113 protein-coding genes and 4 pseudogenes (1 of these 117 cut by a window edge) are annotated in these 114,358 nt (G+C 40.8%); 52 read left to right on the forward strand and 65 right to left on the reverse strand.

The features are described 5' to 3' along the window. Positions 1–679 precede the first annotated feature (679 nt). The gene (locus ACN20O_RS10060) at positions 680–1,225 is read left to right on the forward strand and encodes a GNAT family N-acetyltransferase (protein ID WP_491633820.1); all 546 of its coding nucleotides are present in this window, start codon (positions 680–682) and stop codon (positions 1,223–1,225) included. A 277-nt stretch (positions 1,226–1,502) separates the two neighbouring features. Here the strand turns inward: ACN20O_RS10060 and ACN20O_RS10065 are convergent. From ACN20O_RS10065 to ACN20O_RS10080, 4 genes and pseudogenes are all read right to left on the reverse strand, one after another. Next, positions 1,503–1,664 (reverse strand): annotated as a pseudogene (locus ACN20O_RS10065) (tRNA-binding protein); the annotation flags it as partial. Beyond that, a complete protein-coding gene (blaOXA, locus tag ACN20O_RS10070) occupies positions 1,661–2,461 on the reverse strand; it encodes a class D beta-lactamase (protein WP_491633821.1) in 801 nt (266 codons plus the stop codon). The gene blaOXA and the pseudogene ACN20O_RS10065, both read right to left, overlap by 4 nt. 3 nt (positions 2,462–2,464) lie before the next feature. Then, positions 2,465–3,166 carry an alpha/beta hydrolase family protein gene (locus ACN20O_RS10075; protein ID WP_491633822.1) on the reverse strand — a complete coding sequence of 234 codons (702 nt, stop codon included), beginning with the start codon at positions 3,164–3,166 and terminating at the stop codon, positions 2,465–2,467. Between the two features lie 21 nt (positions 3,167–3,187). Further along, a complete protein-coding gene (locus ACN20O_RS10080) occupies positions 3,188–3,379 on the reverse strand; it encodes a hypothetical protein (RefSeq protein WP_491633823.1) in 192 nt (63 codons plus the stop codon). 131 nt (positions 3,380–3,510) lie between these two features. Here ACN20O_RS10080 and ACN20O_RS10085 point away from each other — a divergent pair. From ACN20O_RS10085 to ACN20O_RS10095, 3 genes and pseudogenes are all read left to right on the forward strand, one after another. After that, positions 3,511–3,660 (forward strand): annotated as a pseudogene (locus ACN20O_RS10085) (thymidylate synthase); the annotation flags it as partial. A gap of 27 nt (positions 3,661–3,687) precedes the next feature. Beyond that, complete coding sequence (gene dfrA20 / locus ACN20O_RS10090) at positions 3,688–4,197, forward strand: trimethoprim-resistant dihydrofolate reductase DfrA20 (protein ID WP_491633824.1); 510 nt, start codon at positions 3,688–3,690, stop codon at positions 4,195–4,197. Positions 4,198–4,200: 3 nt separating this feature from the next. After that, positions 4,201–4,398 (forward strand): annotated as a pseudogene (locus ACN20O_RS10095) (toprim domain-containing protein); the annotation flags it as partial. A gap of 185 nt (positions 4,399–4,583) precedes the next feature. Here the strand turns inward: ACN20O_RS10095 and ACN20O_RS10100 are convergent. Both ACN20O_RS10100 and sul2 read right to left on the reverse strand, forming a co-directional pair. Continuing rightward, a pseudogene (locus ACN20O_RS10100) lies at positions 4,584–4,760 on the reverse strand (phosphoglucosamine mutase); the annotation flags it as partial. Positions 4,761–4,846: 86 nt separating this feature from the next. Continuing rightward, positions 4,847–5,662 (reverse strand): sulfonamide-resistant dihydropteroate synthase Sul2, encoded by an 816-nt coding sequence (gene sul2 / locus ACN20O_RS10105; RefSeq protein WP_001043260.1) that lies wholly within the window; start codon positions 5,660–5,662, stop codon positions 4,847–4,849. Between the two features lie 457 nt (positions 5,663–6,119). Between sul2 and tet(G) the strand changes: the two genes are divergently transcribed. Continuing rightward, on the forward strand, positions 6,120–7,295 hold the full coding sequence (gene tet(G) / locus ACN20O_RS10110) for a tetracycline efflux MFS transporter Tet(G) (RefSeq protein WP_043619026.1): 1,176 nt from the start codon (positions 6,120–6,122) through the stop codon (positions 7,293–7,295). A 223-nt stretch (positions 7,296–7,518) separates the two neighbouring features. Here tet(G) and ACN20O_RS10115 read toward each other — a convergent pair whose 3' ends face one another. Continuing rightward, positions 7,519–7,695, reverse strand: a complete 177-nt coding sequence (locus ACN20O_RS10115) for a hypothetical protein (protein WP_491633825.1) — start codon at positions 7,693–7,695, stop codon at positions 7,519–7,521. A gap of 485 nt (positions 7,696–8,180) precedes the next feature. Between ACN20O_RS10115 and ACN20O_RS10120 the strand changes: the two genes are divergently transcribed. Beyond that, on the forward strand, positions 8,181–8,987 hold the full coding sequence (locus ACN20O_RS10120; RefSeq protein ID WP_464121075.1) for an aminoglycoside adenylyltransferase family protein: 807 nt from the start codon (positions 8,181–8,183) through the stop codon (positions 8,985–8,987). Between the two features lie 340 nt (positions 8,988–9,327). Here ACN20O_RS10120 and ACN20O_RS10125 read toward each other — a convergent pair whose 3' ends face one another. From ACN20O_RS10125 to ACN20O_RS10160, 8 genes are all read right to left on the reverse strand, one after another. Beyond that, entirely contained in the window at positions 9,328–9,864 is a 537-nt protein-coding gene (locus tag ACN20O_RS10125; RefSeq protein WP_491633826.1) for a recombinase family protein, read from the reverse strand. 371 nt (positions 9,865–10,235) lie between these two features. After that, positions 10,236–10,403, reverse strand: a complete 168-nt coding sequence (locus ACN20O_RS10130) for a CGNR zinc finger domain-containing protein (RefSeq protein WP_491633827.1) — start codon at positions 10,401–10,403, stop codon at positions 10,236–10,238. Between the two features lie 247 nt (positions 10,404–10,650). After that, a complete protein-coding gene (locus ACN20O_RS10135) occupies positions 10,651–11,307 on the reverse strand; it encodes a hypothetical protein (protein WP_491633828.1) in 657 nt (218 codons plus the stop codon). A 189-nt stretch (positions 11,308–11,496) separates the two neighbouring features. After that, complete coding sequence (locus tag ACN20O_RS10140) at positions 11,497–11,658, reverse strand: hypothetical protein (protein ID WP_491633829.1); 162 nt, start codon at positions 11,656–11,658, stop codon at positions 11,497–11,499. Positions 11,659–11,675: 17 nt separating this feature from the next. Next, positions 11,676–11,960 (reverse strand): recombinase family protein, encoded by a 285-nt coding sequence (locus tag ACN20O_RS10145; protein WP_491633830.1) that lies wholly within the window; start codon positions 11,958–11,960, stop codon positions 11,676–11,678. 276 nt (positions 11,961–12,236) lie between these two features. Further along, positions 12,237–12,926 carry a glycosyltransferase gene (locus ACN20O_RS10150; RefSeq protein WP_491633831.1) on the reverse strand — a complete coding sequence of 230 codons (690 nt, stop codon included), beginning with the start codon at positions 12,924–12,926 and terminating at the stop codon, positions 12,237–12,239. Then, positions 12,889–13,446 (reverse strand): glycosyltransferase, encoded by a 558-nt coding sequence (locus ACN20O_RS10155; protein WP_491633832.1) that lies wholly within the window; start codon positions 13,444–13,446, stop codon positions 12,889–12,891. Before ACN20O_RS10155 ends, ACN20O_RS10150 begins: the two co-directional genes overlap by 38 nt. Before the next feature lie 76 nt (positions 13,447–13,522). Then, positions 13,523–14,341, reverse strand: a complete 819-nt coding sequence (locus ACN20O_RS10160; RefSeq protein ID WP_491633833.1) for a LysR family transcriptional regulator — start codon at positions 14,339–14,341, stop codon at positions 13,523–13,525. 95 nt (positions 14,342–14,436) lie between these two features. On the opposite strand from ACN20O_RS10160, the gene ACN20O_RS10165 reads away from it, so the two are divergent. The 4 genes from ACN20O_RS10165 to ACN20O_RS10180 are packed head-to-tail and all read left to right on the forward strand — an operon-like array spanning position 14,437 to position 17,947. Then, complete coding sequence (locus tag ACN20O_RS10165; RefSeq protein WP_491633834.1) at positions 14,437–15,378, forward strand: L-tyrosine/L-tryptophan isonitrile synthase family protein; 942 nt, start codon at positions 14,437–14,439, stop codon at positions 15,376–15,378. A 28-nt stretch (positions 15,379–15,406) separates the two neighbouring features. After that, positions 15,407–16,057, forward strand: a complete 651-nt coding sequence (locus tag ACN20O_RS10170; RefSeq protein ID WP_491633835.1) for a TauD/TfdA dioxygenase family protein — start codon at positions 15,407–15,409, stop codon at positions 16,055–16,057. Positions 16,058–16,067: 10 nt separating this feature from the next. After that, positions 16,068–17,300, forward strand: coding sequence for a cytochrome P450 (locus ACN20O_RS10175; RefSeq protein WP_491633836.1), 1,233 nt, complete (start codon positions 16,068–16,070; stop codon positions 17,298–17,300). After that, entirely contained in the window at positions 17,300–17,947 is a 648-nt protein-coding gene (locus ACN20O_RS10180) for an HAD family hydrolase (RefSeq protein WP_491633837.1), read from the forward strand. The genes ACN20O_RS10175 and ACN20O_RS10180 overlap by 1 nt, the downstream gene beginning before the upstream one ends. Here the strand turns inward: ACN20O_RS10180 and ACN20O_RS10185 are convergent. The 3 genes from ACN20O_RS10185 to ACN20O_RS10195 are packed head-to-tail and all read right to left on the reverse strand — an operon-like array spanning position 17,936 to position 22,100. Then, entirely contained in the window at positions 17,936–19,027 is a 1,092-nt protein-coding gene (locus ACN20O_RS10185; protein WP_491633838.1) for a hypothetical protein, read from the reverse strand. The genes ACN20O_RS10180 and ACN20O_RS10185 overlap by 12 nt on opposite strands. Continuing rightward, complete coding sequence (locus tag ACN20O_RS10190; protein ID WP_491633839.1) at positions 19,024–20,265, reverse strand: hypothetical protein; 1,242 nt, start codon at positions 20,263–20,265, stop codon at positions 19,024–19,026. The genes ACN20O_RS10185 and ACN20O_RS10190 overlap by 4 nt, the downstream gene beginning before the upstream one ends. Further along, complete coding sequence (locus ACN20O_RS10195) at positions 20,262–22,100, reverse strand: type 1 periplasmic-binding domain-containing protein (RefSeq protein ID WP_491633840.1); 1,839 nt, start codon at positions 22,098–22,100, stop codon at positions 20,262–20,264. The genes ACN20O_RS10190 and ACN20O_RS10195 overlap by 4 nt, the downstream gene beginning before the upstream one ends. A 50-nt stretch (positions 22,101–22,150) precedes the next feature. Here ACN20O_RS10195 and ACN20O_RS10200 point away from each other — a divergent pair, with 50 nt between their 5' ends. Further along, complete coding sequence (locus ACN20O_RS10200) at positions 22,151–24,556, forward strand: spermidine synthase (RefSeq protein WP_491633841.1); 2,406 nt, start codon at positions 22,151–22,153, stop codon at positions 24,554–24,556. Here the strand turns inward: ACN20O_RS10200 and ACN20O_RS10205 are convergent. From ACN20O_RS10205 to ACN20O_RS10225, 5 genes are read right to left on the reverse strand one after another with little or no spacing between them, the layout of a single operon-like run. Then, complete coding sequence (locus tag ACN20O_RS10205; RefSeq protein WP_491633842.1) at positions 24,544–25,497, reverse strand: hypothetical protein; 954 nt, start codon at positions 25,495–25,497, stop codon at positions 24,544–24,546. The genes ACN20O_RS10200 and ACN20O_RS10205 overlap by 13 nt on opposite strands. A gap of 10 nt (positions 25,498–25,507) precedes the next feature. Further along, the gene (locus ACN20O_RS10210; protein ID WP_491633843.1) at positions 25,508–26,449 is read right to left on the reverse strand and encodes a hypothetical protein; all 942 of its coding nucleotides are present in this window, start codon (positions 26,447–26,449) and stop codon (positions 25,508–25,510) included. Between the two features lie 7 nt (positions 26,450–26,456). Next, positions 26,457–27,458 carry a cytochrome P460 family protein gene (locus ACN20O_RS10215; protein WP_491633844.1) on the reverse strand — a complete coding sequence of 334 codons (1,002 nt, stop codon included), beginning with the start codon at positions 27,456–27,458 and terminating at the stop codon, positions 26,457–26,459. Positions 27,459–27,495: 37 nt separating this feature from the next. Further along, positions 27,496–28,983: a hypothetical protein gene (locus ACN20O_RS10220; protein WP_491633845.1), complete on the reverse strand. Its 1,488-nt coding sequence runs from the start codon at positions 28,981–28,983 to the stop codon at positions 27,496–27,498. After that, a complete protein-coding gene (locus ACN20O_RS10225) occupies positions 28,973–29,389 on the reverse strand; it encodes a hypothetical protein (protein ID WP_491633846.1) in 417 nt (138 codons plus the stop codon). The genes ACN20O_RS10220 and ACN20O_RS10225 overlap by 11 nt, the downstream gene beginning before the upstream one ends. A gap of 334 nt (positions 29,390–29,723) precedes the next feature. On the opposite strand from ACN20O_RS10225, the gene ACN20O_RS10230 reads away from it, so the two are divergent. Beyond that, positions 29,724–29,984, forward strand: a complete 261-nt coding sequence (locus tag ACN20O_RS10230) for a hypothetical protein (protein WP_491633847.1) — start codon at positions 29,724–29,726, stop codon at positions 29,982–29,984. A gap of 24 nt (positions 29,985–30,008) precedes the next feature. Here the strand turns inward: ACN20O_RS10230 and ACN20O_RS10235 are convergent, their stop codons facing one another. From ACN20O_RS10235 to ACN20O_RS10260, 6 genes are all read right to left on the reverse strand, one after another. Next, complete coding sequence (locus ACN20O_RS10235; RefSeq protein WP_491633848.1) at positions 30,009–30,356, reverse strand: hypothetical protein; 348 nt, start codon at positions 30,354–30,356, stop codon at positions 30,009–30,011. A gap of 233 nt (positions 30,357–30,589) precedes the next feature. After that, entirely contained in the window at positions 30,590–31,372 is a 783-nt protein-coding gene (locus tag ACN20O_RS10240; RefSeq protein ID WP_491633849.1) for a hypothetical protein, read from the reverse strand. Continuing rightward, entirely contained in the window at positions 31,372–31,803 is a 432-nt protein-coding gene (locus tag ACN20O_RS10245) for a hypothetical protein (protein WP_491633850.1), read from the reverse strand. Before ACN20O_RS10245 ends, ACN20O_RS10240 begins: the two co-directional genes overlap by 1 nt. A 34-nt stretch (positions 31,804–31,837) precedes the next feature. After that, complete coding sequence (locus tag ACN20O_RS10250) at positions 31,838–32,998, reverse strand: MFS transporter (protein ID WP_491633851.1); 1,161 nt, start codon at positions 32,996–32,998, stop codon at positions 31,838–31,840. Between the two features lies 1 nt (position 32,999). Then, the gene (locus tag ACN20O_RS10255) at positions 33,000–34,361 is read right to left on the reverse strand and encodes a sensor histidine kinase (RefSeq protein ID WP_491633852.1); all 1,362 of its coding nucleotides are present in this window, start codon (positions 34,359–34,361) and stop codon (positions 33,000–33,002) included. A 13-nt stretch (positions 34,362–34,374) separates the two neighbouring features. Further along, a complete protein-coding gene (locus ACN20O_RS10260) occupies positions 34,375–36,186 on the reverse strand; it encodes a phospholipase D-like domain-containing protein (RefSeq protein WP_491633853.1) in 1,812 nt (603 codons plus the stop codon). Between the two features lie 132 nt (positions 36,187–36,318). Between ACN20O_RS10260 and ACN20O_RS10265 the strand changes: the two genes are divergently transcribed. After that, positions 36,319–38,004 carry an FAD-dependent oxidoreductase gene (locus ACN20O_RS10265; protein WP_491633854.1) on the forward strand — a complete coding sequence of 562 codons (1,686 nt, stop codon included), beginning with the start codon at positions 36,319–36,321 and terminating at the stop codon, positions 38,002–38,004. On the opposite strand, the gene ACN20O_RS10270 is transcribed toward ACN20O_RS10265, so the two are convergent. Continuing rightward, the gene (locus ACN20O_RS10270) at positions 37,994–40,138 is read right to left on the reverse strand and encodes a heavy metal translocating P-type ATPase (RefSeq protein ID WP_491633855.1); all 2,145 of its coding nucleotides are present in this window, start codon (positions 40,136–40,138) and stop codon (positions 37,994–37,996) included. The two genes, ACN20O_RS10265 and ACN20O_RS10270, sit on opposite strands and share 11 nt — an antisense overlap. After that, positions 40,125–40,355, reverse strand: a complete 231-nt coding sequence (locus ACN20O_RS10275; RefSeq protein WP_491633856.1) for a heavy-metal-associated domain-containing protein — start codon at positions 40,353–40,355, stop codon at positions 40,125–40,127. Before ACN20O_RS10275 ends, ACN20O_RS10270 begins: the two co-directional genes overlap by 14 nt. Positions 40,356–40,411: 56 nt before the next feature. Here ACN20O_RS10275 and ACN20O_RS10280 point away from each other — a divergent pair, with 56 nt between their 5' ends. After that, complete coding sequence (locus ACN20O_RS10280; RefSeq protein WP_491633857.1) at positions 40,412–40,792, forward strand: hypothetical protein; 381 nt, start codon at positions 40,412–40,414, stop codon at positions 40,790–40,792. Here the strand turns inward: ACN20O_RS10280 and ACN20O_RS10285 are convergent, their stop codons facing one another. From ACN20O_RS10285 to rplU, 5 genes are all read right to left on the reverse strand, one after another. After that, positions 40,793–41,248, reverse strand: a complete 456-nt coding sequence (locus ACN20O_RS10285) for a 23S rRNA (pseudouridine(1915)-N(3))-methyltransferase RlmH (protein WP_491633858.1) — start codon at positions 41,246–41,248, stop codon at positions 40,793–40,795. It lies immediately after the preceding gene. 12 nt (positions 41,249–41,260) lie between these two features. Further along, positions 41,261–41,731, reverse strand: a complete 471-nt coding sequence (gene rsfS, locus ACN20O_RS10290) for a ribosome silencing factor (RefSeq protein ID WP_491633859.1) — start codon at positions 41,729–41,731, stop codon at positions 41,261–41,263. A gap of 2 nt (positions 41,732–41,733) precedes the next feature. Further along, positions 41,734–42,798, reverse strand: a complete 1,065-nt coding sequence (obgE, locus tag ACN20O_RS10295) for a GTPase ObgE (RefSeq protein WP_491633860.1) — start codon at positions 42,796–42,798, stop codon at positions 41,734–41,736. A gap of 83 nt (positions 42,799–42,881) precedes the next feature. Next, on the reverse strand, positions 42,882–43,136 hold the full coding sequence (gene rpmA / locus ACN20O_RS10300; protein WP_491633861.1) for a 50S ribosomal protein L27: 255 nt from the start codon (positions 43,134–43,136) through the stop codon (positions 42,882–42,884). A gap of 28 nt (positions 43,137–43,164) precedes the next feature. After that, a complete protein-coding gene (gene rplU, locus ACN20O_RS10305; RefSeq protein WP_102242212.1) occupies positions 43,165–43,530 on the reverse strand; it encodes a 50S ribosomal protein L21 in 366 nt (121 codons plus the stop codon). A 208-nt stretch (positions 43,531–43,738) separates the two neighbouring features. Between rplU and ACN20O_RS10310 the strand changes: the two genes are divergently transcribed. Beyond that, complete coding sequence (locus ACN20O_RS10310; RefSeq protein ID WP_491633862.1) at positions 43,739–44,551, forward strand: hypothetical protein; 813 nt, start codon at positions 43,739–43,741, stop codon at positions 44,549–44,551. A 50-nt stretch (positions 44,552–44,601) separates the two neighbouring features. Next, on the forward strand, positions 44,602–45,396 hold the full coding sequence (gene lgt, locus ACN20O_RS10315) for a prolipoprotein diacylglyceryl transferase (protein ID WP_102242214.1): 795 nt from the start codon (positions 44,602–44,604) through the stop codon (positions 45,394–45,396). Here the strand turns inward: lgt and ACN20O_RS10320 are convergent. Continuing rightward, the gene (locus tag ACN20O_RS10320) at positions 45,386–45,925 is read right to left on the reverse strand and encodes a hypothetical protein (RefSeq protein ID WP_491633863.1); all 540 of its coding nucleotides are present in this window, start codon (positions 45,923–45,925) and stop codon (positions 45,386–45,388) included. The genes lgt and ACN20O_RS10320 overlap by 11 nt on opposite strands. Before the next feature lie 150 nt (positions 45,926–46,075). On the opposite strand from ACN20O_RS10320, the gene ACN20O_RS10325 reads away from it, so the two are divergent. From ACN20O_RS10325 to ACN20O_RS10345, 5 genes are all read left to right on the forward strand, one after another. Further along, entirely contained in the window at positions 46,076–47,653 is a 1,578-nt protein-coding gene (locus ACN20O_RS10325; protein ID WP_491633864.1) for a lytic transglycosylase domain-containing protein, read from the forward strand. A 139-nt stretch (positions 47,654–47,792) separates the two neighbouring features. Next, positions 47,793–48,932 carry a hypothetical protein gene (locus ACN20O_RS10330; RefSeq protein WP_491633865.1) on the forward strand — a complete coding sequence of 380 codons (1,140 nt, stop codon included), beginning with the start codon at positions 47,793–47,795 and terminating at the stop codon, positions 48,930–48,932. Positions 48,933–49,035: 103 nt separating this feature from the next. Beyond that, entirely contained in the window at positions 49,036–50,109 is a 1,074-nt protein-coding gene (locus ACN20O_RS10335; RefSeq protein ID WP_491633866.1) for a PopA family porin-like outer membrane protein, read from the forward strand. Between the two features lie 92 nt (positions 50,110–50,201). Then, entirely contained in the window at positions 50,202–51,551 is a 1,350-nt protein-coding gene (locus tag ACN20O_RS10340; RefSeq protein ID WP_491633867.1) for a PopA family porin-like outer membrane protein, read from the forward strand. A 155-nt stretch (positions 51,552–51,706) separates the two neighbouring features. Next, the gene (locus ACN20O_RS10345) at positions 51,707–52,576 is read left to right on the forward strand and encodes a trypsin-like serine peptidase (protein WP_491633868.1); all 870 of its coding nucleotides are present in this window, start codon (positions 51,707–51,709) and stop codon (positions 52,574–52,576) included. A 64-nt stretch (positions 52,577–52,640) separates the two neighbouring features. On the opposite strand, the gene ACN20O_RS10350 is transcribed toward ACN20O_RS10345, so the two are convergent. The 3 genes from ACN20O_RS10350 to ACN20O_RS10360 form a co-directional block, all read right to left on the reverse strand. Beyond that, entirely contained in the window at positions 52,641–53,753 is a 1,113-nt protein-coding gene (locus tag ACN20O_RS10350; protein ID WP_491633869.1) for an ATP-binding protein, read from the reverse strand. 92 nt (positions 53,754–53,845) lie between these two features. Next, positions 53,846–54,313 carry a tRNA (cytidine(34)-2'-O)-methyltransferase gene (locus ACN20O_RS10355; protein WP_491633870.1) on the reverse strand — a complete coding sequence of 156 codons (468 nt, stop codon included), beginning with the start codon at positions 54,311–54,313 and terminating at the stop codon, positions 53,846–53,848. Continuing rightward, complete coding sequence (locus ACN20O_RS10360) at positions 54,313–55,869, reverse strand: leucyl aminopeptidase family protein (protein WP_491633871.1); 1,557 nt, start codon at positions 55,867–55,869, stop codon at positions 54,313–54,315. Before ACN20O_RS10360 ends, ACN20O_RS10355 begins: the two co-directional genes overlap by 1 nt. A gap of 61 nt (positions 55,870–55,930) precedes the next feature. On the opposite strand from ACN20O_RS10360, the gene ACN20O_RS10365 reads away from it, so the two are divergent. Continuing rightward, complete coding sequence (locus ACN20O_RS10365; protein ID WP_491633872.1) at positions 55,931–57,106, forward strand: LptF/LptG family permease; 1,176 nt, start codon at positions 55,931–55,933, stop codon at positions 57,104–57,106. 1 nt (position 57,107) lies between these two features. Here ACN20O_RS10365 and ACN20O_RS10370 read toward each other — a convergent pair whose 3' ends face one another. From ACN20O_RS10370 to ACN20O_RS10380, 3 genes are read right to left on the reverse strand one after another with little or no spacing between them, the layout of a single operon-like run. After that, positions 57,108–58,319, reverse strand: coding sequence for a helix-turn-helix domain-containing protein (locus ACN20O_RS10370; RefSeq protein WP_491633873.1), 1,212 nt, complete (start codon positions 58,317–58,319; stop codon positions 57,108–57,110). Positions 58,320–58,325: 6 nt separating this feature from the next. Beyond that, on the reverse strand, positions 58,326–59,171 hold the full coding sequence (locus ACN20O_RS10375) for a tetratricopeptide repeat protein (protein WP_491633874.1): 846 nt from the start codon (positions 59,169–59,171) through the stop codon (positions 58,326–58,328). A 50-nt stretch (positions 59,172–59,221) separates the two neighbouring features. After that, a complete protein-coding gene (locus tag ACN20O_RS10380; RefSeq protein ID WP_491633875.1) occupies positions 59,222–60,340 on the reverse strand; it encodes a class I SAM-dependent RNA methyltransferase in 1,119 nt (372 codons plus the stop codon). 85 nt (positions 60,341–60,425) lie between these two features. Between ACN20O_RS10380 and lepA the strand changes: the two genes are divergently transcribed. The 4 genes from lepA to ACN20O_RS10400 all read left to right on the forward strand — a co-directional run bounded on the left by lepA (position 60,426) and on the right by ACN20O_RS10400 (position 64,917). Then, complete coding sequence (lepA, locus tag ACN20O_RS10385; protein ID WP_491633876.1) at positions 60,426–62,225, forward strand: translation elongation factor 4; 1,800 nt, start codon at positions 60,426–60,428, stop codon at positions 62,223–62,225. A gap of 24 nt (positions 62,226–62,249) precedes the next feature. Further along, positions 62,250–62,876 (forward strand): hypothetical protein, encoded by a 627-nt coding sequence (locus tag ACN20O_RS10390; RefSeq protein WP_102242228.1) that lies wholly within the window; start codon positions 62,250–62,252, stop codon positions 62,874–62,876. A gap of 31 nt (positions 62,877–62,907) precedes the next feature. Next, complete coding sequence (locus tag ACN20O_RS10395; RefSeq protein WP_491633877.1) at positions 62,908–63,912, forward strand: glycosyltransferase family protein; 1,005 nt, start codon at positions 62,908–62,910, stop codon at positions 63,910–63,912. A gap of 105 nt (positions 63,913–64,017) precedes the next feature. Continuing rightward, positions 64,018–64,917: an SPFH domain-containing protein gene (locus tag ACN20O_RS10400; protein ID WP_491633878.1), complete on the forward strand. Its 900-nt coding sequence runs from the start codon at positions 64,018–64,020 to the stop codon at positions 64,915–64,917. An 11-nt stretch (positions 64,918–64,928) separates the two neighbouring features. Here the strand turns inward: ACN20O_RS10400 and ACN20O_RS10405 are convergent, their stop codons facing one another. Genes ACN20O_RS10405 through ACN20O_RS10415 form a run of 3 tightly spaced genes read right to left on the reverse strand, consistent with a single transcriptional unit; the run spans position 64,929 to position 67,129 of the window. After that, on the reverse strand, positions 64,929–65,696 hold the full coding sequence (locus ACN20O_RS10405; RefSeq protein WP_491633879.1) for a hypothetical protein: 768 nt from the start codon (positions 65,694–65,696) through the stop codon (positions 64,929–64,931). Continuing rightward, the gene (locus ACN20O_RS10410) at positions 65,696–66,130 is read right to left on the reverse strand and encodes a hypothetical protein (RefSeq protein WP_491633880.1); all 435 of its coding nucleotides are present in this window, start codon (positions 66,128–66,130) and stop codon (positions 65,696–65,698) included. Before ACN20O_RS10410 ends, ACN20O_RS10405 begins: the two co-directional genes overlap by 1 nt. Positions 66,131–66,166: 36 nt before the next feature. Further along, on the reverse strand, positions 66,167–67,129 hold the full coding sequence (locus tag ACN20O_RS10415; protein ID WP_491633881.1) for a lysylphosphatidylglycerol synthase transmembrane domain-containing protein: 963 nt from the start codon (positions 67,127–67,129) through the stop codon (positions 66,167–66,169). A gap of 74 nt (positions 67,130–67,203) precedes the next feature. Here ACN20O_RS10415 and ACN20O_RS10420 point away from each other — a divergent pair, with 74 nt between their 5' ends. Beyond that, positions 67,204–68,526 (forward strand): UDP-glucose dehydrogenase family protein, encoded by a 1,323-nt coding sequence (locus ACN20O_RS10420; protein ID WP_491633882.1) that lies wholly within the window; start codon positions 67,204–67,206, stop codon positions 68,524–68,526. After that, on the forward strand, positions 68,523–69,305 hold the full coding sequence (locus ACN20O_RS10425; RefSeq protein WP_491633883.1) for a carbon-nitrogen hydrolase family protein: 783 nt from the start codon (positions 68,523–68,525) through the stop codon (positions 69,303–69,305). Before ACN20O_RS10420 ends, ACN20O_RS10425 begins: the two co-directional genes overlap by 4 nt. Here ACN20O_RS10425 and ACN20O_RS10430 read toward each other — a convergent pair. The 5 genes from ACN20O_RS10430 to ACN20O_RS10450 are packed head-to-tail and all read right to left on the reverse strand — an operon-like array spanning position 69,302 to position 74,357. Then, positions 69,302–69,586: a hypothetical protein gene (locus tag ACN20O_RS10430; RefSeq protein WP_491633884.1), complete on the reverse strand. Its 285-nt coding sequence runs from the start codon at positions 69,584–69,586 to the stop codon at positions 69,302–69,304. The genes ACN20O_RS10425 and ACN20O_RS10430 overlap by 4 nt on opposite strands. Next, on the reverse strand, positions 69,583–71,505 hold the full coding sequence (locus ACN20O_RS10435; protein ID WP_491633885.1) for a protein-glutamine glutaminase family protein: 1,923 nt from the start codon (positions 71,503–71,505) through the stop codon (positions 69,583–69,585). The genes ACN20O_RS10430 and ACN20O_RS10435 overlap by 4 nt, the downstream gene beginning before the upstream one ends. A 52-nt stretch (positions 71,506–71,557) precedes the next feature. Continuing rightward, a complete protein-coding gene (locus ACN20O_RS10440) occupies positions 71,558–72,601 on the reverse strand; it encodes an FUSC family protein (protein WP_491633886.1) in 1,044 nt (347 codons plus the stop codon). Between the two features lie 12 nt (positions 72,602–72,613). Beyond that, positions 72,614–73,588: a glycosyltransferase gene (locus ACN20O_RS10445; protein ID WP_491633887.1), complete on the reverse strand. Its 975-nt coding sequence runs from the start codon at positions 73,586–73,588 to the stop codon at positions 72,614–72,616. A 7-nt stretch (positions 73,589–73,595) separates the two neighbouring features. Next, complete coding sequence (locus ACN20O_RS10450; RefSeq protein WP_491633888.1) at positions 73,596–74,357, reverse strand: glycosyltransferase family 2 protein; 762 nt, start codon at positions 74,355–74,357, stop codon at positions 73,596–73,598. A 37-nt stretch (positions 74,358–74,394) separates the two neighbouring features. On the opposite strand from ACN20O_RS10450, the gene ACN20O_RS10455 reads away from it, so the two are divergent. Then, a complete protein-coding gene (locus ACN20O_RS10455) occupies positions 74,395–75,435 on the forward strand; it encodes a glycosyltransferase family 9 protein (RefSeq protein WP_491633889.1) in 1,041 nt (346 codons plus the stop codon). Here ACN20O_RS10455 and ACN20O_RS10460 read toward each other — a convergent pair. From ACN20O_RS10460 to ACN20O_RS10475, 4 genes are read right to left on the reverse strand one after another with little or no spacing between them, the layout of a single operon-like run. Then, positions 75,398–75,652: a NifU family protein gene (locus tag ACN20O_RS10460; protein ID WP_491633890.1), complete on the reverse strand. Its 255-nt coding sequence runs from the start codon at positions 75,650–75,652 to the stop codon at positions 75,398–75,400. The two genes, ACN20O_RS10455 and ACN20O_RS10460, sit on opposite strands and share 38 nt — an antisense overlap. Position 75,653: 1 nt before the next feature. Next, entirely contained in the window at positions 75,654–76,361 is a 708-nt protein-coding gene (locus tag ACN20O_RS10465) for an RsmE family RNA methyltransferase (protein ID WP_491633891.1), read from the reverse strand. A 6-nt stretch (positions 76,362–76,367) separates the two neighbouring features. Beyond that, positions 76,368–76,685: a hypothetical protein gene (locus tag ACN20O_RS10470; RefSeq protein WP_491633892.1), complete on the reverse strand. Its 318-nt coding sequence runs from the start codon at positions 76,683–76,685 to the stop codon at positions 76,368–76,370. Then, a complete protein-coding gene (locus ACN20O_RS10475) occupies positions 76,682–77,254 on the reverse strand; it encodes an RNA polymerase sigma factor (protein ID WP_491633893.1) in 573 nt (190 codons plus the stop codon). Before ACN20O_RS10475 ends, ACN20O_RS10470 begins: the two co-directional genes overlap by 4 nt. A gap of 96 nt (positions 77,255–77,350) precedes the next feature. Between ACN20O_RS10475 and ACN20O_RS10480 the strand changes: the two genes are divergently transcribed. The 4 genes from ACN20O_RS10480 to ACN20O_RS10495 all read left to right on the forward strand — a co-directional run bounded on the left by ACN20O_RS10480 (position 77,351) and on the right by ACN20O_RS10495 (position 81,457). Then, on the forward strand, positions 77,351–77,785 hold the full coding sequence (locus ACN20O_RS10480) for a hypothetical protein (protein WP_491633894.1): 435 nt from the start codon (positions 77,351–77,353) through the stop codon (positions 77,783–77,785). Between the two features lie 79 nt (positions 77,786–77,864). Further along, the gene (locus tag ACN20O_RS10485) at positions 77,865–78,890 is read left to right on the forward strand and encodes a DEAD/DEAH box helicase family protein (protein ID WP_491633895.1); all 1,026 of its coding nucleotides are present in this window, start codon (positions 77,865–77,867) and stop codon (positions 78,888–78,890) included. 36 nt (positions 78,891–78,926) lie between these two features. After that, complete coding sequence (gene recO, locus ACN20O_RS10490) at positions 78,927–79,718, forward strand: DNA repair protein RecO (protein ID WP_102242246.1); 792 nt, start codon at positions 78,927–78,929, stop codon at positions 79,716–79,718. A gap of 23 nt (positions 79,719–79,741) precedes the next feature. Beyond that, positions 79,742–81,457: an ABC transporter ATP-binding protein gene (locus ACN20O_RS10495; protein ID WP_491633896.1), complete on the forward strand. Its 1,716-nt coding sequence runs from the start codon at positions 79,742–79,744 to the stop codon at positions 81,455–81,457. Here ACN20O_RS10495 and ACN20O_RS10500 read toward each other — a convergent pair. Beyond that, positions 81,454–82,917, reverse strand: a complete 1,464-nt coding sequence (locus tag ACN20O_RS10500) for a B12-binding domain-containing radical SAM protein (RefSeq protein WP_491633897.1) — start codon at positions 82,915–82,917, stop codon at positions 81,454–81,456. The genes ACN20O_RS10495 and ACN20O_RS10500 overlap by 4 nt on opposite strands. A 50-nt stretch (positions 82,918–82,967) precedes the next feature. Between ACN20O_RS10500 and ACN20O_RS10505 the strand changes: the two genes are divergently transcribed. The 8 genes from ACN20O_RS10505 to ACN20O_RS10540 all read left to right on the forward strand — a co-directional run bounded on the left by ACN20O_RS10505 (position 82,968) and on the right by ACN20O_RS10540 (position 92,924). After that, positions 82,968–84,641 (forward strand): carbamoyltransferase family protein, encoded by a 1,674-nt coding sequence (locus ACN20O_RS10505; RefSeq protein ID WP_491633898.1) that lies wholly within the window; start codon positions 82,968–82,970, stop codon positions 84,639–84,641. Further along, complete coding sequence (locus ACN20O_RS10510) at positions 84,632–86,104, forward strand: hypothetical protein (RefSeq protein ID WP_491633899.1); 1,473 nt, start codon at positions 84,632–84,634, stop codon at positions 86,102–86,104. The genes ACN20O_RS10505 and ACN20O_RS10510 overlap by 10 nt, the downstream gene beginning before the upstream one ends. 133 nt (positions 86,105–86,237) lie before the next feature. Continuing rightward, a complete protein-coding gene (locus ACN20O_RS10515) occupies positions 86,238–87,536 on the forward strand; it encodes a glycine--tRNA ligase (RefSeq protein WP_491639283.1) in 1,299 nt (432 codons plus the stop codon). Positions 87,537–87,588: 52 nt separating this feature from the next. Then, positions 87,589–90,255 (forward strand): pyruvate, phosphate dikinase, encoded by a 2,667-nt coding sequence (gene ppdK, locus ACN20O_RS10520; protein WP_491633900.1) that lies wholly within the window; start codon positions 87,589–87,591, stop codon positions 90,253–90,255. Between the two features lie 55 nt (positions 90,256–90,310). After that, complete coding sequence (locus ACN20O_RS10525; protein ID WP_491633901.1) at positions 90,311–90,856, forward strand: hypothetical protein; 546 nt, start codon at positions 90,311–90,313, stop codon at positions 90,854–90,856. Between the two features lies 1 nt (position 90,857). Continuing rightward, positions 90,858–91,220 carry a VOC family protein gene (locus tag ACN20O_RS10530; RefSeq protein WP_491633902.1) on the forward strand — a complete coding sequence of 121 codons (363 nt, stop codon included), beginning with the start codon at positions 90,858–90,860 and terminating at the stop codon, positions 91,218–91,220. A 103-nt stretch (positions 91,221–91,323) separates the two neighbouring features. After that, positions 91,324–92,235, forward strand: coding sequence for a serine hydrolase (locus ACN20O_RS10535; RefSeq protein WP_491633903.1), 912 nt, complete (start codon positions 91,324–91,326; stop codon positions 92,233–92,235). Further along, the gene (locus tag ACN20O_RS10540) at positions 92,235–92,924 is read left to right on the forward strand and encodes an SIMPL domain-containing protein (protein ID WP_491633904.1); all 690 of its coding nucleotides are present in this window, start codon (positions 92,235–92,237) and stop codon (positions 92,922–92,924) included. Before ACN20O_RS10535 ends, ACN20O_RS10540 begins: the two co-directional genes overlap by 1 nt. Positions 92,925–92,960: 36 nt before the next feature. On the opposite strand, the gene ACN20O_RS10545 is transcribed toward ACN20O_RS10540, so the two are convergent. The 4 genes from ACN20O_RS10545 to ACN20O_RS10560 all read right to left on the reverse strand — a co-directional run bounded on the left by ACN20O_RS10545 (position 92,961) and on the right by ACN20O_RS10560 (position 98,375). Next, complete coding sequence (locus tag ACN20O_RS10545; RefSeq protein WP_491633905.1) at positions 92,961–93,497, reverse strand: hypothetical protein; 537 nt, start codon at positions 93,495–93,497, stop codon at positions 92,961–92,963. 110 nt (positions 93,498–93,607) lie between these two features. After that, positions 93,608–94,258 (reverse strand): hypothetical protein, encoded by a 651-nt coding sequence (locus tag ACN20O_RS10550; RefSeq protein WP_491633906.1) that lies wholly within the window; start codon positions 94,256–94,258, stop codon positions 93,608–93,610. A gap of 15 nt (positions 94,259–94,273) precedes the next feature. Beyond that, the gene (locus tag ACN20O_RS10555) at positions 94,274–96,754 is read right to left on the reverse strand and encodes a hypothetical protein (RefSeq protein WP_491633907.1); all 2,481 of its coding nucleotides are present in this window, start codon (positions 96,752–96,754) and stop codon (positions 94,274–94,276) included. Position 96,755: 1 nt separating this feature from the next. Next, on the reverse strand, positions 96,756–98,375 hold the full coding sequence (locus tag ACN20O_RS10560) for a hypothetical protein (protein ID WP_491633908.1): 1,620 nt from the start codon (positions 98,373–98,375) through the stop codon (positions 96,756–96,758). Positions 98,376–98,482: 107 nt separating this feature from the next. Between ACN20O_RS10560 and ACN20O_RS10565 the strand changes: the two genes are divergently transcribed. The 6 genes from ACN20O_RS10565 (at position 98,483) to ACN20O_RS10590 (ending at position 105,907) form a co-directional block, all read left to right on the forward strand. After that, positions 98,483–99,931, forward strand: a complete 1,449-nt coding sequence (locus ACN20O_RS10565) for a UDP-N-acetylmuramate--L-alanine ligase (RefSeq protein ID WP_491633909.1) — start codon at positions 98,483–98,485, stop codon at positions 99,929–99,931. Between the two features lie 2 nt (positions 99,932–99,933). Then, positions 99,934–101,625 carry a hypothetical protein gene (locus ACN20O_RS10570; RefSeq protein WP_491633910.1) on the forward strand — a complete coding sequence of 564 codons (1,692 nt, stop codon included), beginning with the start codon at positions 99,934–99,936 and terminating at the stop codon, positions 101,623–101,625. 100 nt (positions 101,626–101,725) lie between these two features. Beyond that, on the forward strand, positions 101,726–102,880 hold the full coding sequence (gene metK, locus ACN20O_RS10575) for a methionine adenosyltransferase (protein WP_491633911.1): 1,155 nt from the start codon (positions 101,726–101,728) through the stop codon (positions 102,878–102,880). Positions 102,881–102,998: 118 nt separating this feature from the next. Then, complete coding sequence (locus ACN20O_RS10580) at positions 102,999–103,403, forward strand: hypothetical protein (protein WP_102242263.1); 405 nt, start codon at positions 102,999–103,001, stop codon at positions 103,401–103,403. Between the two features lie 407 nt (positions 103,404–103,810). Continuing rightward, the gene (locus tag ACN20O_RS10585) at positions 103,811–105,397 is read left to right on the forward strand and encodes a sigma-54-dependent transcriptional regulator (RefSeq protein WP_491633912.1); all 1,587 of its coding nucleotides are present in this window, start codon (positions 103,811–103,813) and stop codon (positions 105,395–105,397) included. An 81-nt stretch (positions 105,398–105,478) separates the two neighbouring features. Further along, positions 105,479–105,907, forward strand: coding sequence for a hypothetical protein (locus ACN20O_RS10590; protein ID WP_491633913.1), 429 nt, complete (start codon positions 105,479–105,481; stop codon positions 105,905–105,907). Between the two features lie 55 nt (positions 105,908–105,962). Here the strand turns inward: ACN20O_RS10590 and ACN20O_RS10595 are convergent, their stop codons facing one another. Next, positions 105,963–106,607: a c-type cytochrome gene (locus tag ACN20O_RS10595; protein ID WP_491633914.1), complete on the reverse strand. Its 645-nt coding sequence runs from the start codon at positions 106,605–106,607 to the stop codon at positions 105,963–105,965. Positions 106,608–106,886: 279 nt separating this feature from the next. Between ACN20O_RS10595 and ACN20O_RS10600 the strand changes: the two genes are divergently transcribed. Together ACN20O_RS10600 and ACN20O_RS10605 are read left to right on the forward strand one after the other, a co-directional pair. Further along, positions 106,887–107,114 carry a hypothetical protein gene (locus tag ACN20O_RS10600; protein ID WP_491633915.1) on the forward strand — a complete coding sequence of 76 codons (228 nt, stop codon included), beginning with the start codon at positions 106,887–106,889 and terminating at the stop codon, positions 107,112–107,114. Continuing rightward, positions 107,111–107,287 (forward strand): hypothetical protein, encoded by a 177-nt coding sequence (locus ACN20O_RS10605; RefSeq protein WP_491633916.1) that lies wholly within the window; start codon positions 107,111–107,113, stop codon positions 107,285–107,287. Before ACN20O_RS10600 ends, ACN20O_RS10605 begins: the two co-directional genes overlap by 4 nt. Positions 107,288–107,345: 58 nt before the next feature. Here the strand turns inward: ACN20O_RS10605 and ACN20O_RS10610 are convergent, their stop codons facing one another. Genes ACN20O_RS10610 through ACN20O_RS10625 form a run of 4 tightly spaced genes read right to left on the reverse strand, consistent with a single transcriptional unit; the run spans position 107,346 to position 110,178 of the window. Beyond that, positions 107,346–108,149, reverse strand: a complete 804-nt coding sequence (locus tag ACN20O_RS10610) for an MlaD family protein (RefSeq protein WP_491633917.1) — start codon at positions 108,147–108,149, stop codon at positions 107,346–107,348. Between the two features lie 3 nt (positions 108,150–108,152). After that, positions 108,153–108,887: an ABC transporter ATP-binding protein gene (locus ACN20O_RS10615; protein WP_491633918.1), complete on the reverse strand. Its 735-nt coding sequence runs from the start codon at positions 108,885–108,887 to the stop codon at positions 108,153–108,155. Position 108,888: 1 nt separating this feature from the next. Beyond that, positions 108,889–109,683, reverse strand: a complete 795-nt coding sequence (locus ACN20O_RS10620; protein WP_491633919.1) for an MlaE family ABC transporter permease — start codon at positions 109,681–109,683, stop codon at positions 108,889–108,891. After that, positions 109,684–110,178 carry a hypothetical protein gene (locus tag ACN20O_RS10625; protein WP_491633920.1) on the reverse strand — a complete coding sequence of 165 codons (495 nt, stop codon included), beginning with the start codon at positions 110,176–110,178 and terminating at the stop codon, positions 109,684–109,686. A gap of 245 nt (positions 110,179–110,423) precedes the next feature. Here ACN20O_RS10625 and ACN20O_RS10630 point away from each other — a divergent pair, with 245 nt between their 5' ends. The 3 genes in view from ACN20O_RS10630 to flgB are tightly spaced (at most 43 nt apart) and all read left to right on the forward strand, a layout consistent with a single transcriptional unit that may run on beyond the window. Beyond that, positions 110,424–113,285 (forward strand): tetratricopeptide repeat protein, encoded by a 2,862-nt coding sequence (locus ACN20O_RS10630; RefSeq protein ID WP_491633921.1) that lies wholly within the window; start codon positions 110,424–110,426, stop codon positions 113,283–113,285. 43 nt (positions 113,286–113,328) lie between these two features. After that, entirely contained in the window at positions 113,329–114,258 is a 930-nt protein-coding gene (locus ACN20O_RS10635; RefSeq protein ID WP_491633922.1) for a sigma-54-dependent transcriptional regulator, read from the forward strand. Positions 114,259–114,280: 22 nt separating this feature from the next. Next, a protein-coding gene (gene flgB, locus ACN20O_RS10640; RefSeq protein WP_491633923.1) for a flagellar basal body rod protein FlgB crosses the window boundary here: on the forward strand, positions 114,281–114,358 show its 5' end (the start). It continues 330 nt past the right edge of the window; 78 of the gene's 408 nt are visible here — the first part of the coding sequence; the start codon lies at positions 114,281–114,283; its stop codon lies off the right edge, out of view.

Consider the following 114,358-nt stretch of genomic DNA (forward strand, 5'->3'; position numbering starts at 1 on the left):
TGAGTAAAGTAGCTAATCTTTCTGGATTTCTCATGCCATAGATACACGCAATTTTTCCTTCAAAGAATTCAAAAGAAAGAATCGTGTGAAAAATCCAAGTCCCATTTTTAGATTTTTCTGAAATTATAATCCCAGGTCTTGCGTTAACCTTATGAAATTCAATTTTAAAAAAAGGTGAATGAAAAATCCCTGAAGCACCAATTTGAAGCATAAATTTTAAATAAGACCGTCCCGTAAATTTCAGCCGAATCCGACAAAAAGGCGTGAAGATTTCCTTTAAATAGAGAGACCGAAGGTCATCCTTTTCCTAAAAAAGGGGGGGGCCATGGTTCCAAGATGTAAAATCGAGGGCTAATTCAGGCTATACTTCTACGTCGCCAGCGACGAGAACTCGGGGCAGTTACTCCTTCGCGCCGAACTTAGGCGACTGCTCGAACTCGATCAGCATCAACGTCAATCCGGACGCGGGTTCAGCGGCCAGCTAAAGCCACACGAGCGGGTCGTTGCGCACCTGGTCTCGCGTTAGGGCCGTTCCATCGCGATCGTCTGCAACGGGTCGCGAGCGGGCATCGCGGTGCCGCCCGGAAACGGACCTTGCCATCTTGCCGACAACTGGACCACCCCGAAGTCCCAGAGGGGTGGCTTGCAGACATCCCCGCGCTCAAGTCAGAATGATCTGATGATTTCCATTCGACCCGCGAGCTTGCCCGCCGACGCCTCAGCGATCGAAGCCATAGACACCTCATTTACTACGAGCGAGGTCTTTGATGTGGAGGCAGGATCCGCACAGATAAGCCTGCGTTTGAGGGCATTGGGCGCACCCCTCCAAAAGCGCTTTCCGCTTGATGACCTCCGAAGCGACAGTCGCCCCTACACGATGTCATGGGTGGCGCTACGTGGCGCCTCTATCGTCGGATTTGCAGCAGTTTCGTTCGAGACTTGGAACGGCCGGCTAGTGCTCTGGCATTTTTACGTCGATCCGACCTCTCGAAGGGAAGGCGTCGGGCGTCGCCTGATCGAAGTCGTGAAGGCGCACGCCGTCGACTGCGGGGCACGTCATATTTGGTTGGAGACTAGCTCACTGAATGTGCCGGGGGTGAACGCCTATGGCGCTTTGGGCTTCAGCCTAACCGGGGCTGACCTGACCTTGTATGATGGCACGCCCTCTGAAGGTGAGATCGCGCTGTTCTATTCGCGTGGCGTGAGAGCACAGCCACCTCTTTAGAAATCAGATGCGAACTTTCGCTCGGGGCCGTAGGCGGAAGCACGCCTTCTGCCGAAGAGCGGACTACGAGGCTCTTCGATCAGCGCCTGACCGATCACTAGAGGAACGCGTCATTCCAGTTCTTAATATAGATAAACAGTTCAAAAAAGCCAAATTTCCTTAAAAAATCCTAAAAAAAGAATTTTATAAGCGGCCATTAGGCCCTCATTTTTCTCTACAAGGGGGGATTCGATCGATTCCCTTATGGAATTATTGCTCTAATCCTTCCTATCGACTGCACAGTCACCTGAGCTGACGTTTGCAATACGCCAACCTCAGGTCCAAAATCTGCCCACACCTTAAATGCCGGTTTTTTTGCTCTTGGAAATTCTTCTACTTTCACAATCGTGCCAGAGCGCAAATTCACACGCTCAAATTCTTCATATGTTATTGTTGTCATTTGTTACCTTCAATCTGATCTATAATTTTTTCCATTTTTTCTTTTGCATCTGCTTTGGCACGCTGACTGGCGCCAATCTCTTCTTTTTTATCGTCTTCTATGTGGTTTGAAAAAATAATTCTTCTATCGCCTTTTTCAATCCAACCAATGAACCAGCCATGATATAAATCAGGATTTTTTGTGCCATCAGCATTTAATAAGCTGCCCATTCCTGTTTTGCCATAAAACTTCCAGCCGTTTTTTAACTCTTCTACAAATAGGATATTTTTTGTCATAGCTACTGCATGCGGCTTAATAGGCAATGTGCCCGCTAGCATCTTCTGTAAAAAGGCGACTTGCTCTGCGCTTGAAATCTGCAGAGAACTCGATAACCAAGCATTTGTAAGGCCGTTGTTTGATCCTTTGTCTCCTGTTAGGTCCTTATTGCCGTAATCAAATTTTGTGACATACTCTTGAAATTTTTTCATACCAAGTTCTTTTGTTAAAACTTGGCTATACCAAACACAGGATTCTTTCATCCAGCTTTTGGGGGTTTGATCTTGCTTCCAAACCTCTCGCCAATCAACATAGCCTTCTTTAAAAGGCCATACAGGGTGCATTTCATCGACAAGAATGCCCGAATCAAACCCTATTAAACTAAGTGGTATTTTAAAAGTAGACATAGGAGCATAGCGCTTTTCCGGGTCACCTTCGCTTTTTAAAACTTTTCCATTTTCTTTTGCAATAAAACAGCTGTCGGCAAACGCAGCACCCGCTGATAACATAATAGAACATAACAATAAAATAACTTTTTTCATGATTTACCTATCTAAAAATTGAATAATGGATTTTTGAATTTCATCCTTAATTTCAGGACTCCCTCGATCACATAAATCTATGTGCCGAGCTCCTTTCACATAAATAACCCCCACGCCGGACTCAGGAACAACGCCTTCATCTGGTTCATCATCTATTGCTCCAAAACGCAAAATCTCCAATTTCGGATTTCTTGGGAAAGGATACCTTCTGCTATCAAGTGAAATAATCTTTGAAACCATTTCGGGATGAGTCTGAGCCAGCATCATAGACATATCGCCGCCGTTAGAATGGCCTATTAAAATCACCTTGTTCAGATCCAACTGTGGCTCTATCTTTTTTAGTTCATTCATCACAAATAAAATGTTTTGAACGCCACGTTCCCACAGGGGTTTTCTTCTATCAAATAGATTTCCTGTTGTAGGAAGAGGTTTATCTGTCTCCAGATCATGCTGTATACTCACCACAAAATATCCATGTGTTGCAAGGGCATTTGCGATAAATGAATATTCCGTGTTTTTAACACCATAACCATGGCTGATGATCACCACAGACTTATTTATCGTATCCCCTTGATAAATAACCACGGGGACATTTCTGCCTCGACCCTTGTCAAACATATCGAGCGTTTTGCTTTCCAAAGCATAAGCATTACTTGCAATGATGAATGCGAATAATACAAGGTATAGATTTTTAAAGTATTTCATTAAACTACCGCCATGTAAATCTTATTTAAAATCCGTTGCTGAGAAACATATGTTTTTCTTAGAAAATTCATCAAGAATAAATTTAGTCGTTTCAGCAATCGCTTTATCAGCCTGCTGCGCATTATCTTTTTTATTTGAAAATGTATAAATTGCTAGTACTATTGGCTTACATGCAGGCGACCATACAATTCCTAATATAGATAAACAGTTCAAAAAAGCCAAATTTCCTTAAAAAATCCTAAAAAAAGAATTTTATAAGCGGCCATTAGGCCCTCATTTTTCTCTACAAGGGGGGATTCGATCGATTCCCTTATGGAATTATTGCTCTAATCCTTCCTATCGACGCTAAGCTTCAATTATCTAGAGAATTACGTCCACTTCCAACAATGAAAATAAATCCAGATGTTAAAGATATTTTCTCTTTTAAATTTGAAGATTTTGAATTAGTTGGATACGATCCGCATCCACACATTAAAGCAGCTGTTGCAATTTAATTAGCTTTAAAATATAAGGAAACAGAAATGGGTATTAAATATAGCTTAATTGTTGCAATTGGGAAACACCGAGAAATGGGTGCTAACAATGATTTGCTTTGGCACTTACCAAGAGATATGCAATTTTTTAAGGAAACGACAACGGGTCACGCTGTTGTAATGGGAAGAAAAAGTTGGGAATCTATTCCTCAGAAGTACAGACCGCTTCCAAATCGTTTAAACTTCGTTTTAACACGAGATAAAAACTATAGTGCAGAAGGTGCAACAGTGATTTATGATTTAAAAGAAGTCGCACAACATCTTGAAGGAAAAGACTTAACATGCTTCATTATTGGTGGTGCTCAAATCTACCAACTGGCCTTAGAAACAGGACTTTTAAATGAAATGTATGTCACACAAGTACATAACACATTTGAAGAAGCTGACACCTTTTTCCCTTTTGTAAATTGGGGAGAATGGGAAGAAGAAGATATTTTAGAACAAGATAAAGATGAAAAACATCTTTATTCATTTAATATAAAGAAATTTACGCGTTAATTCATGAAAGTTTGCATTGCTGAGAAACCAAGTGTTGCCAAGGATATCGCTGCCATTATCGGTGCTAATACTCGTAAAGATGGGTATTACGAAGGTAATGGATATCAAGTAACCTGGACTTTCGGGCATTTGTGCACGCTTAAAGAACCAAACGATTATTTACCAGAATGGAAATATTGGGATTTAAGAAAATTGCCCATGGGAGTATAGGAAGAATAAACGCCGTTTTTCTCTTAATATAGATAAACAGTTCAAAAAAGCCAAATTTCCTTAAAAAATCCTAAAAAAAGAATTTTATAAGCGGCCATTAGGCCCTCATTTTTCTCTACAAGGGGGGATTCGATCGATTCCCTTATGGAATTATTGCTCTAATCCTTCCTATCGACTTCAAGCATATAGCCCGACAGGCGCGTATCCTTGCCGATCACGACACGATGGCGGTGGTCACCGCGACGAAAGACACGGCCAGCCGCCATGCCGACGCGCAAGGCGGTTTCCGCCGTCATCGCGCCTTCGTTGGCTTTGCCACGAATACCGTCTGTGCCGAAATATTTGCGCACCATAAGGTCGATTATCCTGTCGTCGGGTCGCCCTCAAAGGGGACATGCCTGCTGAACCGCGAATATAGAGAAATATCCCGAATGTGCAGTTAACGAATTCTTGCGGTTTCTTTCAGCGCCGCCAATACCGCCAGCCCGTCGCGCAAGGGGCGCGGCTCGTGTGTGCGGATGAAGTCAGCTCCACCTGCGGCGGCGGCAAGCTCTGCAGCGAGTGTCGCGGCCCCGACATCCCCCGGACCACGGCCTGTGAGCGCGCGCAGAAAGGATTTGCGCGAAACAGACAGAAGCACCGGCAAATCGAAGCGCAGCCGCAATTCATCGAACCGCGCCAGCACCGAGAGCGAGGTTTCGGGAGCAGCCCCCAGAAAAAACCCCATGCCGGGATCAAGGACAAGGCGGTTGCGTTTGATACCGGCACCCGTCAGCGCCGCGATGCGCGCGTCAAAGAACGCCGCAATGTGATCCATGATGTCGCCAGCGGGTGCCTCGCGCCGATCTGCCTGCCCGTCTTGCACCGAATGCATAACGACGAGTTTGGCAGATGATTTCGCCAATTGCGGATAGAACGCAGCGTCTGGAAAACCGCGAATATCATTGAGATAGGCCACACCACGCGACAAGGCATAGGCTTGCGTCGCGGGTTGATAACTGTCGAGCGAGACGGGAATGCCATCTGCCTTGAGCGCGTCCAGCACCGGCGCGATACGCGCGATTTCTGTGTCGGACGAAACAGGCGCGGCGTCGGGATTGCTGGATGCCGGACCGAGGTCGATCACATCTGCCCCCTCGGCCATCAGCTTACGCGCCTGCGCAATGGCTGCGTCTGGCGCCAGATACCGGCCTCCATCGGAGAAACTGTCCGAGGTTATGTTGACGATGCCGAAAATGATGAGCGATTTATTCATGGGGGCTTCTATAATAATAATAATCGAGCATGAGTCTCATACGGATGCTCGGGTCGAAAGGGAATCCCCAGGCGAGTAACCTGTTTGCGGTGATCCATTAGCTGCAGGAGCAGAAGAGCATACATCTGGAAGCAAAGCCAGGAAAGCGGCCTATGGAGCTGTGCGGCAGCGCTCAGTAGGCAATTTTTCAAAATATTGTTAAGCTTAATATAGATAAACAGTTCAAAAAAGCCAAATTTCCTTAAAAAATCCTAAAAAAAGAATTTTATAAGCGGCCATTAGGCCCTCATTTTTCTCTACAAGGGGGGATTCGATCGATTCCCTTATGGAATTATTGCTCTAATCCTTCCTATCGACCTCCTTCGTCAACGCTTGACAATTTATCACCGATAAGTACTATGTCCATATACTTATCGATGATAAAGTCGCTCGCGCTTGAGCGGCACTGGAGTTTCAGGTGCACAGCTCTGCCATCATTGCCCTGCTGATCGTGGGTCTCGACGCCATGGGTCTCGGCCTCATCATGCCGGTCCTTCCAGCGCTTCTGCGCGAGCTTGTGCCGACGGAGCAGGTCGCTGGTCACTATGGTGCCTTGCTGTCGCTCTATGCGTTGGTGCAGGTCGTCTTCGCGCCCCTGCTTGGACAACTTTCGGATGCTTACGGTCGGCGTCCGGTGCTTCTGGCTTCTCTCGCGGGAGCCGCAGTCGATTACACGATCATGGCATCTGCGCCGGTCCTGTGGGTGCTTTATATCGGCCGACTCGTCTCCGGCGTCACGGGAGCAACCGGAGCCGTAGCTGCTTCAACCATTGCCGATTCGACGGGGGAAGGTTCGCGCGCACGGTGGTTCGGCTACATGGGGGCCTGCTATGGTACGGGCATGATTGCCGGGCCAGCTCTTGGTGGTATGCTCGGCGGTATTTCTGCTCATGCTCCGTTTGTCGCCGCTGCCCTTCTCAACGGGATCGCGTTCCTGCTTGCCTGCATTTTCCTCAGGGAGACTCGTCGCGGTCATGGCAAGACCGGAAAGTCGGTTCACATCGAACCATTGGTTCTGTTCCGGCTGGACGATGCGTTGCGTGGGCTAACTGCGCTTTTCGCAGTTTTCTTCATTATTCAACTGATTGGCCAAGTGCCGGCGGCCCTATGGGTCATATATGGTGAGGATCGTTTTCAGTGGAACACCACGACCGTCGGCTTGTCGCTCGCGGCGTTTGGAGCAACACATGCGATTTTTCAAGCGTTTGTTACCGGCCCTCTTTCAAGCCGACTTGGAGAACGGCGCACGCTGCTGTTTGGCATGGCCGCGGATGCGACTGGCTTCATTCTTCTGGCTTTTGTCACGCAGGGATGGATGGTGTTTCCGGTTCTGTTGCTGCTTGCCGCCGGGGGTGTCGGCATGCCGGCCTTGCAGGCAATGCTTTCGAATAATGTCAGCAACAACAAGCAGGGAGCCTTGCAGGGAACGCTTACGAGCCTCACCAATTTAAGCGCCATCGCGGGACCGCTTGGCTTTACGGCACTCTATTCTGCCACCGCCGGAGCATGGAACGGTTGGGTTTGGATTGTCGGTGCGTTTCTTTATGTAATGTGCTTGCCAATGCTCCGCAGGCCTTTCGCCACTTCGTCGTGATTGAGATCGTAGCGGATAGGCATGGGCAGGCTGAAGAAAAAGAGCAGGTTAAATCCGCCAAGCCATCAACTTAGTTTGGGGCGCATTCTTAATATAGATAAACAGTTCAAAAAAGCCAAATTTCCTTAAAAAATCCTAAAAAAAGAATTTTATAAGCGGCCATTAGGCCCTCATTTTTCTCTACAAGGGGGGATTCGATCGATTCCCTTATGGAATTATTGCTCTAATCCTTCCTATCGACTTTGCCTTCCTCTTTAAACTCTTCCCATAGGATTTGAAGAGGAACATCGTTGACCTGATAATCTCGATTGACGTCCTCCCAAGAGAAGAGGATTTGGGACTCTGGAAGTGTTGAAGATGAAGTCTCGGTAAGATACTTATGAACGGTTTTTCGTGACATTTTCAAAGTCCTAGCAATGGCCCGTTCTTTGAACCCTAGACCTTTGAGGCGGTGGATTTCTGATTGTTTGTTCATGCTGACTGGCCTCCGTGCCATGAGTTCTCCTTGATGAGTTTTGGAGAATTATCTCATGGCGAAAAGACCAACAGATTTGTTCGGGAATTAACTCAGAAAGTGGTCCCCATAATAGGAAATTGGGTGGTCCCCTTTGAGGAAATCAAGTGGTACCCATTCAGGAAATTGGCCGGTCCCCTTTCAGGAAATTCGGCACTTAAATATCTGAAATACCTTCATTTACACTTTGTCACTGTCAAATCTTTTGACATGTAATCTTTACTCAAATGGGCTGAAATTTTCCAAACTGATCAGAAAAGCAAATAGAATGTGTTCATAAGACGAATTTTAATCATTTCCTTATTGACCGCCGATCTAGAGCTGGGATATGTAGTTAGGAATTTTATTTGCATCCCCTTCTGCGAGACACTATGACTTCCGAGATCCCCGCATCCATCCAAAAACAAGTCGATGAAGCTGCTTCAATTATTCGGAAGCATCTCGGACGACACCTGATAGCTACTTATCTATATGGATCTGCTCTTGATGGAGGCCTGAAACCTGAGAGCGATATCGACCTATTCGTTGTCGTCAATAACTCGCTGTCAGAATCTAATCGCAAGCAGCTCATGACTGAAATGCTGTCAGTTTCTTCATATCCTGCTGCACATGGCATTCGACCTATTGAAGTCACGGTCGTCGATGCTCGAACTCTTAAACCTTGGGTTTACCCACCAAAACGGGAGCTTCAACTCGGAGAATGGCTCCGTAAGGACATCGAATCTGGCTCATTCGAATCTCCAAAAGCTGATCCGGACCTGGCGATCCTGATCACCAAGATTAGAAAGTCCAGCATCGCTCTTCACGGCCCATCTGCGATGGAAATCTTCGACGAGGTTCCGGAGGCGGACCTCAAAAAGGCTTTGCTAAGTACCCTCCAGCAATGGCAGTCAGTAAACGAGCTCCGGGGGGATGAGCGAACCATCGCCTTGGCGATCGCTCGCATTTGGTTTACGGCCTTGACCGGGACCATTACTTCGAAGGACAAGGCCGCAGAATGGCTCATTCCGCAGGTGCCGATACATCATGCCAAGCTCCTCACTGAAGCCCGCAATGGATATCTAGGAATAGCGCCTGATCGTCTCGCCGAGAAGCACCAGGAATTACTCAACTTTGTCACGTATGCTCAAAGCAAACTCGAAAAAACTCTAAGCGGCGATACGGCGAAGCGGCTCTAATTTATATTCCCGATCAGTACGAGAGCATGAGCCTTAAAACTTCAAACGTCGATATTCTCAAACTTTTCCCATCAAAATCATCCGAATAATGACACTAGATTTTAGTCTACATCGTGCTCATTTAAACAAATAATTGATTAATAAAATTCAGCCGTTGATTTTCTTCGGCTGATTTTCGCTACCTACTTGGCAATGTCATCGCCTTTGGCCACTTCGAGGCTTTCGATTCCATTATCAATTGCATCTGAGCCTTGCGAACTTGGATCAAGATTTTTGGTAGATTGCCACTAGTAACAGCGGCAAAGGCTAATACAACTGCAATTTTAATTAAGCTGTTCACTTAGTTCTCCTGTTTGTCGTTGTGTCTTTTGATGATATAGCCGACCGTTGGTTGGCTCCATTTTAAGGCGTGTCTTGGTTTTAATTTTTGTTCATTCAGTTTACGAGCAATTTCACAATGGCTTTTGCCTTGTTCAGCCCACTTCAAAATAAGTTTCAGTGTTGATTGTTCTTTTGGGTCTTTGTGAAGAAGTCCATCGACCAAACAGAAGCCATAAGGAGCGGTTTTAATACTTCTTGTTTTGTGCTTTTTATTATTACGGAGTTGGTTGTTGGAGTGGCTTCTCAATTCCACATTAGACGCAGTGAGATGGCTGTTTACGGTCGTTTTCCCGATACCTAGCTGTCTGGCAATCGCGCTTGTCGAGTAGCCTTTTTCATATAATTCGGCTGTTTTTTGTGAAACTACTTGTTTTACAAGGAGAGAAATGTCAATAATATCGTGAGGTTGGGCTTGGTGGTTTATTGGTCCATGAGCGCAACCAAAAATTTCCCCTTTAAAATCCGATACATACAAAATAAAATGACCATGACGCAATCATGTTTTTTCACTATTTTTTTCAAAAAAGTGCCACAAAAGTGCCACGGCCAACAGAATTTAACCGAAATCCACCGAACACTTTTAGCCTGAAATAGAAAAAAGCTCGGCCACTTTTTTAATATTGTCTGCAATTAAATGGGTGTAGTCATGGTGGTGGTGATTTCCTCATGTCTGAAAATCTAATGTCCATCTTTCCTCCTAGAAAGTGTTGTTGAAGTAAAAAAAAATTTTAATTGAGAAATAAAAAATTGTAGGCGAATGAAGATAGTTATTCGTGGTGAACTTGATTTATGTTCACCATGATCATGTCTGAATTAATTTGAATGTTTATCGTAAGCAGTGTTCACGGTTACCGTTAACACAAATTTTTAAATTGATTTTTTCCTTCTCATTTTTTTAACTCTAAAATGTGAACCACAACTCGATGAGCACCATTTTTGATTTAGTTTTCCGATAAAATATTTTTGGCACTCCTTTAATTCGCAAAGCTTTAATCCCTTAAAAGCTCCACTAGCAAGTAAGTGGGAGGAGGTCACGGCAACTAAGAAATAAATTAGTAGCTAAGTCTTTTCCAATTATCTGAACTGACGACTTCCAGATTTGAGCCATCTGGATAGTTAAAGGTTTCCTCATACATCAAACAGTTTTTTTCTGACGGACTGTTTTTGCAATTTTTCACTTTGTCGCGCTTTACATTCCTGTTGACTTGTAAAAGACAAGAAGACAAAAGAGATGTCGCCAGAATCATTAAGAATATTTTGAACAAGGGATTTATTTGTTTCATCAAAATGGCCTCACATAGTAAATACGAAAATTGTCTATCTGAATCTGTTCATTTCCTTTGGAAGATATTGGGTTTGCACTTGTTGTAGAAAAAGCGAAGCCAACCTCTCCTTTAGTTAGAATAGGATAATCCTGATTGGGTGTTGATCTTTCATTTTCAGTTCCAGAACCTAGGGTGTAGGTGACCATTAGTTTTCGATTGATATATCCACTTAGAACACCATCTTTGATTTCACATCCTATTTTAACATTGCCGGCCTGAAAGTCAGCAGGAGTCAAAACGTCATACTTTATAAGCTTACTTCTATCAGTAGGAATTGATGTATCTCCGTTGCGTTGAGTTGCTACGAAAAAATCATATATCCCGTTGCCATCGTAATCACCAAATCGGCAATAGTAACTATCGTTAATTGTTTGATGTCTCATAAGAATGAATAGCTCTTCGCCGCTATCAAACTTACCAGTGACATCTAATTCGACATATCCTTCTGTAAAATCCCCAAATCTCTTAAAAGCAACTCCAGGAAATGGAGTATTGTTATCGTCATTGTAAAAGGCAGCCTTACCATTTTTAATTCCGACTTCCTGACAGGAGTATAGAACAAACATCAAACACGCTAAAAGACAATTTAGTGAATACTTAGATCGTTTTAACATAAATAGAATTCCCTCGAAGAGGACCGTACTTTGTTTATGTTCGGTATAAACAGAATTAAACTATAAACTAAAATTTAACGTATAATGGTGTCATACGTTTTTTTAGGAAGATAACTTTGCCCTGTCGGAAAATTTAGATATGAAAACCGGCACAGAAAGTTGGCATCTAAGAGTCGAACCTGGCTGTTGTTATCTACTTGGCAGAGTCATTCCTTTTGGCCACTTCGATGCTTTCGATTCCATGATGAGCTGAAGCTGCGCTTTGCGGACTTGGCTAAGAATCTTGGGGAGATTGCCACTTGAGACTGCGGCAAAGGCCAATACGACTGCGATTTTGATTAGACTGTTCATGTGATCCTCCGATCAGGTTATTGTTCTTGATGACGTTTAATGATGTAGCCAACCGTTGGCTGGCTCCACTTGGTTGCATGACGAGGTTTAAGCTTTTGCTCATTGAGTTTTCTGGCAATGGCACAGTGGCTTTGTCCTTGCTTGGCCCACTTTAAAATGAGTTTTAAAATAGATTGTTCTTTTGGATCTTTGTGAAGAAGACCATCGACCAAGCAGAAGCCATACGGAGCGGTTTTAATGCTTCTTGTCTTAGACTTCTTCTTGTTATGAAGTTGGTCGTTGGAATGGCTTCTCAATTCCACGTTGGAGGCCGCCAGATGGTTGTTTACGGTCGTTTTCCCAATGCCTAGCTGTCTGGCAATCGCTCTCGTTGAGTAGCCTTTTTCATATAATTCGGCTGTTTTTTGAGAAACTACTTGTTTTACAAGAAGAGAAATGTCAATAATATCATGAGGTTGGGGATGGTGGTTTATTGGTCCATGACCGCAACCAAAAATTTCAAATACTTACCCCATCCATTTTTACCTAGTCAGATTTAGCAGAGAATAAATCAAGCGCGATTCATTTTGCGTTGGATTTTAGATTTTTGCGGCCTTTAAAGGGCGACAGAGAGTTCTTTGATCAGAAAAGTTAAGTTTCTTCTCGATAAATTGAATGATTTTGTGGACCCCGTTAGTCAAGGTTGGCCCTTGGGTAAGAAGAGCTTCGCGAATCATAGGATTCATGTAAGTGCTTTCGACTATTGTTTTTAATGAATAGGATCTTTGCGATAAAACCTGGACTCCAAGTGATAGCTTTTCAACTTGAACGGCATTGATAAAGTGATCATTGGCTATAGGGATGATAATTTGAGGAACCTTGAAGTAGAGGGCCTCGTTAATACTGTTCATTCCACCGTGATTGATAAAGATGCCTGCAATCTTTAAAAGTGCCTGCTGAGGAATAAATTCTTCTACGATGATATGCCCGGAAAGCGATGAAAAGTGATCTTTTATGAGCTCTACATTTTGAGAGCTGCCAACTGCTAAGACCAATTTAGTGTCAGTGCTGTCTTTATATTCTTTAATAAGTTCAATGAAGTGATGAAGGAGCTCTGGTCTCTCTTTTAAAACAATTGTTCCAAACGACATGACGATCATTTTTTGGTTTTTAGCTGGCAGGTATTTTGAATCGAGTTTTTCCTGTGGGAGTATTTGGGCCCCGGTGAAAAAGAAGTCTTTGCCTGAATAGTTAAAGTGGAGTGTTGAAGCCTTTTGTAGTGAAGACAATATTATGATCACCATAGGCCCCCAGGGCCAGTTCAAGCGAAATATTCAATTGGAAGTTGGATTTAAAAAATGCAATGGCGTCTTTATTGGCCTGATCAATCTCTATATGATTTTGAGAAAAGGCCTTCTGAATTTCTTCAGGTGTAAAAGCAAGAGTGGTCACTGTGCAGAAGGCGGGAATGTTATAGATTTGTCCTAAAATATACCCCCAAGGTGCCATAGAATCATAAAGAAGGAAGTCGGGACGAACCTTCTCGATCTCATCTTGAAGGAAGGGGAGAAGTCCTCTGGCCGCAGGAATGTTCTGAAGCACAAAGTTCTTATTGGGATTGTAATCACTGGCGGAGTAATCATCTCTGCCGTAGTTTTTAAATTTTGCACCAGTGCTCTCAATGTGGCCCTGACGTGAAGGAGAGGAGTGATAAATAATCTCGACACCCCGGCGGCAAAGCTCAGAGACAAGTGGGAGAGTCGGTCTAATATGCCCAACCCCAAAAATGTTATAGTAGATGGCCTTCATGCCCCTTTATTTATGATAGAAGGGGGATTTAAACAATTGATGTCGAGTTATAATGATTATAGGCAAAAACCTATATTTATAGAGGGATGAAAGACTTCTTTAGCTCCTCAAAGATCATTTTCCCTTCATTCGACTTAAGGATTTCCGGGTAACAAACCAGGGCCAGTTTATCTTTGTAAGTGGGAGTATGAGGTACTTTCTTTAAATCACATTTTTGGGCTAGGACGACTTGTGAAGGGATAATTCCAATACCTGCGCCTGAGTCAACGAGTTGGGCCAGAAGCTCAAGGTTTGAGACTTCAATTCTCTCTGTGGGAGCATTCTTCCATTTAGAGATAATGGCCTGAGATTGAATTAATTCCGGATTATAAATGAGTCTTTTGCGGTAGAGCTTTTTAGACTCGAAGACGGCAACTTCATCTTCACCGATAAGTTTAGTAATGAGTCCTGGGATTGGCAGCGGGTTCATGACCAGACCAAAATCAACTTCGCCAGAAGCAACCTTTTTGTTAATTTCCATTGAGGATTCATTGATAATTTGCAGGTCAATATTAGAAGCAAATTGATTCATTGATTTAAGAAATCTTCCTAAGAGAAACATTCCAACGGAAGGGTGACAGCCGATCTTAAAAGAAAGATTGGTGGGATTTCCTTTAATCTTAAATAGCGTTTTTAGGGCGTGATGGGCCTCAGGTAAAATCATTCTTCCTTGAGGTGTGAGTTTAATCCCATGTCTTCCGCGGATAAAAAGCGGAGTTCCAAGTTCACTTTCTAATTTCTTAATGGCCAGAGACAATGAAGGTTGGGCCATTTCCAGCTTTTCAGAAGCTTCTGAAAGAGTTTTTGAATTGGCCACGACAACGAAATTCTCTAAATCTTTGAATGTTACGCCCATATTTGTAAATACCTATATTAAACATTGGTTATATCTAATTTTTAAATGATTGGGATTTGTTTATCAATAGTAAAAATAAATTCCGGGGGGAAAATATGGAAGCAGTAAGAAATGAAACAATCCTAAATGAGAAAGAAGCGCTTTCAACAATTTACAAGGCCGTCCTTGCATTATCTAGCTACGATAACCTGGAAAGCGTGACCTATTCAGATATCCCAATCCTTAAAAATGTAACAAAGCAGATTTTAAATAATGTTCAATTGACCTTCTTGTTGCCGGCTTTTCCGGCAAAAAGCCCGAGTCCGGAAAAGACATCGGGGATTCACCCGGATTTGGGAGAAGTCCTGGCGTTAAAAGGCCTGGATGAAATGTGTAAGAAGATCTCTGCTGTTTATACTCCAGGAGCAAAGGTAGTGATCTGTTCAGATGGGAGAGTCTTTAGTGATGTCGTCTCGGTTCCGGATACTCATATTGATGAGTATGGAGAGTGGATTGAAAATATTATTAAAGAGTTCAATTTCTCTAACCTTTCAACTTTTTCAATGGATGACTTATACCCAGATACAAAGGGAGATCAGCTCCGTGAAAGGCTTATCTGGCGTTACGCTAAATCGACTGATGAAATTAGGTTCTTAGTTATCAACGATGACAATTACCGTTCACTGTTTAATGGAGTTCATAAGTTCATGATGGAAGATCATGGTGCTTTAAGTGAAAACAAAGCGCTTTCTAAAAACCAACTTAGTAAGAAAACTAAACTCTTAACTTATGAATTGATCAGAAGATCAGATGCCTGGTCTGAGCTTTTGACAGATAAATTTGGTGATGTGGCGAGGTTATCGATTCATGCTTATCCCATTACTCATCAAAAGTTTGGAGTAAAACTTCTCTCTTCATCAGATAAATGGGCAACTCCCTGGCATAACGTGACTGTAAAAATCGATAACACATTTCAATTAATGCATAAATCGAAGGCCATTGAATTGGGAGCGGTAGAGAAAAAGCACGGAGGTAAGTATGTTTACTTCGAAATCTAGTTCTTTAAAGATCCTTAATTTGGGAGAAATGAGTGATGAAGAACTACTGCAGTATGCTTCCTCTTTAAGTACTAAAGAAGGAAGTCTCAAGGATCAAGTTCTTCATTGGGATTTTGGACCTATCATGCATATGAGATTTGATGAAAGGGCAGCGAATTATTTATTTTCTTCTGAAGAAGTGCCTCTCCATTGGGATGGAGCCTTCTATAAAGAACCATCTCATTTGCTCTTTTATTGTGTCGAAAGCTCAGGGAGCGGAGGAGAGACTGTCTTCGTGAACACTGAAACTTTATGGGAAGACTTGTCTACAGAAGAAAAAAAAGAGTGCGAGAGCATCACTTTAAAATACCGGACGGAAAAAAAGGCACACTATGGAGGAGAAATCCATGTACCTCTTGTTCAGAGGCATCCAGTAAGTGGAAAAAGAATCTTACGTTTGGCCGAAAAAGTAGAAACTTCACTAAACCCTGTTGAACTCATTATAGAAAGTAGCTTGGGAATTGATACAGGCAACTTTTATAAGAAAATGTGCGCAAAGATGTACGACCCCAAATACCTGTATGAGCATTCATGGAAAAAAGGAGATTTGATTGTCTGTGACAACTTTACCTTTTTACACGGTAGAAGAGCGCTAGAGAATAATTTAAAGCGCAGTTTTAAAAGAATTCAAATTTTATAGGAAGATATTTATGCAAAAGGCTACGGGACAATCATTTTTAGACTTTAAGAAAGAATCAAAGACAGAGACATTTCCGCAGGATTTTTCAAATTATATTAAATCATTTGGCGAAACATATTTTTGGGAAAAAGGTAATTTTCATGTTGTGACGAAAGCTGCAGATGCCAGAATGATTTTAACTTCTCCCGAGTTTAGTGCAGATCGTGGAGGTTTTTTTATTTCTCGTATGCCTGAGATGGATCTCTCCTTGATTCAAGATTTTTTTGGAGTTATCCAGAAGATGATGGTTATGAGTGATGATGGAGATCATTCTTCGAGAAGGAAAATTGCGGCAAGAGGATTTGAGGATCATATTTTAGATCGTTTTGCCAAAACAGTTGAAGCGACTGTGAAGAGAATTGTTGCCAACGTAAAAGACAAAAGTTCATTTGAGTTTGTTGAAAGTCTAAGCAAGGAGCTTCCTTCGACTGTTCTTGCCGACCTATTCGGTCTTCCCGAAGAAGACAGGTCAGAGTTTTTTAAATCGGCCAATATTATGACTGGATTTTTTGGAGGAGCAACTAGTTACTTTAATGAAGATGGGATTAGAGTGAATGAAGCGGCTAAATCGCTAAAGAGCTATTTTCAAAATCTCATTAGTGAAAGAAGAGGTGGAAGTGGGCAAGATTATGTCTCGATTCTTCTAAAGGCACAGCTTCACACTGGAATGGATGATGATGAGTTGATCTCACAGCTGATTATGATGTTCGTTGCCGGACAAGTGACGACAACAGATCAGATTAACAATATCATGTTTTTGTTGGCAGCTAATCCTGAAATTCAGAGAGAACTCAAAAATGAGCCCGCCCTTATTGGCAATGCGCTGGAGGAACTAAAAAGAATTGATCCAGCAGTAACTTTTATTTTTAGAGTGGCCAGAGCGCATACAAAGATTGGAGATCAGGAGATAAATCCTGGTGATGTGATCTTTATTTCCAATCATGCTGTTAATAGGGATCTTCCTGCGGAAAGCAGACCAGATGAAATTAATATTAGAAGGGAAGCGAGTCATTTTGCTTATGGGCATGGACCACATTACTGCTTAGGTGCGAAGCTAGGCAGGTTAGAAATCAGGTTGCTTTTTGAAGAGCTTCTTAAAGAGCTTCCTTTGCTGATTCTGGATAAATCAAAAATAAGCAGTAGAGATCATTACTCCTTGTCTTTTTCTGGGTTCACGACTCTTTTTTTGAAACCGGAACTTTAATGAAGAAAAGTATTAAACTTCTTATTTTTGACCTGGATGGCACACTAATAGACTCTCATGAGGATATTGTGAGCACTGTTAATACAACGCTGACCTTTTTTGGAGTTGATGGATTAACTCCTTTGGAAATTAGAAACTCAATAGGAATTGGGATCTTTAATTTAGTCTTAAAAAAACTAGTGGCCAAAGGGATTTATCAAACTGATCTGGCGGCAAAGATTTATAGTGATAATTATCGCAAGTGTATGTTGGAGAAAACATCTGTTTATCATGGGGTGATTGAAGTTTTAGAAGAATTAAAGGCCTATCCAAAAATTGTCTTAACCAATAAATCTAATGAATTCGTAAGACCGATCTTAAGACAGCTTAACCTTGAGAACTACTTCGTGAATATTTATGGGAAAGAATCCTTTTTTAAGAATAAACCAGACCCATATCCTGTGCTGAAAATTGCAGAAGAGTTTGGTGTTCATTCTGAAGAGATATTAATTATCGGCGATTCTGATATTGATATTCAGGCCGGAAAACAGGCAAATAGCTGGGCGATTGGGGTCAGTTACGGTTATGGGGATCTGGAAAGAATGAGACATGAAAAAGCAGACTTTATTGTTCATCACCCTAGGGAGATTTTAAATTTACTTCGTTGATTTAACTAAGTGCTGTAGTGTGGCCTGTCTTGCTTTGGGAAATTTATAACGGAATAGAAATGAATCAATAAGAATGTGCAGAATATTGATCGTTCCGTAAAATGCGTAGGCCAGGTTTCTCACTTTGAACTGTCCGATATATTGATCAGTCACGCCTTTTTCTAAAATGTTAAAGTTTCCAAGGTAAACAGCAAGTCCATTGGAGCGGAATGCAAGAACAATGGCATAAACTGATACTAAAAGAACGACAGAGGCAATTCCAATGATTGTAATAATATCTTTTCTGGATTTTTCAATCTTGGCATAAACGAAGTAATACTCAAGACCATGGACAAGCCTTTGAGTGGCCTGGGCCACAACTGAAACAGGATAAAAAATCCATACAATCATTCTAAGAGAAAAAAGCCCTTTTGAAGATTTCAGCAGCATTCCACTTTTAACAGCAGAGTAAATATAGATAAGGGCCGAAAGGCAGGCCAGAGAAAGCCCAAAAATCTCAAATTGTTTGTTGTAAGCAAAATGAGAAATATCGATAGGGTTTTTGCGGAAGGCCCCAAAAAAACCAGCAATCACTACACCTGTTACCAGACCAGTCGCGCATCGGCGTTCCCAATTCTCCCACTTTCTTAAACCTTCAGAGCTTTCCCCAAAATTATTGTAGAGCAGGGATAGGCCTTTACTTTGATGGATCATGTGAAAGACGGAGATAAAGTAGAGGTCGAGTAGAATAAATGCAAGGAAGACCCATTTCATAATCGGGAACTGGGCTTCGAGGCGATTCATGCTGATGACAAATGAGAAAAAAAGAATAAGGCCTAGAAGAATAAAAGCGGCAAAGAATTTTGGAATGCTTCCAAAATGTTCCTTGGCCCACTCGGCACACTCCGGGCTCTGGCCAACAATATAGATTGTAATGAGATGGTGAAGAGCGCCAAAGTGACTAATGGCCACGAAAAAGGCAATCGAGAAGGCCCACCCCAATTGAAATTCGGCGAAGATGAAGGGAAGAGAGATTAAAGGAAAAATAAGGTTAATCCATTCTCTTTTCGGCGATAAATAGGAATTAGACACTATTTTCATTGAGCAATAATCCATGAGTTGTGTTGGTACATACTATAACTCAAATTCTGACTACAAAAGTCTTTCGTATCAACTAGCTTTTTCAGCTCTGGGTCTGAGCTTCTCTTAGAGTAGAAGATGAAATCCAGGTTTTGAACTTCACTTCTTCGGCAAAACCCCTGAGCGCGGCTAAAGTGCACTAATGGGTCACAATGGATACGGGTTCTAAGCCTAATAGTTCCATCTTTTTTATTTTTTCTGAAACCTTCATCCCAATCAAATTTGATATTCAATTTTTTAACTGATGAATCTTTCATATAAATGGTGAATTCACCATCGCAGACACTTTGAGCATCAAACATATTGAGAGAAAAATATCTTCCTTCTCCTGTCAGGGTGATATCCCCAGGGAAAAAGTACGGAGTGAGCTGAAGAAGAGAAAACAGGCCCAGATAGGTGGCGCCTTGCCAGCTTCCTCCAATAAAAAGAGGAGATTTTTCAGGAGAAGGGAAAATTCGATCAAGCACAAAAATGGCCAGAAGAGAATACATGACCATCGGATAAAAGAACCCAACGATCGGCCAAGAGAAAAGATGAAAGATAAAAACCTGAATGAAGGCAAAATAAAAAAGAGCTTTTTTCTTACTTAGTAAAAAGAAAACAATAAGGAGTTCAAGAATAACAACATATAAAAAGGAAAGACGGTGAAGGCTTTCTGGAAGCCATAGCTTTTCAATTCTATAAATGCCAGCTCCGCTTAACCATTCTTCGTTAAGTTTTATCGTCCCGGCCCAAACATAGAATAGAACAATAACCTGCGGGATAACTTTGCGCTTACTTTTTATAAGCAAGTAGGCAAGTGTCACGGCTAGGGCCATATAGTGTTGATTCATTCTCAGCTGGTAGTCTTGTGCGAATAAAAAAAACTTAAAAAGAGAGAGAATCACAAGTCCTGCATAGGCCCATTTTGTGTATCGGGCAGGAAGTAAAAACAAGACAGTGACGATCATTCCAACTAATAAATACAGGTAGAGAATAAGTTCTATTTGGTTGTAGTTAAAGACTCTGTAGTTAAAGCAGCTTTCAAAAAAAGGCCAGCAGATGGGGGCGATGTTGTTTGAAAGTATTTGAGGAACTCTTAAGTCCATTATCCAATAAAGGAAAGTCCAGATATGGGTTAGTGAAATAAAAGCACCAAACCAACTTAAAGCTTTATCATTTTCAATTTCATGAATGTTGTTTTTTATAAAATTTATCATTGATATTGATTTAAAAGGTTCTGGGTTAAAACGTTAGCTTGATTAGGGCTATAAATATAGATGTTACGGGTAATGATTTTATGATTTTCATCATGGATTACTAATTCATACTTTAAAGAATGAGGAACGTTGTTATAGCTGAAATCAATCTCTAATATTTTAATTGTAGAGGTGAATTCTCTGGGCTTCGTATCTCCCTGGTACCAGCGAGGATGCTTAAAGGTTTTTTCTTCGCCTTTTTTCCACCATCCCAAAGGAAACTTGATTTCATTATAGGCGTAATAGTTCCCTTCTCTTGTATCAAATAATCGTCCGATTCCTTGTAAATCATCGGTCAGTGTAAAGAGCTGAGTTTTAGCTTCAACCTTAGGTGTTTTTGGAGAAATTCTCTTATAGACCAAAAAAGATCGGTTCATTCTTGGGTGAAACCATTGCAGGGCCTTTGATACTTCCTTGGTATAGGTATGTCCTCTTGTATTGGTGTGATTGAAAATTTTATCCCTGCCTTCTTCCATTGAAAGAACCTGATTTCCATCCCATTCGCTTCCGTTCCAAAGTTGAACTGGAATAAAGCGTGAGTCACCCTTGATGGATTTCTTCCAGACATTGTCATTTAGCTTAGCAGGTGAAGTATCCCAGTTTTTAATCAATGTATCTTTTAGGTAGCGTGGAGAATCACAAACTTTCTTTATGGATGGTGTTAGATAAATTTCACTTATTGTTTCTTCCTGGTGAAAAAGAATTGGGCGAAGAGAAAGCCTGAGTCCTTTTTCATCCCATTGAACTTCTCCGGTCAAACTTAAAATAGGAGGAAGTCCAACTAAGCCTTCTTCTTTTAAGAAAGGATTGGCGAATTTTAAAGCTGCTGCCACTTCAAACATGGAATAAGTAAACGCTGAATGGAAGTCGGGTTTATGGTGAAAATTCTGTTCAAACTTTGATTCAAAATCACAGTTGGAAAGAGACCCGCTTCCCTTGTATTCAAGGTCTGGGTGCCAAAACAATGCTTGCCAGCTATTTTTATAGAGCCACGGATGATTCTTCACATAAGAATGAGCTTTCCCATAAGTGATAATCTTAGTGACTTCTGAAAAAAGTTTATCATCTTGAAGCGTGCGAAATGTATCTGGGATATTGTGAGTGATCAAAAATACCCAGTCTTCTTTCTTGATGTCTGTTTTTTTCCATTTTTCTAAGAGAGCAGGAGAGCCTTTCTCTGGAATCCCAATGTCTAATCCAATTGAGATAGAATTTTTACGTAAGTCTTTTCTGGCGAACTCGGCAACATCGTCAAGATAGGGAATGTCTTCGAGATGGATAATGTGTGCGCGTCTCGGTTTTTTTTCTTTTGTTAAAATGAAATCAATTACACCAGATAAATAATCTTCAGTTTTAAAAAAGACATTTATTTGCGATAAAGAAAAGTTCATTTTAGGAGAAGCTGTTACTTGATTAAGGAAGAATAGCTTTTTCTGTTCTCCTGGGGGTAGCTGCTTAACTGCTTCTAAAAATGCATCTGCACCAGATGAACCAGGAGGTCCAAAAATAATTTTTGGATCTTTTTCTTTTAAGAAGCTCATTATTTGTTTTGTGCTCAATTGATCATCTGACTTTGAATCAACAGGATGCAATTCTAAATTGGATTCAGGATGATCGTTGGTATAAAGTTGCGCAGCGTTTAGGATTTTGTATCCTTTCTCTTTCCCTGTTAGAGGAGTTGAGAAATAAACAGGGATAGGTTTTTTTGAAGAAGGAGAGCATGAGGCCAGAGAGCACAGAGTGATCAGACAAATAAATAATAAAAAGGGATTTTGTAATTTATATGTCTTCATCATCCGAACATAATGTTGTTGTCAATTCTCTATGGGATACTTAAAATTAGTTTATGTCTCTTCTAAAGCAAAGTCTACACTTGGTGGCAGCGGTCGTTGTCGTTACTATTCAAATTATAGCACAGCCTATTTTTTTTGGTGTTTTTGGAAGCACAACTTCTGTTGAAAGCATGATTTTAATTGCTGTCATGGGTGGTATTTGTCTTGGGCAATCAGGTTTTTTTAGTACTGCCTGGACTCGCATCGTATTAACGGCGTCAGGTATTACACTTACGACTCTAGGGGCATTTTACTCAAAGCTGATTTTTCAAGGCTCTCAGTCAGCTCTTGGAGAGGTGCTGGCAGGGATCTTAATTGTTTTGATTGTTCTTTCTTCTGGAATTCTTTCTTCAAGGGCAATCTATCTCGATTCTGACATTGAGAAAAATTACTTCTGGCACAACGTGATTTCTGCATTTGGCATCATCTTTCTTTTTTTTATTCAGGTAAAATTAGGAAATGCAGCTGTTTGCGGAATTGCTGGTCTGGCGCTTTTACTCATTTCTTTTAGTCATCGCATGTGGGATGTATCTAAACCTCCACTTAAGATCCATTGGAATTCTCTTACTCTCGCTTCATTAGGGTTGGGACTTTTTTCAGGGATATATCTTTCGTCAGTGTTTGAAGTCATGGAATTGTCTATTTTTCCTTCGGGATTTGAATTTCATGTTTATCTACTTCTGGTTTTTTTACATCTGGCCATTGCCCGCTATTTACCAGTTCGTAAAATTAAAACTTATTTGATTCCTGTTTTGGCCTGCCTGGTATTTGCGTTGATTTTAGTTTTCTGTTTTGGAGGGATTAAAGACTTTTTCTTTTTTGACCCTTCTTCTTTTATTCTGGCCATCTATCCTTTTCCTTTTAGAATTGCGTTTTTTAGTTTCTTGCAAATTTTTCTTCTGCTTATTCCTTATTCAGCTTTTGCGTATGTTGTTCCTAATAGACAGCTGGAAGTGCCGAATGAGAATCACTTATTCTTTGTTTCTTTAGGAAACTTCCTGGGATTTGCTGTGCCGGGGCTTATTTTAGGCCATCCCCCAATAGAGCTTTTACTTCCTTTGTTCTTTATTCTGTCGTTAATTTGGTGGCTATTCTACGGTCCTAAAAATAAGAGACTTGTTGTCGTAATCTTTTTATTTGTGATGGCTGGGACGTGGATCGTATTGCAACAGCCAAGCCGAAGGATTCTTGCCCAATCATTGAAGTCTCGTCTTTTTTTAACAGAGTCTGTTTCAAGAGATAATCAATTTGGACTGGATAGTGTTCAAACGATTTATCGTAAGGAAGGCAAAGTCGGTTTTGTTTACAAATACAACGAAATTCCGGGAATTGGTTTAGGCGGATATGCAGCACCGATGTATTCATCTTCAGATCTCGCAAAATCTCTGGTTACAAAAGATTTAGGCAAAATCAAAAAAATGAAACGCGTTTTAATTCTTGGTTTGGGCAATCAGCTTTTACTAAAATACATTTCCATTTTGACGGAAGAGACAGGCGAAAAAATTGAAAAAGTTGATGTGATAGATAACTTTCCAGCCTATGGAATTGAAGGATTTCGTGAAGGAATTGGGCGAGTGACAGAATTTAATTATAAAACGTTGACCAATCTTGAAATTCACACAGATGATGTTTTCAAATTTTTAGCAAAGAAAAAATATTCTGAGCCCTATGACCTGATTATTAATAATTTAACCTGGCCTCTTTATATGAGCTCGAGGCTTACTTATACCCAAGAGTTTTATAAACTCATCAATGAGGCACTTACAAATGAAGGAGTGTTTGTCACCCGATCATTTCCTGATGGTCAAATTAACTGCTTAACGGTGCATGCTTTTCCTTTTTCTGAAAGTATTCGCAAGCTAGGAGTTTCTTCTGTTATTCTTGGGTCAAAGAGCTCTCTTTCTCTAGGTGGGCCAGTAGCTGATCAAGAAAGTTGTGCAAAACTGGAAAATCCAAATTTATCCAAACTATTTTGGGGACAAGGTCTCTATGATTATAGCGGGCGCAAGCGTTCTTCTTCAAAGGATTTAGTTGATCCTCGATTCTTGATTTATCCAATGACTGGTGAATTTAAAAAAGAAGGGGAAGCAGTCGGCAGGGCCATTCAGCTTTTTAACGAAAAATACCAGAAGCCAATTCTTTCTTTTGATTCAAATAGCAGCGATGCATTTGCTCAATATTTATCGGGCTCTCTTGCTGCTAATTCGGCAAACTTGCGCCACAAGAAAGGCTTTTCTATCACACCATATGTGAGCAGTGAGATCAGGCAGGGCAAAGCTTCTTCATTTTTAAAACCATCTTGTCCTTTTTATAAGAACTACTTTAAGACTTTCTCTTCTCCACCAGAAGCGCTGGCCGTAAGTGCTTACTCAAAATTACTAAAGTCGTATGAAATTGAGGAAGAATGTTACTTGCCGTGATAGTTTTGTGGGAGACACGGAAGCCATTTTGAATTGCTCATTGTTGTCAGTGCTACTTTTAAATTAGAAACTGGTAGACTAACCGAAACTCTGGCATTTGCCCTTGTACCATAAAGATAAATTAATTCACCTTTCTGATTTTTTGTAGTCGCAATAACGCTAATAAAACCACTGATGTTTGATGCTAGTTCTGCATGCCATTCTATAGGTTTATTAAGATCAGTTATTTTAAAAGGGACAGATTTAACCATTTGAAGTTTTTTGTCACAAACATAAATATTTCCTTCAATCTGCTGAGTGTCTTCGAGTTTACTTTTAAGTAAGTAAGATGGGTAAAGCCAGCCAGACATAAGTAGAGAAGATTTTTTTACTGCTGTTGAAAACTTTGAACCAAACATTTCTGGTGTCCACCAGGAATTCAATTGGAAGTTGCGGACTTGCCCAAAAGATAATGGATAAGGTCTTCCCGGGTCACCCCAGGCTTCTCCTCCAGCAACTTGATTGGCCGAAAAGTCATCATAGCGTGGAGTTTTATTGGGCAAGTAGCGATAGTAGAAGACTTCCATGTAATAGGGTTCAAATAGACCAAATAACCCGATATTTCCGACAAAATCAGAAGTCTTGATTTCATATTTAAATGGAAATTTAACGTTATAAAAACGTTTAAAGATAAATGGGCGATAGATAGAAGAGATATTGACTAGTCTTAGGTGCAGTTCTCCACCTGTTGGAACTTTAATGTTGGGGTGAGAATTAATGGTGCCAGTAATAATGGTATCGACTTTCTTATTTGCAATCCATTTTTCAATCAGATCCTTCTGCTTTGGAGATAGGGTGTCAGCGACAAAGTCTTGAGTAATAACTTCATTTGCGGCAAAAGTAGGTGTGCATCCTAGAAACAATGAAGATGCTAAAAAAATGGATTTAATTAATTTAAACATACTTCTCTTATTACTTGCGTGGAGTACAGGCCGGTGTTGCTTTATTGCTCACAGTTGTTAGTACAATTTTAAGATTGGCAGCAGGAAGATCGATAACGACTTTAGGGCTTGCTCTTCCTCCGCGAAGATGAACCGTTTTACCGTTGGATTTCTTAGCAGTTCCAGTCACGCTGATGAAACCAGTGATCGTCGTTGGCAGATTAGTGTGCCATTCGATCGGTTTACTTAAATCAGTCATTTTAAATGGGATAGATTTTACGAGTTGAAGATTTTTATCGCAAATAATGACATTGCCTTCAATAACTTTTACGTCTTCAAGGTTCTTCTTTAAGAGGTTAGAGAGGTAAAGCCATCCTGACATTAGTGATGGGGAAGGTTTAACAGAAGGTGAGAACCTGGAACCAAACATTTCAGGAGTCCACCAGAAATTTAACTGAAAGTTGCGAACCTGCCCGAAAGAAAGTGGATAAGGTCTTCCAGGATTTCCCCAGGCTTCTCCACCGACAACTTGATTTGAAGAGAAATCGTCGTAGCGAGGAACTTTTCCCGGAAGATAGCGATAGTAAAATGCTTCCAGGTAAAAAGGTTCAAATAAGGCCAGAGGTCCGATCCCTCCAACAAAGTCAGATGTTTTGATTTCATATTTAAATGGAAAACGAACATTGTATAAGCGTTTAAAGATAAAAGGGCGATAAATAGAAGAGATATTCACGAGCCTTAAATGCAGTTCACCGCCTGAAGGCACTTGAATATTAGGGTGCAAGTTAATTGTTCCGAAAACAATCGTATCAATTTTTTTGCGTGAGACCCATTTCTCGATAAGGTCTTTCTGCTTTAGAGTCAACGTTTCGGAGACGAAATCTTGTGTAACTAAATCATTAGCAGCCAGAACCGACGAGAACCCGATTAATAATGAAAGCAGTAAAAAAAAGTTCTTATGAATACTAAACATTCAGATATTAGTTCTTGTACTCGGCACCATCACAGATTGTAACGATGTGAGTGACTTCAATCATATTCTTTCTCGGGATTTTTTTATTTAAACAACCAGTGAAGTACTTTTGAGATTTCTCGCAGCCTTTAACGGTGTTATCCGGAGTACTTAAAGCGTATAACTGTGAGGCCGGGTCATAGACCAGGTAGCTATCTCCACTTTTTCCAGTAAAGCTTGTTAAAGAAGCTCTTAGTTCAGGTAGGGCACCTTCAAAAAGTGGCATTTCAAGATACCAGATATTTTTTGCGTGCTTTTGATCAACATTCATATCCTTGAAAACATCTAGAGCTGTTTTTTGAGAGAAAGGAGCATTACCTTTTTGAAACTTAGAAAGAAGAGTAATCATCCCTTTGCTAGGAGCAGAGAGACCCAGAACTTTGCTGAACATTGGTTTTGAGAAAACAAAGTCGGTATCGGCCGCAAGCTGGTGACAGGCGTGGCATGAAGTCTGGAAGTCAGTGATCGATTCGTATTTTTCCGGCACTTCACCTTTTTCTAATCGCTCCAGGCGTCTGCGGTTCATTAGAGCGTATCCCCATCCATCTGTTTCAGGATATAGTTTGTGATCGCGCTTCATCACCATCAATCTTAACTGGTTTGAAGGTTTTTTACTTGAAGGGAATCTTTCATCTTCCTCAACATTGAAACCAGTTTTGGCAAACATCGCTCCATCGGGAAATGTTCCACCTTCGTTTAGTGCTTTCCATGCAATATCGTTTGCATAAATAACTCGAAGCTGATCGCGATCGGTTCTGAATGTTGAAGTGACCATTCGCCAGTCACTGTAGAAATTTTCGAATTCACTCCACTTCATTCCGTTAAGAACGTCTTCAGAAACTGGATTGGTTGTTTCTTTTAATTTCTTTTTAAGAGTTTCATTCGTGGTGTCTTGAGAAGTGAAGTTACAGGCCATTATTGAAAAAGTAAGGAACATAAAGAAACCGTGCTTCAATTTAAAAGAATTCACTTAAAATACTCCGACAATCCAATAGATGTAAGAAATTTTATCTCTCAGTAGAGGTGATTGTCCACTTGTTTGGAATATTTGAATTTTTCACATTGCACAACATGCTTAGTGAAATTATCCAGAATAAGTAATAAGAACTGGTGATGTTAGAAAAAGAAGCCAAGTAGAGGTGGGTGACTAATAAGAGAGGAAGGGCCCATGATTTTAAAGACAGTCGTCTATAAAAGATTTCTAGAATGGCGATGACCAAAAAGACCAGTGAGTTCCATTGGCTAGACAGAGGCAATTCCATCATTAAATAAAGAGCGTCAGGTATTTTCCTTGAGAAATGAAAAGCGCTTAGCCTTTCAATCGTCAATGCCACGACCAAGATAGCTCTGAGCCCACCAATAAAGACCAGGCCTTTAAAAAGATATTCAGACATTATTTCTAAAGGTCGGTAGAGATCTTTTAACAAGGCAAAAGCAAGAAAGATAACAACGAGGTAATCAGGGAAGGAAAAAGGAATGTTATAAATTAAGAAAAGAGTGGCATTGGTTATAAGAAAACCAAGAACCATGATACGTATGAAGTGCTTTTTATGCAGAAAGATACCTGCAAAAATCACTAGAAGATAGAGAATTGAGTAAGCGCGCAAGAGCGATAGCTCGCTTTCAGGTAAAGAAAGTGTGGTGAGCTTGTATAAAATCTGGCCGGTAAAAATGAGTAAAGAATAAAAAGTTAGAGCAATAATGCTTTTTTCAGTTCTGTCGGTATTTTCTTTTGAATTAAAAAAAGAAAAAGGCAGGATAATAAATGAAAAGAAGAAATTTATATTGAATAAAATCGTATTAAAAAGATGAAAGAGCAAAATAGAAGGCATCCAGATTTTTCTAAAACCAGGAGAGCTAATGGCAAATACTCCAGAAATTTGAAGTGCTATAACCAGAGGAAAGAGCGGGTATGTTGGTACATCATGGCCTTTTAGGAAAGGGATTAAAAAAGAAGTCTGATTGCTGAAGTACTCAACCTCAATAATCTTATTGAGCAGCATTTTATCTGTTAGGAATTGCTGGTAATGATAAATTTTTATTAATCCTGAAAGCACATACGGTGAGACGGCTATTGCGATGAGTGTTTTATACTTATCAGTAAAGAATTTTCCTTTTAAATCAAAAAAGAGAAGGGCAATTGAGAAATAGAGAAAGCAATAAGATTCATAAACATTGATTCCTAAAGCTGGAAAGCTATTCATGGCAATGTAAAAGAGGTTGGTCATTACAACCAGAACCTGAATGTATTTCTTCTTACTAAAAAAAATAGAAAAAAAATAAACCAGAAGGCAAAAGGCAACAATGATCCACTTGCCAACAATTTGATTGCCTACCATTTCCAGAATCAAGCGAATCGGCCACTGGTAATAAGACTCAGGAGTTGTGCTGGTTAAAAACTTTGAAAGGCGCGGAAGATAGAAAGCATGCGCCAGGTAAAAGAGATGGGGAATAAGAGTTGGATATTCAATCCAGTTTTCAACTTTAGATTTCATAGGTCGCCAATAGGGTTGTTGGTCCACAGGTATTGCGGACAAACCATTCATGAACGTCACAACTTATTTCAAACAAGGAAACACTGGCGCTTTCGCTCCCAAGGATCTCTTTTAATCTGTTTGTTGTTAACTGCGATCTTCTATGCATCGAAATGATTTCTTTTACGTTTTGAAAAACAATTTGATTTTTATTGTTTTTATTATCAAGAACTATTGTAGGCCCATTCTTTTTTTGAATTTGAATTTCATAATATTTTACATGTTGAATGTCTGATGAACAAAACAAGCACCAGTTAAAAAAAGGAAGAGATGATTTGTTCTCTTTGCTTGGCCCCAGTACTCCTACATTAATTAAGCAAAAGGCCAGAACGATAAGATAGGGAACATATTTGCCCCACTTTTTCATCAGAGGAAATCCTTAGTTATGACAAAGTTATTTTTACTTAATAGCCTACACTAAAATATTCCATCGCCCAAAATAATTTAGAAAATTGCTAGGAAAAACCCCATTTATCGTTGGGTACGAGAAATGCAAGGTAATGGGTGGGCAATGTTTGAAAGGAGGTGTGCGTGGCAAGAGGAATTTGGAGCGGGGCAATTAGTTTTGGGTTGTTAAATATCCCTGTTGCAGTCATGAGTGCCAAATAAGAAGAGAGGCTAAGTTTTTAGATGACTTCGATCTTAAAAAAGTCAAAATTTCTTCCCGTGAATTAAAAGCTGCTAAGGTTTTAGTTGATGAGATGACGGCCAAGTGGAAACCTGATCAGTATAAAGATACCTATCAAGATGAACTCTTAAAATATATTAAAAAGAAAATAAAAGCAGGAGATGTTGAGGAGAATGAAGAAATCGAAGAAGAGGTATGGGAAACAGACACAAATGTTATTGATCTACTTCCTTTCTTGCAAAAAAGCTTAGGTGAAGCATATGGGCATCACAAGGCAAAAAAAACTGTTAAGAAAAAGCGAGCCTCTGTTGTACTGGGAGATGCTTCTTTGTAAGTGCTATTTAAGGCCAGGACTTCGTCAGCTCTCCAACTTGTTTTGAGAAGGTAGAAGATGCATTTCACTTAATGTCTTAGGGACAATAATTGTAGGCTGAACACTTTTGTATTTAAAGATCGCTTTTAAATTGTCTTCCAGGATACTCCAATACGGAACTCCTTTGGCCGTATTGCCGGCAAAAGGTTCAGCACCTGCTTCATAGTACACTTCGACGACTACTTTTTGTGTAGAGGTAAAGTAAACAGAAGCTTTGGAATTAAGATAGGCCGCAGAGACACTGGTTCCTGAGGATCCATCCATTGTGGATTTTCCGCACCCGGAAAGGATGTATAGAAGTGCAGTTAAGAGCAGTAGAGTTGGCCTTTTCATACTGCTCTTGTCGCCAGACAGATAAAAACATTCCGACTGGAAATAAAAACCAAAGGCACATAACTGAAACGGTAACGATCTGCTCGGCACTTAAAACTTCCATTGTATCCTCCAGGAAAGTTCGAAAGGTTCTTGAATCGAGCTTAGCATAGAGAAAAATGGAATCTCACTGGCCTGGAATAAACTAAAAGTTAAATTAAAAAAGTAAAAGAGACAGTTTTGAAACAATGCTTTTAGCTTTCTTTAGTTTCATGTTCTTGCTGATCAAAGTCTAAAAGAAGAATGGCAGCAAGAATGATGCTTTGAAAGAACCAGACTTTAAGCGAGATGAGAGTCATTGTGTGAAAGAGAGCAATGCAAATAAAAGAGTATGCATATTTTCTTTTAAAAACGAAAACGAAAGGGAGAAGTTGGAGCGCAATAATAAACAGGGCCCCCAACGTAAGAAGAGCACTGCTGGATGGAGAATTGAAGAATTTAATAAAATGTGATGGGCCATTATCTAAAGTCGAATTGTTCACTTGAATACGCAGATAGTCTGCCAGAGGGTATTCTTTATAAGAAATCGCAAAATCAACAAAACCTCTGATTTTCCAAATGCCCGAGCAAAAATAAGTTAAGGTAAAAATTCCCGCAAGATTTTGTCTCCACCAGTCAATTGATTCTTTATTAAAAGTGCGGGGAATGGCCAAAACAAAGAGTATATAAAGCCATTGGTGATAACCGTGATTGATCTTTCCGTAAGAAAAGTACATTGCCAGAAGAAAAAACAAAGAAATAAAAGCAGTGACTCTTAGGATCTGTTTTTTAGTTTTAACAACTAATAAAAATGTGCTTGCAAGACAAAGTGCGAGCATAGTGTTCCCGGTAAAAAACCAGGCAGATTGTGGGATCCACTTTACCGGCCATAGGATGTCGGTAGGTCGTAATTTCATAAAGAAAATGAACTGAGTAGCATGAGTGATGATCAAGGTAAAAAGAGCCAAGTATAGAAGTGTTACTCTGTTTTTTGTCATCAGTTCTTCCATTGTCCTAAAACCTGAAGAGGCGTAATCGTCTTAGGAGATAGGGCCTTTGTATGATCAACTTCAATTCTCAGGATTTCAATTTGAGTAATGCGATCATCAAGGCCGGTGAAAAAATCAGGCTTACCTAAAGGACGTTGCGGATTTTTTCCCCAGTCAAGCACGCGCCAGATAAGTTCTTTGCGGTTGCCTGCAAAAAGCTCTCTAGGGCAAAGAGTAAGGTAGCATACTTGCTCTTCATTGTTGTTTTTAAAAGATACTCGTATAGTTGTGGTCTGTGTTTTGGGAATGCTGAAAGAAAAGATACTCCAGCTAAAAATTGGAAAAATGTCATTGCTTCCTTTGACCGGAAAAATAATTTGAGTGACGAGGAGTGCAATCGCGGCCATCACTAAAAGCGAATTTTTTTTCAAAAATATCATGAATTAAAGATAAGGCAGAATTAAAAATTAGTCTTTAATTATTTTGCTCATTCCTTTTAAAAAAGAAATGATAGCTGTTGACCAGAATGAATGAGACCGAAAGGAAAAAGGCCTCAGAGTACATTGCTTGATGGATTCCGTATTCATCGCTTAATTTTCCGACCAAGATGTGCATAATTGCCAGCATCATAGAGTCCGTGGCCATCATATATGAGACAGCTGTATCAAGGTCGTCCGGAAATTCAGATGAAATAAGAGATATGGCCAGTGGATAAAAAGGAGCAACGCTCATTCCGGCCACAATTAAAAAAAGAGGATGAGCAAATAAGCCTAAACTAATGCACAAACCGGTAATGAGAAGACAAGAAGAAAGCTGGAAAATAATAGAGCGGTTGAATTTTACGCCGGTAAAGATGAGTCGTCCGAAAAGCAGAGCAATAAAAAAATAGGTTACATATAAACTCGACATTTCCAGGTCGTAGTTCCAAACGCGTCTCATATAAAGGGCCAGTCGTGAAGAAAGCATAACTTCAGCAGCGACTGCAAAACTCACCATAAAGGCCAGGAATAGCTGAGGTTTGAAATTCTTTTTTCTATTGGCCTTGTGTTCTTCAGCAGTACGCTTGGGTTTTTCGTGATGAGGACTATGACTTTTATGAAGTGAGTAAATATAAAGTGCGGCCGGCGCAAGTGCTGTGAGGCCAAAAGTCACTCGCCAGTTTTTAGTAAAAAATCCGATGGCCGCAACTAACATTGGCGCTAGAAGACTGGCAATTCCATACATGGCATGAAGCCCTGAAAGAAGTTGCTGCTTTTTTTCACAAGAAGCTCCTAGTGGCACTAGGATATTAGGAATAAGACCCAAAATTCCAGAACACATTCCAAAAAGAACACTTAGGGCTAGAAAGATAACAAAATTGGGAGCGAAGGCCATACCCAATAAAGCAAAAGTTAAACCGAGACAGCTGGCCTGCAAAATTGATTTTCGATCAAACCTTCTTAGTAAATGCCTGGTAAAGTGACTGGCAAAAAAACCTGAAATTGAGCTTAAAGCGAACATCAATGACCCCATTGAGTCACTGACATTAAAGTCTTTTAAAATTTCAGGAAACAATGGCCCACGAATATTGTCACTAATTCCAAATACAAATAGGCTTGCATAGGAAATCAAGATGAGAGGCCATATGATTTTCATGTTAGATGTCAGTTACCGTTGGAAGTCTAAGTTTGAAACACACTTTACCCTGATAAACTTCATAACTCAATATTCCACCATTATTTCCGGCCAGTGTTTGAGAAATACTGAGTCCAAGTCCTGTACCTTTTCCAAGTGATTTGGTTGAAAAGAAGGGTTCAAAGATTTTAGACTCAACTTCCGGATCAATCAGCGGCCCACTATTGATAACCCTGATATCTACGGCCATGTTGACTTTATCTTCAGTGACGAGAACACAAAGATAATTATCTCCATGAACTTTAAGTAAAGCATCCAGGGCATTACTTAAAAGATTAATAATAATCTGAGAGATCTGCTGAGGGTTACATCTGACTATGGGGTTACACTGATGCTCGTAAGAAAAACGGATGTTTTCATTTTTTAGTCTTTCTTCAAAAAGCCCTAAAGAAAGCTCCAGAGCTTTTTCGATCGTAATCGCCTCGTGCTCAATGTGATCGTGTTTACTTGAGATACTTTTCATTCCTTTGACAATTTTGGCAATTCTTTGGCTGGCAGAATTAATTTTGGCGAGCTTAACTTTAGTCTTTTCATCAATTTTCATGTGGTCGTGAACCAGAATTGATTTAGTCACACCTTGAATGATGGTGAGAGGATTATTAATCTCGTGGGCCACACCGCCGGCCATTTCTCCGAGCGATGATAGTCTTGAAGCGTGAAATGTTTTAATGCTTTCTTCTTCCAAAGTCTTTTTACTAAAAGAAATAGCTTCAAGAGATTTTTTTAAATCGTATTCAGCAGAGAAGCGCTTTTTGAGTTCGTCTTGGATCACATTGGCCTGGCGGAAAATATAAAAAAAGTTAATGCACATAAATCCTAGCAACCAAAGGCTGCCGGGATCACCCGCTCTTTTATAGTCGACAACTCCATAAAGGATCTGAGGGACGAGTACACAGATGTTAAAAATCATAAGTACTGGCCAGCGGTGAGAGAGAGTCGTGAGAGAGTTGGCGCTGAAACTGATCAGAATAATAAATGTAATCAGAATTTGGGCATTAAATTTCTCGACGGTTAAGACCGCAAGTACTCCCATAAAGCCCCAAAGTATCCCGTTGAAAATGGCACTGAAGCTTGCCACTTTTACTGCATCATTCAAGCTAACTTTTTCTTTTAAGTAGCGGATGGCATTGTAAAGGCGAAGTAGGGAAAGGCAGATGATTCCAGTGAGTAGAATATAATTATATTTTTGAAGCTGTGGATGCTCTTTGAAGAGAAAAAGAAATAAAATGGCCGCTAATAAAAAAGCAATAGCAGAGTTTTTCGCCTTTACAACATAGTCGTTGCAAATTTGATCATAGACGAATTCTTTTTGTTCTCTGTGCATATTTCTAAATGGCCTAAATTATGGGTACCAAGTTTAATGCATAAATGATCTTAGCAACAAAAGCTTGTAAAATCGTGAGAATTTTATTGTTAGGATGCCTGCGTATTTCTTGCCACTCAGCACTTCCCCACAAAGTTGAATTCTTCTGAAGATCATCAATATATTTCACAAACTTTTTTAGATTTTTTGAATCGTGGGGAAGATTTTCAATAGTTGTTCCCACTTCAGAGTTAAGATGTCTTGAGATCGGGTCAAGATTCGATGTAGACACCGTGATTGTTTTGTTATCGGTAATAACCAGTTTTGCGTGCAGGAAGCCATACTTCTTGTTTCCACCTAAGACTTCATCATCAAGCTTTCCATAAGAATAGATTTCAAATTGCTTTTCATAGGGAGTCCCTTTCACTTTTTTGATAATGTTCTCTTCAAAGGTCGTGTCCACCATGGCCTGTGCCACAATATTGTTGGTTGTAGTGATTGAATTTGAAAAAATTCTAACTTTTCTATGGGGATGTTTTTTTGCCCACTTTATTAAAAACTCAACTTCTTCATCTGGGATCCAGAAATAAGGAGAGACAATATCGACGGTGTCTTCTGCTTTTGCGACCTCTGCATGAAGCTTGGCCACTAGAGAGTTTCCATTTTTCTTATTCTGTGGTCCTTGAGGGGCCATGAAAATTTTAGTTCGGCTTAAATTCTGAATCTCATTGATGACGGAAATAAGTCCGTCTTCGAAGTCGGTTTCCAGAAAATTATCTTCTTCCATCAACTTTAGCTGTTCTTCCAGAGGGCCATCTTTTCCATAGAGATTTCTAGCCCCAGTGAGCATTTCTCTAAATTCGTTTTTTACTTTATTGCGATTAGTTTTAAAGAGAAAATCGGAAAAATTTTTATTGGCCAGGTAGTAGTAGATTTTATTGTAATGATTTTCCAGCGCGTTTTGAATATTGCCGTCAGCATCTTTTTGTGTAAAACCCTTGATCATGATTTCAGCATCGAGAATCGGATTCTCTTCACCGGCATTAACTGCGTAATAATTGTCAGCAATATTGCGTCCACCAATAATGGCCATAGAGTCAGTTTCCGATTGGGCATCAATGAGGAGAATTTTATCATGGCTTCTGCGGTTAATGGTGAATGTTGCCAGAGGCAGTTTTTCATTTTCGCTTACAAATAAATTGTGAACCGCTTTCATCCAGTTGGCGACATGAGCGCGGATATTAAAGAGCGGATTAAACAGCATTGCTTCCGCATGGGCATATTCACCTGTCGGATTTCCGGCTTCATCAAGGAGAGGTTTTCCACTTAAAGCGACTAAGGCCTTGATGTCATCATAGAAAGGAGCTTTTGAAATTGATCCGGCAGAGTCTACCAGGATGCGAACTTTTACTCCGCGTCTAATGGCCAGTCGCAATTCATGCAAAATGGCCTTGCCGGTATCATCGTCTTTAAAAATAAAATAACTCAGGTCAATGGTCTTTTTTGCATTTCTAATCATCATGATTTTTGCCAGATACCCTTCGCGAGGATCTAGTAAAAGTTTGGTTTTCCCATTGGTAGGAATATCTTTTCCAATATGAAAATCGCGGATGGACTCGGTCACTTTGACGTATTTTTCGCGCAGACCTTTTCTGCTATTGATAATTTTACTTAATGAAAGTTCAGGAAGAGATTGTGAAGGAATGGATTCTTCATTAACGACTTCGACTTGTTTGGCAGTGATGATCGAAGAGACGAGGTTAGCACAGCTGTTGTATTGGGCCGGCTCGCGCAAAGACACAGCGATATCGGGCGAACTGCACGAGGCAATAAGTAGCCAGGACACCAGAAAGACTATGTGCTTGATTACTAAACTTTTCACACCTATTTATCGCCATTTTTGTAGGATTTCTTGACAGAAATGGTAGGGAAGTGTTTTATACCTCAAACTTTTATCACCATTAAGGAATTAATCTGTATGTCGTTGAATTTAAACGAGTCCTTCACCAACCCTCGTCGCGATTTCTTAAAACTTTCAGCCTTTACGGCCATGGCCCTGGCGATGCCGAAAAAGTCGCAGGCCGTTTTAAATAAACTGGCACCTAAAAGTCTTATGCAGGCATCACCCATTCAGGTGTTGAGCGCGGATCAGTTTGCGAGTCTGGATTTCAACGGTGACAACATCAATAGACCTCACGACATTTTATGGAACCTTGATGGCTACCTCGCTAAGAAAGGGGGAATTCCTATCCCAACAGAAAAGAGAAAAGTTATTGTTGTTGGTGGTGGGATGTCTGGATTAATTGCAGGCTGGGAGCTTCGCGATTTAAATCCAATCATTCTTGAGCAAGATCCAGTCTTTGGTGGAAACTCTAAAGGTGAGACATACGGTAATGCAACTTATTCAATTGGGGCTGCTTACATCACGATTCCAGATGAAGGCTCTGATATTGAAAAATTCTTAAAAGAGTTAAAGTTACTTGATGAACTTAAGCACGAGACTTCTGACGAAACGAAATTCACTTACAAAAAGTCGATCATGAAGGATTTCTGGAAAGGTGTAACCGATCCAAAGAATGCAGATCAATTCGTTAAGGTTGATAAAGAACTTAGAAGAATTTACGACGAATCTTACCCGGATATTCCTTGGACAACTGACAGTGCGATGTCAAAAGAAGAGTATTTATACTTAGACACAATTACATTTGATAAATGGTTACAAGATAAGTTTGGAAAAGTTCACCCGCACGTACTTGAATATTTCCAACTTTACTGCTGGTCATCTTTTAACGGCTCAATTGAAGAGCTTTCTGCACTTCAGGTTTTAAACTTTGTCGCTGCTGAAGTTGATGGTGTTCTTGCACTTCCTGGTGGAAATGCGGCCATTGCACAAAGAATGTTTGATAAATTAAATGAAGTGACGACACCAAACTCTCTTCGTGCAGGTGCTTTCGTTCTTCGCGTAGACAAAAAGAGCAATGGAGCAGTCTGGGTTACTTATGAAGACTCACTTGGAGTCATTAAGACGATAGAAGCGGAAGCTTGTATTGTTGCTTCTCCAAAATTCGTTGCTAAGTTAATCGTTAAAGATCTTCCGCAAGCTCAGGTAAAACTAATGGATGACCTTCCTTATCGCGGCTACATCGTAGGAAACGCCATTTTCAATAAGGCTATTGAGTCTTCTGGTTTTGATGTTTTCTGTTTTGAAGGGGAAAAACCAGAGCAACCAATGGCCATGAAACAATCTAAGCGCGCTTTTAGTGACGTTTGTTTTGGAACGTGGGCACAAGATGATAAAACTCAAAACGGCGTTCTGACTGTTTATAAAGCACTTCCGTTCGATGGTGCACGCCAGTTCCTGTTTAGCCCAATGGCACACGATAAACACAAAAACCAAATTACAGCTGAGCTTAAAAACTTTGCCCAAACGGTTGGTGTTGATTGGAATGACTTAAAAGGGATGCGCATGACTCGTTGGGGGCATTCACTTCCAGTGGCAGATAAAGAATTAATTCAAAGTGGATACTTAGAAGATATGTGTAAACCACACGGTGGAAAAGTCTTCTTTGCAAACCAAGATAACTGGGCAAACCCGGCGTTTGAATGTTCGTTTGCAGCCGCGGTTGAAGCAGCTGCTAGCGTAAGAAAGATTGTTAAGAAGTAATTTTCTTCACTCGAAACGAATTAATAATCACAGAAAAACTTGAAAGCCCCATGGCCAGGCTCGCCCACATTGGAGTGAGAGACATCTTTGTCCACGGATAAAAGACTCCCGCGGCCAGTGGGATGCAGAGGATATTGTAGAGAGAAGATAAAATGAGATTCTCTTTAATGATTCTCATTGTGCGTTTTGAGCGCGCAAAAAACTCGTGAGTTAAAAGGATCTTCCCGTCTAATAATGACACTTCAGAAGCTTCCAGGGCCACGTCAGAGCCATTGCTCATGGCGATTGAAAGATCAGCTTTAGCAAGCGCTGGAGCATCGTTAATACCATCACCGATCATCGCAACCTTAAAACCTTTTGCTTGAAGTTCGCTGACGAAGTCAGCTTTTCCTACAGGTTTAACTCCGGCGCGGATAAAGTCAGGTGAAATTCCCAACTCACTTCCAATCTTATGGGCAATTCCCGGATGATCTCCAGTGAGCATCCATACATTGATTTCCAATTCATGAAGATTTTTAATTAATGTGCGGGCCTCAGTTTTAATCGGGTCAGTGATGACAAAGGCCGCTGTCAGCTTTTGGTCAATCGACATAAAAACATAACTTCCAATATGCTCTTTGAAAAAAGTCTCAGGAATGTTTTCTGTGACACCTTCTTGTTTTAGAAGATCAGCATTTCCAAGAGCGATTTTTTTATCGTTTAATTCAGCGATAATCCCAAGACCAGTTAAGCTTTTAAACTTATCAGGGTCTAGAAGTTTAATATCTTTTTTGACTGCCGCATGAGCAACTGATTGAGAAAGAGGGTGAGTCGAATACTGTAGTGACGAAGCCGCGAGTTTTAATAAGTCATCTTCACTAGCTTCTTGATTAAAAAGAACAATCTCAGTTAATTCGGGACGTCCTTCTGTTAATGTCCCGGTTTTATCAAAGACGATAGTATCAATATGAGATCCTTTCTCAACAATGTCTCCACCGCTGATTAAGAGACCGCTTTTGGCCGCTTCACTGGTTGAGAGCATAATGGCCATTGGAACGGCTAACCCCAGAGCACAAGGGCAGGCGATAACTAAAACGGCAATCATGTGAGTCAAAGAGAATCCTAAATCCTTGGTCATCAAATACCACACGATAAAAGTCAGAGCGGCAATCAGAAGAATAATAGGAACAAAAATCTTAACGATCTTGTCAGCGTATTGTTGAATAGGAGCTTTTTTAAGCTGAGCTTTTTCTACGAAATGAACGATCTCAGAAATAAAAGTGCTATGAAGTGTCGCTGTAATTTTAATTGTCACAGACCCTTCAAGGTTCATACTCCCGGCAAAAACTTTTGAACCAACTGACTTGGCAATCGCCTGTGATTCGCCAGTAAGCATCGATTCATCAGCGTGAGTTTCGCCAACGATGATCTCGCCATCAAGAGGAAATTTTTCTCCCGGGCGAAGACGAATCATATCGCCAACTTTTAAATCGACGACTGGTGTATTGATTTCTTTTCCATCAACAACCAGTGAAGCAAACTTAATTTGCATTTTATAAAGCGAGCTTAAATTGTTTCTCGCTTTTGTTTTTGCCAGCCCGTCTAAGTAGTGACCGACAAGTGAGAAGGCGATGATAAAAGCTCCACCTTCAAAATAAGGGTGAGCGTGAGGTGACGCGAAAATAAGATACATACTGTAGAGGTATGAGCTTAAAACCCCCAAGCCAATCAGTGTGTTCATATTGGAATGAAAACCAATGACCGCTTTAATATAAGGCCAGCCAAATCCAAAAAGAAGAATCGTTGTTAAAACTGCTTGAATGGAGTTGTTGGGAACAACCATAGCAAAAAACATCGTGACAGAAGCAAGCACGATTGCAATAGCCGCTTTGATAAAGTCGCGGTTAAAGAGAGTATCGTTGCTTTGTTCACTTTTAGCGTTGGGATCAATAGCGCGGTAGCCGAGCTTCTTTAAAAGAGCATGAAAAGTTTCAAGATCAAAACCTTCACCAGTTTTAAATTCAGCAGACTCTGTTGCGAAGTTTACTTCGGCAGATTCAACACCTTTTAAAAGTCTTGTCTCTTTTTCGATGATGCCTGAGCAAGCAGCACAGGTCATACCTTCGATTTTAAATTTTAAATTATTCGAGCTCAACTGATTCCACCTGGAAGCCAGCTTTAGCAATGCTCTCTTTTAGTGTGGCAATCGAAGTTTCTTCAGAGTTGTACTTAATGTTGACCTTTCCAGTTGGCACATCAACGTTAAGATCGTGTTCGATATTGAGACCAGCTACGCTGTTTTTGATTTTATTTGCGCATCCACCACAGTGCATACCATTAACTTTAAAATTTACTGATTTATTGACTGTCACATATTCTCCTTAGTGTCGTATACTGAGTACAGCTAGTTTAACAAAAGGAATACGCTATGAAACTTGTATTTGTGACATTATTAATGACTCTCTCAACAGGGGTCTTTGCTCACGGCATGAATAAACCAGGACCTAACGGTGGTTATGTAAGAATGCCTGGGGCTTATCACCTAGAGTTAGTATCGAACGAAGCTGAAACCAAGGTTTATCTATTGGATATTAATTTTAAGAAAGTAGACATGGCAAAGTCGCAAGTTTCTATGTCGTTAAAGGGAGCTAAAGACTTTCCGGTAAAGTGTACTAAAGAAGCTGAGTTCTTTAGATGTGATATTAAAGGTAATGAACTTAAAATGTATAAAGAGCTGACGATTACATCAAGTAAAGCAGGCGAAGCCGGCGTTGCTTCAACTTATAAACTTCCACTAAGTTTTGATTAATCATTTATTGTACGGATGGCCCGCTACAATCGTTTGAGCGCGGTAAATCTGTTCGACGAAAAGCAGCCTTGCCAGTTTATGCGGGTAAGTGAGTTCAGAAAGAGACAGCTTGAAATGGGCCTTTTTAATGACCGCTTCCCCGTGGCCAGAAGCTCCCCCGATCACAAAGACCATGCTCTGCCTTTCATAAACTCCCGATAGCCATTTAGAAAAATCCACACTCGTAAATTGCTTTCCTTTTTCCATCAACAGCACGATGTAGGGATTTTCGTTTTTAGCAATGTCATCAATTTTAGATATAACTTCGCGGGCCTCTTTAACGAGGTCTTCTGAATGGGCCTTAACTTCATGGATGAAGAGTTTAGGAGCTGTGATTCTCTTGAAGTAATCGCGTTCAAGCTCTTCAATATTTTTATCGTTTAATTTTCCGACAACAATAAGGTGAAGATCTTTCATGAACTAAAAAAACTAGAAGTAGTTGCGTCCGTCGTCGCTTCCACCTTTTCTCTCGTTTTCAGGAGTAGAGAAGTAGTACGACTCAGGGATATCAACAGCTATTGCGTTTTTGTATAGGTGCTCAAGATCATAAACAGTTCTTGATGGCTCATGGAAAACGTGAACGATAAAATCGCCGTAATCTAGAAGGATCCAGTCTGTATTTGTTTTTAGTCCTTCGCGAGAAAGGGCCTCGAAACCATTATGTCTCATTTGATGAGAAATTTCTTCGGCCATCGCCCCTGCCTGAGTAGGATTAGATGCTGAACCGATGACAAAAAAGTCCGCGATCCCAGAAACTTTACGAAGATCTAAAACCTTAAGGTTTAAACCTTTGAAGTTTCCCATAATCCAAGCTGATGCCATCGCTGCATTTAATGGTGCTTCGAAGTGTTTGTCTTCGATAATAGCGGCAACTTCTTTTGAAATGTAATCACGATTCATTTTTATTCCTCATCAATAGCATGGATGCCATCAAGGTTTTTTCCACGCTTTTCTTTCTCTGTTGCTTTGGCCATGTCGATACATTTGATCATCAGCGCTTTTAGCTGGTCAATATTGCGTCCAGAAACACCAGAGATTGGTAATACTTTTTTATCCAGTTGTTCTTCAAAGAAGTCCTGGAATTTTTTAATTTCTTCTTCAGTCATCGCATCGATCTTAGTCAGACACACGATTTCACGTTTTAGAGCTAAGTCTTCACTGTATTTTTCAAGCTCTGTGCGTACAGTTACATATTGCTCAAAGGCTTCGTATTCATCAAGACACCATGAAACATCCACCAGGTGAACTAGTGCTGATGTTCTTTCGATGTGCTTTAAGAATTTTGTCCCTAGCCCTTTTCCGATGCTGGCATCTTCAATAAGTCCCGGGATATCTGCGACAACAAATGATCTCTCACCTAGAGTGACAACTCCAAGGTTTGGTTCAAGAGTTGTAAAAGGATAATCTGCAATTTTTGGTCTTGCTGCAGAGATCGACGAAATAAGCGTCGACTTACCAGCATTTGGAAGCCCGACAAGAGCAAGGTCAGCAAGAAGCTTAAGCTCAAGATCAAGGACTAACTCTACTCCAGGAAGACCTGGTTGAGCGATACGTGGAGCTTGGTTAACAGACGATTTAAAGTTGATGTTTCCGCGTCCGCCATTACCACCTTCAGCGATAACGACTTCTTCCCCATGTTTCTTTAAATCGGCGATAACTGCGCCTGTTTCAGCATTTCTTACGATTGTTCCAACTGGAACGCGAAGGACTTGGTCAACTCCATCAGCACCGTTTAACTGTCTTCCGGCACCTGGTTCACCATCTTCAGCTTTAAAGACTTTCTTTCCGCGGAAATCAATCAGTGTATTGATACCTTCATCTGCAATAAAGATAACAGAGCCTCCGCGGCCTCCATCACCACCATCTGGTCCTCCAAAAGGAATCGACTTTTCTCTTCGAAAAGTAACGGCACCTGGACCACCGTGGCCTGAAATTGCAGTAATTCGTACTTCGTCTATAAAACGCATTTTGTCCTATTGGGAAACCACAAAAAAAAAGGGAATCCAGTGGATTCCCTTTATAACACTTTTTGCTATGAATCTATAAAAAACTAAGCTGGAACTACAGAAACTAACTTTTTATTTTTAGTGTAGTGAGAGAACTTAACTTTTCCTGGGATTAGAGCGTAGATTGTGAAATCACGACCCATACCTACTCCAGTACCTGGAAATAGTTTTGTCCCTTTTTGTCTTACGATGATGTTACCTGGAATAACGTTTTCTCCACCGTATTTTTTTGTTCCACGCATTTTTGGGTTTGAATCCCTACCGTTAGCTGTGGACCCGGCGGCTTTTTTGTGTGCCATTGTATAACTCCTAAAAAATCTTAATTAATTATTTTAAATATTTTGTAGCATTCTTAGATGCTTTATCGATCTTAGCAACATTTCCGTTCCCGTCGTTGATCTCAGTGATCAGAAGGGCTGTGAAGTGTTGTCTGTGACCGTTCTTTCTCTTGTATCCACCTGGTTTTCTCTTGAAAACGATTAGTTTTCTTGAGCGATCGTGCATAATTACTTTTGCTGTAATTTTAGCACCACCGATTGTTGGAGCACCAACAAGAGGCTTATCTCCACCAATGAAAAGAACTTGATCTAGTTCAATTAGTGAACCAGCGTCTTTTGCTAGTTTCTCAACGTCAATTAGATCACCTGCTTGAACTTTGTACTGGTGACCACCAATTTCTGCTACTGCGTACATGAAAACTCCTAAAACTATAAATAGCAAAATCCAGGGGTTTATAGCTGACTTTTTTAATCAGACATAAAGCTTGTTGGCCCTAATTTTAACCACTATTTATGAACCTTGGATTTTTATGCAAATACCGTCTTAATGTCAAGGGAATACTCGTCCGATAAAGGGATAAGTTTCCGAGGGAAAACCCCCCGGAGTCGACGAGGATGTTGCCATGAGTAAAAAAACCATCTACCAATACCAAAAAGATTTAGGGTTACCCGTTTATATCGCCGTAGATACGCAAGGCTTTGAATCCGGGTTAAATGACTTCCTGCTTTTGATGAAATTTACCAAACTTCAGGACAAAGAAGAAGCAGCGGCCCTGGAAATCATGAAGAAAAATAACGCATCGAGATGTCTAAATATCACCGAGGCCACTCCGGCTGTTGCGCGTCAAATTCACTCAACCATGGAAAGTGACCGCTACGGGTTAGAAAGTGTGATCCCGAAACCAGGCTACCAGGTTTACCGCTACAAAGATGAAGGACTGATGGTTTATTCATTTGGGGTGAAATCGTGGGAGTTTGGAGCTTTTCACGATTTTGGTTCAAGTAAGGAGCCAGCTAAGCGCCTGGCCCATAAAACAATCATTCACCGCTTTTTAAGCTGGGCATTGGTTCATCACGGGATTCTTGGTCTGTGGGGAGTGACGGTAGATGATGGAATGGTTTTACAGAGATCTGTTGAATCAAAAGGGGAGGCCGTGTTTGTCGACGTCGTCGGAAACCGCATTCTTTCTCTGGATGGAATTAAAAAACTAGGGCCGAAATTTAAAGTGCTAAGACTCGATCCAACTCTTCACGGAAGAAACATCCGCATGACCAATGAAGAGCTCTTGAGTTTTATCTCAGCACATTGCTCATACCTGGATTATACCGGACTCTCTGTTCCGGTGAGACAGATGATTCAAACGCTGGCGAAAATGACGGTGGGATTGATTCATCCGGAAGAGAGCTTCAGGCCGAGAACTGATTTGTCATTATAGTCAGTCTTCGTTATCCTTCTTAAAAATCAATTTTTAAAAAGAGATAATATATGGGCTCTCATTACGTTCACAATCTTGATCCAGTTATTTTAGATCTAGGAAGTTTGCAGATCCGTTGGTATGGATTGATGTATGTTGTCGGTTTTATCATCGCCGGCGTTCTGTTAAAAAAATTAGTCAAAGACAATTTCTTTAAAGTTGAAGAAGCAAAAATTGATTCACTGATTACCACGATGATCGTGTGTATGTTTATCGGTGCTCGTTTTGCTTACGTCTTCATTTACAACTGGGATTATTACGCCGATCACATGATGGAGCTTTTAGCGGTCTGGAAGGGAGGACTAAGCTTCCACGGAGCCCTCGCTGGTCTATGTGTTGGTGGCTATATCTTCGGAAGACAAAATAAGCTGACATGGTTTGAGGTTATGGACAGTATCGCACTGGCCGGAGCTCAAGGGTTATTCTTTGGAAGAATGGGGAACTTTATCAACGGAGAGTTGTATGGGCGTCCGACAACTTCATGGGTTGGGATTATCTTTCCAAACGGTGGAGGATTGGCCCCAAGACACCCATCACAACTTTATGAAGCAGTCCTGGAAGGAATCGTGCTTTCAATTATTCTGTGGATGATGAAATCAAAAGTAAAAGTATACGGGATGATCTCTGCGGCCTTTATCGCTGTTTATGGAATCTTCCGCTTTATTGTTGAATTCTACCGCGAACCAGATACACAGCTTGGGTATTACTTTGGTTTTTTAACAATGGGTCAGATTCTTTGTTTCTTAATGATTATCGTAGGTGTGGGCGTAGGCATTTACGCGAAGAAAAGAAACGTTACCATTTAGGCAAAGCTTCATTTAATTTCTGATAGAGTGGTGTGACGGTTTTATCTGTGCTCACCACTTCCACAAACATTGGAAAGCAAGTTATAGAACACGAACCGTGATAGATGACATTATTGCCATCGCGGTTCATCCATACGTAAAGGGAATTCATGTCCTTGTTGACGTATTTATCCTGTTTTTTATAGCGCTTTTGTAAATCTGCTAAAACCTGGTCGTGGGAAAAGTGTTGGGGAAGACGCACATACATATCGGTGATCTTGTCGTCCTTAACCTGAGCATAGATGTCGAGTATGTAGGATTTTTTGTTAACCTTGAATCTCCAGATTTTAATGTTGCCGTTGTCTTCAAAAATATCAGACTTGATTGCTTTGTCTTTTTTAGCTTCTTCGATCCCTTTGCCGGGGAAAAATGATTCAATAACCGCCAGATTAAAATCGTAGTTTGGAGATTTTATTTCGGCCTTCGCTACGATCGAAATCCCTGCTAAAAACAGCATAAGCGAAAGATATTTTGTAAACTGGTTGTACATTCGACCATTTTAAGCGGAGCTTTATTTTCGCACTAGCCGGGAAAAAACTTTTTTTTTGAGGGAATTAAGGTTACACTTTTATTTGTATCTGTGCTCGATTCAACAGGAGCGTTGGATCACCTATTGTGACTTCATCAGGATGATAAATTTATGAAAAAAGACCGACTGATTCAATCTGCCTCTTCTAAATTATCTCTTCTTGCGGCCGCTCTTATCCTTTCTTCATGTGCCTCTACAACTCAAACACCGAAAGCTACGACAACTCACGTTGCCGCTAAAGATGGTTTTGCATCTGAAAGTGTCCGTGAAGCTTATCTGCGTTTGAAGAAAACGGATTACACTGAGCAAGATAAGAAAATCGACGAAGAAGAAAGTGCGAAGATTGCCAAAGCTCAATCAAAGTCAATGATCACTGGAGCTTCAACTCTGGATGGTCTTGGAAACTATAAGGGAAAAACTTATTATCTTGAAGGTGCAGAAGAGCTGAACCTTGAAAATAATTACTTTGATATCCCGGTTGTTTACAACGATCAGGTTAAAAAGTGGATGGATTACTTCCTAAACAGAGGGCGTCCTTTCTTTGAACGTTACACTGAAAGAGCGGGAAGATATGCGCCGATCCTAGGAGCGATCCTTGAAGAGCACGGGCTTCCACGCGATCTTATTTTCTTAGCTATGGCCGAAAGTGGATTCAACAACGTGGCAAAATCTTGGGCGGCCGCTGTTGGACCGTGGCAGTTCATGCCTTACACTGGAAGACTTTATGGTCTTGAACAAGATTGGTACCGCGACGAACGCCGCGACCCAATTAAGGCAACTGTTGCAGCGGCAAGATACTTAACAAAACTTTACGATGATTTCGGACAGTGGGAAGTTGCAGCTGCTGCTTACAACGCTGGTGAAGGGAAGCTTGGACGTGCGATTAAAAAGTACAAGTCTGAGGACTTCTGGCACTTAACGAAAGGAAAGTATCTAAAAGCTGAAACGAAAAACTACGTTCCAAAAATTATGGCCCTGGCAATCATCGGAAAAAACCTGAAGTCATTTGGATTTGATGACGTTGAATTCCACGAGCCTCTAGATTTTGATGAAGTAACAGTTCCAGCAGCAACAGACTTAGTGAAACTATCTGAGCTAATGGGAGTTGATTTCGAAGAAATGCAACGTCTAAACCCTGAAGTTCTTCGTTGGTTCACTCCACCGAACATTGCAGAGTACCGTTTAAGACTTCCACCAAACACAGCTGAGAAATTCGCAGAATGTTGTGCAAAGACAAACCTGATTGCGACGAACTTCCAGCAATATGTTGTAGGTGGGAAGAAGAGCATGACACTTGCTCAGATTTCAAAGAAATTTAAGATCAGAAAAGACTATGTTATTGCCAGTCTGAACAATGTTTCAGAAGGCGCTCGTTTCCAGCCAGGAGATGTGGTTAAACTTCCATTCAGAGATGGAGAGCTAGTAAGCCCGTCGAATAACCTTTACGCTGACTTATTTGAAAAACCTCGTCGTGAAGTTTTGAAAAAGAACAGCCGCGCTTACAGAGCAAAGAGGTATGCAGCTAGAAAAAAGCCTATGCGCTATTACACCGTAAAAAAGGGAGAAACACTGTTCACCGTAGCACAAAAACACGGAATATCAGTGAAGCGGTTAATAGCGTCGAACGGAGACGTCCTTAGCAAAAAATCGAAAAAAGTTAATGCGGGCGTAAAATTAGTTATCAAGTAATCTAAATAAAATTTTTCTCTTATAAAAATGGCCCCTCTGGGGCCATTTTTCGTTTTAAAACCTCTTCCCAGTCTTATTTTCTTTGAAGTACACTTTGTTTTTAAAATAATTCCCGAGTGCCCTTCTCAAGGAAATATCTATGGCCTTTAAAGATCTTCATAAACTTAAGAAAATTGCGGTTGTTGAAAAAGAAAGCATCACAACTCCATACCTGGTGGTTGGAAAAGATATCTTCGCTCTTTCCTTATACAACGATCTGAAAAAAGCCCATGGAGATGACAAGGTACGCCTGCTTTCTCAGGATGCTATTTTGCGCTCAGATCTTCTGCCAAAAGGACCAAGTACGATCCGAGGAGAAGTGAATAAGAAATTCTTCAACGAAACATTCCCGGATATCGCCCGTACTGAAACGACGGAGAATGCTCTCTTTTATAAAGATATGACGTGGAAGAGTTTTGGTGGAAGAAGTAAGTCTGAAGTCCTGAAGTACGATGAAGAGTTTTATACGGGCGGACAAATCACTCCGGACTATGAACAAATCTTTAAAAACATCCCTCATTCTGATGAATACCTGGAAGGGATTAATAAGGAAGCTTACCAGGTAAAAATCAAGTCTATTAAAAGGGAAAACGAAGGATTCATCGTTGAATGTATCAACGGAACTGAATTTCACTGCGAGTTCCTTTATTTTGGGCTTTCTCCTTATCATTATATGGAGTTTTATTCTGAAAAGAGTGAGTTTTCTGACAGATTTATGGAGTTCTGTGAAACCACTAAGACTTCTTCGGCCCTCTTTGTGAAGTTTGTCTTCGATAAAACTCCACTTTCAGATATGAAAGAGACGCTTTTCATCCCTTTAAGTTATACCCATGATTGGGGGCATTTTGTGGGAGAGTTTAGGGCCTCTAAAGACGGGCAGGAAATCGAATTCATGCACTTTATGGAAGATCATTTGATGTCGGAAGAAGACGTTTCAAGAATAATTCGTCTTTTAAAGAAGAGTATGGAGAAGATTTTTGATAATTTTTTAAAAATTAAAAGCCATGAACACATCGCATTGGAGCAAGAAATTGGGTGTCTTAAAATTGACGATGAGCTTTTTGCCAAAAGTTTAGAGAGCGGCAAAAACGAAATGAAAAATCTATTTTTCATTGGAGTCAATGCGCCGGTAACGAGCGAGCAGTGTGCTAATTATACATTCGAATATTCCAAGAAAGACCTAAATGGGGTGATGCGTGCCCTCGTCATTCAGTCTAACCATACGAAAAAATTTGACTAGGGTATGTTGACAAAAGAATCGACTGCTCACAACATTTAATGAAAGACGTGATTTATTAGGACAAGTATTAACATACTTAGTTTAACTTCAAGGAGAAGATTGAATGAAAAAGAGCGCATTAGTAATTGCAGGACTTGCACTACTATCAACAAACGCATTCGCATCAAAAGCTAGATTAGAAGCTTTAAGCGGATACAACGGAGCTGCTGGCCTTTACGTTTCAGACAAGGCTAACGTTTTCAGAAACGCAGCTACAATCAACACACACAAAAACTTCGTAGTAACTGAGTGGGGAGCGAACGTAGACGCTGATACTCAAGCTGCTCCAAGAGCTGAAGGTGGATTCTTTAAAGACGCTGGATCTCTAGCTTACGGTCTATACCTTGGAAACGATGGTGTTAACGATCGTCCAGCTGCTTACCTAGATCAAGACAACGCTCTTGACCTTTTCCTAGGTGGTGACGCTGGTATGCAATGGGGAGCTCGTCTTCACTATGCATCTGGAAAAGATGACACTGCAGCTGTTAAGAAGAAAAACTCTGCTTACGGTGTAGGTCTTGGTATGGTAATGGGAGCTGCTGAAGGGTACGCTAACGTTGACATCGCTGACAAATCAGAAGGTGGAGCTGCTGCTGGTGACGAGTACAAAGTAAAGCCATCTTTCACAGTTGGTGGATCATATGACTGGTCTGGATACACTTTCTTCGGTGAATTCTCTAACGGAAAAGTTGAAGAAAAAGTAGGAGCAACTACTTCTTCTACAAAAACAACTGAAGTAAGAGTTGGTGCTGGACGTATTTGGGAAATCAACCCAACTGCAAGAGTACTTGCTGACGCTTCTTTTGTTTACACTGTTGAAAAAACAGCTACAAAAGATAAATTCATGGGACTACCTGTTACTTTCGGATTCGAAGCTGACGCAACTTCATGGTTAACTCTTCGTGGATCAGTAGGACAAAACGTAATCCTAAACAACAGAAAAGCTGGAGCTAACAAGTCTTCAGATGCAAACACAACAACTGTAAACGGTGGAGCTACTCTTAACTTCGGTAAGCTTGCTGTTGACGGTCTAATTGGTACAACTAAAGGTGATGGAACTCACAATGCAACATCAAAAACTGGTGTTCTTTCAACATCTAACCTACTTACAAGAGTTGGCGTAACTTACAACTTCTAATTCTTAACTGAATTGAATGGGGCCCACTACGGTGGGCCTTTTTTTTAACTTTTTTTTAAACTAGACAAATTTGCTTAAAGGGGAACCCTGCAATGAAAAAATCTTTATTAATCGTAAGTGCTCTATCACTTATCTCTACATCGGCAATGGCCACTCAAGCTAGACTTCTAGCTTTAGGTATGAACGAAACTGATAACGAAGGTATGTACCACGTTTCAGACGCTCGCAATATGTTCTTAAACCCAGCTTACATTAACCTATACAACGACCAAGCGATTTTCGAGTGGGGATCTGTAGGTCAATACGCTTCAGCTGGTGGAGCAACAACTGCAACTCTTAACAACAATGCTTTAAGCCCAAAGGCTCAAGGTGGGGTTTTTAAGAAGCATGGAGACTATGTTTACGGTCTATACTTCGGAAACGAGTCAAACACTTCTTCACTTCTAAGAGTAGCTGGTACATCTGCAATCGCAGTAATGAACGGTACAACGGCTCTTCCAAACACTGGTACAGCTTCAAAAATGCTGGCTACATCTGACAACCAACTAGATTTATTCTTTGGTGGTGGAAATGAATTAAAGTGGGCTGTAAACCCAGTTCTAACTTTCGGAAAAGATGATGCAAGAAAGTCGAAAGACTCTGGTATTTCACTTCGCGGTGGTGTTATCGGATCTGGATGGGATGCTCACTTAAACGTATCTCTTAACAGTAAGTCAGAAGCATCTGAGACAATTACTACTGGTGCAGCTCTTGGATCAGTAAACACAACTGTAAGCCAAGAATTCAAAGGAAAACTTGGTATTCACGCTGGTGGATCATACGTGATCTCAGGAAACAACAGAGCTTTCGGTTATGTTAAGCACTACGGATGGGAGCAAAGTGATAGCTTCGCTTACTCTGGAGCTCAACAAGCTGGTATCGGTGGACAGCAAGGTACAGTAAAAGGTGATTTCACTTCTTACTATCTTGGATGGGGATCTCACACAGACGTAAACACAACTGATAAACTTTTCTACTCTTTTGCAGCTAAGAAAACTGATATCAACTTAAAGTTTACTAACAAAGGTGAAATCCGTCACATCATTCTTCCGCTTATAATCGGGTACGAAGCTCAGGCAACTGAGTGGTTAACTCTTCGTGGATCAGTAGTTCAAAACATTTGGGGTCAACAAGACAACAAAAACGTAACCAACTACGGAGCTACAGGGACTCGCTTAAACAAAGCAGCAAGTACTCTTATCTCTCAAATCTACGGTGGATCTGGAAAGAAGACTCTTGCAAACTCTACAGCTGTAAATGCTGGTGCAACTCTTACTTTCGGTCAACTTTCAGTTGATGGTCTTATCGGGACAACTAACACTATTGGTACAGCAAACACAAAAGTGGGAACACTTTCGTTTGCTAACCTAGAAACTAGTGTTGGTGTTACTTACAAGTTCTAATCGAAAATCTTAGGAATAGATTTTTAATAAAAAAGCCGGGTTAACGCCCGGCTTTTTTTATTTTAAGCGCCAAAAGAGATATTTTGTTGGATTACAAAGTCAGAGCATCAATCCTATGATTAACTTCACAAGAAATATAATCCAAGGATGGTTTTATGAAATTTCTATTAACGCTGGCAACGTTCGCTCTTGCTCAATCTGCATTCGCTTTTCCTACAGCTCCATTTGATGCTCTAAAGACAACTATCGTTCATTCTGAAAAATCAACTGATGCTTTAGCTTATGATTTCGAAGGTATCATCAAGCTCAATAACTGCTCAGGGTCTTTAATCAGATTCCAGGGACAACCGACATCTTCTAAGGCAATCGTTTTAACTAACGGTCACTGTTACTCTTCAGGAGTTTTCGGTGGAATGATGAAACCAGGTGAAGTTATTTATAACAAGTCTGTTTCTCGCGACATGAAGATCTTCAACAAAGAAATGAAAACGTTCCCGGTTAAAGCTACTCGCGTGCTTTATGGAACAATGACTGATACAGATATCGCACTTTATGAGCTTTCTGAATCATACGATTCAATCATGTCAAAATACAAAATCGAATCTTTCACTCTTGATGCTGTTAGACCGTTCGAAGGTGTAAATATTGATATCGTTTCTGGATACTGGGAGCGCGGATATAGCTGTGCTATTGATGCATTCATCTTCATGTTAAAAGAAGAAGGGTACACAATGAAGGATTCAATCCGCTATACAGACGGATGTGCAACAGTTGGTGGGACATCTGGTTCACCAATTATCGCTCGCGGAACTCGTTCAGTTATCGCCATCAACAACACGGCCAACGAAAACGGAAAGAAGTGTACAATGAACAACCCATGCGAAGTTAACGAGCAGGGGACAATCACGGTTCTTCGCGATAAAAAATACGGGCAGCAAACTTTCAATATCTACAGCTGTCTTCGTCCAGATTTCAACATTGACTTGAGTATTCCAGGTTGTGTGTTGCCAAAACCAAGAAGCTAATTAAAAAAATGAACTTTTAGGCCGGGCTTTGTCCCGGCTTGATTTAATGATAAACAAAGTAAAACTATTGTTTCAAGAGCCAGTCTTCTGCCCTAACTAATGGAATACCATTTTTCAATTGCTCTCGTTTTAGATTGTAAACGATCTGGGCCGGCATGGCCGGCTTCAGTTTTTCATTGTAATAACTAAGACTGGTCGATAAGTTTTCATCAGAGAGTTTAACTTCAACCAGGTCTATTAATTTATTATCAATCACAGTTAGAAAATCAACTTCACGTTTTTCCTTATCTCTAATGTAGTACAATTGAGATTTTTCACCTTTTAAGTCTTGTCCCAAATGTAATTTTCGAAGCAGGGCATTTGCTACGATATTTTCAAAGCGTGCACCTTCATCATTTTTGACTCTTCCGTTGTCATAAAAATAAATTTTAGGTTCACGTAAGATTGCACGTGCCAGGTTTTTTGAATAAGGAGGAACGACAAAAATGACATAGAGTGATTCTAGAATGCCGATCCATTTTTTTACAGTATGAGGTGAAATTTCCAAGTCTCTTGCGAGTGAGCTGTAGCTCACTGAAGAGCCAACTCTGTCTGAAAGTAAGTCGATAAGAACTTCGATAAGTTTGAGATTTCTTACTTGCTCTAGCTCTAAAAGATCTTCTTTGATGATTCTGTCGATATGGGTTGATCGCCATCTCTTGGCAAAATCTTCTTCTCCGTTGAGAAAAGGCTCTGGAAAACCACCGACTTTCATTAATCTTACGAGGGATTCTGCGGCAGGCATTTGGTCTTTTAATTCAGCGACACTAAATGGATGTAAACGGTAGTTAAAGTGCCTTCCGGCAAGTGAATCACTGCCTTTTTTAAAAACGTCCATGCGTGCTGAGCCCGTTACTAAAATTCTTGGTTTTACTCCTTCAGTATCATAAATGCCTTTGATCCATGATTTCCACTTCGGTTTTTTGTGAAGTTCATCAAAGATAACTAAATCGACATCTCGTCTCCATGCTCGATTCATTATGATTTTTCTCAATTCAGAATCATCAAAGTTAAGATATTCAAATTCTAGAGCGAGATTCTTAGACAATGTCGTTTTTCCGACTTGTCTTGGGCCACTTAAGAGAACGATTTTAGAATTGAGGTCAAGCTTTAGGGAGTTTGTAATTGATCTATCCATGCCTCCATTATTGCACAGTACTGCAAAATAGTCATGACTATTTTGCAGTAGCATGCACACGCTCGTAACCTCTTGTTATTACTTATATTTTTCTAGTTAAAATCGATCTGTCTTAAAGCTTCATAGGCCGCGGCCGTAGCGGCATTAGAGAGATTGAGCGATCTGATATGCTCAGAGTTCATGGGAAGTGTTATAAGCTGGGAAGAGAACTGGTCCTTAATCGCCTGGGGAAGCCCCTTTGTTTCCGAACCAAAAATCAGATAACTATCTTTAGTAATCTTCGTCTCAAAAATTGTCTTCGTTGCAAAACGTGAAAACAAAAACATTTTATCGGCAGCTGGTTTTTCGGCCGCAATAAATTCATCCCAGTTCTCGTAGGTTTTTAACTGAACGTATTTCCAGTAGTCGAGTCCGGCGCGCCTGACGGCCTTTTCGTCGATATCAAAAGCAAGTGGTTTAATAAGAATGAGTTCGAGGTCGAGAGCGACCGCAGTGCGCCCGATACTCCCGGTGTTTCCGGGAATTTCAGGCGCAACTAATACGATCTTAAATTTGCTCATTATTTAGATTGTGATCTTAAGTAATCAACTAGAGTTCTGATGATGAGGCCAGAAGCTCCTTTAGCAGAACAGTATGGAAGGTGTCCTTGAGAGTCACCGATACCAGCGATATCTAAGTGGGCCCATGAGATACCTGGTTCAATGAAAGCTTCAATGAACGCAGCACCTTTAGCAGATCCACCGAAGCTTGCGCCACCGATGTTTTTCAGGTCAGCTACCACTGACTTCATATCATTTTTGTGTTCGTCGATGATTGGAAGTTGCCACATATACTCATCAGAGTTCTTCGCTGATTTTAAAAGAGCGTCAGCAAGCTTTTGGTCGTTTGAGAATAGACCACAAACTTCATTTCCTAGTGCAACTAGGATTGCTCCTGTTAGAGTAGCAGCGTCGATAAGTGCATCTGGTTTATCATCACAAGCGTAGTTAACAACGTCACCAAGAACTAAACGTCCTTCAGCATCTGTATTTAGGATTTCAACAGTTTTTCCATTGCGGGCTTTAACGATTGAATCTGGCATAGTTGCTTTTTCGTTAACAGCGTTGTCTGTCATACCAAGGTAACAAGAAATTTTAACTGGAAGCTCTAGAAGAACTGCGGCTCTAAAAGCAGCATATACAGTTGCAGATCCTGCCATATCGAATTTCATGTTCATCATTGAAGCCCCTGGCTTTAATGAGTATCCACCTGTATCGAAAGTTAATCCTTTTCCTACAAGAGCGATGTGGCGAGTTTTTGATGTCGCTTTTTTCGGAGTGTAAGTTAAGTGAACAAGACGAGCTCCGTAAGCTGAACCAGCGTTTACAGAAAGGAACATGTTCATGTTTTCTTTCTTAAGTTCTGGTACACCAAGAACTTTTACTTTTACGTTCTTAAGTGACTTAGCGTCTTTCTCGATTTCTTTTGCGTATGTTTCAGAGTTAAGGATGTTTGGTGCTTCGTTAACAAAGTTTTTAGCTACAGTGATAGACTCACCAATTTTAGAAGCTTCAGCGATAGTAGCTTCGAATTTCTTCTGAGCTGTTTTCTTTTCGCTTGTAACCAGGTTGATCGTTTGAAGCTTAGCTGTTTTCTTAGCTGAAAGGTGACGGTCGAAAACGTAAGAAGTCATGTGAAGAGATTCAACGATCGCTGCTAGTGATTCTTCTTGTTCACCTTTTAGCAGGAACCCATCAAGGTGAAGGTTCATGTCTTCATATCTTCCAGACACTGCTTTATAGATGTGCGCGATTTGGCGTCTTAGAGTTTCTTTAGTGACTTTGTTTTTGTCGCCAAGGCCAAGGATGATTGCGCTTTGTCCGTTAACCAGTGTTAGGGCGAAAGTTTCTCCAACTTCACCTTTGTAGTGTTTGCTAGCTACTGCGTGCTCGAAAGCTTCAGTAACTTCTTCCGGCCAGTGAGAGTGGACCAGGACTTTTTCAGCTTTTGCTTTAGATGCTGGAGCTTTTTTAGAGGTCTTTGTTGTTTTTGCCGCTTTTTCTTCCTGTGTCTTGTTAAAACAAGAATAAACATTGAGTTCAGCGGATGTTGGTGCGAAGCTTAAATTAATTTTCATCGATACATTCCTATGTTTTTGATGTTTAAAAAAAAGTATTCAGGCTAAAATAGCACAGTCTATGTTAAAAGTAACCACTAGGTATTTAGCAGCAAATTTTATCCCTCCGTTCGCCATAGGCTTTGTGTTCTTCGTGGCGTTCCTCATTACCTTCTATATGTTTAGGATCATCTCGCTTATTGTGAATAAGGGAGTTGAAATCGGAACAGTTTTAGGGATGGTCTCTAATTTAAGTGTTTCGTTTTTTCCTCTTGCGACACCATTGGCCGTGTTTTTCGCGACTATCTATACTTTGAACAAGCTAAGCGAAGACTCTGAGATCATTGCTATGCGCTCGTTTGGGATCACGAAGCTTAAGATTTATCTTCCTTTTCTTCTGGTAAGTTTACTTATTGGAGGAATGATTTTCTCACTTAATAGTGTTTATATTCCTAAGGCCAACGCTAACTTTAAGAATACCATCCTGCGCCTGACATCAACGGGGATGCTGACCAGTATTAAATCAGGACAATTCTTTACCGACATTCCAAATGCAACGCTGTTTGCTGAGGACGTGTCAGAGAATGGAGACAATTTTGATGAGGTCTTCCTTCACTTAAAAGATAAGTCAGGAACAGAGCAGAGAATCATCTTTGCTAAGAAAGGTTCGCTGGTAAAACTTTATGCCGACGAACAACAGGCCCCTAGCTTAAGGCTTCACTTGAGAGACGGGAATATCACCAAGATCAATGGCGATGGGGATCAGGTAGAGAAGGTGCTATTTGAGCAGTATGATTTTCCCATCTTTAACGCCGACTTTGTCTCGAGCAGTTTAGATAAAGATAGTATGAAGACTAATAAAGAGTTGTATAAGACTATCGAGGATAGGCTGAGAGACTACAACTACATGATGCAAACTCCGGCCAAAAATGAAGATGAGACAAAAATCAGAAAAGAGGCTAAAAAGTCGATTACGAAGTCTCAAATCGAATACTACGGACGCTTCATTACTCTTCCGCAAATTATCTTATTTGTGCTTTTGGGTTTTGCTTTAGGAATCAAAAAAGGAAGAGGCGGAGGAAGTGGAAACACGATCCGTGCTATTTTAATTCTGCTTGGGTATTATGGTCTTTATTTCTTTCTGATCAGCTTGGCACAAAGAGGAGCAATAGGTGCTGCTCTTGCGAGCTTTTCACCTAGTGTCCTCTTGTTATGTATTTCTCTTTATTATTATCGAAAATTAGATTGGGTCGGATAAGTTAGATATTATTAACTTTGCGTCCATCAGTTCTTGGAGCTTCGGCCGCCGGTGCCGGTGGGGGAGTTGGCGTTTTCTTCTGGTTAACTTTTAAGTATTCATCACTCGTTAAAACAGAGCCGTCATCCTGGAAAACAAAGAGTGGTGCCATGTACTTCGTTTTCATTTCTTCCGGAAGAACGATGTTTTTCACTCCACCTTTTGCTCCAGCTGTTAGGTTCACCGGTTTGTTGTTGTAGAAAACCTTTAGTGAACGAGTGTTCCCAACGAACAGGCGAATTAAAGAACCTCTTAGGAAAAGAGTTCTTCCCTGGCGTAAAACAAACTTTTTAATTTCTTTGTCATCAACTTTGTATGTCAGCCACGAGTCTCCTTCGCTGGCGTTGATAAAGACAGTTTCCTGGCCTTTCGTTGGTTGAATGCGATACTTTGCCGGAAGAAGTTCATCGTATTGCTCTTTTTCCATTTTTTCTTCAGCGAATTGCTTTTCAGCAATAGAGATCGTTGAAAGATTAATATCATTAACAGTGACGTCTGCAGGTTTTGGATTTTTATCCTGAATTAAGTTAACTTGAATCGGCTCTTCTTTTTTGGGTTCAACTGGTTCAACTTTAGCAACCGGCTTAGGGGCAGGTGCTTTTTTCTTGTGAAGAGTAGAGAGAACTTCTGGGAGTTTTACTTCTGATTCTTCAGAAGACTTTTCCAGGAAGTTTTTAACATTGAATCCAACAATCCCTACAATCAGGATAACGACTGCTGACTTCGCCAGAAAAACTGTTGAAGAAGCTGTTACTGATTTTACCGTTTCCAGTGGAGTTGTCGTAATTGCCGAAAGAGTGTTTCTTGCAGCTTCCGTTTTCATTTCCTGATTGGGAACAGGATGGTGCATTTGAGGTGCACTTTTAGCGTAAGCAGTATCAAGAAGCTCAAGGGCCATCTCTTGGTTGATGCCCAGGATTTTTGATGTCGATTTTACGAAACCACGGACATAAGCTTTGCTTGGAAGTTTTTCAAATTCGTCAGCTTCCAGACTTTCAAGTAGTCCAATGTGGATTTTCGTTTGCTGAGAAATAACTTTTAAACTAAGTCCCTTATCTTCTCTGCTTTTTTTGATCAGTTGTCCGATCGTCAGTTTTGGTTCAACGTGTACAGGTGTTTCTTGTACTGGCGTTGTGTTGATTTCATTTTCAGGTGTATTGTTTTCTTCCGTCATAGTTTCTTAAAAGTTCGGAGTCTCGACTGCACGTGATTCTTTAATCACTTCAGTCTGAGAGGCTCTGGTTGATGATTGGCCTTCCGGCATACTTTCCAGCTTGCGAAGTTGAGCAACGGCCATCGAGCTAAAACGAGTTGATGGAAACTTGTCTGTAATTTCGAGTAACTTTCTTTTTGCTTCTGCTGGTTTATTTAAATTGATAAGTGTTAGCGCTTGTTGGTAGTACGGAGCAGGCTCTTTTACACAAGTTCCTTTTCCGGCATTTCTAAATGATTCAAGCGCCTGAGAGAAGCGGTATTCTTCCGCATACATTTCTCCCAGCTTGTAGTGAGCAGCACAGTAGTCTTCTCTTTCTTTCACTGATTTTGCCAGGTATTCAAAAGCTGAACGTCTGTCGCCTTCTTTAAGTGAAAGCATGGCCAGGTTGTAGTAGTTTCTGAATTGATTGTTGAATGTCAGGTCTTTTTCTACGCGTTCAAATTGCTCGCGTGCTTCTTTGAATCTGTTTTTTTCCATGTACAGTGAACCAAGGTTAATTCTGGCGTCGCTGTTTTTTGGATCGATGTTAATAGCTTCTTTTAGTTCAGCTTCAGCAAGAACCGGCTGCTCTCTGAAATAGTAGGCCATTCCAAGATTGTTTCTGATTTGTGAATCTTTTGGATTTAAATCTCTGGCCTGAGTTAGGTAGGTTAAGGCCGGACCATAATTTTTAGAAATGAGTTCTTCTGTTCCGCGACCGTAATAAACTTCGGCCTTTTTTTCTTCAACAGTTTGATCTTTTAGTTGATTGCTTGAACAAGAAGTTACAGCAAGTGTTGTAAGAGTTAAATATAACGCTTTTTTTAGCATGGGGATCCTCACATCTCAATCCATTAAGATATGAGTCTATTTTAATCGCTCTAAGCTCTTCTTGTAAATATCCCGATTGTTTCAAAATGCTGTGTTGAAGGGAAAAGGTCGAATATTTCCACACTCTGAAGATCGTAATTGTTCAAGGCACCCAGTGTGTCTCGAGTGAAACTAGTCGCTTCACAGGCAATGAAGATAAATCCAGCAGGTTTAAATTCATTTAAAAAATCTTGTAAATTTTTTAATCCAGAGCGAGGAGGGTCAATAATTAACCAATCAGGACGAGGGTAACCGTCTTTTTTAAGAGCGATGAGGCTTCTTACAGCGTTTTGGTCGTATAAATCGAGAGAAAAGAACTTCTGGTGGGCCGAAGCCTGAGGAGTTGTGCGGTACTTATCCACCACGAGTGTCGGGTTTTTAAACTTCACGCTCAGGTTTCCATTTCCACCGAAAAGATCGTACACGACGGCCTTTGGAGGAATGATTTCAAGGGCCTTTTTTTCGATCCAAACGCGAAGGCGCTCATTCATTTCTGCGTTTACTTGAGTGAAGCCGCCATTGGCGTATGGGTAATTCACTGACACTTTTACGTTGTGTCCGCCAGTGTGATTGTCTTTTGAATAAAGCTCAATGTGGCCGGAAACCGGCTCTTTTGTCACTAGCTTTAACCAGTTCTCAGCAGCGTAAAGAGCGCGCAGTTCATAAGCGACACTTGGCTCGATAATCTTACATTCAGGAACTGGAATGATTTCGTTTTTATAGTTTAAAAGACCGAGCTGTCTCTTCTTTTTGTCATAGTGAAGCTGGATGCGATTTCTGTATGAAAGTCTTCTTTTTGCCCCGTGAACAGTCACTGGCACTTCCGGGAATTTGAACATATGGCGTGCCAGAGCTGCTTTTTTGTATTCAAGTTCCTTTTCGTAACTAGTGTGTTGGAAATCACAGCCATTACACTCGTTGTAGTGCGGGCATAGTGGTGCAATTCTCTCTGGTGATGGAGTTAATACGTCGCAAAGCTTAGCAAATTGAACCCCTTTCTTCGAAGAGAACACTTCCGCAGTGACTTTTTCCCCTGGCAGGGTTTTTTTTATGAAGGTTACACTGCCTTCTTGTTTAGAAACGCCTTGCCCAATAGGATCAATATGCTGGATTTCGAACTCGTTTTTCATGAAAGGTGCCCTAAGTTTCGTATAATAAATTCAATTTTTAAGTATCTAATGATATGGTGATTGCTATCTTTAATTTTAGGGATTTATGGATCAAAAATTTATTCGCAATTTTTCTATCATTGCTCACATCGACCACGGGAAATCGACTCTCGCTGATCGTATTATGGAAGCAACAAACGCCGTCTCAAATCGTGAGAAAAAAGACCGCTTACTCGATAACATGGATCTAGAGCGCGAACGCGGAATTACCATTAAAGCCCAAGCTGTTCGTATCCCTTATAAGGCGCAGGATGGCAATACTTATTATTTCAATTTGATCGATACTCCGGGCCACGTAGACTTCTCATACGAAGTTTCGCGCTCTTTAGCTTCTTGTGATGGAGCTCTTCTGGTAGTAGACGCCTCTCAAGGGGTGGAAGCTCAGACTCTGGCCAATGTTTATATGGCCATCGACAACAACCTGGAGATCCTTCCAGTTATTAACAAAATTGATTTACCTCACGCCGATGCTCCAAGAGTGAAGAAGGAAGTTGAGGATATTATCGGAATCGACACAAGTGATGCTTGTGAAGTTTCGGCAAAATCGGGAATCGGGATTGAAGGTTTGTTAGAACAAATCGTTCAGAAGATTCCATCGCCAACTGGAAAATCAACCAACCCTCTTCAGGCCCTGATCTTCGATTCATGGTTTGATGTGTACCAGGGTGTAGTTATTCTGGTGAGAGTGGTTGAAGGAACATTAAAAAAACGCGAGAAGATTTTCCTTAAGGCCGGAGGCCAGGAATACGAAGTTTTAAAATTAGCGGTGAACTCACCGTTTTTCACTGAGCTTGATGAATTAACGGCCGGTGAAGTAGGGATGGTAATTTGTGGTATTAAAACTATTCGTGACGTTCATATTGGCGACACTGTTGTTCATGCCAACAAAAAAGAGACTCCAAATCTCGCTGGATACGTTGAAGTCAAACCCATGGTTTTTTGTGGTATCTTTCCTGTTGAGTCTCCTGATTATGAAAATCTAAAAGAAGCTCTTGAGAAACTTGCTCTTAACGATGCTTCATTTACATATGAGCCGGAGAGTTCGGCCGCTCTTGGATTTGGTTTCCGTTGTGGGTTCTTAGGACTTCTGCACATGAACATTATCCAGGAAAGACTAGAGCGCGAGTTTGGTCTGGCCTTGATCTCGACAGCTCCGTCGGTGAGTTACAAAGTTGTGAAGACTGATGGAACAGACCTGATGATTTCTAACCCGTCAGAGATGCCGGAAGTTGGAGAGATTGAATCTATTTCTGAGCCAATGGTTCGTCTGTCGATCCACGTTCCTAACGAATATGTAGGACGCATGATCACTCTATGTGAAGAGCGCCGTGGGATTCAGGATCAAATTAAATACATTACTGAAGACCGCGTTCAAGTTATTTACGATCTTCCATTATCAGAAATGGTTTTTGACTTTTACGATAAGTTGAAAGGTTTAACGAAAGGGTACGCCTCGATGGACTACGAGTTCAGAGATTACAAAGAGGCTGACCTGGTTAAGGTAGATATTTTATTGAACGGGGACAAGGTAGATGCCCTGTCGATTATTTGTCACCGCGACAATTCTTTCTATAAAGGTCGTGACCTTGTGCAGAAACTTCAAAAATTAATTGATCGCCAACAATTTGATATTGCAGTACAAGCCGCAATTGGTGCTAAAATAGTTGCAAGAGAAACAGTCAAGGCCCTGCGTAAGAACGTACTTGCCAAGTGTTATGGTGGTGACGTCTCACGAAAGCGCAAACTTCTAGAAAAACAAAAAGAAGGAAAGAAGCGCATGAAAATGGTAGGATCTGTAGAGGTTCCGCAAGAAGCGTTCCTCGCTGTTCTTTCAACTGATGAATAGTTTTTAGGTTATATAAAGGATTATATGCACCCACTGTTAAAAGAACATTTTTTAAAAGCATTGGACATCTATACACAAGGTGTACATTACGACACGCTTTTAGAGGCTAAGAAAGAATATTTCACAATCACTGGTCAAGCTAACGACGACGATGATGATTTTGAAGCGCGCATGAACTCTTTTAACGAGTGGTATGTTCTTCAGTTTATTTCAATGCGCGGAACGAGAACTGTTATCAGCGATTACCTGATCAATAATCCGGTAGATGATTTCCTGGCGAAATCTCTTTCTGGTGTTAACTATTCTCTATTTGAGTATGTCGGTAAAAACTTCAGAGGATATGATACTCTGTACGATATGCTTCACGATAAAAAAATCACTCTTCCAAAAGGAGAGTCGCTTCCATCAATCATTAAAGATGATATTTTCGTTGGACGCGTTCTGACTTATGAAAACCAAAACTATCTGATGAGTGGCCTTTGCGTTATTCCCAAAGATGTTCGCGGTATCCTGAAGAAGGAATGTAAAAAAGTTAGAAAGCTTAAAAATCCTGGTGAGGAGCTAAAATTCCTTCTGAAAATTGAATCTTTTAAGACGAAGTGGATCCGTTACGGACACGTCGATGCCACAAAAATCTTCAAATTTAGTTAAGCTATACGGTTTTACCTTATTAAGAAATGGCGTGAAATATGATTACTCTTTTAGAGAATCGTTCACGTCATTATCTCATATCTCCGAGGAAGTTTATGTTGCTTTGGACAAAGGTGATGACAATTCTCTGGAAGAATCACAAAAAATTCCCGGCGTAAAAATTATACCGAGCACTTGGGATATGGCCCTGAAAAAGGGACTCGTGCTTTCTGTTGAAACCAACAAAGCTCTTGAAGCTTTGAGAAAGGATCATGGCCAGGAAGACAATGCCTGGGGAATTTACCTTCAGGCCGATGAAGTTTTACATGAAGACGATTACGAAAGATTAATTAAAGATATCGAAGAGGCTCAAAGAACAGGTTGTGATGCGATTTCATTTCGCTATTTCCATTTCTGGCAGACTCATCATCATGTGGCCGTTTCTAAAAAATGGTATCCGCATGAAATCCGGGCCATCAAATTAAAAACTAATATTGAATCATGGGGTGATGCTCAAGGATTCAGAAATCAAACCAAGGTTTTCTTCACAGAGGCGCGTATTTTTCATTACGGTCATGTGAGAGAGCAGGACTCATATAAAGAGAAAATCCGTGATATGGGGAAGCTTTATCATGAAGCCCAGGTGCTGGAAGAAAAACTTTTTAAAGGCCAGAAAAATGCCAGCAAGAACAAGTGTGTTGAGTATTTCGGCACTCATCCGTTGGTGATGAAAGAGCGCATCCTGCGCATGAATGATATTTGGGAGCTTCCGGTTGTCGAAGAAGTGGCGATTGTGGGTGACCCGAAAAAATATTCACCAGCTCTGCTTAAAACAATCGGGGCCAAAAAGGTTTCGTGGTTTGCGACAAGCAGTGAAGTACCATCAGCTTTAAAGAAGTCAATGGTGCTGACTGAGCCAGGATTGTTTGATTACCTTTTTAAGAGAGCAGAGCCAGGACTTGAAATGAAGTCAAAACTTCACCGCAAGTGGAGTGATGATTTTAAATTGATTTTCCAGTTATCCAGCAGACATATTGGTCTTCGTCACCCGTCTTAAATTTCTTTTAGCGTCGAATCTTACAGAGAATTAATTTTTTGCATTAAGGCTTTTGTGAAGGCCTCTCAAGGTTTATGATCTAGGAAACTAATTTGAGAGGTCTATGTGGAACCACTATTCATTGTGTTTCTGATTTTTATCGCTATTTGCTTATTTGATTCATTGTTTATTGTTAACTCGCAGACGGCCGCTATTATCGAGCGTCTGGGGAAGTATCATGCCACGGCCCACGAAGGTCTGAATTTCAAGCTACCATTTATCGACAGGATTGTTATCAGAAGAAATCTAAAAATCGTTCAGCAGGATATTGAAGTAGAAACTAAAACCAGAGATAACGTTTTCGTGAGAACAAAAGTTTCTGTTCAGTACCAGATCATCAGAGATAAGGTTCACGATTCATACTACCGTCTGTCGGATCCTATCGCGCAGATTGAAAGTTATATTTTCGACGTTGTTCGTTCGGAAATCCCTAAGCTTTCTCTGGATGATGTATTCGTCAGCAAAGACACCGTAGCTCTTGCCGTAAAAGAATCTCTTGAAGAATCTATGGATGATTTCGGTTTTATGATCATCAAGACACTGATCACAGATATTGATCCTGATGAAAAAGTTAAGCAGTCGATGAACGAAATCAACGCGGCAGAAAGACTAAGAGATGCAGCGATGGCAAAGGCCGAAGCTGAAAAGATCAGCATTGTTATGCAGGCCGAAGCTCATGCTGAAAGTAAACGTCTTCAAGGTCTGGGGATGGCCAACCAGAGAAAAGAAATTGCTTCAGGTTTAAAAGCTTCTATTGAGGATTTAAAACAATCTGGAATCAACAATGAAGAAGTCTTAACAATTCTTCTTATTACTCAACACTATGATGCACTTGAGGCCATGAGTAAAAATGCTCACTCAAATACCATTATGGTTCCTTACAGCTCAAGCAATGTAACGGGAATGAGAGACCAGATTCAGGAAGCTATTTTAACGTCAGTAAATTCAGTGAGGGCACAGTCGTAAAGACTGTGCCCTTATAATTTTATAATCGTAACATCCATTGAAGTCACAGAAACATTTGTCGCAATTGTGGCATTGCTTGCGACGTAACTAGCATTGAAAGTAAAGTAGAGAACTTGCCCCGCCTTTAGGTAGAACTTTTTGATTTCAGGCGGTGAAGGTGGATAAAGATTATTGGTATTGGTGTCAAATGCGGCGTCTGAATTTAAATCGTTTTTGTTATCATAGACACCGCTCCAGCCCAGCGATAGACCCTGGGAAGTACTTTGAGCGCTTGTTAAATTATTTGCGTAACTGACAGCTATATTTAAATTTATATTGGCCTGACATCCGGGACTATCGCACGTTGTCCCACTTAATGTAACTGTAGGATTGGCAATAAACCTGAATTCATACCAGCCATCAGAAGGGATAGAGATATAGTTAAAACTAGAACCAACGGAAGCTGACTCACTGTCAGTGTCGGTAGCACTTAGTAGATTTGCCGCTCCAATAGAAACCGAGGACAGTGTTAATTTTTTTGAATAATTGTGACAAGTCGGACACGAGGCCGGAACGATAAAGTTAGATTCATTGGCCGTAATACTTCCAGTAAAAATACCCTTAACTAAAATGGTCCCGGTCAATTTCTCAAAGTTTGAATTGATCTCACTCGAAGAGATCGGTGTTCCCGAATTAAAGATAAAAAATCCAGGGAAGTTGGTGGCAGCTATCGAGACCAGGGAAGTAAAGCCAATGGCCATAGCGGCTCCTTGAAAAAAACCAGGTTTAAAAAATTTCATTAAGGCCCCCAGTAACTGCAATCCCACTGGTCAGTGTCCCAGCTGGCAGTTGTATTGGATTTAAGTTTTAACAAAAAATCATTGTACCGAGCATTTTGGCAATTGCTGGTATTTAAATTAATCACCACGGTCGCTTCAGCTGCACTCAAGTCTACGGCTTCAGTGTATCCACATTTCGGAGTGCCCGATTTGAACTCTGGCCCCGAAAAAACAATGGCTAGAATGGTGTATTTTCCCTGGACGATAGTCGCTGAATTGTTTGAGTCCAGAGTATAAATGGTGCTGGAGTTTTTTGATGAATCGATGGCGTTGACAAAAGATCCACCCGAAGCGCTTAGGTTCTGGCCCAAAACAAGCTGAAAGCCACTTTTGGTAGTGGGTTTTTGTGAGCAGCCTACAGTCATGAGAATCAATAAACTCAAAACATATTTCATACGTGTATTGATCGTATAAATAAGAATAAACTTAATTCAAGAAGTGCTCTTAATCTCAGATTTGACGAATAAATAGGGGATGATTCCAGTCAGGTTTGTGAGAGTGTTCGCGATGAAAAATAGATTAAATAATGAAGCGCCATGATCAATTTGCAGCATTTTAAATAAGTTCTCAAATAACAAGTGGCCGACGCCTAATCCTGCCGGAGTAATGGGCAAGGCGGCCCCGATCATTCCGATCGGGAGAATACTGATGATATTTAGTACCGAAGCTTCGGCCGGAACAAATGGCCTAATGAGAAGCCAGATGCAGAGAAAAAGCAGTATCTGATTTAAGACGCTCAGAAAGAAGGTGTTTAAAAAGGATCTTAAAGACAGGTGGATCGAAAGCATATCAATCAATGAACCAAGGATTTTGGGCCATTTTGAGAGGTATTGAGTGAGTTTGGCAATCAGCTTATCTTTGTTGATCAGGCCGCTGAAAATGACTGCTATAAAAAGCGCGAGCCCTACAAACAAGACAATATTCGCAATGATAAAAGTTAACAAGGCCGGGTTTAATTCCATGAGACTTTTATACTGTAGGCAACTGATAGCAATTCCAATTCCTAGGAGTCCAAGCAATCCGATAAAGCGGTCCAGGGCAATAATCGAGGCCAGTGTCGTGGCCGAGAGGCTTTTATCCAGGTTTCTAAAATAGAAAAACTTTATAAAATCTCCGGCACTTGAGCCCGGTAGAATAACAGAAAAGAAATTACCAATTGCATTAAAGGCAAAGAGCTTAGAGAAAGAAAGTTTGATTTCAGACTTTGTTTCCAGCAGGATCTGGCAACGGAGATTGGCAATGAGTAAACGAGCAAAGAGCAAAATTAAGGCCAGCACCCATAAGTAACCACTATTCAAGGTCTTTGTAACAAGTGAAAAGTCCAGCTGACCATTTTTAAAAAGCCAATAGCATAAAGCGAAGGCCAGGAGGAATTTGAGGGTAGTTTTGATCATATAAAAATTTAGCATATTCCCCCGCATAATGCTATTGTAGGGGGGAAATTGCTAATTTTGAGAGAGAGGAAAATATGAAAGTTTCAGTTATTGGTACAGGGTATGTAGGACTAGTCAGCGGGACATGTTTTGCTGAAATCGGACACGATGTTACATGTATTGATATCGATCCAAAAAAGATCGAGATGCTTAAAGCACACAAATCACCAATCTATGAACCAGGGTTAACAGAGCTTCTGGAAAGAAATATTAAAGCGGGCAGACTACATTTCTCGACAGGGTATGAATCTGTGGCCTCTGCTCAATCAATCTTCCTGGCGGTTGGAACTCCATCTGCAGATGACGGAAGAGCTGATCTTAAATATCTTCGTGCCGCAGCTGAAGCTGTCGCCAAGAATTTAACTGACGGAGCGATCGTTGTTATCAAATCAACTGTTCCAGTTGGGACATCAGTTGAAATTAGAAAGCTAATCGCAGAAAAAACGACAAAAAAATTCCACCTAGTCAATAACCCTGAATTCTTAAAAGAAGGATCAGCTGTAGAAGATTTTATGCGCCCAGACCGCGTTATCATCGGTCACCAGGATGCTGGGGCGATGAAAGTTATGGAAGAGCTTTATGCTCCTCTTGTCCGCCAAGGTAACCCGATCTACGGAATGAGCAACCTTTCAGCTGAAATGAGCAAGTATGCAGCGAACTGTTTTCTTGCAACTAAGATTTCTTTCATCAACGAAATTGCCCGCCTTTGTGATTTAACAAATGCAGATATCGAAGAAGTAAGAAAAGGGATCTCATCTGATAAGAGAATTGGTGGACACTTTCTATACCCTGGTCCAGGTTACGGTGGATCGTGTTTCCCTAAAGATGTAAAAGCTCTAGTGGCGACAGCAGAAGACTATGGAATGGATTTAAAAATCATCAATGCAACTGAAGAAGTTAACGATGAACAAAAATCATATGTCTTCTCAAAAGTTAAAAAACACTACGGTGATAATTTAACAGGTAAAGTCTTCACGTTCTGGGGAGTGGCCTTCAAAGCAAACACTGACGACGTTCGTGAAACAGCAGCTATCGCTATGGCGAGAAAACTAATCGGTGCAGGAGCGACGATCAATATCTTCGATCCGGTTGCAACTGAAAACTACCTGCATGAAATGAGTCAATACAAAGAGTGCGAAGGCAAGATTAAAGCTTTTGACAACAAATACGATGCACTTAAAGGATCAGACGCTCTAATCACTGTAACTGAGTGGAGAGAGTTTACGACTCCTGATTTCTCTGAAATCAAAGCGAAGCTTAACAAGCCAGTGATCTTTGATGGAAGAAACCTGTACGACACGAAAAAAGTTCAGGCGGAAGGATTTACTTACTACGCAATTGGGAAATTCATTAAATGAAAATCGCAGTACTACAGCTAACATCTGTTCTTGATTATAAAACGAATCTTGAGACAATCAGAGGCCTTTTAAAAGAGGCTAAAGCTCAAGGGGCCGAAGCATTCTTTATGCCAGAAGTTTTTTATTCAATGAGCGATGGAATCACTCCTACACCTTACTTAGTTGAAGAGGGCAATGAGCACTACAAAGAAATCCAGAAGCTCTCTACGGATTACGGTATGGCCCAGATCGGTGGTTCAGCTGCGACTCTATTAAACGGCAAAGTTGTTAACCGCGCCTATAATTTTGATAAGAACGGTAAAGACCTTGGTCACTACGATAAGATCAATCTTTTTGCCTGTGATCTTCCGGATAAGAAAATTTCAGAAGCAAAGAACTATACTCCTGGGAAAGATTATAAAGTCGTTGATTTGAATGCTGTTAAAGTGGGTCTGGGGATCTGTTTTGATATGCGCTTTTCAGAGATGGCCCTTCACTATAGAAAAGAAGGGGCAAGCATTATTACTTATCCTGCGGCCTTTACAGTGCCTACGGGAAGAGCTCACTGGCATACGCTTCTTCGCGCCCGCGCGATTGAAAACCAGTGTTTTGTGGTAGCGGCAGCTCAATGGGGATACCACAACGATAGGATGCAAACTTATGGTCACTCGTTAGTTATTGATCCGTGGGGAGACATTCTTATGGATCTTCAAGAAGGTGTGAAAGTAGGAGTGGTAGAACTTGATTTCCCGAAGATTGAACTCATCAGGAAATCAGTTCTAATGAATCGTCCTTATTAATCAACTTTGCAATCTAAAACACTAAGCGAATACGCGGCCACTTTCATAGTGGCCTTTTTATTTTCCTTCATCGCCTTTTGCAGACAAGGTGCGAACTTTTCTTCAGCGAAGTAGGCAGCTGCCAGCTCTACTAATTCCAGACGGTAGACTTTTTTAGGAGTCATGAGCATCTTGGCAATATGAGCTTTGATCTCTACTGTTTTTTCCTCACGTTTTCCAGTTTCCTGGGCAAGTGTGAAAGAGGACATCAGAAGTGTTAAGAGAAGGATTGATGTTTTCATTGTCTTGGCTCCAGTGGTTTGTACATTCTCATTGTTTCATTCGCCATATCCATTTTCTCTTCTTCAGAAAGATAAATGCTATCGCTAGGAAGGTAAGGATCAGAGCTTGAGAAAGATAAAGCTGATCTCTCCATTTGAGCGGCGTTTTCTGGGAAAGGGAAAGCTGTCACAACTGAACCACGAGCTGTGTTCTTTGACATCTTGTTGTCCCATTCCTCAACAGTTACTGGCTTATCAAACAGAGAAGGATCGATAACCATTTTCTGTGTTTCACCTTTGGCATTTTTTACGTAAACGATAGGAGCGACGTGGAAGTTCCATTGAATTAATGGCTCAGTCCCTGGGACATAAAGATCACCTTTGATCCAGACTTTATCAACGCGTACACCTTCTGCTTCAAAACGTCTTGCCATCAAGTGAGCGCGGGCATAACAACCGTCTGGTTTATACTTCCAGGCGATATCATCCATTTTCTGTGCCTTTTTAAATAGCTCAGAAGCTCTTTCCATCGTGATCGTTTGATCAACGTGTTTATCCGGGTGAATATTTTTCTTAATGCGATCAAGGTTTTTTGCTGCTTCTGCGTTTAGGAAAACACCTTGGTAGATACATCCTAATTCAGGAGCTTTTTTCGGATCGATAAATGTTCCAACCAGGTTTCCGTTTCCGACAACCTGAATGAATTCAGCCAACTCAAGATCACCAAGTTTTTTAAGAACTTTCTTTTTTCCTTCAACGAGTCCGTTTAAAGCGTCGTTGTCTTTACAGACATTTTTGTAATAGACAATCGCCTGCTCAAAGTTTGGATCTTTGTAAGCTACAACCTTTTGGCGGTCTTGTCCCAGAGATTGAGGAACAGCGGCTTTCATGTAGTCAGCGGACATTGGAAGTTTTTTGTAATCGTACGGAACATCAAGCAGCGGAGTTTGAGATTGTTTTGAACTGATCTTCTTAATAGATACCGATGGGCCAATCCCATCTTTTTCATCTAGAAGATGGATGCTTCCCGGGATCATTGAGTTTGGAGAAGAATCATAAAGCATAGTTGCTTGGTATGTTTTCCCATCAACTGTCACCGGATCACACTTAAAGCTTCCGCATTTGATTTGAAAAATCATCTGCTGCTGATAATCTCTTTCTTGATTAGTCAGCTCTCTCGTTTGACCGCGCTCGCATGAAACTTCCTGGCCATCAAAGAGTTGAACTTTATATGACTTCTCATTATAGGCCCTATCAAGTTCTGCTTTCGCTTCATCTCTATCGTGCATAAAGGCTTCAACAATAGCTTTGTATTGAGGAGAGCCCTTCATTTTTAGTGTTTCATCAGTGCGGTTTTCAGGATTGGCGAAAAAAGAGTCAACCAGCATGACGCTTTCGTTGTACTTAGCATTCAGATCCTTTGATTTAGCGGCGCCAAACCCGCCCATCATTCCACCACCCATTCCCATTCCTGGAAATGTTGGGGCCGCATAAAGTGTTTTTCCTTCGGCCTCTATATTTTCAATTGCTGCGTATGAAGGTGCGTTTTCTTTGTCTCTACCAAGAGCTGTAAAACCTAAGACGCTATTTTTTATCAAAACAGGTTTACTGCCGTTGGGGCAGATGTAAACTTTGACATCTTTATCGAGACTACATTTTACAGAAGATTGATTGCCTGAAAGTTTGACTGTGATTTGAGGATAATCTTCAGGATTGATTTTTGTAGAGGGTGAACCCCCGGGAAATCCTCCTGTCATTCCACCGAATATCCCACCACCATAAGGGTTGGTGCTATTAGGGTAATTGAATGAATCTTTTTGAGAGCTTTGCTGTTGCTGTTGACCCGGATACTGATTGTATTGATCCAAGTCTTGCACTTGTTGAGCAAATACCGTCGATTGTATTAAAACAAACGAAAGAAGAAGTAGATTAATTCTCACATAGACCCCCAATTAGGAATCTTATCGGCCAAACAAAAGCAAATGTGACAATCTAATGTCTGAGGGATTTGATCGACTTTTTAATGATGTCCGGCTTTAACCAAATTGCAGCTAACACTCCGATAGAACATCCAAGGATGATATCGATAGCGCGCCAGTAGGCTAAGTGATGAGTGGCCGTTGATTGAGGAGCGGCGATTTCCAGGAAAAAAAGAATCAGGGCCACGATGTAGATGTTTCCGACCCAATAGTTTTGGGAAAGACCCAGAGGCATTAAAAAAGAGCAGATAAAAACAAAAGCAATGAGAAGCAATTGGTTGTGGGCATAAGTTAAGATAACTGAAGCGATGACAACTCCCAGAATAGTTCCCAGGACTCGTTGAGCACTCTTGTAAATGCTCTGGTAGCTATCGGGAAGAATCACAATGAGTGCCGTACCGACAATCCAGTTGGCGTGGGAGAACTCAAAAACTTGCGCGAGGATATAACCGATCGTTGAAAAGATAGCACATACCAAAGGGAATTTGATCCCGCGGTTGTGGGCCATGATTTTTTTAACTGTTGCTCTTTTACTTTCAGTCAGCTTCGTTTCATGTTTGGTGATTTTAAAAATAATATACGCCCAAAAAAGGTAGTTTAAAAAAGCGATGCTTGAATAAAGAAGAAGCGATGTGAGTTTAAGCTTTATCACGACTTCTGCTGATGCTGTTAAGAACTGTAGCGTGATAAAAAGCATCATACGCTCAAGTTCAATTCCATAATCCTTCGATTTTCCCAGAAGGAAACTTAAGATGAAAAGAATGATGGCAATGGTGTAGAGACTGCCGACCGAAGCAGCTCCGACAGCAAGACTAATCATTAAAAGAATGAAAGTGACGACAAGATGGCGTGTGCGAACAAGAAAATTATCGAAGTGATCATTAAGATAGAAAACTAAACTCATTAATGAACCAAACATTGAGACAAAAAGCTCATTGTTAAAATGCCCGATAATTAGTGGAGTGGTAATGGCCAAGGCAGAAAGAAGCATTTTAAAGAGCGGTGTCGGCTCTGGATTGATACGAAGTGTGTTTTCGACATGTTCTTTAAATGGCATAGCTACTCTATTTTAAAAAGGTAGTAGATTCTCGGCCCTTTCAGTAAATTGAAAAGTGGGGTTCATCTGATTCAGACTCTCTCCGTTGATCACTCTCTTGTAAAGTTCCAGATAACTTAAAGCATGTTTGTTCACGTTAAAGTTGTCTTCAACATACTTTCTGATTTTATCTGGATCAAACGTTTTAGAATGATCTTCACGCACAAATTTTTCTAATTCTTGATAATTGTGAGCGATAAAACCCACATCCTTAGTAATCAACTCTGGAAGACTCCCGTAAGGAGAACCAATCACAGGTAGACCCTGTGACATCGCTTCAATGACAGCGATCCCAAAGGGCTCAGGCCAGCGAACTGGAAAAACCATGAAGTCGCAATTTCTAATAATTTCCATTTTTTTATCACCGCCAACAACACCGTGGTTGTGGACGTAACGAGACAGTCCCCACCAACGTCCGCCAGCAACATGCAGATGCCTGCCAGTGCTTCTTGCCGCCTTAACTGAGTCCTTTAAGTTTTTCACTCGCCATGAAGCTTTGGCCAGGAAGAGAAAATCATTCCATGCGCGTTTAGCTTTTGGTTTGTAAGGGTATTCGGCCAGGTCGATGGCATTGTGAACGAATTGATTTGAACCATGAACTTCAGCATGTCTTTTAGAAACAAAAACAGAGTTCTTGTCGAAAATCTCTCCTGGTTGCCCATTACCGTGAACGGTAATGATCGTCGGAATTTTTCCAGGCACGCGGTAGTTGTAACTTAAGTGAATAATGTCGGCGTCCTGTGGGATTTGTGTTGTCCACTCTTTTCCTTCCATTTTCATGGGAATGAGTTCGATGCCGTATTCTTTAACCTTTGAATCGGGGTGTCCGATTAAAACCACTTGATGGCCCAAGCGAGCAAGCTCTACCATGTGCCAGAAAAGAATGCGTTCGATTCCACCATAACCAATGACCGGAAGAACACCAGAGTGAGAGAAAACTATTTTCATAAAGGTCCTAGATTTTTTTACCAAGTTGCAGCTCGTGAAGTTTAGAGTACTTCAAAAGAGCGTAGAGAGAGTTGATACAGCAAATGATAAAGCCATATCTCCCGTCGAGAAATCCGCCTTTGATGAGATAATCGCGGAAGAATTTAAAGACAGGCCTTGTGACAATTTTAAACACGCTTGAGCGCTTGCCTTGTTTAAAAGCGGCATGGGCCGCGATTGTCGTGAACTTATTTGTTTGGTTAACGTGAGCAGTGATTGAGTCGTAGCTGTAATGAAGAAGGTCGCCGTTTAAAAAACCAGTTCCTTCATTGACAGTCATTTGCAGAATATCGTGTGGGTTTTCTCCACCCCAACGAGCTTTACCTTTTTTGATCAGACGAAGTTTTGTATCCGGATACCAACCGCAGTGGCGGACCCAGTGGCCGTTGTAATTTGTTAAGCGGTTAAAGCGATAGCCATTCATGTTGAAATTCTTTTTGACCATTTTTATTTGGGCAAGAAGTTCTGGAGAGAGAGCTTCATCGGCATCAAGAGACAAAATGTAATCGTGAGTTGAAAGATCTAAAGCAAAGTTCTTTTGTTCAATGTGACCGGCAAATGGATTCTTAACAAAGCGGGCACCAAGGCGGGTAGCGATCTCTTCAGTTTTATCTGTAGAGAATGAATCCACTACCAGGACTTCGTCGGCGATTTCTTTAACTGAAGTGATGCAACGTTCAATGTTGTTCTCTTCGTTGTAAGTTATGATGGCCACTGTTAATTTATTCATCGTTGGTATCTCTTTGGTATCTCTTTTTGGGCACCTAATGCGAAAACTTTCAAACATTCTGTTAGTTAAAAACCGTGCTTTAGGCGACTCCGTTATGGGGCTTAGCTCGGTTACCTACACTCGTGCATTGTATCCCAAGGCTAACATCATTTATGCTGTTCCTCAATGGGTAGCGCCGCTTTATAAGAATGTTGAAACAGCGGCAGATTCTATTTATCCACTCTCACTAAAGTCTCTCAAGGATCTTTTTAAAACTTACCAGGATTTGAGAAAACTAAAAGTCGATCACATCCATGAAATGCACCAATCCGGTAGAGGGGCCAAGGCCTTTAAGCTAATTGCTTTTCTCATGGGAATTAAATACACCGCCCATAACCACCATTTAAAAGAAGGTGGAGAAGTTCTCGATCAAGGCGTGATTAAACCGCTCATTCAAAGAGACCTGGATGGTGTGTATTCTTTTTTAGGCGAAAAAGAGATTCCAACATTTTTGGATTACCCGCCGAAGATGAATGTCATTAATTCCAACGCCAAAAAGGCGAGAATTATTTTTGGAGTGGTGGCGACGAGATTAACGAAAATGTGGCCTTTGGAAAATTATATCGTTCTGGCGAAACTTATGGCCTTAGCTTTTCCTAAGTTTGAAGTGGTTATCCCACTTTCAAAAAGTGCCGATGATGAAAGAATTAAAAATGAACTGGAAGCTTTGGGGCTTCCATCTAATACCTCTATCGTCCATATTCCTCTGGCAGAGCTTCCGAAATTTTTCGAGGAGTCGGCTTTTTATATTGGAAACGATACAGGATTAAAACATATTGCGGTTGCAGTTGATTTAAAGAGCTTCACGCTTTTTGGACCAGAACCCGCCAATGAATGGCATCCATACGACTCAAAAAAGCATCCATACTTTTACGTGGAAGAATTGGCGTGTAGAACAAGAGTGCACCACTACTGTGGTCTTTCGGTCTGTGATTTAAAAGATGAATACATGCAATGTTTGAAACTTTTTACGCCACAGAAAGTGATGGAGGCCATCACAACTACATGTAAGGATTTTCTCCACTCTCGTGATCTGTAATATCAATCACGTCAGTGATTTCCGGAAAATTTTGTTTTACCAGAGTCTGGATACCTTGTTTTAAGGTTGCGCTCGAGCTTGAGCATCCCTGACATCCACCTTGAAGGCGAAGGAAAAGAACATTGTTGTCGAGGTCAACGATCTCTACGTTGCCACCGTGAGCAGCTAGTGCCGGGCGAACTTGTTCATCAAATAAATTTTCTAGTTTTCTTATCATATTAATATCTTCCTCTAATCAATTCTAACTGAGAAACGGCTGAATATATAGCATGTTCCACTCTAAGAATGCTAGACGATATCTTGACACTCTTAAAGCCAGCCTGATGAAAACGCTCTATATCTTCAGGGATAAAACCTCTTTCCGGACCGATAGCTAACGTAATGGCAGTATCAAAGTTAATACTATCTTTTAAATCAAGGAAATTCTCTTTACCTGAAAGATCCAGAATGAACTTCTGAGGCTCGTTTTTATAGTGATCTGCTGGGTTATATTTATCGACCTTAACACCAGGAAGTTCACCATAGATTGCCGACTGGGAAAGTCCTGCAAGCAGGTATTCTTCGCATTCACGGGACTCAAAAACTTTTGAGTCCAGGTAGCTTTTCTCAGAAAGTGCGGCCTTAAAAAAATGGATATTTTTGGCGCCAAAAGTAGTGGCGTGCTCGAGAACTTTTTTACTGGTTTGCGGTCTTGAAATCCCCACAACCAAGTTAAACCATTGTGGGTGAGCTTTCGTTAAAGAAGAAAGCTCAAGAATGCATTTGTCTTTTGCCAGGTTAATGATTTTTCCCTGGCAAAGGCCTTGTCCTAAAACAGTGCACTTGAAAGTGTCGCCTTCCTTCGCTTTAAGTGTCTCGTACATATGTGCGAGAACTTTTGGATCGGCGATGACCCCGTCAGTGTTTTTTAGTATTAATGAATTCATGCATGACTAAATCTCATCTGAGATTGAGACCGTCAAGTCAGATTCGATAGGGGAAATCCCTTCGTTTAGGGCCCCCTGGATTTCAAGGGCATTTTCTACAAATTCCCTTTGGGTTACACGTTGTTGTCCGGGAACATTGTAATTGGTGATAGCAATAAAAAGGACTGAAGCTGTCGCGCAACCGCTCACGGCCCAGGTAACCCAATTGCTAAACAGGCGAGGCTTTTTACTCTTTTCAAGCTTCTCAAAAAAAGCTGAATCAAAGTCAGACGATGGCGTGACATCCATTTTCTTCTTAAGTGCATCTTTTAATTGATTGCTCATTTTGAGCCTCCTAATTTAGTTTTCATTCCTGACTTCGCACGGTGGACCAGGTTCTTTACGGCCTGGGGAGATTTATTTAAAACGCTTCCCATTTCTTCAAAACTTAAGTCATCATTCATCCACAACAAAAGAGCTTCTCTTTGTGTGAGTGGAAGAGTGCCAATCACATTGTTAATTTCTTCTTTGGTAGATTCATTTACCATCTTTTCTAAAACTGATTCATCCTGGTCGGTGAATTCAGACTCAATATCCTCAAAACTTTGATCCCTTTTTAGTGGATTTTTATCAAGAGCATCGAGATTGGTATTTTTACAAATGGTCCACAACCATGTTCGGAATGTTTTTTGTGGATCATAATTTTTTTTATAGCGATAGACCTTTAAAAAAGTATCATGAACAATTTCTTCTGCGCGGGCCTGGTTAAAAGTATACCCATAACTGAATCTGATGAGGGATTCTTTGTACTTATGGTAGAGGCGCTCGAACGCCACCTGATCATCGTGATCAGCAAACATCTGCATTAACTGGTTGTCGGACATAATGCCTTTTGTGGCCTTGGCAGTTTCCATTCACCTATAATACGCAAACTTTACTCAAAAGTTTCGTGAAACTTTTATTAAATGCTGGCGTAAAATGGTTGAGAGAACAAAAACGGAGGTTCTAACATGACGATTTCATTAGGGGTGCTAAAAAACGCAATTCTTACCTTGGTCCTTTTAATGGGAGGCACTATGACCTTTGCGGCCGATGAGCAGGTCAAAGAAGACGTAGCTAAGTTTTCTCAGCAGTGTTCAAAACTCCGCGAAGACCACATTCAGGAAATGCGTGAATTGCATGTTAAACATATTAACGAAATGTATGACCGCAAATTGGCCAATGTAAGAGAGCTTGAAGAGCTTTATAAGCATCTAAAGCCGGGTGACAAAACTCACAACAAGGCTTTGCGTGAACAGATTAAAGAGAAACAAGACTCTTTAAAAAAAGAAGAAGAGAAAAATAGAAAAGAGTTTAAAGAAAATGTCCTGAAGAAAAAGAATAAAGAATTTCAGGAAGCTATGAAAACTCGCATGAAAGAAATGAAATCAAAATACAAAGATTAGAAGTTCGTTTGGAGTCACGTCCATAATCTTCCTAGGTTGGGGATAAGGGGCATGAGGTAGCATTGAATGATGCCATTTCATGAAACTTATCCCCGCTTTATTTTCTCCCTCATGTTTTACACTTCTGACAGCTCCAGTTGCTTCCGGGAAAACCAGAATGGTCGTGGAGTTTTACCGCGAAGAAGATTTTAAAATCGTCTATCTCTCTCCCTTGCGGGCCCTCGCCAACGAAGTCCATTCCAATTTAGAAAAGGCCGGGGAAAAACATATTTTTCTCGCTGGTGGTGAAATGCCACTGGAGGATTGTTTAAAAGGCTTTATCAAAGCGAAGAAGAGTTTTCTGGTCTCAACGATGGAGCTTTTGAGTGAAGAGTTCCTTGAGGAATTATTTGAGCTTGAAGAAAAGGTCATTTTTGTCATTGATGAGTTTCATTTGTTTTATTATTGGGGGCAAGGTTTTCGTCCAGTTCTACACGATCGATTCCTCGCCATTTTGAATTGTTGCTTTCCCGTGCTGGCCGTAACGGCGACAATGGATCAGGAAGTGATGGCTGGATTAAAAAAAGACCTGGAATACTACCAGGATTTCTGGATTCATCTAGATTACGGCAATCATGCTCTTCACAGAAAACCTGAAAAGCAGCTTAGCTTTTATGGGATGAAGCCGGCCTATATACAAAAAGCTTTTTGGAGAGAGTTAAGACAGAAGGAGAGTGAGCACATTTTTCTTTATTTCTGTGCTTACCGATCGCAGGTGGATGAACTCACCGATCGGGCAAACCGTTTGGGGTTTAAGGCCTTGGGCTGTGTCGGTGGAGAAGTGGAGTCCTTTTTAGAAAACGTAGAAGAGAATAAAGGCGAGATCGACTGCATCTTTTCGACGACCACTTTAAGTCACGGAGTGAATCTCCCGGAGATTAAAAAAGTTTTTATTGATTATGAAGTGAAGAATTACGACTTCTGGCTGCAGATGATTGGCCGGGGTGGAAGAAGGGGGAGTGGTTACGAAGTCTACACAACTGATCGTTTTCATACGACTAAAAAAGAAAGACTAAAACATAAAGCAAAAATCGTTTTGGGAGACCTCCTGGGAATTGAAATCTAGGAGACAAACATTTTCTCCTTCAGGTAAGATGGGGGGATGCAAACCAAAGTTGAAGGGCTCGTCCTTTCGAAAATTCCCTATGATGAACGCCATATTATCGCTCATCTACTGCTTAGGACAGGAAGAAAAATTTCTGTGGTCTTTTACGGTGGACGCGGCGGCGGGAAAAAACAAAAGTCTTCGATTATTGAACTTGGTTTCATGCTTTCGGTAGAGCTTTCTCAGGCAAAAAATCATTCTGATATTTATCATGCTAAAGAATGGAACTTGATCTGGCATCACGATCTGATCCGTTCTAATCACAGTGCCTTTTACTTGATGTGCTTTTTCTTAGAAGTTATCAACCGCATTTCTCCGACAGAGAACCTGCATGATGTGCATGAAGAAAACACGGAGATGGTGGGACTTTTTACATCGCTTAGTAATGCTTTGGTGCACCTGGAAAAATCCCTTAAAGAGAATTCATTTTATATTCACTCGCATGCTGTCATCTTTTTAACGAAGACCTTGCTTCATCTGGGAGTCTTTCCAGAGCGTGAGCATTGCACGTTGTGTGGCATTGAGTTGGGTGGATTCAATGATATGTACTTGCTTTCAGAAGAAGGAGGCTTCTCTTGTCCTCCTTGCATGAATCAGAGGAAATCTTACTCCGTGCAATCTGGTCGTGAGCTTTGGGAAATTGTCGGCCACATTGCCCATACGAAGTACTCAGAACTCCATGGGCTTAAGCTGGAATACAAGTCACTTCCTAAAATGCTCTTCCACTATTTTTGTTTCCAATTTCATTTTGAAGAGAAAGATTTTAAGACCGCTCCTATGGTATTTTAGCCTCTTATGGGCTAATCTGGGGCATGATTAAAAAACTTATCCAGCAGCTATGGCCTTACATTAAGCCATATAAATCTATGGCCCTTGCGGCCTTTTTATTATCATTCGTTTTAGCGGCCCTAACGGGAGCGCAAGTAAAGCTGATCAAGCCTATTTTTGACAGCGGTCTATCGGGATCAGCGACACTTCAGGAAGTTCTTACTCTTTCAGGTCTATTACTGCTTTTAGGTGTGATCAACTTTCCGGCAAGATACTTTCACTTCTACTGGATGAGATACGTTGGCGAAAAAATGAACTCAGACATGAGGTCAACTCTTTTTGCGAAACTTCAAAGACTGCCGACAAGTTTTTACAATCAAAACAAACAAGGCCGCATGCTTTCGACTGTTCTAAACGATGCTGAAATTTTCGCGCAATCGTTTAGAGCTTTGATTGATATTATCAGAGAGCCGGTAAAGGCACTGGTTTACCTGGGTCTTGCGATTTACAGTGACTGGCAGTTAACTCTGGTTATTTTAGTTGTTGGTCCGCTTTTTGTTATGATTTTCCAGATCAGTGGAAAAAAGATTAAAGCAAACCAAGCCCAGGTTCAGGAAGGACGAGCTGAATTAACTCATAATTTAGCTGAAGGTCTTTCAAGTCATAAAGTGACAAAAGCTTTTAACCTGCAAAATTTCGTGATGGAACGTTATGAGAGATCGCAGGATTATTATTTTAAATTTCAAATGAAAACGACGAAAGTTGAAGAGATTGCTCACCCGTTTGTTGAGCTTATCGGTGCGATTGCGTTTTCTTTGGTTATCGTTTTTGCTTACTACAGAATTAAATCAGGTGCGATGACTGTAGGGGATTTTATTCAGTTCGTAGCAGCTCTTGCGCTTTTAATGGATCCAATCAGAAAGTACTCTCAGGCCAACGTAAAACTAGGACAAGGATTAGCAGCTGCAGATCGTATTAACCAGATTCTTGATCTTGAAGAAGAAGTTGATAGAGGGACTTACGAGATTAAATCATTTAACGATGAAATAGCAGTTAACAACGTGACGTTTGGTTACGGTGAAGCTGATGTCTTGAAAGATTTTTCTCTCAAGGTTAAAAAAGGTCAAAAAATCGCTCTGGTTGGTTTATCAGGTTCTGGAAAGTCGACATTGATCAACCTGCTTCTTGGTCTTTATCCGCTTTCAAAGGGCTCGATCACGATTGATGGAAGATCTCTTTCTGATATTAAGCTTAAAGAATTAAGAAAACGTTTTGGATTAGTGTCTCAGGATATTTTCCTGTTCCACGATACAATCAGAGAAAACTTAACTATCGGTGGAACATTCAGCGATGAAGAAATTCAGCGCGCCCTTGAAGTGTCTTACGCTTCAGAGTTCGTAAGCAAGCTTCCACAAGGTTTAAATACAGTTGTAGGGGATAGAGGAGCGAAGCTTTCAGGAGGACAACAGCAGCGTTTAACGATTGCCCGTGCCTTCTTGCAAAACACTGACATTCTTCTTTTTGATGAAGCGACTAGTGCCCTTGATAACGAATCAGAAAAAGTTGTTCAAAGAGCTCTTGAGTCTATCGCTGGGAACAAAACAGTTATTGCTGTTGCTCACAGGCTTTCGACGATTCAGGACTATGACCGCATTTTCGTTTTAAAAGACGGGCGCCTGGTTGAAGAGGGCACTCACAACGAACTGATGTCAAACAACAGTGAGTATAAAAAACTTTACGAGCTTTCGCTAAAAGCCTAGGTACGAAGGATTTTTAAGGCCCCTCTGAATTTACTCATAAATTCAAAAGGTGATTTGGTTTTGACTGCGCTTCTGAAAATGTAGCGCGGTCTGAAATAAAACTTGCGGTAGGCATACTTATGCAACTCTACCAGCCTCTTCATCGGCACATACTCTTCCCAATGATCCACTTTAAAATCTTTTGTCGGATTCATGGCAAACTTCTGCCATCTTCCACCTTCGATTAATCCTTTGGCCACTGCCTGATCATAAGCTTCGGTGTGGGGATAAAGAGTCATAATATTAAACTGGGCATAGTCCGGGTCTAAGTCGACCAGGAACTGAATGTTTTTGATGATGTCTGCCTCTGATCTTTCATGGGGAAGACCAATCATATAATCGGCCACAGAAATGATTCCAAGCTCTCGGCACCAGCGGAAAGCATTCTGGATTTTTTCAACGTTGCAGCCTTTCTTTAAAACTTTTAGTCCTTCATCGCTTCCGGTTTCCACGCCAAAAGAAATTAAGCGGCATCCATTTTTTTTAGCAACGGCCAGGGCCTCTTTGGTAAGCGAATTCACGCGTCCTCTAAAATCCCAGGTGATCTTGAGCTCTCTGCGCTCAAACTCTTCACAGATTTCAATAAGGCGTTTGGGAGTGATGTTAAAGAGGTCGTCGTAGAAATGAAATTCATCGTAACCGAGTTTTAAACATTCTTCGATTTCATCGGCGATGAGTTTCGGGCTTCTCGCGCGGTATTTTTTATAAGGAACGTTACAAAATGTACAAAGGTAGGGGCATCCACGGCTGCTGATAATCGTCGCCAGGTTACTGCTCACTCCTAAAATGCTGCTGTATTTGATATGTTTTATAAATTTTCTATTGGGAATAGGAATCGTGTCGACATCATCGACGTAGGCAGGATTGACGATCACGGAATTTAAGAAGCGATTGTCTTTTTTTGGTTCTTCTGCGCGTTTTATAGATTCTTTTGTATAGACGCCGAGAATGTGTTCAATGGGTTCTTTCTTTTCCAGGCAATTGACTAATTCAGTGAAGGCCTTTTCTCCTTCACCTACGACAATCGAGTCAATGTTAGGCATGGCGGCAGCTTCGTTTGGATACGAAATCGCATGGTGCCCGCCAAGGCAAATATGGCAATTGGGAAAATTGGCCTTCACATTTTCAGCGACCATTTTGATGTCGACTAAAGAAATCGTGAAGCTAGTCATCCCTAAAATATCGGGTTGAATGATTTTTAATCTTTCAATGAGAGCATCGTGATCCACTTGTTCGGCCACACAGTCGATGAAATGAAGATTGTGGCCTGTGGTGTTTTTTTCTAAGTAAGATAGAACATAGAGAGCACCAAGCGGAGGGAAATAACCATAGTCGTCAGCCTCTAAAAAACTTTCGCCTTTTTCGTCGGGAAATTCGACGATGGTGTTTTTATCCGGCGGGTTGATAATAACTATATTCATAAAAAGTATTATAACATAAACTTAATTTACGTATTTAAAAAATAGGAAAAATGAGGCTCATGATTTCGCTGGGGATAATCTGTTATCAGGGACATTCATCATCTGCCGCATTGGTAAAAGATGGCAAGATCTTAGGAGCGGTCTCTGAAGAGCGTTTTAGCCGTAAGAAATTCGACGACGCTTTTCCCGAAAAATCCATTGAGTACCTGACCACAGAACTTGGCATTTCTTTCGAAGAGATTGATCACATTGCCATTGGCTGGTCACCGCGCTTAACCATACTCGGTCAGTTAAAAAGTTTTCACAAAAAATCACTGCGTTACTTTTTGGAAAAAAGAGAAGGCTCACAAGTGCGTTCGCGTTTTGATAAATTTATCCTGATTGCTAATTTGAAAAAAGAGATCAGGAGGCGCTATGGCTACAAAGGAAAAATATCATTTGTCGATCACCATTTAAGCCATGCTGTTTCAGCTTACATTCAGGCCGAAAGAGCTGACGCCATTACTATGGTAGCCGATGGAATGGGGGAGTATGTTTCGACAACGATCTTTGAGTTTACAGGAAACCAAAAGAAAGTTTTATATGAAGACCATTTTCCGCATTCGCTGGGAGTGCTTTACTCAAGTGCCACTCAATTTTTAGGTTTTATTCCTGATAGTGATGAATTTAAAGTTATGGGGCTGGCCGCTTACGCGAAGGAGCAGAGGTTTCATGAGCTTTTTAAAAAACTTTATCAGATTAAAGATCATCACCTGGAACTCAATTTAGAATTTTTTGATATTCATAGGAAAGGAAATCAATTTTTCTCACCAGCTTTTTCTGAGTTATTTAAAGATGTCAGAAGTGAGCAGGATAAAATGGATTTTGCCCAGGCCCTGCAAGATCACTTGAGTTTTATTGTGATTGATATTTTAAAGCATCATCAAAAGCAGTTTCATTCAAAACATTTTACAGCTTCAGGAGGGGTGTTTCTTAATTGCCTCTTGAACCAAAAGATTGCCGACAGCGGGCTTTTTGAAAGTTATACCTTTTTCCCAGTGGCAGATGACAACGGGACAGCTGCAGGGGCCGCTCAATGGGTTCAAATGAAGGCCGGGATAAAAATGCAACAGCTCACGCATTTGTATCTGGGGCCCCTTCATGGCGAGATTTCTCCTTCGCATTTAAAAAAATTGCAACACAAAAAAATTGAAAATATCAATGAAGTGGCAAGATTACTGGCCGATGGAAAAGTCGTGGCCTGGATGCAAGGACAGATGGAGTTTGGGCATCGCTCTCTTGGGAATCGCAGTATTTTAGGCGACCCGAGAAAAAAAGAAATGAAAGACATCATCAACGAAAAAGTAAAATTCAGAGAGCCTTATCGTCCATTTGCACCAAGTTTTCCGGCCGAGAAGCTCCATGATTACTTTCACGCCAGACAAAATCATTTTCCTTTTATGATTGAAACTCTAAAGGCCCGCGAAGTGACTAAACATCTCGCTCCGGCCATTGTCCATGAAGACGGAACTTCAAGAGTTCAAACAGTTTCCGAGAGCGAAAACCCTAAGTTTTATGAGCTTCTGATGGAGTTTTATAAACTCACTGACTGTCCAATTCTCTTAAATACATCATTTAACATTAACGGAATGCCGATCGTTTTAAATGCCGATGATGCCGTTGATTGTTTCCTGAAGACCGAAATGGATTACCTGGTGATTGGAGAGCATTTGCTGTGGAAGTGAGTAAAAAACAGTTAAAGATTTTTTACATCGCGCTGACAGCTGTTTTCATTTCAGTATGGTTTTACATTCAGGTCTGGATGTTGAAATTTACTGATTACCCTTACCAAGATGAGTACCATTCGATTCTTAGGGCACTGGGAAAAAATACATACCCAAGCAACTTGCATGTGAAATTTCTTTCTTTGTTTGCCGAGATTTCAAAGAATTTTTATGACGTCTTTACCTTGAATTTTATTTTGTCAGGTTTCTTTTTGACCGCGATCTTTTTTTTCTACCACCAAAAAAAAGGAATAAGTCTTCCAACAAATATTTTTTTCACTTCCATGCTGGCATTGTGTTCTTTGCATATTGCCCTTTCCCGAAAGATGCATTTTTGGGCGGCCGGTTTTTATTTTCTCATTCTTTTGAGTGCTGATTTTTTTTCCGGGAAAAAACGCGAGTTTTACCTCCTGATCTGCTTTAGTATTCTGGCCTTTTTTAGAATGGAGTTTGCTTTTGCTGCTGCTTGGGCACTGGCTTCTTTAGTTGGAATACCTAAAACAAAAAAACAGGTGCTGTTTTTTGCTATGGCCCTCTTGATTGGATCGGCCCTCGCCATTGGAATCATTTACGAGTACGTCGGTGGAATGAAAGATCTGGTTGCCATCACTTTTGGCACTAACAACCACTCTCAGAATTTTAATCTTTTTGACCGCGCGATGAATGCTTTATCGATTTTTTTCGCCAATATTTACGACTATGGACGGTTTAGCATTTTTACTTTTTTAGTCACTTTCAAGCATTTCTTTTTTACTTTGCTCAATGCTTTCGTCCTGCTTTTTTTCTTCCAAAGGCCTTTGAGGGATAATTTAAGAGGCCTGTGGCAAGAGATTAAAAAGAATCAAATATATTATTTAGCGGCCATGATTCCGCTCCTTGCCCTTCGCAATATAGATTCTTACATCATCATGTTCTATGTTCTGATGTTGAGTCTGATGAGTTTTTTACTCAATACCCGTCCGTCGAGAGTTGGAGTACTGGCCATTTTCCTAGTTCTTCCGGCCTTTTTTGTGGGCCTTCCGGATTACTCGCGCAATTTTGAAGTCAATTTTCCTTCGATCAGGGGTTACAACGGCCTGGTCAATCGGCCTTTTCATGAGTTCGTTCAAAGTTTGCCTAAGAAAACCTACGAAGAGCGATATTATATTCTGTCTTACGAGCGCATGACTGAGGTTTTGGGCCATGAAGGCGTAGAGTTTTTCCTCTATCCGCACTTGGAAGAGGTCTGTAAAGAAAGAACCATTGCTTTTGACGTAGTGCTAATCCAGGATAGCTGGAAGTACGATCCCAATAGAAAAGGCATCGAAAAGTGTGTTGTTCCCGCGATGTCTTCAATGAGAGGGTTTCCTTTTGCTCGTGGATTTCTGCTTTATTTGAGCCCGCGCGCAGAGGAATCTTACCGGGCCTACAAGATGCATCATTAGCCTCTTATTTCTAGAGTCTAAAGCAAAAATTTTAATTACAAAAAGCCCCTTAAAAAGTAATCTTTCGTAAGTCAAATTTTGGAAATTTCATCCTGGAGAATTAGCCGTGTCTAATGAAAGCAATTTAAAATCAATGAGTGATTTAGTGGCCCTATGTAAGCAACGTGGATTTATTTTTCAATCATCAGAAATTTATGGTGGATTGAACTCATGTTGGGATATGGGACCTTACGGAGTTGAGTTAAAAAATAATTTAAAAAATCGTTGGTGGAAATCAATGACTCTTCGTCAGGACGTAGTAGGAGTTGATGCTTCAATTCTTATGCACCCGACAGTTTGGAAAGCTTCAGGACACGTTGATGGTTTCTCTGATCCAATGGTTGACTGTAAAGTTTGTAAAGAAAGATTCAGAGCAGACAATATCGACATGACTAAGCCATGTCCGAAGTGTGGATCAAAAGATTCATACACTGACGTTCGTCAATTCAACTTAATGTTTAAAACTCAGATGGGAGCAATGGAAGACACTGCTTCTATGGTTTATCTTCGTCCGGAAACAGCTCAGGGGATTTTCGTAAACTTCCTGAACGTTCAAACGACCATGAGAAAGAAACTTCCGTTTGGTATTGCTCAAATCGGTAAAGCATTTAGAAATGAAATCACTCCGGGGAACTTCATTTTCAGAACTCGCGAGTTCGAACAAATGGAAATGCAATATTTCGTAAAACCAGGAACGCAAAAAGAGTCGATGGAAGCTTGGAAAGAAATCCGTTGGAAGTGGCACTTGGAAAACGGACTTCGTCCGGAAAGACTAAAGTGGTCACCACACGGTCCGGATTCACTAGCTCACTACGCTGACGCAGCTACAGATATCGAATATGAATTCCCAATGGGATGGGGAGAAATGGAAGGGATCCACTCTCGTACAGACTTCGATTTAAAACAACACCAGGAATACTCTGGTAAAAACATGAACTACGTTGACCAGGTCAACAACGAAAAATATCTTCCATACGTAATCGAAACATCAGTAGGAGCAGACAGATGTCTTCTGGCTATTATGTGTGATGCTTACAGATTGGAAAACGAAGGTGATGCGGACAAGGAAAGATCAGTAATGAAGTTCCATCCGTCTCTTTCTCCGGTTAAAGCAGCAATCCTTCCGCTTTCTAAGAAAGCAGAACTTGAAGAAGTATCGACAAAACTATTTGAAGATATCGGTGGTGTTTATAAATCAGAATACGATGTAGCGGGAACAATCGGAAAACGTTACAGACGTCAGGATGAAATCGGAACTCCGTTCTGTATTACAGTAGACTTCGATACTCTTAACGACCATGCAGTAACAGTTCGCGACCGCGATACAATGGTTCAAGAGAGAATCGCAATCGCTAACGTACAAAATTATTTAAAAGATAAATTTAAGTTTTAATTTTTAGTTTAAGGCCTCAATTGATCGAGGCCTTTTTAACAGAAGGGAAAGTATGACGAAACAATGGGTTTATCTCTTTAGCGCAGAAAAGACCGAAGGGAACAAAGACATGAAGGATCTTCTTGGTGGAAAAGGTGCAAACCTTGCCGAGATGTGTTCTTTAAAACTTGCGGTTCCTCCAGGATTCACAGTTACGACAGAAGCTTGTCTTGACTATGAAAAAAATGAAAAGGCTATTAACCAAGACGTAAAAGCTCAGGTGTTAAAAGCAATCGCAGAAGTTGAAAAACTTACTGGGAAAAAATTCGGTGACAACGCCAATCCACTTCTTTTCTCTGTTCGTTCAGGGGCCCGTGCTTCAATGCCAGGGATGATGGACACAGTTTTAAACCTTGGTCTTAACGATCAGTCGGTTTTAGGTTTAGCAAAGCTTACTAACAACGAAAGATTTGCATGGGACTCTTACAGACGTTTCATTCAAATGTACGCAAACGTTGTTATGGATTTCAATATCTCGCTTCTTGAAGCGACAATGGAAGATTTAAAGGAAGCTCGTGGAGTTCACGACGATACTCAGCTTTCAGCAGCTGATTTAAAAGAACTGGTCACAGTTTTCAAAAAAATCATCCTTGAAGAATCAGGGGAGTCTTTCCCAACTGATCCAATGGAACAATTATGGTTAGCTATAGCAGCAGTATTTAACTCTTGGGGAAATCCAAGAGCAGTTAAATACCGCGAGATTTACGACATTCCTCATAACTGGGGAACAGCTGTAAACGTGCAATCAATGGTATTTGGTAACATGGGAGACGACTGCGCGACTGGTGTATGTTTTACCCGCGACCCATCTACTGGAGAAGCGAAGTTCTTCGGTGAGTACCTAATCAATGCTCAAGGTGAAGATGTTGTAGCAGGGATCAGAACTCCTCAACCAATCAACAACTTCTCTAAAAACGACTCGAACAAAAACTTCAAAACTCTAGAAGAAGCAATGCCTAAAGCATTTGCTGAACTAACTGAAGTTTACAAAAAACTTGAAGGTCACTACAAAGACATGCAGGACATCGAGTTTACAATTGAAAACAAAAAACTTTATATCCTTCAAACGAGAAACGGAAAGAGAACTGCAGCAGCAGGAATCAAGATTGCCGTAGATCTTGTTAGTGAAGGAATCCTGACAAAACCAGAAGCTCTTCTTCGTGTAAACGCAGAAGACTTAAACCAACTTCTTCACCCGCGCTTAGACCCAAAAGCAACTAAGAAAATGATTGCAAAAGGTCTTCCAGCGTCTCCGGGAGCTGGAGCTGGTATTATTGCTTTCTCTTCAGAGCGTGCTCACACACTTGCTGAAGAAGGCAAAAAAGTTATTTTAGTTCGCCAGGAAACTTCACCAGAAGACATCGCTGGTATGGTGGCTTCTCAAGGGATTTTAACAGCTCGTGGAGGGATGACTTCTCACGCGGCGGTAGTTGCCCGCGGAATGGGGAAACCATGTGTAGCTGGTTGTTCTGCACTTATGATCGACTATGCTGCTGGAACGTTAACTGTTGACGGGAAACGCTACAAAGAAGGCGACTCACTGACAATTGATGGTGGGACAGGGGAAGTTATCGAAGGAATCGTTCCAACTATCGACGCAGCTATTACAGCTGACTTCGCGACTTTTATGCAATGGTCTGATGAATATAGAAAACTTGGCGTAAGAACAAATGCTGATACTCCAGAAGATTCAAAAGTAGCAGTGAAGTTCGGTGCAGAAGGTATTGGTCTATGTCGTACAGAGCATATGTTCTTTGAAAAAGACAGAATCCTTGCTGTTCGTGAAATGATTTTCGCAAACACGCTTGAAGACAGAAAAAAAGCACTAGCAAAAATTCTTCCTTTCCAAAGAGAGGACTTTGTCGGGATTTTCTCTGCTCTTGATGGCCTGCCAGTTAACATTCGTTTATTAGACCCACCTCTTCACGAGTTCCTTCCTCATGCAAACGAAGAGAAAAAAGAACTTGCTGATAGTTTAGGTCTTGATATGAAAACGATTGAGCACAGAGGCGAGCAGCTTCACGAGTTCAACCCGATGTTAGGACACAGAGGATGCCGTCTGGGGATTACATTCCCGGAAATTTACCGCATGCAAGTTCAGGCGATTGCTGAAGCAGCAGTGATCTGTACAGAAAAGGGAATGACTGTTCTTCCAGAGATCATGATTCCTCTTGTTGCTGTTGAAGGTGAATTAACAATCCTTAAAGAAGACGCAATTGCTGAAGTTGAGCGCGTATTCAAAGAAAAAGAAAAGAAAGTTAAGTACAAAGTTGGAACAATGATCGAGCTTCCAAGAGCAGCGATCATGGGTGGACAAATTGCTAAGCACGCTGAGTTCTTCTCGTTTGGTACAAACGACTTAACTCAAACGACGTTTGGTCTGTCTCGTGACGACGCAGGTAAGTTTCTTCCTGAATACGTTAATAAGACACTCGTACCAACTGATCCGTTTGTTTCTATCGATCAAGACGGTGTAGGTTTCCTAATGAAACACGCTGTAACTGAAGGAAGAAAAACGAATCCAGATATGCACTTTGGTATCTGTGGAGAGCATGGTGGGGAGCCGAAATCAATTGAGTTCTGTCACAAGATTGGACTTGATTACGTTTCTTGTTCACCTTACCGCGTTCCAATCGCTCGTCTGGCCGCTGCGCAAGCAGCAATCAAGAACACAAAATAGTAAAAATTTAAAAGGCTCGCCACGTGCGGGCCTTTTTGCGTTTTATGGAGGATGAATGAAGAGAATGATTCTTGCCCTTATGCTGGTAGCTTTCTCGGCCAATGCATACGCTGAAAAGTGCGAAGGGTTTAATGCTTGTTCAGAGCTTTTTTCAAGGCTGACAGGAAAGAAACTTTCTATCGACAGCACAATCTCTGATGAGATGACAATGGCAGTTGAAGATGCTGACCTGACAAAAGAAAATGCTGAAAGTGAGTACGCTCTTTACCTGAATAAGAATGTGATTAGTTACTTTAAAAAAAGTGGACAGCTTATTTCTCAGAGAAATGGTGAATTCATTTCAGCTCCGATTTATATCGTGAGCAAAGGAAATATGCCTCAAATGTTCAGTAAGGAAGGGCTGGTGACTTTAGTGTACCACTCGCAAATAGACCCGGATAAATTCTCTGCTAAAACCAGAGGAATGCTTTCTAAGAAAATGCCAAAACCTAAATCAGTTAACAAAGTCATTGCTTATAGAGAAAGTAAAATCTTTGTAGTCAGCGACACTTTTGAAGTGGCCCAAAAAGTCATGGAACAAGTTTTTAAAATGGATAAATAATATGATCACAGGGTACAAAGACATTTATTACAACGTTAAAGACATGAAAAAAGCTGTGACTTTCTATCAAGAAGCATTACAGATGTTTGTTGAAACTGGAGACGAGTATTGGACGAGCATGGTTGTGGGAAACCTTTGCTTAGGACTTCACTGGAATGAAGGTCAAGATGTTCCAAAAACTGTACGCGACGATCACGGGCAGGAAAATGGAGGAACATTAACACTTTCTTCGGACAACATCGAAGAGGACCGCGCGCGCATTGAAAAATATGGCGGGAAAATCCTAAGTGAAAACAAGCAGCCTTGGGGGCACATGCTAGTGTTTGAAGATGTTGACGGGAACATTTTAAAGTTAATGAAGTAATCTTTTTTAACGGCAGAGTGTCCGCAAATTGGATACACTTCCTGCCGTTTTCTCCATTTTGACCATGCCGGTTTTTTAAATCCCTATTAAGATAGACGAGAGTATGAAAGACAAATTAGTAAATTTAGGCCTTGAACTTTTAGATCAGCAGCACTTTGATTCATTAGCTGTTGGCGTGATTGATTTTAAGAATAACTCATTTGAGAGCTTTGAGATCGCTGCCACGAATGTTGTATCGCCAAAGCCGTATTTATATTTTGACCTGGCAAGTTTAACGAAACCTCTGACTAATTCGGCGGTGAGGTTAAAGGAGCCAGGACTTTTTGATGAAAAGAATTCGCTTCTTTTAAATCACATTGCTGGCCTGCCAAGTGGAGGACTTCTCTCTAAAGATACATGGAGAGATGAGCTATGGGCCTACGATATAAAATTGTCTCCGACTTTATACTCTGATTACTCCTCTCTTCGCTGCATGTTGGAGATTGAAAAGAAGTCCGGAAAAAAATTAAAGGAACTATGTTCGTATTACTTTGATCCTGAAATGCTTCACTGGAAAGAGCTTCCAGATGGCGCCTTTTCACCGGAGTATGGAATCAGAAATAAGCGGGTAGTCAGTGGAGAAGTTCATGATAATAATTGCTACAACATTGGTGAGTTTATTTCTCACGCTGGTTTATTTGCGACTGTCGGAGGCCTGTGCCGTTCACTCCTTAATTGGAATAAGACGGTCAAACTAAACGATCAGCTGGCGGAAGCCTTTAAGACACATAAAAATGAAGACCGCTTTATTCTGGGTTTTGACCATGTCATGGACCCGGAAAATACACTGGCAGGAAAGGGCGCGACGACAAAAACTTTTGGGCATTTGGGATTTACTGGGACATCGTTCTGGATCAATCCTGAACAGCAAAAAGGGGCAGTGATCCTGACTAATGCTACTCAAACATACTGGTATGAACGATCGGGACTAACCCATTTAAGAAAAACACTTGGTGAAGCTATCTGGAGGATCTAATGAATTCAGTGTCGAGTTTACTTGTTGCATTTGGAGTTGCTTTAGGCGGATTTTTTATCGGAAACGGGATTATTCAGTTTAAGAAACTAGACCGCGTGGTGGAAGTGAAAGGACTTTCAGAGCGAGTGGTTGATGCCAATGAGGCGAGATGGTCACTGACTTACAATGTGGCTTCAGACAATATGAGTGATCTCAATAAGAAGATTAGCGACACTCAGAAGACAACATTAGCTTTTTTAGAAGCAGAGGGTTTTACAAAAGAAGAAATCATTAAAGACGCTGGGAATATCACTGATAAAGAAGCGCAAGAGTACGGTGAGAGAAAAGGCGCACGTTTTGTGGCCCGTGGTGGATTTGTGGTGACGAGTACAAAAATTGATAAACTAGTTGCCGCCAGCCAGAAGACAGATGAACTTTTAAGTAAAGGTGTCGCTCTCTCTGGAAGCCGAGTGAGCTATTACTTCACAGCTTTAAATGATATCAAACCTCAGATGCTGGAAGAAGCAACTAAAAATGCCAGAGCGGCAGCTCAGAGTTTTGCGGCCAATGCAGGAGCAAAGGTCGGAGACATTAAAAATGCGTCTCAAGGACTTTTTTCAATTGGGTCGCCGATTAATGATTATGATGCTGATTCGTCGCTGAAGAAAAAGGTGAGAGTGGTCAGTCAGGTCATTTTCTATTTAGATTAAAAAATAAAAAGGGGCCCGAAAGGCCCCTTTTTTATTTTATTGTTCTAGTTTTTTTACTTCGGCAAGAGAAAGTGATTTAATAACGATTCCGTTGTATTCACCGTTATCATCAGTTTGAGCGTCAGCTGACTCGCCGATTGTAACCATATAAGAAACATCGAAGAATCTTCCTGTTCCATCACTTGTGAAACCAACAAAGAACGTGTATCCAGCACCAGCTGAAGCCCATCCACCTCTTCCAAAAGATGTTCTTACTTCTTTTGTGATTGTCACTTCACCACATCCATCGATCCAAGAGTTATCCGGAGTGCTTTCAGAGTCACACATATCATTTTCAATTTTTTTTGCGATTTTATAAAGTGGAGAAGCAGGGTCTTTTAAAAGTTCACTGATAAATCTTTCATTTTCTTGAGCATCAACATAACCAGCGGCCTGTGCTCCATCAGTCTCTTCAGTTTTAATGGTAACAGTGGCTTCAGTTGCACTGATTTTTTTGTATGTGCGTGTTTCAGTGTCTGCAAATAAGTTGTTTGATAGAGTAAGAACTAATAGTCCAAGAACGAATGCCTTCATAAAGACTCCTAATAAGTTTTATTTGTGCCGGCATTATAGAGAGGCTTAGAAAAAAAGGGGAAAAAGGTGGTTTTAGCTGTAAAAATTACAGAATTTGGATGGCTTAATGATTATTTGTAGGAAGGGATTTTTGTGATTTGCTGACCTTCAATGCGCTCTTTAGTTCCCTTTATAGGACGGTGAAAGATCATTTGAATAGAGTCAGGAAGAACTGTTTGTGATAAACCGGCCGGCACGCGGGTGCTGCCCATATTGATTGTACGCTCGTCGATTTCAGTTTTTACGATGAAAGGCATTTTGCCTGCATGTGATCGGTTCCAAACCGCCATGGTTCTTTCTCCTGTAGTAGGAGTGGCCATAAATTCAGTTTGCTCAGGACCAATATACCTGTAGGCATTTCTTAAAAAAGAGTAACTGCCTTCCAGGTCTGGATGGACAAAAAGTTTGTAATATTTTGTTCCACTCACCACAAGGAAAAGTTGGCCGGTGATTTTTGTTTCAAAATCAGAAGAATACAAGATCTTGGTGTCTTCTTCCTGGATAAGGTAGTAAGCCAGAGGGAATTTAACTGGCTTTTTATTCGTTAAGGATTCACGTTCAAGTAGTGTGCGCACTTCTTGTGGAAGGGCGTCCAGGGCCGTCAGCTCAGTTACGTGTGCCTTCACCAAATATTTTGATGATTGGGTTGAGATCGTGACATTGTTGTCACAACTTACAACCAAGGCACACAATAATAAGGCCGTACGACCGTAGGAAAACATAGAGCTCCCCGAAAACTATAAGATCTTCATTAACCTCGACATCGCTTCCATACAAGTTCCGCCAACATCAAGGCCTTTAACTGCGGGGACAGCTCCTTTGCCTTGGTAGAAAGCTTCCAGAGCGTTTTCCGTCTGGCTTGTAGGTAGAAAATCTAATGTTACGTTACCGTTATAAGTGACATTCTTGTAAAGACCGGCATTTTTAAAACCTGAAAGTGAATAAATCTTCACCAGGAAGTCCGGGTCTGTTTTTTCAGGAACTTTTAACCAGACCATGCCTGGGTCATCAATGGCCGTTTTAACGTCAATGACTGCAAAAGCTTTCATCTTGTCTAAGAAGGCCTGATTTTCTTTCAGTGCTTCTTTCATGACTTTTTCACTTTGTGGGCTTTTTGCTTTAAAAGTCACGGCCAATTTATCTTCTTTAGGGTTCCATGTTCCTTCAACCAATGACTTTGAGAAGGCCACTTCAAATTCACCCGCTTCTGGGTAACTCTTTTTCATTTCATGAATCACTTCACCAATCTTCACTAAGCGATCAAGCAGGAAGCTGTCAGTGAAAGAAGCTTTTTTCTCAGCAAAGGCCAGGATCTCCTGTTGAGTCAGGTTCTTGTTTCTTTTTAAGCTAGAGTAAACGTAGTAACGGAAGGCCGGAGTTTTCTTTTCCAGTGTTCTTAAAACTAAATTTTTAATTCCTTCCAGTTGTGTTGGAGGAGTGTACTTTGTTGCTGCCGGGATTCCTTTTGAATCTCTTTCAAAAAGTTTTGCTAGAAGTTTATTTTGAGAATTCTTTCTCTTAGAGCTCGTCGCGTGTGCAAGAGTTTCAGTCTCACTTCCTAAAATATCAGAGATAAGAAGAAAGATTTCCAGGTTGTCTTTTGGACCATTGAAAATTCTTCTCAGGTAAGACGTTTCAACTTCAACAAACTCAGATCTCGCCTGAGCTTTTGCCAGCCACGCATGGCTTTCTTCAAAAGGAGATCCTACATGTTCAACTGTACCACCATACTTAGCCCCTTCGATTTTCATTGGCTGAGACATCATCTGTAAAGAGGCTTCACCATCTCTTACTTTTGCCGGAGAAACCAGGTCTCCAACTTTGTATTCTTTATTAGCGAAAGCACCAGCAGTACCCATGTATGTTACATTTGTGTGCCCTGTATTTTTTAGGGCCTGGGCGATAGGAATAACTTCATCTCCCCAAACGTTAGAAACAACACGCCAGCGGACAGGTTTTCCATCATTTCCTTCAAAAACGTAGTCACACATTTCAATAGTAAAGTTGTCATAGTTATAAAGTTTGAATTTACCTGGAAGCATTGAAGGATTTTTTGTAAATTCCGGCTCAAAGAGGGCATAAGTGTCTTCGATAATCTTTTTGTCTTTAAAGATCGCTTCGTGTCCACCAACACTGTTCATCATCATAAAGAATTTTTCGCGCTCTTTTGTTCCGAGAGATTCGACTTTCTTTTCAAAAGCAGCACGGTTACTTTGGTAGTAGTTCTTCAGCGCTCCCATTTTCCAGAAAATGTTGAACTTTCCATCGATAGATTCTTTTTGCCCGATGATAACACGGTCAGCTTTTGGAAGCAGGCGAAGTTGCATAGCATGTTCTTCTGCTTTGGCCGCGTGGAATTTTTTTATATCACCTTTAACGATAACTTTGCTGTTTAATTTTCCACCAGAGAAATTAGAAAGAGAGATCTGGTGAGTTAAGTGGTCAAGACGATCTTGTCCACCAATGTTAGTGATCGCATAACGATAAGTTTTTTCACCCGGGTATTGGATGATGTAAATCTTATTGTAGTTTTTAGCAAAAGGTTTTACTTCATAAAGAAGCTCACCATTTTTGTCTTTTAACTCTTTTAAAAACTCGCGGCTGTCTCCAAGGTGGAATTCGATAGGGCGGTTATTCTCGTTAGCTTCCCAGAAGATCGCTCTGGTTGTTCTGTTTGAAATGTAGTGACCTGAATCTAAAGTCATATCCTCAGGTGTCAGGATTTCTGGATTTAATACAGTCCCAGTATTGATATCTGTGCTCGTGCTCGGCATTGTCAGCGCAATGTCTAGTTTACTTGGTGCCAGGTTGAAAGCTTCATTAAGTTTAGTCTTAAAGAAGTTGTAGCCCCACTTTAATTGAGTTTGAGTCACTCCATCAGTAAGCTTCTCATCTTTTAGTAAGTCCCAGATGATCTTATCGTAGTTGTTAGCGTCTTTAAGCGCTTCAGTATCCAGGTTCATTTTCATAATGTCCTGAACATCGACACTGCGAAGATATTTAATGATTGGCTCCGGGATTTTTCCTTCCTGGGCCACAGAGTATTCATTCAAATAGTATTTGAACTTATCCACAGAAAGGTAGTAAGCAATTTCTTCAACACTTGAGGCAGGTAGACGTTCAACTGAAGGAGTTGACATACCTGGTTTTCCAAACTGCACAGTCGAGCAGCTGGTGATGAAGAGAGAGAGAATCAGAAGTAGTGATGTAAGTTTCATATCAATTCGCCATCCAGAAAAGTTCGATGAGGTCCTTGCAGTTCATATCTCCCTTGGGAGAGATGGGCGGCTTCGGGTCACCTTTCGTTAAAAATTTTTTATAAAAAGACAGATTGGAAGCGGCTGGGCTTTTCCCCTGAACTGCAACCATCTCGTCATATTCACTTTTAAAGAAATCGTAAGTATTCTTTCTGATTTTAAGTAGAATCTCTTTCTTCTTAGCTTCACCATATTCACTGGCAATCAGTTTTTCCAATTGAGAGTTTAAGTGCTCCTGTCGGGCATATCTCATATTATCCGGAAGAAGATTGATATCTGCGATTCCTACAAGTTCATCGGGAAAAGTTGTAAGCGGAACCAGGTATTCAATCTCGCTGTCGAAACTTGAAGCGTAGTTAAAACTTAAAAGTCTTGGGTCAAACAGATAGGCCGAAACTCTTTCTCCTCCAAAGTTTTCCGCCACCCCAAATTTTGGAGTGTAAGAAAGGAATGGGCTTCCTTTTGGATCTTCAGAATGACGCTTAAACATGGTGCTAATTCTGGCTACCTGAGCGTACTCATCACTGCCGTCAGTTGTTGTTGCAATAAATTTTCCGTTCATGGCCTCAAGAGAGCGGAGTCTTCTGTTCCACGACCCTTGGTTTTTTACCATCCCCGAAGACATTACAAAGGCCTTGTTCAGTGTTATGGCCTCTTTTTCAGTAAGTTCTTTTCCTTTAACAAGGCCGCGGTGAATGTAGTCTTCATCAAGCCCGCGATAGATTAAAACTCTTTGCTCAAGGGGGACTGGCTTTTCGATGACATCAATATAGGTTTCCCAGAAGTTCTTTTCAAAGGGGGCCATCTCTTCCCATGGAAGATATTTTTTTAAGACAGCGGCAGCACCCGCTCGGTCATTTTTAGCAATGAGAGTTCTGAATTGTTTTCCTTCTGGAGCTTTATCAAGAGCATCCAGGAGACTTTTTCTCTCGGTCTTGTCTTTTGCTCTTTGAACTTTTAGCGCCTTGATCTCTGAAGCGATTTCACTTCTTTGGGCTTTTACGCCTTTGGCAGCTTTTTTATATTCATCACTATCAAAGACGGTGTTGTCGACCCCGTAGATATAATGTTGTTCAGAGTCGCGCAGTTTTAAAAAATTATCAATTGCAATAGGGTCACCTTGTCTGGCGTTGTAATACATTTCAAAAACAGCTTGTTTCGTATCGAGCTTTCCAGTAATCAGAACCTTGCTCAGAAAATCCATTAATGAATAACTGGCGACATCGTCTTGAAGTGCGCCTGGAGCGTGATAGATTCTGTAGACGAGTTGAGACGTTTTTGGATCAATGTCAAATTCGAGGTGAAACGCTTCGCCTTTTGGCAGAGACTTACTGGCGATAAATTCAGAGCGTGCTGTCTCTGTCTTTTTATTTGGGTAGTGACCACCTATGCCCATGTTATCTGAAAGAACTTTTTCAATTGTTTCTTTGTGATTTATTTTTCCCTTCACTGTTGCGGGAAAAGAAAAGGCATTGTGAAAATATTCACTATCGGCTTGAGCAGGTGAGCGCTCAGTAAAACTTGAACATCCTGCTTGAATAAGCAGTATGCTTAACATGAATATTGATAACAAGTTTTTCATAAGAGTATCCAAAACCTCAGTGTTTCTTCGGTAACATTTGGCTTATGTTTTAGGGTTAAATATGTTAAGATACAGGTAGAATTCACCATTAGTTGACAGGAAGACTCATGAATTTAGCAAACAAACTTGACTTTAGTGCTCTAAGAAAACTGCAAAAAGATATTAAGCGAGTGTTTTTTTACAGAGTGTGCGGAACCGGAATGGGAGCTGCAGCTTGTTTGTTAAAGGAAAAAGGATATGACGTTGAAGGTGGGGATATTAATTTTTATCCACCGATGAGCACATATCTTGAGTCAACTGGTATTCCATTACATAAGCTTGATAAAATTACTCAAGAATTTTTAAAATCTTTTGACCTGATCGTTGTTGGGAACGTTGTCCCAAACGGCGGACCTGATGCGCGCATGATTGAAGAGCTTGGAGTGAAGTTTTCATCTTTTCCAACGGCGATTGGTGCACTTGTTTTAAGTGACGTAAATGTTATCGGGATTGCCGGGACTCACGGCAAGACAACAACAACATATTTAGCGACACAGGTTTTTGAAAACTTAAATGCTCTTCCGGGATATTTAATCGGTGGAGTTATGGAAGGACGCCCTTCTTCAAAGCTTGGAAGCGGGAAGTACTTCTTCATTGAATCAGATGAATACGATTCAGCTTACTTTGAAAAAATCTCTAAATTCAGATCATACTCGCTGGACAATTTGATTTTAACTTCGCTTGAATTTGACCATGCAGATATCTTTAACTCAGTTGAAGAAATCAAAGATCAATTTAGAGCAGCGATCCCTCATATTGAAAAGAAGTTCATCATCACGTCTGATTATGTGGCGGCCAATGAACTTTTCTCAGAATTCAGCAACGGAGACAAAAGCCGCTGGATGAAATACGGAGAAAACTCTGAAGTAGGACCAAAGATCTTATCGGCCGATCCTTCAGGAACAACTTTCCAGTTAAAACTTAATAAAGAAGAATACACTTTCCAGACAAACCTAATTGGAAAGCATAACGTTTTAAACCTTGCTGCTGTTATCATTTACGCGCTTACAGAAGGTTTTACTAAAGAAGAAATTGCCAATGCCATCAAAGACCTGCAAATGGTTAAACGTCGTCAGGAAGTTCGCGGAGTTTACAAAGGCGCTCTAGTGATCGATGACTTTGCTCACCACCCACGTGCAGTAGAATTGACTCTTGATGGAATCATCACAAAGTACCCTGGAAAAAACATTCACGTTATTATGGAGCCGAATTCGGCGACAGCAAGAAGTGCCATTTTCCAGAAAGAGTTTGAAGAATCTCTAAGACGAGCAGCTTCGGTTATTTTCACTAAACCAACAAGACCAACAAGTGTAAAAAATGTTGGTGACCTGGACATTTATAAAATCGTTGAAGAAGTTAAAAAATCGGGAAGGCCTGGAAGTGTTGTCGGGACTCTCGATGAATTGATGACTGAGATTGAAAAAATCACCGGGCCACAAAACGTCGTACTTATTTTAAGTAACGGAACTTGTCTGGGCCTTTGGGAGTCTGACTTCGTTAAAAATCTTTCTAAATAAGAATGTATTTTTTTATTCACGTCATTTCGCTCTTGTTTGCGTCCCCTGATTTGTGGGCGAAGAGCAAACTCGACCAAGCGGTACTCGCAGAGTACTTAAAAGTACAAAAAGAGTACGCTGAAACGACTTGCAGTCTGGCGGCCGAGCAGACCTATAAAGAGCTGGATGTGAAGTACCGTGGAGATGGGAACTTCATCCCGATGGCCTTTGATCAAAAGGTCGATCAAAAAACCATCAAGGCCAATCTGCCTTTAATCAAAGAAAAAATCGCCTGGATTAAATCTCAATCAGAGTTGATTAAAAAGATTTCTTCTTTTGAAGAAGTTCAACAGATTTTAAAGCGTATTGAAAACGAAGTGTTGGTTTTACAGGAAGCTAAAAAAGATTTTTTCTTTGCTAAAACTAATGAGCAAAAAAAAGACATTGAAGAGCGTGCTCAAAAGCAGTTCACTCAAATGATGAAAGAAGTTGAGAACTTAAAAAATGCAGCACCATATCTGCAGAGTTTTAAATTTCCATTGGATCATCTGGGCCTGCGTGCTGAATACGAAAAATTTAAAGGGATGAATACGAAGGAAGCCAGAGCGAAGGCCAATTCGATTTATCTTTACCGCCGTATTGTTCAGGATGGGTCTTATGATGAAAACCTGACTCGCAATGATTCTGTGATTCGCGCAGGATTTGATACGCTTTATCTTTCACTCAATAAAGACAAAAACCGTACATTTTTAACTGATAATGAAAGAGCGGACTTTAAGTATGTTCTGACTAATTTTAAAATACTCTTGGATTTAGGCAAAGAAACGCTCATGTCTCGTTATGATGAATGGGCGTCAAGGACAGAGCGCAGTTTAACTTTTTATCAAGACCTGGCAGATGGAAAAAAAATTAAAACTGATGGTGCGGTAAGTGCTGCAGATGTGGCCACGGTTTTAGAAGACAGGGCACGCTCGTTATATAACTTAAAAGAATTCGTGCTGAAGAAAGAAGCCGAAGCTTATACCTACTGGTCAAAAAAATCAGAACTGTTTCAGTACCTTTATGCCATAGAGACAATCCTTTATGCTGAAGTTGGGCGCATTGATGCTCCAGATGCTCTGGAGAGAAGAGATGTGGCCCAGGTTGTGATCAATCGTTTTTCTCATCCTGTTTATAGTGAACTCACTGCAGCTGATTCGATTTTTGATTACCTTCCAAAAGAGTTGAAAACAAAAGACAACAAGTGGCTCAATGTTCTCTTTAAAGAAGGCGAGTTTTCGTTTACTTATTTTTACATTCCAGGAAACCTGCACATCTATTGCCCGGACATGACAAAAGTAGGGCAATTTTTAAGAAGGGAAAACGTGCGTATTGCTCTTGAGTTGTTAAATAACCCTCGCAAAAACTTTCCGGCCCTTCGTTATTTTTCGCGAATGAGTATGTATGGCCGTATTGAAATGGACACTCTATGGGACGGTTATAAGCCTCTGGGAGAAGTGCCTGGTAAACTTACCCGCAATACTAAAAAGCTCGCGGAACTCTTCAAGCAGGACCGCTATAAATTCCTTTATGACTTCACTGTGACCGATAAGAAAAAGACTTATTTGGTGGTGGAAATCCAGGGAAGGCCGTATGTGGTCGACTTTAGTAATCCTAAACAGGTTTATTACTACCGTAACCCCAATCAATTTCGTTATTTTGCGCCCGTAAAATAGTTGCTCATCGCCAAAAGCGGGTGTATATTCCCACGAAATACACTAGAGTATTATTTATTTAGGTAGAATTTATTTACCTGTAATTTGCGGAGAAACGTTTATGTTAAAAGATTACATCTTTACATCTGAGTCTGTTACTGAAGGTCACCCGGATAAAATCGCTGACCAAATCTCTGATGCGGTATTGGATGCAATGCTAGCTCAGGATCCAAAATCACGTGTTGCGTGTGAAACACTAATCACTACTGGTCTAGTTGTTCTAGCAGGTGAAGTGACAACAAACGCTAACGTTGATTTCCAAAAAATCGTAAGAAGTACTGTGGCGAACATCGGATACGATGATTCAAGAAAAGGGTTCGACGCTCATACTTGTGGTGTGACTGTTGCTCTTGGAAAGCAGTCTCAAGATATCGCTCAAGGTGTTAACGAAAACGAAGGGACGTACCTTGAACAAGGTGCTGGGGACCAAGGTCTAATGTTTGGTTACGCAGTTAACGAAACAGCTAGCTTCATGCCACTTACAATCGATCTATCTCACAACTTAGCTCGTAGACTTTCTGAAGTTAGAAAGAATGGAACTCTTCCACTTCTTCGCGCTGACGGTAAGACTCAAGTTTCTGCTCAGTACGTGAATGGAAAAGTAGCTCGTCTAGATGCTATCGTTGTTTCTACTCAGCACGCTGAAGAAATGACTTTAAAGCAAATCGAAGAAGGTATTAGAGCTGAAGTAATCAACAAAGTTGTTCCAGCTAACCTAATCGATAACAACACTAAAATCTTCATCAACCCAACTGGCCGTTTCGTAATTGGTGGACCAATGGGAGACTGTGGTCTTACAGGAAGAAAAATCATCGTAGATACTTACGGTGGACACGGAGCTCACGGTGGTGGAGCTTTCTCTGGTAAAGATCCTTCAAAAGTAGACCGTTCAGCTGCATACGCTGCTCGCCACGTAGCGAAGCACATCGTTGCTGCTGGTCTTGCTGAGAGAGCTCTAGTACAAGTTGCATACGCAATTGGTGTTGCTAAGCCAGTTTCTTTCCTAGTTGATACATTCGGAACAGAAAAAGTTGATATGACTAAGCTAAACGCTGTTATCAACGAAATGTTTGATATGAGACCAAAGGCTATCATCCAAAGACTAGATCTTCTAAGACCGATCTACTCTCAGACAGCTGCTTACGGTCACTTTGGCCGCGATCTATTCCCATGGGAAAAACTAGACCGTCTAGAAGAATTAAAATCACACTTCTAATTTCTGATAAAAGGCCCTCGAAAGAGGGCTTTTTTTTTATCTAAATTATTGAATAAACTTTAGAGGGGCAACGCTTCCCCCCTTGCTCCTTAAACAATCCAATGGCAACATTTTAGAGATGAATAAATTCTTATTATTCACATTCATACTTTCTTTTTCGGCCCACGCAGAGAATTCGCGCTCTCCAGCTGTGCTTGATGGCTCATGTAACCTGGACATTCCGACGACCTATAAAGTTGTGATTAACGGCAAAGAAGTTGTTAAGGAAAAGGATGCAATGGAAGTTCAAAAAGAGCAGTGTAAAGAAGTGAAGAAGTGCATGAACTCCGCTGAAGAAGAGGAAATGGAAGAGTTAAAAAGTCTGGAAGCGGTTGCGTGTAGTAATACTCTTTCGGCCGTCACAACAAAAACTCCAGGTCCAGTGGTTGATAAAAACTTCGATGGAAAGAGAAAGGCTAAGCCAAACACTGAGCTGGAAAACACTCGCCCAGAAGCGCCTAAGACTGAGACAGTAACCAGATGAGGCAGCTTCTTTGAATATCTTCGACATCGTTCTTTTTACTTGTAAATATATTCCATTTTGGGCCGTGCCTTGCGGACTCATCAGCTTACACTTTGCTTATACATTTTGGTTGAAGGACTACCGAGACATTGCCTACTTTTGGGTAGGAATAACCTTATTTTGTCTTACAGCTATCGCGGTTTATTTTGCGATGGGTGGACCAGATGGAATAACAAAGAATTTAACTCAAGCTTTTAGCTAGTTAGCCTATCTTATCAAATCAGTCGGAAATTGTTGCCCTGTTTAAATTCGGATGTTGAGAAATTGACACTGACTCCATTTCATTGCTAGCATTTTTCTACGAGGTCAAATGGATTGACCTTTTTGGTAAAGCTTTAATTTCATAATTTCTTTCAAGGACGCGAAGAGTGAATGATTTTCAATTTCTCCATACTTCTTACGAACAAGATCCCACGAGGGATCAAAAGGGGTCTGGACTGACAAATCAAATGAAGCTCCCGGATATTTATCTGGTCGAAGATGATCGCGTTTTAGGAACGACGATTAAGAAATACCTGGAAAGAAAACTCAATCTCAATGTTCACTTTTTCCTTACTCCCACTGAATGCCTTTTAGAACTCGATAAAAAAATCAAAGCAGAAACTGTTGTTAATCAAAGGCCATTTTGCCTGATCACCGACATTAGCTTCGAAGCTGGTGGCTCGGATGGACTTCTTCTTATCGATCTTTTAAAAGAGCGTGGACACCACTTTGTTTCAATCGTTATGACGGGCTTTGCTTCAATTGAAACGGCCATCAATGCGACTAAAAAAGGGGTCTTCCACTATTTAACAAAACCTTTCGAGCTGGATGTCTTAAGCGATCTGGTGACGAAGGCCTTCACTAAAAAATTAAACGTTCCCGCTTCTGCTTTTGCAGCCGCTGAAACGATGGCCCAGAAGTCGGTTGTCACGCAGTCGACTCAAGCGCCTCACTTGTTCCAATCAAAGTTTAAGATCGAAGCTCCAGGCCCGGACGATATTTTCTGTGGCATGGTTGGGCGCTCTAAGCAGATGAAGCAGGTTTTTGAACGCATTAAAAAAGTAGCAGCGAGTGATTCGACTGTTTTTATCTCTGGGCCATCGGGAACAGGGAAAGAATTAGTGGCGAATGCTCTTCATAATCTTTCTCCAAGAAAAGCGCACAACATGGTTTCAGTAAACTGTGGTGCCATTCCTTCGGAGCTTTTAGAAAGTGAATTGTTTGGACATGAAAAGGGAGCCTTTACTGGTGCGATCTCTTCTCGCAAGGGACGTTTTGAAATGGCCCACAGAGGAACGATCTTCCTGGATGAAATCGGGGATATGCCGCTTCTTCTTCAGGTAAAACTTCTTCGCGTGCTTCAAAACAGAGTGATCGAGAGAGTTGGGTCAACTGAAACAACTGAAATCGATGTTCGTATCATCACTGCGACTCACAGAAATCTTGAAGACTCTGTCTCTGAAGGAAATTTCAGAGAAGATTTATACTACCGATTAAATGTTATCCCGATTAAGATCCCGGCACTATGTGAGCGTCGCGAAGATATCCCGCTAATGATTTCGTACTTCCTGTCGAAATTCGTAAGTGCGGATGGAAGAAACAATATTGAGTTTGATGATGAAACACTAGAGCTTCTTATCGGGTACGACTGGCCAGGAAACGTTCGTGAACTGGAAAACCTCATTGAAAGATTAGTCATTTTAAAAGGTGGAAACCAGATTAAGGTTTCAGACCTTCCAGCAAAATTCTTAAAGACGTCTCCACAAAACGTCGAAGCCTATAAAAATATTATTTCTTTACCAGACGAGGGAGTTGACCTTAAGCAGCTTCTTTCAGACATCGAGGACTCGCTCATTAACCAGGCCCTTGAAGTAACTGGTGGAAATAAAAATCAAGCTTCTAAACTTCTTTCAATGAACCGCACGACGTTAATTGAAAAGATGAAAAAGAAAGGGTTTCTTCAACTCAATTAGTTAATGAAATCTTAACGATTTCTTCACACTCATCCTCATTATTTTAAGTTATAAGTCCTCCAACAAAAAATTGGAGGATTTATGAAACTAATCGCTTTTTTATTAGCTATGCCAGCTCTTGCATTCGGAACAACTTGTTACAAGGCAGAAACTGCTACTCCATACAAAGTGCCAAGCGTACTTTGTCTTGAATCAATCGTAGATGGAACAACTTACAATCAACTAGATGTTGTAAGCCTAGATGGAAGCTTTCCAGCTGCTCTAAAAATCACGGAAACTAGCCGTCACAACGAAGACAGACTTAACTTTAAGGCAGAAGCTGTTCTTGTTGATATTTGGGAGTCAGGATGTGGAGACGGGATCTCTGCAAAGCTTAACGTTAAAGGACAACTTGCCTACGGTGAAATCAGTGCAGAATCTTTAGCTGTATCTGTAGACACTGAAGTGACAAACGATACATGTCACTCACACCCATGGCCAGAAACAATCAATTACAAACTAGTAAAATAGTTAAACAAAAAAAGGCCGCTTATAGCGGCCTTTTTTATTTCGTCAGAGTTTTTTATTAAAGAGAAGCTTTCCAGGCCTTAAGTTCTTCAACCAACTTAGCAGAAACTCTTTCGCCTTTTCCAATCGGTGGCATCGGGCGGTTCATTTCTTCGAAAGCATCAGTCATGCGATAGAGGATTTTATCGTAGTTTTCAACGATAACTTCTTTCGAAGTTAAATCCATTCGGCGTTTGTTGTTTGGGTTGTGACATTTTGTACAGCTTGCTTCAAAAACCGTCTTTTGGATGTTTAGGTAAGCCTGATCTGCCTTCCATGCTTTAAGCTGTTTAATGACCTCTGGAGACACGCGGTTTCCTCTAGGTGGCATATAATCTATGCCAAGATCGAAAGCATCAGTCATGCGGTAAATGATGTCGTCGTAATTTTCCAAGATCAATTCCTTCTTTGTTAAATCGAGACGGCCTTTTTTGACGGCGTTTTCAGGGTTGTGGCATCTCGTACAACTCAAATCAAAAAGGTTCTTTTTGATGTCGAGGTACACGAGATCTTTTTCAACTTCAGTCTCTGGTTTATCTGTATCAGTTTCGATTGGATTGATGATGGCCTTGCCTGATGAAAACGCGAGAGGTCCTTTATCAGGATCGATAAAATTACATCCGGCCAGGGCCAGTAAAAGAGTTCCCATCATTACGTTTTTCATATGGGCCAGGTGTACCCTTAAGAAGATTTCTTCTCAAGAGAGTTGAAGAATTTACAGGTGATTTTTGATGTTTATCTTTTAGGCATATGACTAATGACACGGCATCAGACACACTTGGGATAGAGAACTATCTACTGGATATGTTTAGGATGGAAGCTTGATCGTTTCTTTGCAATAGCTTAGGTCATATGAAAACACTACTGTTAGTATTCTTGCTGCTATTTATGAACTCGCAGGTCTTTGGGGAAGAGGAAAACAGGCTTAACCCCTTTGAGTCTGATGGCTGCTCGATGGTTCCAGACATGGAGATGGGGTTATGGATGGGAGAAGTCTCGTCCTTTTTCTCCACTGTCGAAAAAAGACCTAAAGAAGATCAATGAGTATAAAGATCTGCTTAAGCTGCCAGTATACGTTCGTTCTCAGGAGTTAGTTGAGGCAATCGTTGATGCTTGTACCACGAGAAATACGTGTAAGGATGACATGAGAAAACGTATTGAAAACATATGACGATTAAAACACCAGTCAAAGAATTTAAAATGCATAGAATTGAAGGTGGTGAGGACTGCTACCAGATTTTCTCACCTGAATGTAAAGCAGGCTACATGGTGGTGGATTTTCATCCGCACCCGTTTGCGCCTGACCTTTGTGTATTTAGCGATTACTATTACTACCAGGTCTAGCGCATTAAGAGTTTCTTAGTGTATGGCGATTGCCAGAACTTCCTGAAAAACAAATAGATTATTTATTGTCTTCTTTTTTAATAGATTCTCTGATGAAGAATTTAAGAACCTTGTTTCTATTGGCCCCACCGACCAGCGATCTTAGGTCTTCATGCAGGCCTTGATCGTAGATAAGCGCGTGGAGAGTTCCTGGCCCTTCTTCAATTCTTTTAGTCATGCGGCCGATAGATTCGCTTGAAGCTTTTAGATTTGCCAGTGATTGACCAAGGTTTTTGTCGTTTAAGCTCATCATGACTTTATTGCTATTAGCAGTCAGGTTTTCAATGTTGCTTAGAATTTTATCTAGTCTTCTGTCTTCAATGCTTGAAACTAATTTATCAAACTTCGTCAGGATGCTTCCTGCTGCCACCACCAGGTCTTCGCTTTTAGTGATGATGTGATCAATTTGAGAAGCTTCATTCGTCGCTAGAACGTCTCCGTCTTTAATTCCTGGAGCCGAGTCTGTACCACCTGAGATCTCAAGGAATTTATCTCCTAAAACCCCTTGGGTTTTAAAAGTCATTGTTGAGTCTTGTTTGATCCATGTGCTGTATTTTTCAGTTACACCAACTGTGATAACCAGAGTGTCCAGGTCTTTAAAGTCGATCGACTTTACACTTCCAACTTTAATTCCTCTTAGTTGAACAGCTGCTCCTTCCTTTAAATTTTGAGCACTCTTAACTTCAGTGCTGATATAAACTTTACTGGAGAAAAGCGGGTTCTCTTTATTGAGCATAAAGACTGTCACCATCACAACCACCAAGAGGACCGAGATGAAAATACCAGAGATAAGATAATTTTTTCTATCAGATGGCTTAAACATAATCTATTCCTTATGCACGTGAAACTTCATAACAACAGGGTCATTAGAAGCTTGAAATTTTTCAGGGGTATCATTAAAGATAATTTTCCCTTGGTAGAGAACGACAATGCGGTCGCAAAGGCTCAATGCTGAAGGGATGTCGTGAGTAACAAAAATAGAGGCCAGGCCTTTTTCTTTCAGACGTTGCATAAGAGAGACAACGTTCAAGGTGTTGGCCGGGTCAAGACCCGCAGTCGGTTCATCATAAAGAACGACTTCTGGATTTAAAATCATGGCACGGGCCATTCCCACGCGCTTTTGCATTCCTCCGGACAAATCAGAAGGCATGATTTCTTCTTTTCCCGGGAGGTCGATGAGTTTTAGCATCTGAGCTACTTTATCTTTGATTTGCGTGTAACTAAAACGAGTGTGTTCAAATAAAGGGTAGGCGATGTTTTCAAATACGTTGATTGAATCAAAGAGGGCCCCGCTCTGGAAAGAGTAGGAGATTTTGATTCTATATGGAGTCAGGTCATCTTCATCCAGGTGATCAAAACGTTCGTTGTGAAAGAGGATTTGACCTTTATCAATGCGCTCAAGACCAATGATCGAGCGAAGAAGAACAGACTTACCTGTTCCAGAACCACCTAAAAGACCAAGGCTCTCTCCTTTTTTAAGAGTGAGATTGATTCCACGGTGAACAGCGTTTTCTCCAAAGCTTTTATGAATATCTTTTAGCTCTAATATTACGTCGCTCATTTTATCCCCAGATAACCAGGAAGATTTTACTGATAAAGAAGTCTGTGATCAAAATTAAAATAGAAGCAGTCACTACAACCCACGTGGTTGAGACTCCAACTCCTTTCGTTCCGTCTTTGGTGTGTAGGCCTTTGTAGCAGGCAAAGATAGTGATGATTCCGGCGAAGATCGCAGACTTCACAATCCCTGACATATAGTCGTAAAACTTTACGGTTGAAAAAACTTTGAAAAAGTAAAAGCCAGGAATGATGTCGAATTCAGACATACAAACGATCATTCCGCCGAAAATACCGACAGCAAATGAAAGGGCCGATAATAAAGGAAGTGAAATAACCAGTGCCCAAAAGCGAGGGACAACCAGGACTCTGACTGGGGATGTTCCCAGTGCTCTAATGGCGTCTACTTGTTGAGTTACGTTCATCGCTCCAATTTCCGCAGCGATCCCTGAACCGACCCTTCCGGCAACCAGTAGGGAAGTAAAGAGTGGGGCCATCTCGCGGGCAAGAGATAAAGATACAACGGCCGGAACATAAAGAGTCCCACCAAATTTTGTTAAACCATAACCAAAGTTCAGGGTCATAACCAGACCCATGGTTAATCCGATAACTACGGTAATAGAAGTAGAGCCAAAGCCCAGTTGGTTGATCTGCTCCATTAGTCTTGAAACATAAAACTTTCCGCTAAAAGTGCATTTTATCGTCTGGTAGAGAAGATCAAAGATTTCGCCCATGAAAATAAAAAACTCGCGGGCCTTTTTGATTCTTCGGTCAATTGTATTTTGGATCAATGCTTTCATTTAGTTTAATTTTAATAGTTCAATGAATTTATTAAAGTCAGGTGTGTCTATATCCAGGTTCTTTTGGCCTGTAGAGATAAGAGCGAAATCATAAATGCAGTTATTCTTCTGAGTTGTTAAAATGCGGAAGTATCTCTCAACTCCATCAACTGCACCTTTTGCAATAACAAGAGAAGCATCTCTTCCTTGATGAGAAACGATGCTCTTTTCTGAGATCTCAACGTTGCTGATGCCACTTAGGATAGAGTTCGTAAGAGTTGGCAGATTGCTTTGATCGTATTTTCTACAAGCGCTATTAAAAATAAAGAAGCTGTTTGTTTTTGTATTACTTAGAGCAAGATCTGAGCCTTGGTTGTCGACTTCCTTCCACGGAGCTTTGATTGTTTTACTTAAACTGTTTTCTACTGTCGTACTTTTTGTATAAGCACCGTTGTCGGTTTCACTCGATGAACAAGCGACTATAAAAAGGAGAGATATAAGGAATAGGTTTTTCATAAAACAGTTTAAAATGCTCGGTTACTACCAAATTTATTACCTTTATTAGAAGATTGTTCTAAATGATTGTAAATAGATTATTTCTTTCATCTGTCAATGAATTGACCCGGCATTTTATGCCTGCGAGAAAAATTTTCCTTTTAAAAAATCCAAAAAAGGGTAAGATTAACAAGAAGTCACTTCAGGATGAAGAGGACAAATACAGCCTTAAACTTTAGGACAATTTGATGCGAACAGGATGTTTCGTGAAAATGTGCCCACAGAAAAAAATCTTCAAATTTTTGACGATTGCTTTTATCTTTGCCGTTGTTCTGGCAAATAATGCCTTTTCACAAGCTCTTTTAGACCAAGAAAAAGCGACAACGTACCTTCGTTGGAACCTTTTTACCGGGCGCGACCAACTCCAATTCTCAAAAGTCGGAAATAAAGTTGTTATTAAGACTCTTAATGTTGAACTATTTAACAATTTAAAGAACGAACTATCAGACGTAAGACTTGATCCTCAGTATTTAAACGGAATTCAATTTAAAGATAACGCTAACGGGGCAAATGCTCTTAATGCGATGGCCGTGGAAATCGAATTAAAGGATGCAAATGTTGAAATGTTCAGCTTCTACCGTGAAAGAGACAAAAAATATGTTGTCGATTTCTGGACTGACAGCTCAGATGCAGTAACGTTAGGAAAAGCTGCAGTTTTAAAACCGGAAGAAACAAAGACGGCTGAGGTCGCGACTAAAGCTCCGGCGTCGATTCCAACACCTAAAATTGAGATTGCACCGAAAGTAACTGAGCCAAAAATCGTGGCGGCAAAGTCAAAAGTAACAACTGCAATCGCAAAAGAGCAGCCAATGCCAAAAGCAGACGTTGCACTGGAAAAGAAAGTTGAAGCAGACAAAGTTCTTTCAAGTTTCGTAGTTGATCCTTCTAGAATCAGCAAAAAATCAGCGGCAGAGCTGGATGCTGAAGAAGAGGCTTCAAAAAAACCATATAGAGACTTCAGATATGGAGCGACTTTTGTTTGGGATTACGATCCTATCGCACCAGCTTACAAACAATTAGTGAATTTAAAGACGAAGATCCCTGAGATCTTCTATCCAATTGCTAACCGTAACTTTAAAAAAGACGATAAAGAAGCCCATCTTCAATTAACAATCAATCTATACCGCAAGAAAAAATGGGGATTGATGTACAAGTCTATGAAGCTTTTCACTGAGAAATACGGTGCAACGGCTGAGTGGGAGCTTCTTGAGTTCATTAAGGCAAACGCGATCTTAAGAGAAAACGTTGATGTACCAAATCCAGAGCTTTTCAAAAACGCTCTTACTATGCTGACAAACCTTTCTGAAAAATCAGATAACTACGAACTAAAAAAGGCGATCTACAAATACCTTTTAAGTTACTACATCGAAAAGAACGAATCTCTTAAGATTCTTCAGATCGCAAAAACATACTATGCGGGAACAAGAGATAACTTCGATTTCGAAGAATCAATTATTCCAGCAGAAGCAATGCTAAACTCTCTAGCTAAACTTGGTCAGATCGATAGAATCAGAGAGCTTTCTCAAGAAAAGACGATGAAGAAGATCCTACCGGCCCAACTTCTTCTAGCTTACCAATCTTATGCTTACCTAAGAGGTGGAGATTTAAATGCATTGATTTCATTCTATGAAACAAACAAAGTGGCACTGGCCAAGCCAATTGATCCAGTTATTATGTACAACACTGCTGAAGCTTACTTCAGAGTTGGTCGCTTCCAGGAAGCCATGAACTTATACACAGAGTTCACAAAAAATTATTCATATGAATATGTTGCTTCAAATGCCTACCTGAGAATGGCCCTTTGTTCAGACTTAATGGACAAAAACTACAATGAAACTCTGGACCTGTACAAAAGAGCTATCGATACTTCAGTTGATGGACAAGTTAGCTACGAAGCCCGCGTTCGTTATGTAGCTTTTAGAAGCGTGAGAAAGAGAGATCTTGATGACCGCGATAAAGAAATTAGAATTTTCTTAGAGCAGGATAAGAATGCAACGAGCCCTGATAAGAATTTAACAAAGCTTCTTCAACAGGTTCGCCTAAGAACTCTTATCGTTGATGGAAAATACAAAGAAGCTCTAGCTTATCTGAGCCTGATCCCGACAATTGGTATGGCGAAAATCGATGCCCGCATTTTTGACGGTGATGGAGCGGAGATTGTTTACGGGATCATTTCTGATTTCTACCAGAAAGCGGAATACTCGCAGGCAATCAAGGCATGGCAGACATACAAAGATAAATACATCGATAAAGTGGCAATGGATCCATACATGAACTTCGTGGTGGGAAGCTCTTATGTAAAGCTTGGCCTTTATAAAGGGTTTGACGATGTTTATGCCGCTTTTGAGAAGCTTAAAGACACTCCTAACAGAACTTTCCCTATTTGGGTTGCTCGCAACCAGGAACTTAAGGCAAGTGATTTATTAAGCGAATTAGTGATTGTTAAAGACATTAAACTAAAAAACTGGGATCTGGTTCAAAAGAACATTGCTGCTTTTGAGAAGAAACTCCCAGCGTATAACAAGACAAATTACTACAAAGGTCTGGTTTCTTTTAACCAAAAGGACTATGCAGGAGCTGTGACTCACCTGGAGAACTTCTTCTCTAAACAAGATCAGAGAATCATTTACGACCCGTCGGATGTAGCAGATATGATCCGGGCCTATACTGACTCCATCTATGAATTAGGGCAGACTGATAAATTCTTGAAAGTTAGTGAGGCAATCTTAAATGACACCACTTCTTTCGGCACGGATAATGCTTATATTCAAAATGTCCGGGAAAGAATTGCCTACCTCGGTATCGAAATAACCGCCGGAAAAGGGACACTAAACAACTATATGCTATTTGAAAAAAAGATTAACGATTTCAAAAAAGCTTACTCAAAGTCGATTTACACAGGACGAGTGAACTATCTTTTGGGGCAAGCAATGGTGGCTAACCAGAAAGTGAAAGAAGGAAGAGAGATCTTTACTTCACTGGTTAACGATAAAAACACCTCAGATTATTTGAAAGAGTTAGCTAAGAGTGAACTAGGGTTACTAAATCTTAAAGAAAGAACTTTATAACTAGCTTCAGGATGGAAGCGAGATTCGTATGACAGGAGGTCAGATGGAAGCGATTAGGGTAGAACTTTTTGGAACAGATGCAAGAGTAGAAAGAGCTGTTCAGCAGGCAAGAAACTTATCTGTTAGCAAAGCTGCCGTATTAATTGTTGGCGAAAATGGTGTTGGTAAAAGAACTCTGGGTCGCTACATCCATGAAAATTCAGGAAGATCAGCTCAAGCTTTCGAGCTTGTAGACTGCTCACTTCCAGCACAAGAAGTTGAAAACCGCATTCTTGGGCACAGAGATAATGCTACTGGAAGATTCAATAAAGGGATCCTTGAAGCGGCCAACAGAGGAACTGTTGTTTTCGCTAATATCGACTGCCTTGATGAAGAATTCCAAAAAAGACTTCACAAAATTATCAATGAACTTGAAGACTATGATATTGATGTTCGTTTAATCGCTACAACGACAAAGAACCTTTCTAAGCTTGTTGGAGCTGGAAGATTCTACCGTGGTCTATACACGATCTTCTCAAACAATGCTGTAACAATCCCGGCACTTCGTGAAAGACAAGAAGACCTTGAGCGTCTTGCTCGTCACTTTATGAACGAAATGGCCGAAAATCAAACAGTAGAAATCGATTCAGTTGCTATGGATAGAATCAATTCTCACTACTGGGCAAACAACATTCATGAGCTAAAACAAGTTATCTCTAGCTCAATCTCAAACAACTCATCTCTACTTGATGAAAGCGCATACGAAGTTTCTGATAAAAAATCAGTTAACTTCATGAACGAAGACGACTCTGACGGTGTAAGACTAATGTCGCTTAAAGACGCTGAAAAGCTTCTTATCAAAAAAGCGCTTATCCATACTTCAGAAAACAGAACTCAAGCTGCTAAGATCCTTGGTGTATCAATCAGAACTCTTAGAAACAAGATTAACGAGTACAGAACTGAAGGTTCTTCGTACTTTGTTAACCTACGCTAATTAGAGAAAAGGAGAAGGGACGATGGAGATTAGTGATAAAACAATGCAGGCCCTGCAAGCTTCGCTGAAATTCAGACAGCTTCGTCAGGAGTTACACGCA

Source organism: Bacteriovorax sp. As-1 (assembly GCF_058446905.1).

What these genes read in the sequence shown, in the direction of transcription:
- ACN20O_RS10060 (WP_491633820.1), top strand. Translation starts at nt 680, where the DNA reads ATGATTTCCATTCGACCCGCGAGCTTGCCCGCCGACGCCTCAGCGATC.
- blaOXA (WP_491633821.1), bottom strand. Translation starts at nt 2,461, where the DNA reads ATGAAAAAAGTTATTTTATTGTTATGTTCTATTATGTTATCAGCGGGT.
- ACN20O_RS10075 (WP_491633822.1), bottom strand. Translation starts at nt 3,166, where the DNA reads ATGAAATACTTTAAAAATCTATACCTTGTATTATTCGCATTCATCATT.
- dfrA20 (WP_491633824.1), top strand. Translation starts at nt 3,688, where the DNA reads ATGGGTATTAAATATAGCTTAATTGTTGCAATTGGGAAACACCGAGAA.
- sul2 (WP_001043260.1), bottom strand. Translation starts at nt 5,662, where the DNA reads ATGAATAAATCGCTCATCATTTTCGGCATCGTCAACATAACCTCGGAC.
- ACN20O_RS10115 (WP_491633825.1), bottom strand. Translation starts at nt 7,695, where the DNA reads ATGTCACGAAAAACCGTTCATAAGTATCTTACCGAGACTTCATCTTCA.
- ACN20O_RS10120 (WP_464121075.1), top strand. Translation starts at nt 8,181, where the DNA reads ATGACTTCCGAGATCCCCGCATCCATCCAAAAACAAGTCGATGAAGCT.
- ACN20O_RS10135 (WP_491633828.1), bottom strand. Translation starts at nt 11,307, where the DNA reads ATGTTAAAACGATCTAAGTATTCACTAAATTGTCTTTTAGCGTGTTTG.
- ACN20O_RS10140 (WP_491633829.1), bottom strand. Translation starts at nt 11,658, where the DNA reads ATGAACAGTCTAATCAAAATCGCAGTCGTATTGGCCTTTGCCGCAGTC.
- ACN20O_RS10155 (WP_491633832.1), bottom strand. Translation starts at nt 13,446, where the DNA reads ATGAAGGCCATCTACTATAACATTTTTGGGGTTGGGCATATTAGACCG.
- ACN20O_RS10160 (WP_491633833.1), bottom strand. Translation starts at nt 14,341, where the DNA reads ATGGGCGTAACATTCAAAGATTTAGAGAATTTCGTTGTCGTGGCCAAT.
- ACN20O_RS10165 (WP_491633834.1), top strand. Translation starts at nt 14,437, where the DNA reads ATGGAAGCAGTAAGAAATGAAACAATCCTAAATGAGAAAGAAGCGCTT.
- ACN20O_RS10170 (WP_491633835.1), top strand. Translation starts at nt 15,407, where the DNA reads ATGAGTGATGAAGAACTACTGCAGTATGCTTCCTCTTTAAGTACTAAA.
- ACN20O_RS10175 (WP_491633836.1), top strand. Translation starts at nt 16,068, where the DNA reads ATGCAAAAGGCTACGGGACAATCATTTTTAGACTTTAAGAAAGAATCA.
- ACN20O_RS10180 (WP_491633837.1), top strand. Translation starts at nt 17,300, where the DNA reads ATGAAGAAAAGTATTAAACTTCTTATTTTTGACCTGGATGGCACACTA.
- ACN20O_RS10185 (WP_491633838.1), bottom strand. Translation starts at nt 19,027, where the DNA reads ATGAAAATAGTGTCTAATTCCTATTTATCGCCGAAAAGAGAATGGATT.
- ACN20O_RS10190 (WP_491633839.1), bottom strand. Translation starts at nt 20,265, where the DNA reads ATGATAAATTTTATAAAAAACAACATTCATGAAATTGAAAATGATAAA.
- ACN20O_RS10195 (WP_491633840.1), bottom strand. Translation starts at nt 22,100, where the DNA reads ATGATGAAGACATATAAATTACAAAATCCCTTTTTATTATTTATTTGT.
- ACN20O_RS10200 (WP_491633841.1), top strand. Translation starts at nt 22,151, where the DNA reads ATGTCTCTTCTAAAGCAAAGTCTACACTTGGTGGCAGCGGTCGTTGTC.
- ACN20O_RS10205 (WP_491633842.1), bottom strand. Translation starts at nt 25,497, where the DNA reads ATGTTTAAATTAATTAAATCCATTTTTTTAGCATCTTCATTGTTTCTA.
- ACN20O_RS10210 (WP_491633843.1), bottom strand. Translation starts at nt 26,449, where the DNA reads ATGTTTAGTATTCATAAGAACTTTTTTTTACTGCTTTCATTATTAATC.
- ACN20O_RS10220 (WP_491633845.1), bottom strand. Translation starts at nt 28,983, where the DNA reads ATGAAATCTAAAGTTGAAAACTGGATTGAATATCCAACTCTTATTCCC.
- ACN20O_RS10225 (WP_491633846.1), bottom strand. Translation starts at nt 29,389, where the DNA reads ATGAAAAAGTGGGGCAAATATGTTCCCTATCTTATCGTTCTGGCCTTT.
- ACN20O_RS10230 (WP_491633847.1), top strand. Translation starts at nt 29,724, where the DNA reads ATGACGGCCAAGTGGAAACCTGATCAGTATAAAGATACCTATCAAGAT.
- ACN20O_RS10235 (WP_491633848.1), bottom strand. Translation starts at nt 30,356, where the DNA reads ATGAAAAGGCCAACTCTACTGCTCTTAACTGCACTTCTATACATCCTT.
- ACN20O_RS10240 (WP_491633849.1), bottom strand. Translation starts at nt 31,372, where the DNA reads ATGACAAAAAACAGAGTAACACTTCTATACTTGGCTCTTTTTACCTTG.
- ACN20O_RS10245 (WP_491633850.1), bottom strand. Translation starts at nt 31,803, where the DNA reads ATGATATTTTTGAAAAAAAATTCGCTTTTAGTGATGGCCGCGATTGCA.
- ACN20O_RS10250 (WP_491633851.1), bottom strand. Translation starts at nt 32,998, where the DNA reads ATGAAAATCATATGGCCTCTCATCTTGATTTCCTATGCAAGCCTATTT.
- ACN20O_RS10255 (WP_491633852.1), bottom strand. Translation starts at nt 34,361, where the DNA reads ATGCACAGAGAACAAAAAGAATTCGTCTATGATCAAATTTGCAACGAC.
- ACN20O_RS10265 (WP_491633854.1), top strand. Translation starts at nt 36,319, where the DNA reads ATGTCGTTGAATTTAAACGAGTCCTTCACCAACCCTCGTCGCGATTTC.
- ACN20O_RS10280 (WP_491633857.1), top strand. Translation starts at nt 40,412, where the DNA reads ATGAAACTTGTATTTGTGACATTATTAATGACTCTCTCAACAGGGGTC.
- ACN20O_RS10285 (WP_491633858.1), bottom strand. Translation starts at nt 41,248, where the DNA reads ATGAAAGATCTTCACCTTATTGTTGTCGGAAAATTAAACGATAAAAAT.
- rsfS (WP_491633859.1), bottom strand. Translation starts at nt 41,731, where the DNA reads ATGAATCGTGATTACATTTCAAAAGAAGTTGCCGCTATTATCGAAGAC.
- obgE (WP_491633860.1), bottom strand. Translation starts at nt 42,798, where the DNA reads ATGCGTTTTATAGACGAAGTACGAATTACTGCAATTTCAGGCCACGGT.
- rpmA (WP_491633861.1), bottom strand. Translation starts at nt 43,136, where the DNA reads ATGGCACACAAAAAAGCCGCCGGGTCCACAGCTAACGGTAGGGATTCA.
- rplU (WP_102242212.1), bottom strand. Translation starts at nt 43,530, where the DNA reads ATGTACGCAGTAGCAGAAATTGGTGGTCACCAGTACAAAGTTCAAGCA.
- ACN20O_RS10310 (WP_491633862.1), top strand. Translation starts at nt 43,739, where the DNA reads ATGAGTAAAAAAACCATCTACCAATACCAAAAAGATTTAGGGTTACCC.
- lgt (WP_102242214.1), top strand. Translation starts at nt 44,602, where the DNA reads ATGGGCTCTCATTACGTTCACAATCTTGATCCAGTTATTTTAGATCTA.
- ACN20O_RS10320 (WP_491633863.1), bottom strand. Translation starts at nt 45,925, where the DNA reads ATGTACAACCAGTTTACAAAATATCTTTCGCTTATGCTGTTTTTAGCA.
- ACN20O_RS10325 (WP_491633864.1), top strand. Translation starts at nt 46,076, where the DNA reads ATGAAAAAAGACCGACTGATTCAATCTGCCTCTTCTAAATTATCTCTT.
- ACN20O_RS10330 (WP_491633865.1), top strand. Translation starts at nt 47,793, where the DNA reads ATGGCCTTTAAAGATCTTCATAAACTTAAGAAAATTGCGGTTGTTGAA.
- ACN20O_RS10335 (WP_491633866.1), top strand. Translation starts at nt 49,036, where the DNA reads ATGAAAAAGAGCGCATTAGTAATTGCAGGACTTGCACTACTATCAACA.
- ACN20O_RS10340 (WP_491633867.1), top strand. Translation starts at nt 50,202, where the DNA reads ATGAAAAAATCTTTATTAATCGTAAGTGCTCTATCACTTATCTCTACA.
- ACN20O_RS10345 (WP_491633868.1), top strand. Translation starts at nt 51,707, where the DNA reads ATGAAATTTCTATTAACGCTGGCAACGTTCGCTCTTGCTCAATCTGCA.
- ACN20O_RS10350 (WP_491633869.1), bottom strand. Translation starts at nt 53,753, where the DNA reads ATGGATAGATCAATTACAAACTCCCTAAAGCTTGACCTCAATTCTAAA.
- ACN20O_RS10355 (WP_491633870.1), bottom strand. Translation starts at nt 54,313, where the DNA reads ATGAGCAAATTTAAGATCGTATTAGTTGCGCCTGAAATTCCCGGAAAC.
- ACN20O_RS10360 (WP_491633871.1), bottom strand. Translation starts at nt 55,869, where the DNA reads ATGAAAATTAATTTAAGCTTCGCACCAACATCCGCTGAACTCAATGTT.
- ACN20O_RS10365 (WP_491633872.1), top strand. Translation starts at nt 55,931, where the DNA reads ATGTTAAAAGTAACCACTAGGTATTTAGCAGCAAATTTTATCCCTCCG.
- ACN20O_RS10370 (WP_491633873.1), bottom strand. Translation starts at nt 58,319, where the DNA reads ATGACGGAAGAAAACAATACACCTGAAAATGAAATCAACACAACGCCA.
- ACN20O_RS10375 (WP_491633874.1), bottom strand. Translation starts at nt 59,171, where the DNA reads ATGCTAAAAAAAGCGTTATATTTAACTCTTACAACACTTGCTGTAACT.
- ACN20O_RS10380 (WP_491633875.1), bottom strand. Translation starts at nt 60,340, where the DNA reads ATGAAAAACGAGTTCGAAATCCAGCATATTGATCCTATTGGGCAAGGC.
- lepA (WP_491633876.1), top strand. Translation starts at nt 60,426, where the DNA reads ATGGATCAAAAATTTATTCGCAATTTTTCTATCATTGCTCACATCGAC.
- ACN20O_RS10390 (WP_102242228.1), top strand. Translation starts at nt 62,250, where the DNA reads ATGCACCCACTGTTAAAAGAACATTTTTTAAAAGCATTGGACATCTAT.
- ACN20O_RS10405 (WP_491633879.1), bottom strand. Translation starts at nt 65,696, where the DNA reads ATGAAATTTTTTAAACCTGGTTTTTTTCAAGGAGCCGCTATGGCCATT.
- ACN20O_RS10410 (WP_491633880.1), bottom strand. Translation starts at nt 66,130, where the DNA reads ATGAAATATGTTTTGAGTTTATTGATTCTCATGACTGTAGGCTGCTCA.
- ACN20O_RS10415 (WP_491633881.1), bottom strand. Translation starts at nt 67,129, where the DNA reads ATGATCAAAACTACCCTCAAATTCCTCCTGGCCTTCGCTTTATGCTAT.
- ACN20O_RS10420 (WP_491633882.1), top strand. Translation starts at nt 67,204, where the DNA reads ATGAAAGTTTCAGTTATTGGTACAGGGTATGTAGGACTAGTCAGCGGG.
- ACN20O_RS10425 (WP_491633883.1), top strand. Translation starts at nt 68,523, where the DNA reads ATGAAAATCGCAGTACTACAGCTAACATCTGTTCTTGATTATAAAACG.
- ACN20O_RS10430 (WP_491633884.1), bottom strand. Translation starts at nt 69,586, where the DNA reads ATGAAAACATCAATCCTTCTCTTAACACTTCTGATGTCCTCTTTCACA.
- ACN20O_RS10440 (WP_491633886.1), bottom strand. Translation starts at nt 72,601, where the DNA reads ATGCCATTTAAAGAACATGTCGAAAACACACTTCGTATCAATCCAGAG.
- ACN20O_RS10445 (WP_491633887.1), bottom strand. Translation starts at nt 73,588, where the DNA reads ATGAAAATAGTTTTCTCTCACTCTGGTGTTCTTCCGGTCATTGGTTAT.
- ACN20O_RS10450 (WP_491633888.1), bottom strand. Translation starts at nt 74,357, where the DNA reads ATGAATAAATTAACAGTGGCCATCATAACTTACAACGAAGAGAACAAC.
- ACN20O_RS10455 (WP_491633889.1), top strand. Translation starts at nt 74,395, where the DNA reads ATGCGAAAACTTTCAAACATTCTGTTAGTTAAAAACCGTGCTTTAGGC.
- ACN20O_RS10460 (WP_491633890.1), bottom strand. Translation starts at nt 75,652, where the DNA reads ATGATAAGAAAACTAGAAAATTTATTTGATGAACAAGTTCGCCCGGCA.
- ACN20O_RS10465 (WP_491633891.1), bottom strand. Translation starts at nt 76,361, where the DNA reads ATGAATTCATTAATACTAAAAAACACTGACGGGGTCATCGCCGATCCA.
- ACN20O_RS10470 (WP_491633892.1), bottom strand. Translation starts at nt 76,685, where the DNA reads ATGAGCAATCAATTAAAAGATGCACTTAAGAAGAAAATGGATGTCACG.
- ACN20O_RS10475 (WP_491633893.1), bottom strand. Translation starts at nt 77,254, where the DNA reads ATGGAAACTGCCAAGGCCACAAAAGGCATTATGTCCGACAACCAGTTA.
- ACN20O_RS10480 (WP_491633894.1), top strand. Translation starts at nt 77,351, where the DNA reads ATGACGATTTCATTAGGGGTGCTAAAAAACGCAATTCTTACCTTGGTC.
- ACN20O_RS10485 (WP_491633895.1), top strand. Translation starts at nt 77,865, where the DNA reads ATGAAACTTATCCCCGCTTTATTTTCTCCCTCATGTTTTACACTTCTG.
- recO (WP_102242246.1), top strand. Translation starts at nt 78,927, where the DNA reads ATGCAAACCAAAGTTGAAGGGCTCGTCCTTTCGAAAATTCCCTATGAT.
- ACN20O_RS10495 (WP_491633896.1), top strand. Translation starts at nt 79,742, where the DNA reads ATGATTAAAAAACTTATCCAGCAGCTATGGCCTTACATTAAGCCATAT.
- ACN20O_RS10500 (WP_491633897.1), bottom strand. Translation starts at nt 82,917, where the DNA reads ATGAATATAGTTATTATCAACCCGCCGGATAAAAACACCATCGTCGAA.
- ACN20O_RS10505 (WP_491633898.1), top strand. Translation starts at nt 82,968, where the DNA reads ATGAGGCTCATGATTTCGCTGGGGATAATCTGTTATCAGGGACATTCA.
- ACN20O_RS10515 (WP_491639283.1), top strand. Translation starts at nt 86,238, where the DNA reads ATGAGTGATTTAGTGGCCCTATGTAAGCAACGTGGATTTATTTTTCAA.
- ppdK (WP_491633900.1), top strand. Translation starts at nt 87,589, where the DNA reads ATGACGAAACAATGGGTTTATCTCTTTAGCGCAGAAAAGACCGAAGGG.
- ACN20O_RS10525 (WP_491633901.1), top strand. Translation starts at nt 90,311, where the DNA reads ATGAAGAGAATGATTCTTGCCCTTATGCTGGTAGCTTTCTCGGCCAAT.
- ACN20O_RS10530 (WP_491633902.1), top strand. Translation starts at nt 90,858, where the DNA reads ATGATCACAGGGTACAAAGACATTTATTACAACGTTAAAGACATGAAA.
- ACN20O_RS10535 (WP_491633903.1), top strand. Translation starts at nt 91,324, where the DNA reads ATGAAAGACAAATTAGTAAATTTAGGCCTTGAACTTTTAGATCAGCAG.
- ACN20O_RS10540 (WP_491633904.1), top strand. Translation starts at nt 92,235, where the DNA reads ATGAATTCAGTGTCGAGTTTACTTGTTGCATTTGGAGTTGCTTTAGGC.
- ACN20O_RS10545 (WP_491633905.1), bottom strand. Translation starts at nt 93,497, where the DNA reads ATGAAGGCATTCGTTCTTGGACTATTAGTTCTTACTCTATCAAACAAC.
- ACN20O_RS10550 (WP_491633906.1), bottom strand. Translation starts at nt 94,258, where the DNA reads ATGTTTTCCTACGGTCGTACGGCCTTATTATTGTGTGCCTTGGTTGTA.
- ACN20O_RS10555 (WP_491633907.1), bottom strand. Translation starts at nt 96,754, where the DNA reads ATGAAACTTACATCACTACTTCTGATTCTCTCTCTCTTCATCACCAGC.
- ACN20O_RS10560 (WP_491633908.1), bottom strand. Translation starts at nt 98,375, where the DNA reads ATGAAAAACTTGTTATCAATATTCATGTTAAGCATACTGCTTATTCAA.
- ACN20O_RS10565 (WP_491633909.1), top strand. Translation starts at nt 98,483, where the DNA reads ATGAATTTAGCAAACAAACTTGACTTTAGTGCTCTAAGAAAACTGCAA.
- ACN20O_RS10570 (WP_491633910.1), top strand. Translation starts at nt 99,934, where the DNA reads ATGTATTTTTTTATTCACGTCATTTCGCTCTTGTTTGCGTCCCCTGAT.
- metK (WP_491633911.1), top strand. Translation starts at nt 101,726, where the DNA reads ATGTTAAAAGATTACATCTTTACATCTGAGTCTGTTACTGAAGGTCAC.
- ACN20O_RS10580 (WP_102242263.1), top strand. Translation starts at nt 102,999, where the DNA reads ATGAATAAATTCTTATTATTCACATTCATACTTTCTTTTTCGGCCCAC.
- ACN20O_RS10590 (WP_491633913.1), top strand. Translation starts at nt 105,479, where the DNA reads ATGAAACTAATCGCTTTTTTATTAGCTATGCCAGCTCTTGCATTCGGA.
- ACN20O_RS10595 (WP_491633914.1), bottom strand. Translation starts at nt 106,607, where the DNA reads ATGAAAAACGTAATGATGGGAACTCTTTTACTGGCCCTGGCCGGATGT.
- ACN20O_RS10600 (WP_491633915.1), top strand. Translation starts at nt 106,887, where the DNA reads ATGGCTGCTCGATGGTTCCAGACATGGAGATGGGGTTATGGATGGGAG.
- ACN20O_RS10605 (WP_491633916.1), top strand. Translation starts at nt 107,111, where the DNA reads ATGACGATTAAAACACCAGTCAAAGAATTTAAAATGCATAGAATTGAA.
- ACN20O_RS10610 (WP_491633917.1), bottom strand. Translation starts at nt 108,149, where the DNA reads ATGTTTAAGCCATCTGATAGAAAAAATTATCTTATCTCTGGTATTTTC.
- ACN20O_RS10615 (WP_491633918.1), bottom strand. Translation starts at nt 108,887, where the DNA reads ATGAGCGACGTAATATTAGAGCTAAAAGATATTCATAAAAGCTTTGGA.
- ACN20O_RS10620 (WP_491633919.1), bottom strand. Translation starts at nt 109,683, where the DNA reads ATGAAAGCATTGATCCAAAATACAATTGACCGAAGAATCAAAAAGGCC.
- ACN20O_RS10625 (WP_491633920.1), bottom strand. Translation starts at nt 110,178, where the DNA reads ATGAAAAACCTATTCCTTATATCTCTCCTTTTTATAGTCGCTTGTTCA.
- ACN20O_RS10635 (WP_491633922.1), top strand. Translation starts at nt 113,329, where the DNA reads ATGGAAGCGATTAGGGTAGAACTTTTTGGAACAGATGCAAGAGTAGAA.